The following is a 114,038-nucleotide window of genomic DNA, read 5'->3' as shown; positions in this document are numbered from 1 at the left end:
GGATGGTGTCGTAGATTCCATTGATCCTATTGTGCTCGATAAGGGTAATACCTATGATTTAGATATTTCTCTGTTGGATGAAACAAAAAAACCTGCCTTTGATATTACAGAGGAGATTGCAGAGGAAGGTGATGTGCATCTTTTTGTATTTAAAACCACACCTTTGGGTTTATTATCCCATAAAATTAAAGATCTTGATAAGAAAGGTCTTGGAATTGGCTTAAAATCCGAAGTGAAATCCCAATTTGCTGCTGGAAATGGGAAGTTCCAACTTATTTTAAAGCACCAGCCGCCAGTTAACGGAAAAGCCACCAAAAATGGTTCAGAAGAGGCAGGGTCGACCGACCTAGATGTGGAATTTCCGGTTTCTATTAAATAGTTAGTTAAATGTCTAAATATAAACATGTGCAAGAAATGATCCCGATGGAAAAGCTTGGTTTATTCCTTTCTTTTCTATGCGCGGTGCATTGTTTAACGATGCCTCTGGTGATTTTCTTTGCGCCATATATTTTGGGCTCCTTAGCATTCTCCCCATGGGTGGAATGGTCGCTTGTCGTATCTAGCTTTGGTTTAGCCGCGTACATACTCATTTTAGATTATCAAAAGCACCAACGCTTAAAGCCTTTATATTTTTTAGGAATTGCGCTCGGTTTAAAAGTTCTCGAAGTCCTTTTGGGAAGCCAAAATTACAATTGGATTTTTGGTGTTTTATTGGGCTGTTCGGTTGCCTATGCATACTGGGTTAATTATAAACACAAATCGGCCTGTACGTGTAAAATGAAAGCTTCGTAGGCTATATTCGCCAAGCTTTTTATTATCTTTACCTACTTTTTATCGTATTAGCCAAAAAATTTGTGAGTAAATTTCAATCCTCGATCTATGAACCCGTAATTGGTCTTGAAATTCATGCCCAATTGCAGACGGATTCCAAAATTTTTGCCAGCGACCCCGTTCGCTTTGGTCGGGATGCTAATACGCTCATTTCCCCGATTACCCTAGGTCATCCAGGCACATTGCCTCATTTGAATAAAAAAGCCGTCGAATTTGCGATCAAAATGGGCTTCGCCCTTGGCTGTGAAATAGCCCGTTGGCAAAATTTCGATCGTAAAAACTACTTTTATCCTGATCTTCCGAAAGGCTATCAAATCACCCAAGATAAAACCCCCATCTGTATCGGAGGGTCTATTCAAGTGCATTTGGCCGAAGGTGTCAAATCCCTTCCCTTTCATCACATTCACCTAGAAGAAGATGCAGGTAAATCACTTCACGAAGGTGATATTCCATTTAGCTTTATCGATTATAACCGTGCCGGAACCCCGCTCATCGAAATGGTGACCGAGCCTGCTATTCACTCCGCTGAAGAAGCTTTTGCCATGGTTTCCGAAGTGCGCAAACTCGTTCGTTACCTGGGCATCTGCGACGGAAATATGGAAGAAGGTTCTCTCCGGGCCGATGTTAATATTTCATTACGGCCGAAAGGATCAAAGACACTTGGGACCAAAGTGGAGATCAAGAATATGAACTCCCTGCGAAATATTCAGCGCGCGATTGAGTATGAATGTCGCCGACAAGAAGAGGCTCTCCTCAAAGGGGAGAAATTAATTCAAGAAACACGCACGTTTGATGCCCATACGGGGAAAACTCACAGCATGCGCGTAAAAGAAACCATGAACGATTACCGTTATTTCCCAGAACCCGATTTGGCTCCGTTGGAAATTTCAGAACAATGGCTTTCTGATATTCGTAAACAAATGCCTACGCTTCCTTGGGAACAAGAGCAAAAGTTTATTGACCTCTATCATTTATCGGCTTATGACGCTCATTTCCTTTCTGAAACGCGCGAAATGGCTTTATATTTTGAAGCTGCGGCTCAATTAACGAAGTCTTATAAACCTGTCGCGAATTGGCTAATGGGGCCCGTAAAATCACATTTGAACGATAAGGCTGTCAGTATTCAAGATTTTGAATTGACTCCAGCGAAATTGGTCGAGATCGTCGAACTCGTTGAGCAAGGAATCGTTACTCATAATTTGGCTGTTCAGCAGTTGTTTGGACTATGCTTGTCCGCTCCAACCAAATCCCCTAAGCAAATTGTGGAGGAACAAGGTTGGTTGAATCTTGATAGCTCCGATGAGCTACCGGGTTTTGTTGAGGCTGCATTAGCTGCATTCCCCGACAAAATCAAGGAGTATCACCAAGGAAAGAAAGGCCTAATTGCCTTATTTATTGGTGAGGTAATGAAACGCTCGAAGGGTACGGCGGATCCTAAACGAGTTAATCAATTAGTTAGCGAAGCGCTCCAACAACATAAATCATGAAAAAGATCCTGCTATGCTGGTTGTTAAGTTGTTCATTTCTTGGCCTCGCGCAAGATTTTGAGCTGACTGTCCGTGCTAATCAGGTAGCGGCGCAGCGGAAGATTTATTTGGAATGGATCAATGGCCGCGGTCAAGCGGTAAAGATCGATTCTTTGCTTCCTGATGCGAACCATCAAGTGATTTTTAAAGGAAAAGTACTCGACCAAGGGGGCTTTTATCTGATTAATTTCTTCGATGTTCCTAATCCCCAAAAGGTATTGGTAATTCTCGAGGGTGGCGAAAAAGTAGTTGTCCACGCCGATGGTAGAAACACGCCTGAAAAGGCGGGTACATCTCAAATCAAAAGCGATGCAACCAACATCGTATTTATGAATCAAATAATCGCCCTGACGGATGCCCTAAAAGTGAAGGTTGAAGCTTGGACGAAGGAATTGCAAGATAAACCGGGCGAGCAAGCTCGTATTCAGAAGGCATTTGATGCGGCCCAACAGGAACAATTTGCAAAAATCAAGGCATTAATTCCAAGCATGGGCACAAACCTAGTGGCACTTTGGGCAACTAATTTTCTGCCCGCCGATCAGGAATTTGCGACACTCGAGGAAATCGCTGAGCGCTTTAAGAAAGTTCGTCCGAATCATCCTCAGGTAAAACCCTTCCTTGAAAATATCAAACGCATGAAAGGGGTTTCAATAGGTTCAGAAGCTCCGGAGATTGCCTTACCTTCCCCAACAGGTGAAATCAAGCGCCTTTCGGATTACCGGGGTAAATATGTTCTAATTGATTTTTGGGCGAGTTGGTGCGGACCTTGTCGGCGAGAAAACCCCAACGTCATCAAGACTTATGCGGCTTTCAAAGACAAGGGATTTGAGATTTTTGGCGTGAGTTTAGATCAAGAGAAGTCGGCCTGGATTGCTGCCATTCAAAAGGATTCCTTGACTTGGCCGCATGTTTCCGACTTGCAATATTGGAATTCAGTTGCCGCACAGGCCTATCAAGTATCCTCGATTCCGATGACCTATTTGATAGACCCGCAAGGAAATATTGTTGCCAAAGGACTTCGTGGGGATTCCTTAAATCAATTTTTAGCAAACCTTTTTTCAAATCGCTAGTATGAAAATCGCAATCATTGGATGTGGTAACATGGGAATGGCCTTTGCCAACTCGTTTATTCAATACAACTTAGTTCAGAAGGAAGATTTGTTATTGATTGAAAAGAATCAGGAGCGAGGTGCAGTTTTGCAGGGCCAAAAAGCGGGTGTCGTGGTGGATACGATTTCGGATAAAATCTCTTCGGTTGACTTGGTGATTCTTTCCGTAAAACCACAAGATTATCCGAGCGTAGCATCTGAATTAGCGGGTTTGTTGCAAGCAAAGCAAATCGTTTTGTCGATTATGGCAGGTATTCCCATTACGAAGTTACAAACCACGCTGAAACATGATTTGATTGTTCGAGCGATGCCAAACACCCCAGCTTTGTTGGGAATGGGAATGACGGCCTTTGCGGCGGCCTCGGCTGTTGGCCTGGCGGATATCCGCAAAGTGGAGAATTTGATAAACTCGACGGGCCGTGCGGTATTCCTTGATGACGAGGCATTAATTGATGCGGTGACAGGATTAAGTGGAAGTGGTCCGGCTTATTTCTTTTATCTAATTAAATCGATGATTGATGCGGGTATCAACATGGGCTTCGATCCGGCGATGTCGGCCTTACTCGTCAAGCAAACGATGCTGGGCTCTTATCATTTGATGCAGACAAGCGATAAGTCATTGGATGAGTTGATTCAAGCTGTAGCCTCAAAGGGGGGGACGACGGAAGCGGCCCTTCGTACATTTACCGAAAATGAGGTAGGCTTAGGTCTTCAAAAGGGTATTTATGCCGCGCGTGATCGAGCGGAGGAATTAGCCAAGTAGTTGGCTGATTGACATCTCATTCAGTAGCTGGCTAATTGACTCGCCATTTGGGGACGAATTCGGGTTCGAACTCGCAAATAGTTGTTCAATTAGGCCATGCATTTCAAGTTCATTTAATCTTCTTTGATGATAACGTGCTGCGAAGCGATTTGCCATCGTTTGAGCGATCTTTTCAGCCCGATGTGCCGTTAGGTCTGCCGATGCATGTTTTAATTGCTCTAAAATGCCTTCCAAAACATTTTGACCATCCTCATCCCCAAGTTCTGCGGGGACACCCACCATTTCCATTTGACCGTTTGCCAAAACCTGTAACCTGTATCCTAAGTCATTGATCTCATCGGTGATTTCGCTCAATAAAATCTGGTCGGCCGGATTAATATTCAATACCTGAGGGAACAATAGTTGTTGGGACGCCCCATTCTTCCGTTGCAAATTATCCATGAACTGATCATAGAGTACGCGTTGATAGGCACGCTTTTGGTCGATCAATAACAAACCGCTTGAAATACTCACGGCGATGTATTTATTCAGGACTTGAATGGACTGAAAGCTGGATTGCGGGCTCGTATCTGATCGCTCATTTGCCTTGCTCTGAACGGTTTTATATTCGTTCATGGCAGAGGGAAATAGGGCCGCTTGATTTTGAGGGGCTTGTTGTTCGAAGGCATCGATGTTATTCTGCAGGCCTTCATACAATTTTTTCCAAGCGTCTTGAACGGGTTTCGGTTTATGGCTGGTATCGCTGTAGGCCGATTGGGGTTCTTGACGATGGGTGGTATTACCTGGATTTTGAAAATTCACATTACTATCAAAGTCCAATGATGGAATCAGATTGTGAATGCTGAGCGTCTTGCGAACAGCGGATTGAATAATGGCATAAATGGACCTTTCGTCTTCGAATTTGATCTCTGTTTTCGTTGGGTGGACATTGATGTCAATATGCGCCGGATCGATGCTTAGAAACAAAACATAGAAGGGGAAGGAGCCATCGGGTAATAAACGTTCATAGGCGCTCATTACGGCGTGGTTAAGGTATGCGTTCTTGATAAAGCGGTCGTTGACGAAGAAGAATTGTTCGCCGCGTGTTTTTTTCGCATGCTCAGGTTTGCCTACGTAGCCTTTGATGGATACATAGCTGGTATTTTCTTCGCAGGCGGCTAATTGTTCGCGGTAGCTTTTTCCAAAGAGGTCGACAATTCGTTTGCCTAATTTCTCGCTGGGGAGGGCATAGGTTTCCTGGTCATTTTGAATGAAGGAGAATTTGATTTCTGGATGAGCTAAGGCGATTCGTTGGAATTCGTCTAAAATATGACGCGTTTCAACGGGATTAGACTTGAGGAAATTCCTGCGCGCAGGAATATTATAAAATAAGTTTTTTACCGCGATGGAAGTTCCTTGGGGAGCTTGAATGCTTTCTTGGCTTTTCAGAACGGATCCATCGATTTTAATGGAGGTTCCCAAATCATCGTCGGCCCTTTTTGTTTTTAACTCTACCTGCGCCACGGAGGCGATGGAGGCCATGGCTTCGCCACGGAATCCCATGGTGGTTATGCTGAAAAGGTCTTCGGCTTTGCGGATTTTGGAAGTGGCGTGTCGTTCGAAGCACATGCGTGCGTCGGTTTCTGACATGCCTGATCCATTGTCGATCACTTGAACGATACCTTTTCCGGCGTCTTTGATGATGAGTTGGATGAACGTAGCGCCGGCATCGATGGAGTTCTCCATGAGTTCTTTGACGACGGATGCGGGGCGTTGCACGACTTCCCCGGCCGCAATTTGATTGGCTATGGCATCGGGGAGGAGTTGGATAATGTCGCGCATGTTCTTTCTATTCAAATATCAAATAAACCAAAAAAAAGGGAATGTTGCCATTCCCTTTTTTAATAAATCAGGTAATTGAATTATTTCAATTCAACTTCAGCACCAGCTTCTTCTAAAGATTTCTTCAAACCTTCAGCTTCGTCTTTCGATACACCTTCTTTAACAGCCTTTGGAGCAGCATCCACTACATCCTTAGCTTCTTTCAAACCTAAACCAGTTAAGTCTTTCACTAATTTAACGATAGCTAATTTGTTAGGACCTGCTGACTTCAAGATCACATCGAAAGATGATTTCTCAGCTGCAGCCTCACCACCGTCAGCGCCACCAGCTGCAGGACCTGCAACCATAACAGCACCAGCAGCAGCTGGTTCGATACCGTACTCATCCTTAAGGATAGTAGCTAATTCATTTACTTCTTTTACAGTTAAGTTCACTAATTGCTCAGCGAACGCTTTTAAATCTGCCATTTTTTGAAAATTTAATTGTTAAGAATTAATTATTTGTTGGAGCTAAGCTCCGATTAAACGTGTTAAAATTATTCAGGACGCTCAGACAAAGTCTTAACGAGACCAGCCAATTTCTTCTCACCACTAAGCAATGCTGAAACAACATTTTTAGCAGGCGATTGCAATAAGCCAATAACTTCTCCAATCATCTCGTTCTTCGACTTGATGTTCTCTAGTGCCGACAATTGACCTTCGCCAATGTACAAGCCACCTTCGATGGAAGCTCCTTTGAATGTGATTTTATCCTTTCCAGCTGCTTTTTTGAATTCTTTGATCAACTTAGCAGGTACTTTAGCATCTTCTGGTGAGAAAATGATACCTGACATGCCAGTCAAGACTTCAGCATCAAATGGAGTATAATCGTTACCTGTTTTTGCTAGGGCTTTCGCGATTAATGTGTTTTTGAAGATTTTGTATTCCAAACCTTTCGCAAAACACATACGACGAAATTCCGTTGCTTCGGCTACTGTTAAACCGGCTGTACTTGCAATGTAGAAGTACGGAGTTGCCGCGAACTTTTCGCTCAACTCATCAATAATCTGATTTTTTTCTTCTCTTGTCATGATTACAATCCAGCTATAGATCCTTTATCAATGATGATGCCCGGAGACATGGTCGAAGATAAGTTGATCGATTTAACATACGTACCCTTTGCAGAAGATGGCTTCAATTTCAACAAGGTGTTGATAACTTCTTGCGCATTTTCAGCAATTTTAGCTGCATCAAAAGAAACCTTACCAATTGAGGTATGGATGATACCAGTTTTATCAACTTTAAAGTCGATTTTACCAGCTTTTACTTCTTTTACTGCATTTCCTACTTCCAAAGTTACTGTACCAGACTTTGGATTAGGCATCAGACCGCGAGGTCCTAACACACGTCCCAAACGGCCTAATTTTGCCATCACTGTTGGCATTGTAATGATTACGTCGATATCGGTCCAACCGCTCTCGATTTTTGCAATGTAATCATCCAATCCTACGTGATCAGCACCGGCTGCTTTTGCTTCCTCTACTTTATCTGGAGAACACAATACGAGTACACGTACGTCTTTACCAGTTCCATGAGGTAGGGCAACCACACCACGAACCATTTGGTCCGCCTTGCGGGGATCTACTCCTAAGCGAACATCAATGTCCACAGAGGCATCGAATTTTGTATAGGAAATTTCCTTCAATAAAGCTGCAGCTTGATCAAGCGTGTAAGCTTGCGTTGCATCATATTTTGATAGGGCTTCCTTTTTTTTCTTCGTAAGTTTTGCCATTACCTTTTAATTAAAATGTTTATTTCTGATGATTAAATCAGAACGGTTTATCACCAGAAACAGTAATACCCATTGATCTTGCCGTTCCAGCAATCATACTCATTGCCGCTTCGATTGTAAAGCAGTTCAAATCTGGCATCTTCGTTTCCGCAATGACGCGAACTTGATCCCAAGTTACTGAACCAACCTTCTTCAAGTTTGGTTGAGCAGAACCCGACTTAACTTTCGCAGCATCCAATAACAAGATTGGCGCTGGAGGAGTTTTTACAACGAAATCAAACGATTTGTCTGCGTAATAGGTAATTAGGACCGGCAATACTACGCCGTTTTTATCTTGAGTACGCGCATTGAACTGCTTGCAGAACTCCATGATATTTAATCCTTTCGAACCTAATGCAGGACCGATGGGTGGTGAAGGATTGGCTTGGCCACCTTTGCATTGAAGCTTAACGTAACCAGCTATTTCTTTTGCCATGTTAAAACATCGTTTATTTAGTGAAATTAGAGGTTTTTCTGCCAATAAGGGTGGAAGCTTCCTTATCTGAATCCCCTCCGGGTGACCTTCCTGTGTAACAATACATTCGGGCCCATTCGGCCTTTGAAATTTTCAAATGACCTAATGCCGCTTTTTAAACGGACTGCAAAATTAAGAGAAAATATTTAGAATGCAAATGGAATTGCAAAAAATGATTAAGGGGGTGTTCTCCTTGCCAACAAAAAAGCCCCGGCATGCCAGGGCTTTTTATTGATATTGCTATATTATTTATTTCTCTACTTGAGAATAATTCAATTCCAACGGAGTATTACGTCCGAAAATCTTAACCATAACGGATAATTTTTTCGTGTTCTCGTGAATTTCTTCTACTGTACCTTCGAAAGAAGCGAACGGACCATCAATTACGCGAACGGTTTCACCTTTAATGAAGCTGATCGAAGCATATTCCTCAACGGCTGCAGATTCATCTACTTTACCTAGGATACGATTCACTTCCGATTGGCTTAAAGGCATCGGTTTTTTTACGATCACTTTGACCTTTTTCGTCTTACCTCCTTCAATCTTCGTTTCTTCTTGCTCCTCATTTGTTGTTTGTAAGAAGCCAATCACACCCGGCGTGGATGTCAAAATGTGACTAACCTCACCCGCTAAATCAGCTTCCACCATGATGTATCCTGGGAACAAGTTTTTCTCACGAATCACTTTTTTCCCCTTACGGATTTCATAGATTTTTTCTGTTGGAATAAGAATTTGTGGAACAGAATCTGACACACCTTGGCGTGCAAGCTCATTTTCCATATAGGTCTTTACCTTTTTTTCCTGCCCTGAGATTGCTCTCAAAACGTACCATTTAGTCTCTGCCATGGAAATTGCTTTTTAGGATTGGGTTGCCCCTGGTTAAAATGAACTATAGAATAAATCCAATCCAGATTTAAACGCCAAATCTACGACTCCTACCAATAAGGCAAAAATCAATGAGGCAACTAAAACTAAAACAGAACTTGATTGCAAGTCCGTGAATTTAGGCCACGTAACGTTCTCCGTTACTTCTACCCAAGATTCCTTAATCAATGATGTAAAACTGCTCATAATTTACCGATTATCGGTTTTTGTTAATTTCGTTGCACGGGCACAAGGATTCGAACCCTGACCAAAGGTTTTGGAGACCTGCATACTACCATTATACTATGCCCGTAGAAAGGATTGCAAATTTAGATAAAAAAACCTAATTAACAAACCTCCTTGTGTTTAATTGATTTTTTACCACTGTGAGTAATTCGTTGGCTCTAAAAATTTTCGAACGGTTCGGGAGTGACTGTTTACATACCTTGGATCATTCACGATACGTTTCCAGTCGGCATCAGCACTGAACTTTGCCCAATTCGCGTCGCGTTCTGCCATATTCTCAAACGCCACCATATAACTTAAGCAAGGCGTATTTTCGCCTGCTAAAACTTCGCCGAAAAACACATTATGTAATCCCACGCGATCAAAAATTTTCAATTCGTCCTCGTTAAACATGGCAATCTTTCTGCGTAGGGCATCCTCATTGTAGGCCTCATAAGTTCGCCATTCGTATATTCGTCCCGGATTCTTGATGGGTAATTTCATCACCGGGTGTCCCGCAAATCCCTTCGCCAAATATGTGCTGATCTTTTCATATAAAGGTTTTTCTGGCCCAGCTTGCTCGAAATATGCTTTAGCAGCCTCTTGGTAGTTGGCATCTTTTTCTAACGCCTCTTTGTAGCAGGCATATGCATTTAAACTGGCAAATGGAATGGCCACCACCAAAACAGCCGGCTCAGGTTTTCCTAGATCCTTGAAGACCCCAACGCTTGAAACGCCATATTTATTGAGTGCGGGTATCAGTGCTTTGGATACATAATTCTCTAGCAGGTTAAGGTTACCGCGAAACTTCATTTGGTAGGTGCGGATTTCATAATACTCTTGGCTAAAGGCTGAATTGGAAATGATCAGCATGGATAATACTAGAAAAAGCTTTTTCATCGAATTAATTATTACATGTTTAAATTGCTTAGGATACAAGTATACAAAAAAAAAGAGCGGTCATTGACCGCTCTTTTCCACATAGGCTAATAATATTAGTCTAAGATTTCAGTTACCTGACCAGCACCTACTGTACGGCCACCTTCACGAATCGCGAAACGTAAACCTTTGTCCATAGCTACTGCGTTCAATAACGTAACATCAATTGTTAAGTTATCACCAGGCATACACATTTCAACTCCTGCAGGTAAAGTGATTTCACCTGTTACGTCTGTCGTACGGAAGTAGAATTGTGGACGGTATTTGTTAAAGAATGGAGTGTGACGTCCACCTTCTTCTTTTGACAAGATATAAACCTCTGCTTTGAATTTAGTGTGAGGCTTCACTGAACCTGGCTTACAGATTACCATACCACGACGGATATCAGTCTTCTCAATACCACGTAACAATAAACCTACGTTATCACCAGCTTCACCGCGATCTAAGATCTTACGGAACATCTCAACACCAGTTACTACTGATTTCAAGTTTTCAGCTCCCATACCTAAGATATCAACTGCTTCACCTGAGTTAATAACACCTGTCTCAATTTTACCTGTTGCTACTGTACCACGACCTGTGATCGAGAATACGTCTTCAACTGGCATCAAGAATGCCTTATCAACATCACGCTTTGGAAGTGGAATCCAAGAATCTACTGCATCCATTAACGCTTCGATTGTAGCTACCCACTTACCATCTCCGTTCAATCCACCTAAAGCAGATCCTTGGATTACTGGAATGTTGTCACCGTCGAATTCGTAGAATGAAAGAAGCTCACGGATCTCCATTTCAACTAATTCTAACAATTCTGGATCGTCTACCATGTCCACTTTGTTCATGAAAACTACCAATTGAGGTACACCTACTTGGCGAGCCAAAAGGATGTGCTCACGAGTTTGTGGCATGGGTCCGTCAGTTGCAGCAACTACCAAGATAGCACCGTCCATCTGAGCAGCACCAGTAACCATGTTCTTTACGTAATCCGCGTGTCCTGGACAGTCAACGTGTGCATAGTGACGGTTAGCTGTAGCGTACTCAACGTGAGCCGTGTTAATCGTGATACCACGCTCTTTTTCTTCTGGAGCAGAGTCAATGGAAGAGAAATCTTTCTTCTCAGCAAGACCTTTTTCAGAAAGAACTTTAGTGATAGCAGCTGTTAAAGTTGTTTTACCGTGGTCAACGTGGCCAATTGTACCAATGTTAACGTGGGGTTTACTTCGGTCAAAATTCTCTTTTGCCATGATTATTTAGTTCTTAATTAAGTTATAAAAAATTTCAAATTGTACTTATTCAAATTCGGCCTTGCTTCATGCCTAGAGCCTTTGAGCAGGATTGAACTGCCGACCTCTTCCTTACCAAGGAAGTGCTCTACCACTGAGCTACAAAGGCATAACCTTGCGGCCTTGTTAGTATGTCACTTTTGACCTACTATAAAATAAAAATATTACTCAGGCGGTTTTCTCCTAAGCAACATCTTTATTCTGAGCGGGAGACGGGGCTCGAACCCGCCACCTATAGCTTGGAAGGCTATCGCTCTACCAAATGAGCTACTCCCGCTGGTTTAGCGTCTCCTGTAAACAGACACTAAAAGCATTTAAAAAAATGTGGGGACAGATGGATTCGAACCACCGTAGGCATTCACCAGCAGATTTACAGTCTGCCCCATTTGGCCGCTCTGGTATATCCCCTTCATTTTGTTTCAGCGAAACGTTTTGCTGAAATAGTTCGCAAAAGTACCTCCTTTTTTGATTTCTGCAAAGCTCTCGCCAAAAAAAATGTGATATTTTTTTATTATAGTTTAATTCCGAAGCTAAATGCCGTTAATTGAGGGCCATATCCCTTTTCAAACAAAGGCGTCAAATCATAATTGAAGAATAACTCCCCGATACGACGCAAGCCAATTTCTGCTTTAACTCCATAACGAACCTGGTTAATATTGAAGTTCGATCCTTCTCGTCTTAAATTCTCGCTTTTCTCCTCGATTGTTTTGGTCCAACTGTCTAAACGGTAACTCACATAACCCCCAAGCCCAATCATTTGAATCGCCGATTGCTTACTGAATGCTACATAGGGCATTATCGGTAAGGTGATGTAGGATGCAGTTAACTTATTTTTTCGCAATTCAATCTCATTTCCTTGTGCATCCTGTAATGGTTGGAAGATGGTTGCCCCGCCCGATTTAGTTACTACGCGGTTGTGATCGAACATGAAGTTGTACCAATCAAACGAAATGCCATACATGAATTTTAATGCACTCTTCTTTCCACTCGCGATTGTCCCCGAATTAGAAAAATCTAAACTCACAAAACGCGAGCCCAATGGTTTTAATTCCGAATCTGTGCTCAAGTATGGCGCCGGATAGATCATTGTTGTCACCTCTGGCATTTTGCCAGTTAACCCATTAAGACCTAGGTAAAGATTAAACCCTTTACTCGTGTATAAATTTGCCCCCTTATCTTTTTTCTTCGTTTTTGTTGAATCACTCCCCCAAATCACCTTAGTCTCCTCACCATTGGCCTCTTTTACCTGTACGCCATTCCAATCCACGTGTACTTCTTCTTTGCCATCCTTCACATGGATCCCATTCCAGCCCACACGAACTTCTTCCTTACCATCACTGTGAATTACCAAGGATTTTCCTGAGCTATCCTTTTTAATGCTAATTTTTCGATCATCATTGGGGTAATTCATTTTAAAGGTCTTCTCCCGCGTATCATATTTAGCTCCCGATTTAATCACACCAATCTTCACTTTACTTCCCCCGATTTGAACGGATAGGCTACTGTCACCCTCAGAATCTGTCCGAATCACCGTACGAATCTGTTGCCATAAACTATCTGTTAACACTAATCCTTTCTTTTGGAAAATCTGATCCAATTCTTCCCGAAGTGTCTTGCCTTTATCTTGACTTCCCCCCACCACGGTTTGATTGCGCTTGTCAATCTTCAATAATAAGCTATCTGGATTCGCACTGGCGAATAATTGATTAGCTAGCCCCAAAAAGACGATAAAAAATAATGTTCTCATTGTATTTGAAATGTTTGTTTAACGGTTTGTTCTGTTCGATAATACGTATTTGCTACCTGATGTATGCCATCAACCAGCGAAGGCTTCCCCTCTCTTAATTCTTCCCAATCAGGCTGTTCTCCTTTGACTACCTGTCTTAATTGCTTCAAAAATCTACCCAAACCGGATTTTTTCTGCTTGGGTTGCTCAGGCTCCTCCTGATAGGCAACTGACACGGGTTTCGCATTTTCCTTTACCGGATCTATGTCCACGCGAACCCAGATCTCTTCGGACTCTTCCTCCTTCGGCGCCACGGAAGCAATCGGTGCTCTTGCCTCTTCCATTACCTGCGTTTCTACATTCGGCAGTTTTTCAATAACGCTTGGAGCTAATGATTCACGAACAACCGATGGTTTGACTTGGGTCGTGATAAGCTCTTCCACATCAGCAGGTAAATGAATGGGCTCAGAGAAACTAGGTTTAATTTTTGATTCGACAACCAAAGTATTTCCCTTTTCTTCCGGCATGCTTTGATCCCAATTCAATCCAATCAGGATGGCTATGACTGCCGCGGCCGACCAAGTCCATGGACTCATTCGAACGCGCGTCCACATCGGACGAACTTGCTGTTCATCTAGTCGAGTTTCGATTTTGTCCCAGAGATTGGCAGGAACGTCATCGGCTTGCTCTTGAATTTTCTTTCGCCAGACCTTGTCAAGCTCTTCCCAAGAAGTGTTGTTTGGCTCGTTCATAATTCAATTAGTTTCATTTTGTGCTGGATCATTGTCCGTGCCCTCGACAATTGGGACTTCGACGTACCAGCGGATATTTGTAACATGTTGGCTATTTCATCGTGCGAATAACCTTCAATCGCATATAAATTAAATATTGTTCGATACCCAGGCGGCAATTCTGCAATCAATGCCTCTATTTCCGCCGTTCGCATATACATAAACGCCTCGTCAGCTTGCCCCACACCCCAGGCCTCTTCGATGGGCGTCGAGTGCATATCACCCAGTTTGCGAATTTTCATCAGGCACTCATTCACCATAATTCGACGTATCCAGCCCTCAAAACTTCCATCCTCCTTAAAGCTGTCGATTTTTGAAAAAACCTTCATAAACCCCTCCATCAGTGCATCCTCTGCATCGGGTCCCGCGCCTAAATACCGCCGGCACACCGCCATCATCTTCCCCGCATATCGATTGTAGGCAGCATGTTGCCCCTTGCGATCCTGTTTTTTACAGGATTGCACCAAAGTACGCTCATCTTCTAGGGTTGGTAAATGTTTTAGCAAGGCGGTTAAATTGTTAATCGAATGTAAAGATGGTTAAAAAGTCAAAATGGTTGCGTGGGTTTGAAAAGAATCCCAAAATTACGTTCTTTACGGCCGAATTATTTATCTATGCCAAACGCAGCACCCATCGGGATTTTTGATAGTGGAATCGGCGGACTAACCCTAGCCCATGCCATTACCCAAACCATGCCCCAAGAAAATATCATCTATTTTGGTGATACAGCTCACCTCCCTTATGGTGATAAATCTGCTACAGCCATTCAAGCCTATTCGCTAAAGATTTGTAATTTCTTAATGGAAAAGAATTGTAAGCTGATTCTCATTGCCTGCAACTCCGCTTCCGCTGCCGCTTATGATCTCGTAAAAACATACGTCGGAACGAAAGCCATCGTCGTGAATGTAATTGATCCCGTTATCGAATACCTTGACGATCATTGGCAAGGAAAATCACTTGGCCTCATTGGTACCAAGCAAACCGTCAATTCGGGCATCTATGCTTCGAAGGCTGAATCCCTTGATAAAAACATCCACATTCAATCGCTCGCTACCCCTCTTTTGGCCCCGATGATCGAAGAAGGTTTCTTCAACAACAATATTTCTGAACAAATCATTAAGGAATACCTTGCCAATCCGGTCTTAGCTAATATCGATGGACTTATTTTAGGTTGCACGCATTATCCCTTGATTAAAAAGCAAATCGATGCATACTTTCAAGGGAATATTTCGGTCATCGATACCTCCTTGATTGTGGCAGCGAAAATAAAATCCATCCTCAAGGAAAATGATTTGTTAGTAGGAGAGGAGAATGAGTTTAGCCGACAATTCTTTGTGTCCGACTACACCGATTCATTTGAAAAGTCCACGCAAATTTTCTTTGGTGAGACCATCAAATTAACTCAATATCCTATTTGGGATTAGTTGGCTCTCCCCAACAACTGAGAAACTCGCTGACGTAACTGCCATTTGGCGATACGCTCCTTCTGCTCTTGCTTACTTTGACGGAACCAAAGCCAAGCCACAGCTCCCACCAACAAGTAGGGAGCGGTCAATAAATACAAAATTCCGGTATTCAATCCCGTAGCAATATTAGATCGGCCATTCGATACGGTACTTTCCACAGTTGTTCGGCACATCGCACACTGAGCGTCCGCATTCCATTGAATGAGAATTAGCATCAAAACCAAGAAAAATATTTTCTTATACATAGTAAGGGGAAATCATTAAGTAAACAATCACTCCAGAAATAGAAACGTATAACCAAATAGGGTAGGCCCATTTAACCGATTTCTTATGTGCTTCGATATCTCCTGCCAAAGCGTGGTACAAGGACATCAATACCAAACGTACGACACCTATCGATAAGATGATGTGTGAGGCCAATAAGAATAGGTAAATCATCTTGATTATTCCTTCGCCACCAAACTTCGTGGATTCATTGGCCACATGGTAAAGAATGTAAAGAACTAAGAAAATAGCACCCTGTAAAACCGCCGAGCCCATCGCCTTGCGATGACCCGCAATATTCTTCTTTTTGATTGCAATTAAACCAATAATCAAAGAAAGCGCCGTTGTGCTATTGATTATCCCGATGAAATGGGGCAAGATTTTGGTCCATTCTCCCAAGGGTAATTTTGTGGGCAGAGACAATAATCCTGCCACTGCCAATGGAATAGCGATTGAGATAATGTTGATTATTAAGCTCGTTTTTGGTGTTTTTGTAATCTGTAGCATGCGCTTAATTTTCGGTATTGTAAATGCTTTTTAAAACCTTAATCTCCATGATTAATCGGTCGACCTCTTTCTTATCCGTACCATCGTAGAATCCACGAATAACACCATCTTTGTCGACCAATACTAAACGCTCAGAATGAATAAATGTTTCATCTGGGTTTTTGATCGCCGCATCATATTCAGAGGCATCCGCCAATGGCACATGAAAGCCTTTTAAGATAAGTGGATAAATGACTTTTTTATCACCCGTCAAAAATGTCCATCGCGTGGAATCCGCTTCAAAGCGTTTGGCATACGCCGAAAGCTTTTCGGGTTTATCAAAATTGGGATCGACCGATAGCGATATGAAGCGTATTTCAGGATCTTGATTGAATGTATCTGTTGCCCGACTAACCTGTGAGGTAATTTTAGGACAAATTGTTCCACAACGGGTAAAGAAGAAATTGGCGACGAAAATTTTGCCTTGTAAAGAGGCAGATGAAAATGGTTTTCCGGATTCGTCGGTCAACTGAAAAGAAGGAATCGTTTGAAACACCGTATCCATCTCCGATTCGTTCCATCGGGGATTTACGCGTTTCGCCATTTTAATTTCCCCAGTCGTAGAATCAATCGCGGGGATATAGCGGGGAAGCGTATAATGGTTTGTGCCGAATGTCTTTAGTCCTAAAAAAATAAAGACAGGCACTATTAATGTCATTAATAAGATGCCTGTCTTCTTATTCATAATTCCTAAAAGGAAAATGGGATTACTAATACATGTGACCGCCTTCGTAAATCAAGGCAATCAATAACCATACGACAAAGATTGTCGGTACCAATACCGCCCAAATCAATGACTTTACTTCGTGCTTTAAGTGCATAAATTCACCAACAATGTAGAATGCTTTCACAATCGTCATGCCACAGAAAATAGCAACACGCAAGGTGTTTGCTGGCATGGTGAAGGCAATAACGAATTCGATTGCGGTTAGAATCAATAGAATCCAAAACGTTTTCCAGATCGCACCGGTATTGGGTGCTGGAATTTCTTTTTCTGATGTTTCGTGTGCTGCGTGAGCCATAATATCAACAAATAAAAATTAGACTAAATAGAAGAAGGTAAATACGAATACCCAAACAAGGTCTACAAAGTGCCAATACAAGCCTACTTTCTCAACCATTTCATAATGTCCTCTGCGCTCGTAAACTCCCGTAGCAGCATTAAAGAAAATCAAGATATTTAAGATAACACCTGAGAATACGTGCGTACCATGGAACCCTGTAATGAAGAAGAATAAATCCGCGAATGCTGGAGGACCATAGGGGTTACGAACTAAATTCGCGCCTTCAATCGGAGTCATTACACCATCAACCAATTGCTTGGCTGCTAAAGATAAATCTTCGGGTCCGTGGATAAAGTGCGTCCACTCCCAAGCTTGAGAACCTAAGAACGTGAAACCTCCAACGATGGTCCATAACATCCATTTTTCAACATCCTTGCGATCACCGCGGTGTCCAGCTTCTACAGCTAATACCATCGTCACTGATGAGGCAATCAAAATAAACGTCATGATACCTACGAAAACCAATGGCAATGACATGCCATGTAAAAAAGGAACGGCCTCAAATACCTTTTCAGGAATTGGCCAGTGCGTCGTAGCAAAATAGAATGTATCAGGAGTTCCTTCCCAAGCGGGTTGGCTGAAACGAATCATTCCATAAGTGATCAATAATGCAGAGAATGTAAATGTATCTGATAGGAGGAAAAACCACATCATTAATTTACCGTAACTCGCTTTTAAAGGTTCTGATCCACCCGACCAAGCTAGGTTTTCGGGTACAGAAGGGGCAGAATGTGCAACTGACATGCGCTACTTGCTTAATTGTTAAAAACTAAAAATAAAAGTAAATATACCCACAAAGCATCCAAAAAATGCCAGTAGGTGGTACAAATCTTAATTTGGGTCAATTCCTTTGCATTAATTTTCAGTCGGAAAGCAGCCACCAATGCAACCAACAATACAATCAGTCCGGAGACCAAATGTAGCCCGTGAAGGCCTGAAAAAACATAAACAAAAGAGCCTGACGGATTCCCTACAAAAAATACGTTCTTTTCCACTAATTGGATCCAACCGTAAAATTGCATGATTAAGAAAATCAATCCGAGCACAAAAGTAATAGAAATACTTATTCGAAGCGCATTAAATTGGTCTTTTTTTGCTGCTAAATACGCAAAATGCATCGATACACTACTTCCAATTAAAACGGCAGTACTGTAATAGAACAAATCAGGCAATTCGAATTCAACCCAATTCCCTTCAGCTTTACGAACAAGATAGGCCGATGTGAAGGCTGCAAATAGCATGATGATGGAAACGATAAACAACCACATTGTAAATACTTTGGGGTTCACCGAGCGCGTTTCATTCGCGACTAAAATTTCTTCTGGATTTTTCATGACTTAAGCTTTATCAAATAAAAATGCGATTTGAACGATTAAAAGATAAATGAAGGAACCAAACATCATCCAGCGTGCGGCTTTGTCGGTCGGCTTCATCATCAAGTAAAACGTCTGACCTAGAAACAAGCTTCCTGCTACAATTGTTATAATGGCCGATGTAATTCCAGTCATATGCATCAAATACGGTAAGAATCCCAAAGGAATCAGGAATATCGTATAGATCATGATCGTAAAGGCCGTTTTTAAGTCTTTCTTTCCCTCATTCGGTAACATTCGAAATCCAGCCTTTTTGTAGTCGGCATCCGCAACCCAGGCAATCGCCCAGAAGTGTGGAAACTGCCAGAAGAATTGGATAGCAAATAAGATGCCGGGTTCCCATCCGAAATGATGTGTCGCAGCGACCCAGCCAATCATGGGCGGGAACGCTCCTGGGAAGGCTCCTACAAACACAGAGATGGGCCCTACGCGCTTTAAGGGTGTGTAAACATAGCCATAAAGGATATAGGATAGGAGTCCAATTGCCGCCGCTTTCCATGTGAAATAACTTAAAATTCCGAGGGAAAGTGCTGCTACGATTAATCCATAAATTTGGGCGTTTTGAGGGCTTAATGTCTCAGTAGGCAATGGACGCTTCGCCGTCCGTTTCATCAATTTGTCGTATTCGATTTCCTTTAATTGATTGACAATGTTGGCCGCGCCGGTCAAGAAAAAACCTCCTAAGGAGATTAATACAATATCCAACCACTTATGCTCCACGGGTGCTAACAAGAAACCGAAGGTTCCTGAAAAGGCGACGGTCATCGACAAGCGGGATTTTAAGAGGGCGATATAGGGTTTTATTTGGCTCATGCGGTACGGGTGTTTAACCAAGCATGTACATGAAGCCCGAAAAGCATCAATGAACTTAGTAGGTGAATGGGTTGTGAACCCAAGGGTAGTGCCAGGTAAGCCATGATTACGCCGGATATGAGTGATAATCCAATGAGGAATACAAAACCTTTGACATAAAGGGTCTCAGCAAGTGCCGTTAAGCGAACTTTTTGCCATAAATAATAGTGACTTGCTAATATTAACCACGAGAATGTACGATGAATGATATAAATGATATCGAGTTTATCTATCCATTGGGCTTTTGCATTTTCGCCAAGCGCTTGAATGACATGATCCATGTTCTCACGCACTTGAGTTCCCAACAGAATTTGTGCAACGATAATAATGCCATTAATAAGTATCCATTTTCTTTGAAGGCTGTTCACTTCAATCTGATTTTTCCCGACTTGCAGCGCCTTTAAGAGAAAGACTAGAACTCCCGTTGTGAGTAACATATGCATGGTTACGACACCCGGCAACAAGAAAGAATCGACAACAAATTTACCTAACACGGCATTTCCCATAACTAGGATAAAAGCTGCGAGGGTAGGAAGATATACGGCTTTCCCTTTTTTGAAAGATAGTATGAGTGTAATGGCCATGAAAAGGCCAGTTAATGCCCCAAATAAGCGATTGATGTATTCAATCCAAGTCTTTATGGGATTGAACAATACTTCTCCATGGAGTTTCTCCTTGTAGATTTCTTGGTAATTGAATGGCAACTCGGATGCGTGCGTAGGTGGGATAAATTGACCAAAGCATTTAGGCCAATCTGGACATCCCATTCCTGAACCGGTACTTCGTACAATTCCACCCGCTAATATGAGGACATATAAGCTTATTAGCGTGATCGTACCGAAGCGTTGGAATGACATGTAGGTAGCTAAAAAAAGGATGCATCCAAATGAAACCATTTCGATGCACCCTTTTGAATAAGTTTAATTAACGATTATAAGACTCGTTCTGTGCAGCTAGTAAACTTTCTATCGCTTTTTCTGTAGCGATCTCTTCATTTTCTTCTGGTAAGTTCGACTCAGGTGTTGCCGAGTATGGAACGTTTTGTGGAATGAAATCAGCTGCAGCACCTGGCTTTGAGTAATCGTATGGCCAACGGTATACCGCTGGAATTTCGCCTGGCCAGTTTCCGTGTCCCGCAATTACCGGAGTAGTCCACTCCAAAGTAGTTGAATTCCATGGATTCTGCGTCGCCTTCTTCCCTTTGAACATGGAGTAGAAGAAGTTCCAGAAGAAGATAGCCTGTGCAGAGAATGTTAAGATTGCCGCAATCGAGATGAATGCATTCAAATCTGTGAATGCTTCCTCACGACCGTTTCCTAATGCGGTGAATGAATAGTAACGACGAGGGAAACCTGCTATACCTGTGTAGTGCATTGGGAAGAACACACAATATACGCCCACAAATGTTGCCCAGAAGTGGATGTATCCCAACGTCTTATTCATCATGCGACCAAACATTTTTGGATACCAGTGGTAAACCCCTGCCATCAATCCAAAGAATGATGCAGATCCCATTACCAAGTGGAAGTGAGCAACAACGAAATAGGTATCGTGTAAGTTGATATCCAATGCCGAGTTACCTAAGATAATACCTGTTACACCACCCGATATAAATAGGGATACTAAACCAATCGAGAACAACATGGCTGGTGTAAAGATCAAATTACCTTTCCACAAAGTTGTGATGTAGTTAAATGCCTTAACCGCTGAGGGTACCGCAATAATTAATGTCAAGAACATAAATACGGATCCTAAGAATGGATTCATACCTGTTACGAACATGTGGTGAGCCCAAACGATAAAGGCTAGTACGGTAATTCCCATCATCGAACCTATCATCGCACGGTAACCAAAGATTGGCTTGCGCGAGTTAGTCGCAATAATTTCAGATGTCATACCCAAGGCTGGCAACAATACAATGTATACCTCTGGGTGTCCTAAGAACCAGAATAAGTGTTGGTATAAGATTGGTGAACCACCCATGTTGGGTAAGGCTTGACCTTGAATGTAAATCTCCGACAAGTAGAATGACGTACCGAACGAACGGTCAAAAATCAATAACAAGGCAGCCGACAACAATACAGGGAAAGATAATAATCCTAATATTGCTGTAAAGAAGAACGACCAAATGGTTAATGGCATTCTTGTAAATGTCATACCACGTGTACGTAAGTTGATGATCGTACAGATGTAGTTAATTCCACCCATTAATGAGGATACGATGAAAAATGCCATCGAAGTTAACCATAAAGTCATCCCTAAACCTGATCCTGGCATGGCTTGCGGTAGTGCACTTAATGGAGGGTAGATTACCCACCCACCTGATGCGGGACCTGTTTCGATAAACAATGAAGAGAACATCACAGCTGATGACAAGAAGAAGAACCAGAAGGATAACATGTTAATGAATCCTGAGGCCATATCACGGGCACCAATTTGCAAAGGAATCAAGAAGTTTGAGAACGTTCCCGAAAGTCCAGCGGTTAATACAAAGAATACCATGATAGTACCGTGCATTGTTACCAAAGCAAGGTAGAATTCTTTATCTAGTTTTCCTGATTCGTCAATCCATTCGCCTAGAATAGGACGTAACCACTCTAATTGCATTTCTGGGAAACCCAATTGCAAACGGAACATGATAGATAAAGATCCTCCCACAAAAGCCCAAAGGATACCCATGATCAGGTATTGTTTGGCGATTACTTTATGGTCTTCAGAAAAGATATATTTCTGAATAAAATTTTGCTCATGGTGCTCATGCTCGTGATCGTGATCGTGTGCGTGAACGTGTACTTCTTCAGCGTGTGTTGTAGCAGTTGACATAATGATATATTTTTCTTTCTACTGTTCTTAATGAGTTTTACAAAGCAGCTGCAGCAGCTGTACTATCTGTGGCAATAGGCTCAGCAGGAATATACTTGCTTGCTTTAACTTTTAAATTTGCCGGTACTTTTTCAAGATAAGCTGGATTCATCGCCAAGAATGGTTTTTGCTCGGCGCACCATTTCTTGTAATCTTCTGGCTCGTCCACAAATACAGTGATAGCCATACCAAAGTGACCTCGACCACAAATCTCTGTACAATTTAACTTGTAGTTGAAATCTTTGTTTCCCGTTTTAGCACGCATTTCATCTGTTGAAAGCGTGGGTGTAAACCAGAATTTAGTAGGCATACCTGGCACTGCATCCATCTTAACGCGTTGGTAAGGTAAGTATACCGAGTGTAAAACGTCTTGTGCGTGGATTTTCAATAATACGGGTTTGCCTTTTGGAAGGTGTAATTCATTCGCTGTAAAATCATCGAATGAGTTCTTATCTGTATAATCGATACCAATGCTGTTCGTCTCATCAATTAACTTGTAATTGTAGTTACCTAATTGATTATCATCGTTACCACCGTAACGCACATACCAACCAAATTGGTGACCTGTGATTTCGATAACGACCGCATCACTTGGAGCTTGTGAGGTGATGTCACGCCAGGTTCTCCAACCCGTGAATACTAAGATCGCCATTACGACTGCAGGGATAACCGTCCAGATTAATTCCAACTTGTGATTAACTGGATAGAATGTTGCTTTTCTGTTTTTGTTGTAACGGTATTTAAACGCGAAAAATAACAATAATGTGTTTGTTGCAAAGAAAGCCAAAGTAACTACGGCCATCGATACCCAAAACATACGATCGGTTTCTAATCCGTGCTTTGATGCTGCTTCTGGCAAGAAGTCAGGTAAGCTAGCTTGAAATGACCATACACCCGCAATGGTTCCCAACAACCAAAAAATAAGCATTCCATATGCATTTGTGTTGTTGCTTGAATCCAAGGCGCTTGATTCGTCTTCTCCTTGTGCCAAATTTTTATTCAACTTCATACTTTTTGCAATCACGGAGATCGCCAAGATGAAGAATACGACGGATAAAAGAGCAATTAGGTAATTCATGTTTTTATTTGTTAAAATCGTAACCGCTTAATACTAAATATCGTGATGCAATGCTTCTGGTAAGAATGGGTGATTCTTTGCCACTAAAGATGCTTTCGTTAATTCGCCTGAGATCACATAAATGAAAGCCGACGCAAATACCGTTACCATCCCGAACTCAACCAAGCCATATCCTCCATGTTTTCCTAACACACCTGGCATAATCATCTGATAGAAATCAATGTAATGTCCAGCAATGATTAAGAAAGCAGCGATTTTTAGGAAAATACGCGTTCTCTTGGCATCACGTGTCATAAGAACTAAGAAGGGTAGCAAGAAGTTTAGAATAACCATCAAAATTTCTGATGATTTGTAAATTTTATTGTGACCTTCCCAACGCTCCAAGAAATAGATGGTTTCTTCTGGCAAGTTTGCATAGTAGATCAACAAGAATTGTTCGAACCATACGTATGTCCAGAAGATGGAGAATGCAAACATAAACTTACCCAAATCGTGCAAGTGATTGTCATTTACGTAAGCCATTAATCCTTTATCTTTCAAGTAAAGAATCGCTAATACGATCACAGCATAGGTAGTTACATGCCAAGATGAGAACATATACCAACCGAACATGGTTGAGAACCAGTGCGTATCAATAGACATCACCCAGTCCCAAGCAAAGATGGAACTTGAAGCTCCAAATACAACGATAAACGCCGTACCAATTTTCACCATTTGAGTGAATAAATCTGTTCCGCCTACTAAATCTTCTTCCAAAGATTTCTTACGTAGCATGTTCCAAAGGATAATCCAAAGTGCACCAAAGCCAACTAAACGGATCAAGAAGAAGTTCTTGTTCAAATAGCCTGATTTTCCAGCAATGATTTTGTCATAGTTTTCACTTCCTACTTCTGTGACACCGTGGTGCATCCAGTGGAAGATAACATCTCCCTTAAAGAAGAATACCAAAATTAAGATAGGTAATGAGATGTATAAGAATTTTGGGAATGCTTCAGGAACACGCTTCATAACCGCTGACCATCCTGATTTTGTTAAGTATTGTAAGGACACAAAGAACATACCTACGACAGCAATACCCGTAAAGAATACGGCATTTAACCATACATTAGCCCAGATACGGTTGGTCCAATCATAGTGTTCTTCGGCACCTGCCTGGTGTGAAACAGCGCCCCCAGAAAGGTGTTCACCTGCTGCTTCATGTCCTGCCTTAACTGCATCGTGTCCTGCATTCGCTACTTCGTGTCCGCCAGCTTCTCCCTTTGACAAAAGGTAAATACCGAGCGCTAAAGCTGCTAAACCAGCGATGAAAGCATAAATAATACGTTTTTTGCCTTCAGCACTGAATTCAAAATTCTCTTCAACGTTTGCTGGGGAAAAATGTGAATGTCCCGCCATCTTGATCTCTATTTAATTTTAATTGATTGAATTATTGTTTTTGTAGTTCGTGTACGTAAAGCACGATTTTCCAACGGTTTTCAGATGAAATCTGTGAACCATGTGGCCACATTCTTCCTTTTCCGTGGGTGATGACGTGGTAAATATGCCCGTCATTCAACGTCTTTAGGGCATCACTTGAATAAACAGGTACCCCTTTGTATGCTTTAGCTACTAAACCATCTCCTTTACCTGTCTCACCATGGCAATGTTGGCAAAAACGCTCATATTGAGCCTTACCTGCCTCAATGTTTTCAGGCGTTGCAGCAATGGGATTGTATAATGATTTTTCAGAATAGGAAATGCTGTCATTCGGAATTGTTTTAGAGATCATTTCTTGTGCAAGAAATGCCTGCTTCAAACTATCTGATCCCGTGTAACGCTTGCGTGCCACTGTACCTTTTACCGGTAAACGCATATTCATGCCCAGTGGATTGATGGTATTGCTGTCACCCTGAATCTGAGACATTGGCTCATATCCTACGGAGTGATACATGTTTGGCGCAAATTCTGTTCCCGTATCATTAGGATCTGTACCACATGACATTAGGCCTGCTACTACACCAGCTAATAAAACGAATTTAATTCTTGGATTAAACATCTTGTTATGCTTCTTCGTGAACAATTGTTCTTGTTAATTATTTAGTATTTACTTCTATCGCGCCAGAATCTTTCAAGGCTTTCTTGATGTCAGCTGCACTCACTTTGTTTTTGTCTACGTTAATTGCCATGACAAATTTGTCATCCGTGATACGCAAGTCAAGCGGTTCCGCTTTATTACCTGGATATAAATTGTTTGATGCGCAAAAAGTAGTTACTAAACCAAAGGCTGTAAATAATACCGTACCTTCAAATGTTACCGGAATCCAGTTTGGCAGGGCAAAGAAATCTTTACCACCAATGATCATCGGCCAATCGAAAACCATGGTGTAGCTGATCAATGCCAAAGCACAAATCATACCTAATGATCCAAACATGAACGCTGCGATCGGAAGACGCGTACGAGCGTGTCCTACTGCCACGTCTAAACCGTGAATCGGGAATGGAGTGTACACATCTTCGATTTTGATGCCTTTCGCTTTTACCGCAGAAACCGCGTGTAAAACCTCATCTTCATCGTCATATACGCCCAAAATGTAGTTAGTTGTCGAACTCATATTCTTTTAATTTCGAATTGCTTAATAATTATTCTTCGTCTGATTTTTTTGCGGCTTTCACTTTCTTCGCTGGGAAGTTTGATGAAACGCCTTTCATTACCGATTTCACCTCAGCCATATTTACCACCGGTAAGAATTTAGCGAATAAGAAGAATAAGGTAAAGAATAAACCAAATGAGAAAATGTAATCACCAATATCATACATTGTTGGAGAGAACATTGCCCATGATGATGGCAAGTAATCACGGTGCAATGAGGTTACGATAATTACGAAACGCTCAAACCACATACCTACGTTTACCACGATCGATAAGAAGAATGATACCAATAAGTTGGTACGAATGGCCTTCGACCAGAATAATTGTGGAGAGATTACGTTACATGTCATCATCATCCAATAAGCCCACCAGTATGGACCCGTTGCACGGTTGATGAATGCATAGCTCTCATATTCCACGCCTGAATACCAAGCGATAAAGAACTCAGTTAAGTAAGCGATACCTACAACCGAACCTGTTACCGTCACAACGATGTTCATCATTTCAATATGTTCGATTGTGATGTAGTCCTCTAATTTGAATACCACACGTGTAATCAACAACAAGGTTTGCACCATGGCAAATCCAGAGAAGATCGCACCCGCCACGAAGTATGGAGGGAAAATTGTGGTGTGCCATCCAGGAATAACGGATGTAGCAAAGTCCATGGATACAATGGTGTGTACCGAAAGTACCAATGGCGTAGAGATACCTGCTAAGATTAGGGACATGTACTCATAACGTGCCCAAGTCTTCGAAGATCCTGTCCAGCCTAAGCTGAATAAACCATACCAGAATTTACGTCCTTTGCTGGTTGCACGGTCACGAATCGTTGCCAAATCTGGCACAAGACCCATATACCAGAACAATAGAGATACGGATAAATAAGTTGAGATGGCAAATACGTCCCAAACCAAGGGTGAGTTAAAGTTTACCCACAATGAACCAAATGTATTGGGTAATGGTAAAGCCCAGTGTGCTAACCATGGACGACCCATGTGCGCCAAGATAAATGACGCTGCACAAAGTACCGCGAAAATGGTCATCGCCTCCGCAGAACGGTTGATGGATGTTCTCCATTTTTGACGGAATAATAATAATACAGCAGAGATCAAGGTACCCGCGTGACCGATACCAACCCACCATACGAAGTTGGTGATATCCCAAGCCCAACCTACCGTTTTATTTAATCCCCAAACGCCAATACCTTGCCACCAAGTGTAGAATAGGCAATAAGCACCATAAATGAATACAAGTGCCGAGATACCGAATGCAATTTTCCATTCTTTCGTAGGCTCTCCCTCTACTTGTTTACAGATATCGTGGGTAACATCGGAATAAGATTTTCCACCAGTAACTAGTTTCTCTCTTATGGGTGATACAACGTGCGACATATTTTTATTTACTGTTTTACGATTAAAAAATTATGCTTTTTTAGCATCCTTGTTACGAACTTTCTTCAAGTAAGAAATATTTGGCTTCACGTTAATTTCTTCAATTACGTGGTAAGCACGTCCTTCTTTCTCAGTCAATAACAACTTAGAGATTTCAGATGCTGGATCATTCATATCTCCAAATGTAATTGCATTCGTAGGGCAAGATTGTGCACAAGCTACTTGAATTTCGCCATCTACTGGACGACGCTTCTCTTTCTTCGCTGCCAATTTACCCTCTTGGATACGTTGAACGCACATTGAACATTTTTCCATTACCCCACGTGAACGAACCGTTACATCTGGGTTAATCACCATACGACCTAAATCGTTGTTGAAGTGGAAATCAAAATCATCTGTCTGGAAGTAACGGAACCAGTTGAAACGACGAACTTTGTATGGACAGTTATTTGCGCAATAACGTGTACCGATACAACGGTTGTACGTCATTTGGTTCAAACCTTCTGTAGAGTGTGTTGTGGCTAATACCGGACAAACTGTCTCACATGGAGCATTGTTACAGTGCTGGCACAACATCGGTTGGAACACAACCTCTGGATTGTCAGACGCAATTTCTAAGCCTTTCAAATCTTCTACTTCCGCATCGGATGAGTAATAACGGTCGATACGCATCCAGTGCATCTCGCGACGGTTAATTACCTCTTGACGGCCTACAACGGGTACGTTGTTTTCTGCATTACATGAGATTACACAAGCAGAACATCCCGTACAAGTATTCAAGTCGATCACCATACCCCAAGCGTGGTTGTTGTATTCGTGACCATTCCAAAGTGTTAAATCCGTTGCATCTTTTTCTCCATCAGACGTTTTCACGCGAGGAGTGAAGCTTCCTGCTTTCGCATCTTTCGCAAACTCAGCTAAAACAGTCTCTTGAACAACCGCTTGACGTGCCATCACCGTTTGGTGAGTTTGTGTCTGCGCGATGTCCTTCGTTTCGCCTGTTGCTGTTACGCTAACGCCTTGTGTACATGTTCCTACACAAGCTCCGTTGATTTCAGAGATAAATGGATAAGCATTTACACCTACTCCATCGGCTGATTTACCTGCCTTTGTACGACCATAACCGATGGCAATGGCAACTGTGCCTTGCGCTTGTCCTGGTTGAACTAATACCGGTAAAGTAACCTCATATCCTTTGGCGCTTACTTTAACTAAGTCACCTTGTTTTAATTTTAATTCCGTGGCTGTTGGTTGCGAGATGGCCGCATAATTGTCCCAACAAGCTTTTGAAACGGGCTCAGGGAATTCTTGCAACCAAGGGTTGTTTGCTTGAGATCCTGTACCGATACCCACTTTCTCATATACGGCAATTTCTAAACCTGTTGAAGAAGCTGAATATGCTTTTCCAATAGCTGTTGCAGCCGCATTGATGTCTACTGATGGGCTAGCGGAAGAAATGCTACCTGCGTTGGGTTCAAATACACCATTGTGTAGTGCGTTGTTCCAAGCTACTTTTCCTCCTTTTAAGATGTTGCTCTCCCAGTTGCTTTCTAAGTAAGTTGCAAAATCAGCCGATAAGCCTGCCCAAGTCAAGAAACTTGATTGTGCTTGACGCGTTTTGAAGATCGTAGAAATAGTTGGTTGAGTCAATGAATAGAAACCTGCTTTTGGCTCTGCATCATTCCATGATTCTAAGAAGTGCGAATCCGGTGCGATGAATTGACATAAAGATGCTGTTTCATCAGCACGCTCATTGGTTGCCAAGCTCAACTCTACTTTTGGTAGAGCCGCTGCTAAGGCAGCACCCATTGGGTGATTGTAAACCGGGTTAGCGTTGTAGAAAATGACTGCAGCAACTTTTCCTGCACCTGCTTCTTTGATAAAGTTAGCCATTGCCATGTCATTACCTTGACGGTAATTCACAGGGATAGCAGTATTTAAGGTTGTGCCATAAGCGCCTACTAAAGCGTTTGTAGCCGCAACGATTTTTTGAACTTCTGGATCATTTGAACCAGCGACGATGATGGAAGCACCTTTGGATGCCACTAAGTCTTTCGCTGCTTTATCTAAATGGTCAATTTTAACGGAAGCGCCTGCAACGGATGCTGCACCGGTCAACTTAGCTACTGCGTTGTATAAAGCGATAGCTACTAAACCTTCTTGTGACGGCTTGTAGGTAGCGCGGTAATCAGCATTTGCTCCTGTATTTGATAAAATTGTTTCGAACTGATAGTGACGAGACATGTCTTTCTTGCCACCTTTTTCAGAACTTACGCGACGAGTGATCGCCCATTGTGCTGCAAATTCAGTTGGCGCAATCCATGATCCTAAGAAATCGGCTCCTAAGGAAACGATTGTCTTTGCTTTGCTGAAATCAATGCTTGGGATGATACCTCCATGTGCTGCGGATAAACCGTAAGCTGGATTCGCATCGTAAGTAATATGTTGTGTTGTTGGATATTTCGAAGCGAAATCAGCAATAACCTTCTTCGTTGTTGGCGAAAGAATCGTATTCGATACGATACGAATTTGACCACCCTTCGCAGCTACTGCGGCTAATTTTGCCGTGAACTCGGAATCCAATTGCTTCCAATCTGTCGATTTTCCGCCAATTTGTGGTCCTTTTAATTTTTCGTTGTCATATAGACTCAAAACAGATGCATGTGCACGACCTGAAAGTGTTCCTTTGGATACCGAAGACATTTTATTTCCTTCAATCTTAATCGGACGACCTTCACGAGTCTTTACTAAGATTGACGCATAGTCACCACCGTCCGTGTAAGTGGACGCGTACCAGTTGGCAATCGTAGGCTCAACATCCTCTGGCTTGTTCAAGTAAGGAATGGTGTTTTTAACGGGTGCTTCACAGGCTGCTAATGAAACAGCAGCAACACCGAAGCCCAACATCTTTAAAAAGTCACGACGATGAGTTCCAGATCCATCTACTAGGGCTTCGCCTTTCGCATCATTTTCTGAGGGCATGTTGCCAAACTCATTGTGGATATTTTTTACAAACGATGGCTCATTGGTTAACTCCTCAATCCCTTTCCAATACCTCTTGTTCGAATTTTCCATATAATCTTTCTTATTCAGACTAATTTTGAATCTATTGTAATATGATTAATAGTGACACTTAGAACACTCTAAGCCACCGATGTTTTGCACTTTAAGGGGTGTTTTGCTATCCTTGTTATGGATCTCCACCAATTTGTCATAGTATGCGTTGCCTTTCGCGTTTACATCTGTCTCGCGGTGGCAATCAATACACCATCCCATGGTTAACGAAGAACGCTGCTCAACAACCTCCATCTTTTCGATTTCGCCGTGGCAGTTTTTACACTCTAAGCCACCCACATTTGTATGTTGTGAGTGATTGAAGTAAGCCAAATCAGGCAAATTATGAACACGTACCCATTGGATAGGCTCGTTTTTTTCAATGGCGCTGTAGATCTTTTGAATTTCAGGTGACTCACGCTTGATAGCGTTGTGGCAGTTCATACAAATGTTCGCTGATGGAACGTTTGCCCCTTTGCCTTCATAAACACCTGTATGGCAATAGTTACAATTGATTTGGTATTGGCCTGCGTGTAATTTGTGTGAAAATTTGATGGGTTGCTCTGGTGCGTATCCTTGGTGAATACCAACGCCGTATGCCGCATCGATCGTTGCTTTGCCACCTAATAATAAAGCTAACACTAAAATCCCTGTCTTTACTGCTGAATTTGCCGCCAATGCTTTCATGTTGGCCGAAACACGCTGCATAAACGGGTTATCTTCCGAAACTTCTCCAGATGTCAATTTTCCAAGTGTACTAACAATAGATAATAGCGCGATTAATACCAATACCATGATTATTAATAGACCTACTAATAAGATTTCCAACATGCCGCCTGAGCTTTGAGCTGCTGGCGCTGCTGCACCACCTTCTGCCGGTGCTGCACCTGCTGCTGGAGCCGCTGGAGCTGCATTGGCTGCATCTACATAAGCAACGATGCTTTTAATTTGAGCTTCTGAGAAATTAGGATAAGGAGTCATCGCAGCCTTGTTAAACTTATTGTATAAGTCGTTGGCATACTTGTCTCCTGAAGCGATTACTGCTTGTGGATTGTGAACCCATTTAACGATCCATTCGATTGGACGTCTTTCGCTAATTCCCTTTAAACCAGGGCCTACCAGTACCTCGTCTGAGGTATTGTGACATGCCGCACAGTTGTTTTTGAATAGGGTTTCGCCTTCTGCTGCATCTTGAGCGAATGTTGCACTCACGCTAGCTAGGAGTATCACAAAGGATAAAATGGTTTTAACGAGGGTTAATTTCTTGCAAAACATCATGTTGGTTTTCACATTTTAATTCAGTGCGCAAAACTACATTCCGAATTTTTAGGAAACAATTTATTGGAGAATCAATTTTAGGATTTTTTAAGGTTTTTCTAATTATTTAGAATCTTTCAAAATAAGCCCAAACTGAAAGTGTAATTTTTTTAGAGAGAGTTGTACAAAATGGAGTTAAACAAAAAAACCTTCCATTCGGAAGGTTTTTGGAGGTTTCGAGCGGATTCGAACCGCTGTAGAAGGTTTTGCAGACCTCTGCCTAGCCACTCGGCCACGAAACCAATTAATCGGGATGCAAAAATAGCTTTTTTTTAGAAAGCAGCAAAGGGAAAGGTGAAAAAAGTCAGTAGTCAGTGGGCAGTAGTCAGTGGGTAGTAGTCAGTGGGTAGTAGTCAGTGGGCAGTCACTAGTCCGCAGTCCGAAGACTACTATCCTAACTCTTAACTCTTAGCTCTTAACTCCTACCTCTAACCTAAGGTAAACACCGTTATCTCCGGCGGCATTCCCACGCGTCCTGGATATCCCAAATATCCAAAGCCTCTATTCACATATAGTTGCTGGCCATTCTCTTCGTATAATCCAGCCCATTGTTTATAAACATACTTAGCGGGTGACCACTTTTCAAAGCCCGGAATCTTAACCCCAAATTGGGCCCCATGTGTGTGGCCCGCGAAGGCCATATCAATATCCTTGAATTTCGAATTTTTGGTTACCTCTGCATTCCAGTGCGTCGGGTCGTGTGACAACAAGAGTTTCGTGGAGGCATTCTCTGTGCCTTCGTAGGCTTTCGATAGATTGCCATACCAAGGGAACCGACCGATGCCAATGTTTTGTACGCCGATGATTGCCAAATTTTCGCCCGACTCCGTAATGATGTGATTCTCATCCATCATCAGGTTCCAACCCATCAACTCATGAGCCTTCATTAAATCCTTTAAGTTCTGCTTTTTCGCCTCCGGACTCTTCCATTTAACATAATCACCGTAATCGTGATTGCCCAATGTACTGAAAACCCCATAAGGAGCCTTGATTTTTGAAAACATCTTGAAATAATCCTCCACCTCTTTGGATTCATTATTCACCAAATCCCCCGTGAAAAATACTAGATCTGTTTTTTCGCGCATCAGCATTTCCACACCACCCTGAACAGCCGTTTTATTAAAGAAACTACCTGTATGAATATCGGATATCTGCGCAATTCGCATGCCCCTGAATTCTTTAGGAAGCTTAGGGATTTTTAAACTCACTTTCTCGATGCGGTAATCATGCGCACCGGAAAGGATTCCAAATGCGAACGTGGCAGCAGGAACGGCTCCTACCGCGAGGGCGGCTTGGGATAAAAATTCATGCCGACTGATCGCGCTCGGATCCTTTTTGCGGATTTTATTTGTTCCCCAACGGAAGAATCGGGTGATGTCTTCCAATAGTAAGAAGAGAATCGTAAAGAGCTTACTAAATACGGATATCATCACCAAAGCCATGAAGGTGATTCGGAATTCATTTTTCCAGGCATGCAAGGGTAGGGCATTGTAGGAAATAATTCCGAGGATAATAAATGCCGTAAAGCCCCAATAGATTATGGCCGTTGTATTACGCGTACTTTCTTTTGATTTCTGAAATGCCGTTTTGACCGCCATCCAGACATAATAGTCCAATGCTATTATAATTAGGCTAATCATAGGCACAAAAAACATTTTATTCATGGCTTATAAACTATCTTTGTTTTGCATTTGTTCCAAAGGTGCATAAAATTATGAAAAAGAAAGTAAGTATTTACGGAGGCGGTTGGGTAGGTGCACCATTGGCATTTAAACTAGCTTTAGCGGATTACGAGGTTCAGGTTTCAGCCTCACAAGTGCACCAACAAGCCAAGCACCCAAATATTCATGTCGTTGATTTTCGTGCGAATGATGAGACTACAGAAGGTGATTGGGCGCAATTGAATCAAGCACCGATCCAAATTTGGTCTATTCCTCCTCGTAGAAAGAAGAATTCAGAAGAACAATATCTACGCATCGTTCAGGATTGGGTAGATGGATTGGATCCTCAAAAAGTGGAGAAGATAATTTTTCTTTCTTCCACATCTGTCTATGCCAATGTTTCAGCGATTGTCGACGAAACAGCTGAAATCAATATAAATTCATTAATGGCACAAACCGAAGCAATTATTTCTTCTTCACCTGTCTCTTCAATCATTTTGCGTTTGGGAGGATTAATGGGCGGAGATCGTTTTGTAGCCAAATATTTTTCCGGCAAACGAAATGACGGAGCGAATTGCCCCGTAAATTATGTACACAAAGATGATGTGGTGAATTTAATCGCATTAGCTTGCGAGAAAATTCACTCGGGCATCTATAATATTGTGGCTCCTGAACACCCTACCAAACAGGATGTGGGGATGAATGATTGTGAAAAACGTGGGATGAACCCGGGATATTGGGACTCAAGCCAACCTTGCCTGGGAGGTAAAATAGTTTCCGGAGATAAGATTGTCGAGGAATTGAGCTATGAGTTCAAATGGCCTGATCCCATGGAATTTTAATTCATCTTGTAGAGACGCGATACTTCGCGTCTTTTTTTTTGTAAGTATAGACGCGATACCTCGCGTCTATTTTTTTTGTATGTAGAGACGCGATACTTCGTGTCTATTTTTTTTGGATGTAGAGACGCGATACCTCGCGTCTATTTTTTTTGGATGTAGAGACGCGATACCTCGCGTCTATTGTCATTTATTAAGACGCGAAGTATCGCGTCTCTACATTTTTAACTCATTAACCGCTAACCAAGCCATTAAGCCCGGCCCGATGGCTAATGCATCTTCGTCGATATCGAAGTTTGGCGTATGAACCCCATTGGTGATTCCTTTGGCCTCATTTCGAATCCCTAAACGGTAGAAGCAGGCGTCTACGTGATGTGTGTAAAAAGCAAAGTCTTCGCCCGCCATCCATAAATCCAGATCAACGACATTGTCCTCTCCCATGTAGGCGATCGCGGCTGTTTTGGCTTTGCGTGTTAATTCAGGATCGTTTTGTAAGAATGGGTAGCCTTTTAATACGTCAAAAATAGCCTCACCTCCCATTGCCTCCGCGATTCCCTCGGCGAGTTTTTTCATTTTGGCCAGGCCTTCCGCTCTCCAGGTTTCATCCATTGCACGGAAAGTCCCCGCAATATTTACCTCGTCCGGAATCACATTCGTTGCTCCCAAACCCTCGATCTTTCCAAATGTCAAAACCGACGGAAACTTCGGATTCTTATTACGAGAAATGATTTGTTGCATCGCTACAATGATGTGTGAAGCAATGACAATGGGATCAATGCAGGCGTCCGGCATCGCACCGTGACCTCCCTTCCCGATTACCTTGATGTATAACTCATCCGTACTCGCCATGTACATGCCCTCACGGAATCCTATCTTTCCCACAGGTACATTCGTTGCAACATGTTGGCCAAATATGCTAATCGGTTTCGGATTCTCTAAAACACCTTCTTTAATCATAATGCTCGCACCACCCGGAGCCTTCTCCTCAGCCGGTTGGAAAATCAATTTAATCGTCCCCTCAAAATCATCCTTTACCTGCTGCAGTATGTGTGCTGTACCTAATAAGGAAGAAGTATGTACATCATGTCCACAGGCATGCATCACGCCCGGAATCGTTGATTTATAGGGAACATCATTCGTTTCGGTAATCGGCAAGGCATCCATGTCGGCACGAAGTGCCACCACTTTTTTGCCCGGATTTTTCCCTTCGATGATCCCAACAACACCCGTATTCGCCAAACGGCTATTTGGAATTCCCCAGGCATTCAACTGTTTTTCCACATAGGCTTGCGTCGCCGTCTCCTGAAAGGAAAGCTCAGGATGCATGTGCAAATGATGGCGGTTGGCTACCGTCTCTTCCGCAATCGAATTCGACAATGCTTTAATTTTTTCTAACAGAGATGCCATGGACAAATTGTAATTTTTGGTAAATCTACAAAAAAGGCCTTAAAATGCCGTTTTTATCTCAAGAATGCCCTCTGATTTTTTATGGCAAGTCCTTGTTTTTCAGATGATTATTTTTGTGTAACTTTAAAGCATGTGATGGATTTGCGCCGGGATTACCTTATAAAATTGGATGTCTATGAGTCAGAAAGTTTTAGTCCTTAACCAAGATTACAGTGCCCTAACGATTTGTTCCATGCCGAAGGCGTTTTTGTTGGTCTACCTCAACAAGGCCGAACTCATCGCCGAATCAAGTACCGAACGACTGCATTCCATCTCTCAGTCCTTTCCTTTCCCTTCCGTCATTCGCCTCAATCGATATGTTTATTTCCCATACAAAGGAGTGGTTTTGACGCGTCAAAACATCTTTAAACGGGATGGCAATCGTTGTCAATATTGTGGCTCTCCAGACCATCTGACCCTTGATCATGTGATTCCAAAGTCCCGCCAAGGCCGAACTTCCTGGGACAACTTGACGACGGCCTGCAAATATTGCAATGCCAAAAAAGGACATAAAACGCCTGAGGAGGCGGGGATGGTTTTAACTCGCCGACCGTTCAAACCGTCTTTCGTTATGTTTTTGCGAAATTTTTCCGGAATTTTGGATAATCAATGGATTCCCTTTGTGGGGGCAAAACACGAAAAAATTCAAGAATGATTAAGATTTCATTTATTGGTGCGGGTAACGTGGCATGGCATTTATCGCAAGCCCTAGAAAATGCAGGAAATAGTGTTCAGGAAGTGTTCAGTCGGGACCCCGAAAAGGCCCGCGATGTAGTTAGTTACCTGTACAATGCTCGCGTTCAAGAACATCTGGATTTTTCGGAATCGAGCTCCACCGTTTTTTTCGTTTGCGTTCCGGAATCCGCTTATCCGCAAGTTTTACCCGAATTACTATTGCCCAAATATGCCACGCTTATTTTGGTTGCAGGTACCGTCTCCTTGACGGAAGCCATGATTCAATATGATCCATTGCGGGAGAGTACCAATCAGGTGGGGATATTTTTTCCTGTTCAACATCTACAGGCCGAACGGAAAATCAGTCTTTCGAATGTACCAATTTGTTTGGAAAGCTTGGTCGAAGAAACCGAAGCGACTCTCGTGCACTTGGCAAAAGACATTACCAAAATGATCTACTTGGTTAATGGGGAGGAGCGCAAGAAAATTCACTTGGCCATGCTCATGGCAGGTTTATTTACCCAACAACTTTGGTTGCAGGCGCAAACTCTTTTGGAATCCATCGAATTAGACAAAAGCTTGATTCAAGGAGTCGTCCAAAACTATGTTCAAGCGTTTTTTGCTAACCAGACCTTGCATGCCGATCAAGATATTGCGAAACTGAATGATTCGCGGGTGGTGTTTGACCAACAAGCTTTTATGCCTCGCGTGGAGATGCAGGAGATTTACAAGAATATGTTGGCGCTCATCAAAAGCAATTCTATTTAATCAGCGGTTTATCCATGTCGATGATCACTTGCTTCTTACTAAAGCCAATAATCGTTACTTGCCCGCTTAGATTAGGATACATGTAATACAGACTATCACCCGATTTATTCTTTTGAATGCTGGATGGGATTTCTTGTTTTTGGGCAATTCCATATTCCATCGCGTACAGCATTTCGATGATTTTAGTATCCTTAATTTGCGATTTCAGACGCGTTATATCACCGTTCAAAATCCGGACTTTGTTTTTGGTCGCAAGACTGTCGGCAGAGACTCCTGACTTTAATTGCTTTTCAATTCCTTTTCCCCAGACATCGACTTGATTGACAACATCTTGTGGGAGAACCCGCTTTACTTGCCTTTCACGCATCTCTTTGACGGCAGCGGTGGTATCAATGCGTTTCGAGAAATCGCAAGAATAAAGGGAAAGAGCTAAGAATAAAAGCAAGTATTTTTTCATATCATCCAATTGAAAGGACAAAGGTATTCAAATGCTGTCAAGGGCAATGAATTTAATTGCTATCTTTGCGGAGATTTTTTTAACCCCCATTAGACATGCTGGAGCAGCTAGAAGCCATCCGAGAACGATTTATCGAAGTAGAACAACAAATTGCGATGCCGGAAATCGTTTCCGACTTGAAGAAATTCAAGACCTTGAGTAAGGAATACAAAGACTTACAAAAGATTGTTGACCAATATGTTGCCTACCAAAACCTTTTGCAATCCATCGAGGAGGCAAAGACGGTTATCGCGACGGAAAAGGACGAAGATTTTCGTGACATGGCCAAGGCGGAGTTAGAAGAATTGGTTCCGGCAGAAAAGGAAATTCAGGAGGTTTTAAAGGAGATGTTGATTCCGAAAGATCCGAACGATTCCAAAGATTGTATCCTTGAAATTCGCGGGGGTACTGGGGGAGATGAAGCATCTATTTTCGCAGGGGATTTATTCCGTATGTACCAGCGTTTTGCGGAAAAGCAAGGTTGGACATTTCAGATTATGGATTATACGGAAGGGACTGCCGGTGGTTACAAAGAGATGATTGTTTCCGTTCAGGGAGAGGATGTTTATGCCAAATTGAAATTTGAATCAGGCGTTCACCGCGTTCAACGGGTTCCTGCCACCGAATCAGCTGGACGTATTCATACTTCCGCGGCTACGGTTGCCGTGATGCCAGAGGCGGATGAGGTCGATGTGCAGATCAATATGAATGATATCCGCAAGGATACCTTCTGTTCATCAGGCGCCGGTGGTCAGTCGGTAAATACCACCTACTCCGCCGTTCGTGTGACACACATTCCATCTGGATTAGTTGTGCAATGTCAGGACGAGCGTTCCCAAATCAAGAACTTTGAGAAAGCAATGACGGTATTACGCTCTCGTCTATATGAAATTGAATTAGCGAAGCGCAATGCGGAAATTGCGGGAAGTCGGAAATCCATGGTCGGTTCCGGTGACCGTTCCGATAAAATTCGTACGTATAATTATCCACAAGGTCGTGTGACAGATCACCGCATTGGATTGACGGTGTATAATTTACCTACGGTAATGGATGGGGAGATTGGCGAGTTTATCGAACAATTACGAATTGCAGAAAATGCGGAAAGACTGACGGAAGGGGCAGTGTAATTTAAAGAATCGTAGAGACGCGATACTTCGCGTCTCTACATTTTATTAGACGCGAGGTATCGCGTCTCTGCATTTTATTAGACGCGAGGTATCGCGTCTCTACATTTGGATTGGTATCGCGTCTCTACACTACGCTTTCTCCAATTTAAACTCAAATCTCGTCCCTTTATCCACCTCGGATTGCACGGAGATTTTGCTGTTATGTGCTTGAACAATGTGTTTGACAATCGAAAGGCCGAGGCCGGTTCCACCGGAGTTTTTGGCCCGACTTTTATCGATGCGGTAGAAGCGCTCGAATATACGATGTAAATGTTCTTCGGGGATTCCAGGGCCATTGTCTACGACCGAGATCGTATAGACCTTTTTCTTCTCGGTGACGATTACTTGAACCAGGCCTTTTTCTTTTCCATATTTAATGCCATTGACGACCAAATTTAGGATTACCTGCGAAATTCGTTGGGCGTCCGCTTTGACTTGGATGCTGCCAGTCGGGGCAATCAATTTTAACTTAACATTTCTTTTTTTCGCCTTGCCCTCGACCTGTTCGAAAATTTCCTCGACCAGCGGCCGAAGGTCTAATTTCTTTTTTTCGATTTTGATGGCACCCGTTTCAATTTGAGAAACGGTCAATAAATCTTGAACTAAATTGTCAAGCCCATCCAAACTCTTGGCCGCCTTCTCCAAAAATTTCATTCGGATTTCGAGGTCTTCTTCTGGATTGTCCAAGAGCGTGTGTACAAATCCTTGTGCCGCAAAAATAGGGGTCTTTAATTCATGGGATACATCCGCCAAAAACTCTTGTCGGTATTTCGCTGCTTTCTTCAAGTCCTGAACTTCCCCCTCTTTGGTCGCCACGTAGGTATTCAACTCCTTTTTTAAGAGCTCAATGGGGTTTTCTTTTTCAACTAATTGTTTCCTTGGGGTGACGCTGAAATCCTTTTTCTTAATCTGCTTGATTCGGTCATATAAAGAGTTAACCTCCTGAAAAACCAAGTAATCCAATGCGAAATAAATGAGGATTCCCCCGAAGATAAAACAGGTCAAAAATCCGATGGTCATGGTGACCACATCCGAAGTAGGAATGAAAGACAAGAAGGCCGTTGTCACGATGGCAATGACCAATGCTAGGACGACGGAAAGATATCTCGGCTGTAACATGCCTAAAATTACGGATAAAATTTTAAAATGTTGTACCTTTACGCTTTGAATAGAACTTATGGAATTAAATCTGCTTACCGCGATCTCCCCAGTGGACGGTCGCTACCGTCGCCAAACCCAATCCCTCGCACCTTATTTTTCCGAGTTTGGGTTAATCCAATACCGCGTTCGTGTTGAAATCGAATATTTCATTGCGCTTTGCGAGATTCCCTTGGCGCCATTGGCAAGTTTTCCTAAAGAACATTTTTCTGCTTTACGTGCGATGTACACTAACTTCACCGAGGCGGATGCGCAATGGATCAAGGAGACGGAAAAGGTAACTAATCACGACGTAAAAGCCGTTGAATATTTCATCAAAGATCGGATGTTGGCCCTCCCAGGTGATTTAACTCCTTTTGTTGAGTTCATTCACTTTGGTCTTACTTCTCAAGATATTAACAATACCGCGATTCCTTTGTCATTGGCGGAGGCGCATCGCGATGTGATTTTACCGGCTTACCAAGCAGTGGTCGCAACATTGGATGCCTATGCAACGGAATGGAAAGAGATTCCTTTGTTGGCCCATACGCATGGCCAGCCTGCTTCTCCGACTCGCCTTGGCAAGGAAATTAAGGTATTCGTTGAGCGGTTGAATCGCCAATTGGACCTTTTGGCGCAGGTGCCATTTACCGGAAAATTCGGTGGAGCGACGGGTAATTTCAATGCGCATCAGGTTTCATTTCCTGGTGTTAATTGGCCGGAATTTGCAGCTAAATTGCATCAGAATTTAGGGATTACGCGGTCGAAATACACGACTCAAATTGAGCACTATGATAATTTAGCGGCCTATTTTGATGGCTTGAAGCGTTTGGATACGATCTTGATCGACTTGTCGCGCGATATTTGGCAATACATCTCGATGGGTTATTTCAAGCAAAAAATTAAGGCAGGTGAAATTGGTTCGTCGGCGATGCCGCACAAGGTAAACCCGATCGACTTTGAAAACGCGGAAGGAAATTTAGCCATGGCCAATGCCTTCTTTGAATTTTTGTCGGCCAAATTGCCTATTTCTCGCTTACAGCGTGACTTGACGGATTCGACCGTTTTGCGGAATGTGGGAACGCCTTTGGCACATGTCGTGATTTCCTTGAATTCCTTGCAACGGGGCTTGGGTAAATTGGAGTTGAATAATAGCAAGATCCAACAAGACTTAGAAGACAACTGGGTAGTGATTGCGGAGGCGATTCAAACCGTATTGCGTCGTGAAGCTTTCCCGAAACCTTATGAGGCCTTGAAAGATTTAACGCGTCATCACGGTAAAATCGACCAAACCGTCTTCCATCATTTTATTGATGGCTTGGCTGTTTCGGATGCCATTAAGGCGGAATTGAAATTAATCAGTCCATTTAACTTCGTCGGCCGCGACGAAAACTAAAATTCGAACTCGAAGTTAAGAACTAAGAGTTAAGAATTTAGAAGTAAAATTTTTGACCAAAAGAAGCATAAGAATTCTTCGGACTTCGGACTAGCGACTAGTGACTTAAAGATATGCCCCACCACCTCATGCACATTGCCCTTGTGGTAGCCGATTACGATGAAGCGATCGCTTGGTATACTGAAAAGCTCGGTTTTACCTTAATCGAGGATACGCGTTTGAGCGATGTGAAACGTTGGGTTTTGGTACAGCCGTCTGGCGAGGGATCTTGTCAATTGTTGCTGGCCAAAGCTGCTACGGATGAGCAAAAGTCACGTGTGGGGAATCAAACCGGAGGGCGTGTCTTCTTGTTTTTACACACGGATGATTTCGAAAAAGATCATCAAAATTTGTTGAAGCACGACATCAAAATTGTTCGCGGACCGGTGGTAGAAGAATATGGTAAAGTGCTCGTATTCGAGGATTTATATGGAAATTTGTGGGATTTAATCGGTTAAAATTTTGAATTAACAGATTTCAGTTTACATTTGCATCAAATAAAACGACAATGACAAAAGCAACATACAACAAAAACTGGTGGCAAGGCTAATATATCCTTGAACAGTTTTGCTGTGTGTACATGATATGTTTACGAAAGGCTTGCTGTTCCAGTAAGCCTTTTTTTAATTTTGTCCCTAGAAAACATGTCTACAATACAAATTCGAACTGCTCGTAAAACCCAATTGGCTGATACACTCACGCCCATCGGAATTTTCATGAAGATTCGTAAGAACTTTAAGAATTCGGTGATACTGGAGTCGGCCGACTACCATGGCCGCGAGCATGGATTTTCACATATTGCCTTTGATCCGATTGCATCATTTGAGTTGACGGACTCCATCGTGAAGCAGAGTTTTCCGGATGGGAAGGTCGAGGAATTTACGTTAGAAAATCGCCGAGATGCCGTTCAGGCGCTTAAGGCTTTTGCGGATCGTTTTGCATTCACCAAAGAAAAGGGGGATTCACCCATGGCGAATGGGCTCTTTGGTCATATATCGTATGATGCGGTGACCTATTTCGAGGACATTGAAATCCAAGCAAAAAATGCGGAAACGAAAATCCCATCGATTCGTTATTATGTCTATCGCTATGTAGTGGCGGTAAACCATTTTAATAACCAGCTATCGATGTATGCGCATAGTTATGATGGTTCGGAGCCGTCCTTTGATACGCTGACATTTCTATTAAATATGCCGCATTACGAGCCAGCTCCTTTTGAGCGCGTTGGGGATGAGGTAAGTAATTTGAATGATGAGCAAGTAAAGGAAATTGTGGAGACCTGCATCAAACATTGTTTGCGTGGGGATGTTTTCCAAATCGTTCCGTCTCGTCGTTTTTCACAAGGATTTAAAGGGGATGATTTTCAAGTTTACCGCGCTTTGCGTTCGGTTAATCCGTCTCCTTATTTATTCTACTTCGATTATGAGCAATACCGAATCTTTGGCGCATCGCCGGAGAAACAAATCAAGATCGAAGGGGATATTGCCGAAATTCATCCGATCGCGGGGACTTTTAGACGTTCTGGGGACGATGCCCGTGACGCCGAATTAGCTCAAGAGCTGTTGGCAGACCCCAAAGAAACCGCCGAACATGTGATGCTAGTGGATTTAGCCCGGAATGATTTGAGCCGAAGTGCGGATCAAGTGAAAGTGGAGACCTTCAAAGAGGTACAATTCTTTTCGCATGTTATCCACTTGGTTTCCAAGGTAACCGGTCGAATGCAACAAGGCGTGAATCCATTGCAATTAGTCGCGGATACGTTTCCTGCGGGAACCTTAAGTGGAGCACCGAAGCACAATGCCATGACGATTATTAATCGGTTGGAACCTACCAATCGCGCGATTTACGGTGGAGCGATTGGTTTCATGGATTTCCAAGGAAACTTTAATCACGCCATTGCCATCCGTACCTTCTTGAGCAAGGGCAATACCTTATTTTTTCAAGCCGGAATGGGGGTTGTCGCAAAGTCGGTCGTGGCCAGCGAAATGCAAGAAATACATAATAAATTAGCAGCTTTGCGTCGTGCATTAGAAGTTGCGGAGAACCTAGCATAAGAAGACATGAAGAACGTATTGGTATTAGATAATTATGATTCCTTCGTGTACAACTTGGTATACTTGTTGAAGGAACTAGGCGCACAAGTGGATGTGTACCGAAACGATAAAATTAGCTTGGAGGAAGTTGGCAAATACGACCAAATTCTTCTCTCGCCAGGTCCAGGCATTCCGTCGGAAGCCGGAATCATGATGGATTTGTTGAGGGAGTATAAATCGACCAAAAAGATATTGGGCGTATGCCTAGGACATCAAGCAATTGCGGAGGCCTTTGGTTCGGAATTACAGAATATGGGGGAGGTATTGCATGGCGTGACGACGGAGTGTCAGGTAATTGATCCTTTAGAGCGTTTGTTTTTGGATATGCCCGCACGATTTGAGGTATGTCGTTACCATTCTTGGACGGTGATTCCCGGTTCGATGCCGAGTGATTTGAAGATTACCGCGCAAGACGATAAAGGATATGTGTTGGCCGAAGCGCATCAGCAATACGATGTTCGAGGGGTGCAATTTCACCCGGAGGCGTATTTGACCCAACATGGATTACAAATGATTAAAAATTGGATTAAATAAGATGAAAAAAGTTCTGGAAAGAAGAGTGAGTGGAGAGGCGTTATCGGAACAAGAGGCGCACGATATTATGTTACAAATCGGTAATGGCGGGATTAATCCGAGCCAAATTGCTGCATTTTTATCCTCCTATTGGTATCATCCAATTCAGGTGCATGAGTTGAAGGGTTTTGTTTCCGCTATGTTGGATTTAGCGGTAACTGTCGATCTATCTGAATATGATGCGATGGATGTTTGTGGTACGGGCGGCGATGGTAAGGATACCTTTAACATTAGTACAACATCTTCCTTTGTGGTTGTTGGTGCAGGTCAAAAAATCGCCAAACACGGAAATCATGGCGTATCTTCGTCGGTAGGATCTTCCACGGTTTTGGAATTTTTGGGCTTGAAATTTAATAATGATCCTAAAATCTTAAAGCGTAAAATGGAAACGGCGGGTATGTGTTTTTTACATGCTCCCTTGTTTCATCCTGCCATGCGTTTTGTCGGGCCAATTCGTAAAGAATTAGGCATGAAGACCTTCTTTAATTTGTTGGGTCCCTTGTTGAATCCGGCTAAAGTGAGCAAACAGCTAACCGGTGTCTATTCGCCCGAGGCATTCGACTTGTATGCGGGATTCTTCAAAGATAGCGGTAAGCAATATGGCCTTGTATTTGCCGAGGATGGTTACGATGAAATTTCATTGACTTCGAATTTCCAGGTGGAGACTTTGGCGGGCCGTCAAGTATACACACCCAAGGATTTGGGATGTGACTATGTTCAGCAATCGGAGTTATTTGGTGGAGCGAATGTGGAGGAATCTGCCAACATGTTATATAAAATCTTACAACGTGAGGGAACACCTGCGCAAACGAATGCGGTATTGGCTAATGCGGGTGCTGCGCTTTGGGTTGCCGAAAAGGCACCGTCGTTAGCAGATGGATTTGCGATGGCTAAGGAATCCTTGGAAAGCGGGAAAGCTTTTCAGGTATTTAAAAAGTTTATAATGGATTAGTCGCGAAGTATCGCGAGAAAAATAGCCGCGAAATATCGCGAAAGAACAGACGCGAAGTATCGCGTCTCTACAATTAGGAAGATATGAGTATTTTAAACCAAATCATTGCCACGAAACGCGAAGAAGTTGCTGCGGCAAAAACGCGCGTATCGGTGTCTCAATTGGAGAAGCAAGGCTACTTTGCGCGGGCTTGTCACTCCTTGGCGATGTCCTTGGTCCAACCAGCGTCGACGGGAATCATCGCGGAGTTTAAGCGGAAATCCCCTTCAAAAGGAATTATTAATGATTCCATGGGAGTCGATGAGGTGACTCGAGGCTATGTGGCAGCGGGGGCAGCTTGTTTGTCAGTGCTGACAGATACGCATTATTTTGGGGGGACCTATGCCGACTTTGATATAGCTCGTCGGACGAATCCAAACACACCGATCTTGCGTAAGGATTTTATGGTGGATGAATACCAAATCATCGAAGCGAAATCGATGGGTGCGGATGTGGTTTTGTTGATCGCTGCAGCTTTAAGTCCTGCGGAAATCAAAACATTGGGGAGCTTGGCTCGTTCATTAGGTATGGAAACCTTATTGGAGGTTCATGACCAGGAAGAATTGGATCGTTCCTTGGGAGAATATATTTCGGTCGTAGGAGTGAACAACCGGAATTTGAAGAATTTTGTGGAGCAAAACGTGGAGGCTTCAAAGGTACTTGCTGATAAGATTCCGGAACAATTTGTGAAGGTATCGGAGAGTTGCATATCGGGACCCGAGATAATCAAGGAATTGAAAGCTTATGGGTATCGGGGATTTTTGATTGGGGAGAGTTTTATGAAGACGACTAATCCGGGCCAGGCATTAACTGATTTTTTAAAGCAATAGGGTATGAAGTGGAAGGTTTGCGGCATGCGGGATTTGGCGAATATTGAGGCGGTGGCGGCTTGCGAACCTGATTACATGGGTTTTATCTGGGTGGAGAAATCCCCTCGTTATGTGGGACCCGATTTTGTGATTCCGACGTTGCCTGCAAAAACCCAGGCCGTAGGTGTTTTTGTAAATGAATCGGTTGCGAATATATTGGCATTGTCGAAAAAGGCAGGCTTTCAAGTTGTGCAGCTACACGGGGAAGAGGGGCAAGAGGAGATTAATACAATTCGTGACGCTGGCTTGGTGGTGATTAAGGCAGTCAGTGTCGCAACGGAAGCGGATATGTTGGGGTTAGATTTAAGCCCTGATTATTATTTATTTGATACGAAGAAGGGATCGCAAGTGGGAGGCACAGGAGAAAAGTTTGATTGGGCTATTTTGAGGGCATACACCTTAAGTATTCCTTACTTTTTAGCGGGAGGATTGGATGAGGCGAGTATCAAGGAAGCGAAAAAATTACCGGGGCTTTATGCCTTGGATTTCAATAGTAAATTAGAGTTGAGTCCGGGAATGAAGGACTTGGCAAAGGTGAAGGAAATAACACAAAACATATGAATCAGTCATTTCAAGTTGACGAGCGTGGGTATTACGGGGAATTCGGCGGCGCCTTTATTCCGGAAATGTTATACCCCAATGTGGAGGAATTGCGGAGTCGCTATTTGGACATCATTGCAGATCCTACGTTTCAGGAGGAGTTTCATGCACTGTTGAAGGACTACGTCGGCCGACCGACCCCCTTGTTCAAGGCGGAGCGTTTATCGGCGAAGTACAATACGAAGATTTACTTGAAGCGGGAAGATTTATGCCATACGGGGGCGCACAAAGTGAACAATACGATTGGTCAAATCTTGGTCGCAAAGCGTTTGGGAAAACACAAGATTGTGGCGGAGACGGGCGCGGGCCAACATGGTGTGGCGACGGCGACGGTGTGCGCTTTGATGGGCATGGAATGTATCGTGTACATGGGTGCGATTGATATTGAGCGTCAAGCGCCAAACGTTGCGCGTATGCGTATGTTGGGAGCACAGGTAGTTGCCGCACAATCGGGTTCCAAGACCTTGAAAGATGCGACGAACGAAGCAATGCGTCACTGGATTAATAATCCGGTGGATACACATTATATCATTGGTTCGGTGGTAGGGCCACATCCTTATCCGGATATGGTGGCGCGTTTTCAGTCGGTGATTTCCGATGAAATCCGTCATCAATTGGTAGAGAAAGAAGGACGGGATTATCCGGATTACGTGATTGCTTGCGTGGGTGGAGGTTCGAATGCAGCGGGTGCTTTTTATCATTTCTTGGATGGGCCACGCACGCAATTGATCGCGGCGGAGGCGGCAGGTCAGGGTGTGGGTTCGGGGCATTCGGCGGCGACGACGTTCTTGGGTAAGCCGGGCGTTTTGCATGGAAGCAAGAGTCTGTTGATGCAGACGGAGGATGGCCAGGTGATTGAACCCTATTCGATTTCGGCGGGATTGGATTATCCGGGCATTGGTCCGATGCATGCGAATTTAGCGCGTTCAGGACGTGCGAAGTTTTATGATATTACAGATGAGGAGGCTTTGGAAGCAGCATTGGAGTGCTCGATGTTAGAGGGAATTATTCCGGCATTAGAATCGGCTCATGCGTTAGCGGTGTTTGGTAAATTGAATGCGAAGCCAGATGAGGTCGTTGTCGTGAATTTGTCGGGAAGAGGCGATAAGGATTTATCGACCTATCAGCAACGTTTAAAATTGAATGACTAGTATGAATCGGATTACGAAATTATTTGCGGAGGCGACGGAGCCTATTTTGAATGTGTATGCAACGGCAGGATATCCGAATTTTGGGGATACGATGACGGTGTTGAATGCTTTGCAGGAAGGTGGAGTGGATATTATTGAGATAGGGATGCCCTATTCGGATCCGGTCGCGGATGGGGAAACGATTCAGCAATCGAATCAAATTTCCTTGGATCAAGGGATGACGGTGGCTCATTTATTTGAGCAATTGAAGGATATGCGTCAAACGCTTACAGTTCCTGTCTTATTGATGGGTTATATAAATCCCGTTTTACAATATGGTGTGGAGGCGTTCTGCCGAAAATGTGCGGAAGTGGGGGTAGATGGATTGATTTTGCCCGACTTGCCGATGGCAGAATATGAGTCGGAGTACCAAGCTATCTTCGAGCAATATGGTTTATATAATATCTTTTTAATTACGCCGCAGACGACGGATGCACGAATTGCACAGATTGATGCGATTAGTAAGGGCTTTATCTACATGGTTTCGTCGGCGAGTACAACGGGAGCTAAAACGGGTATTTCGAGTGATCAAGAGACATACTTCAAGCGGATTGAATCCATGAATTTGAAGAATCCACGTTTAATTGGATTTGGAATTTCGGATAGAGCGAGCTTTGTGAAGGCGTCGGAATCGGCAGCTGGAGCGATTATTGGAAGTGCATTTGTGAAGTTATTGGGGAAAGCTCAGGATTTACATGCCGAGATTGTTGATTTTGTTCAATCAATCAAGGGGAAAAAATAAAGGATTGTTTTTGGAAAGAAATATTTTTCCTATCTTTGCAACCCAATCAGCAATTTTATGTACAAAGTGACCGCTAGGTGCTGATATCACACAAAATAAAATACAGATGAGTGATTTAATTAAATTTGTAGAAGCAGAAAACGCAACACGTCGTGCGGAGCATCCAGAATTTGCAGCTGGAGACACAATCAATGTACACGTTAAGATCCGTGAGGGTAACAAGGAGCGTATTCAGGTTTTCCAAGGATTAGTAATCCAACGTAAGAATTCAGGTGCTGGTGAGTCATTCACTGTGCGTAAAGTATCAAACGGAATTGGTGTTGAGCGTATCTTCCCAATCTTGTCACCAAACATCGATAAAATCGAGGTATTGCGTCGTGGTAAAGTGCGTCGTGCACGTTTATTCTACATGCGTGGTAAGCAAGGAAAAGCGGCTCGTGTTAAAGAGAAGAAAAAATAGGTTTGAGATTTTTTTATATAAAAGAGAGCTGTTCAGAAATGGACAGCTTTTTTTGTTTCATAAGTTCAGTAAGGTCGCATTTTTTTTTACTTTTAGGAATAGTTTAAACCTATTCATACATGAAATCGAATGCCTCTAATCGTCGGAAGTTTCTTCAAGACGCAAGTTTATTAAGTGGCTTGGCCTTTATGCCAAGTATCAAGGATGCGACGGCATCCTTTGTTAAACCCACAGCCGAGAAAATCATCGCTCCCCGTTTACGTTTTGGGGTCATTGGAATTAATCATGGTCACATTTATTCGATGGCGAATTCGATCATCCGTGGGGGAGGGGAGTTTGTTTCCTATTATGCCAAGGAGCCGGATTTGATTAAGGACTTCGCCAAAAAATATCCCCAAGCGAAATTGGTGAAGAGTGAGGCGGAGGTTTTAGAGGACCCTTCCATTAAATTAATATTAAGTTCGATAACGCCGAATGAGCGCGCGCCTTTAGGAATTCGGGTGATGCAGCACGGAAAGGATTACATGGTGGATAAGCCGGGGATTATTAGCCTCGAGCAATTAGCAGAGGTACGTAAGGTTCAGCAGGAAACGAATCGGATTTATTCGATATCCTTTAGTGAGCGTTTTGAGAATAAAGCCACGGAATTGGCGAGCCAATTGGTGGCTCAAGGAAAGATTGGAAAGGTCATGCAGACCTTGGGAACAGGGCCGCATCGGATGAGTGTGAATTCTCGCCCGGATTGGTTTTTTGATACGAAATATTACGGGGGAATTATTACCGATATTGCGTCGCATCAAGTTGATCAATTTTTACATTTTACGGAATCGACGCAAGGAGAAGTTGTGGCATCCCAAATCGCGAATCACCATCATCCGCAGTACCCTAAATTTCAAGACTTCGGAGATTTGATGTTGAGAAGTAATAAGGGCTCGGGTTATATTCGTGTCGATTGGTTTACGCCGGATGGATTGAACACTTGGGGGGATGGGCGTTTGACCATTTTAGGAACGGATGGCTACATCGAAGTTCGTAAAAACACAGACATTGCCTCGCCGCATGGCACGGGAAGTCACTTGTATATTGTCAATAACAAAGAGGCGCTTTACATTGATTGTAAGGATGTGAATTTACCGCATGGGGAGTTGTTGGTCAATGATGTCTTGAATCGCACAGAAACGGCCATGACGCAGGCGCATTGCTTCCTGGCCACAGAATTGGCTTTAATTGCTCAGAAAAACGCAACCAACATATCTATCAAAGCATGAAACGAAGAAACTTTATCAATAATTTGGCCCTTGGGGCGGTGGGGACTTTGGGTTTCCCAACGATCGTTCCAGCACATGTTTTGGGTGGCAAAGACGCCCCGAGCAATAAGATTAATATCGGTCAAATCGGTTGCGGACGAATTGCGCGGACGCATGATTTACCGGGAACTTGGAAATTTGAAAAGGCTCGGATTATGGCCGTTTGTGATTTAGATCGCCATCGGACGGAGGAGACCAAGCAATTGGTGGAGGAATTTTATACCAAGAAGACGGGCCAGTCGAATTACATCGATGTGAAAATGTACGATGATTACCGGGAGATGTTGTTGAACAAGGACATTGATGCGGTGATGATAAGTACGCCGGATTTTTGGCATGCCCAACCGGCGATGGAGGCGGCTTTGGCGGGTAAGGATATTTACTTACAGAAGCCTACTTCACTGACGATACATGAAGGTCGCCAATTGGCCAATGTGATCAAGAAGACGGGACGAATTCTGCAGGTGGGTACCCAACAGCGTTCTACGTCACAGTTCCGAATTGCAGCGGAATTGGTTCGCAATGGTCGGATCGGGAAACTGCACACCGTGAGGGTGGGATTGCCAGGAGATCCCTCGGGTCCACCGGCGCAAGCGATGCCCGTACCGAAGGGATTTAATTATGATATGTGGTTGGGGTCTACGCCTTATATTCCCTATACAGAGATTGCGGTGCATCCGCAGAAGGGATATGACCGACCGGGTTGGTTGCGCTTGGAACAATTTGGCGCGGGTATGATTACAGGTTGGGGGCAGCATCATTATGATTCAGCGGCATGGGGAATGGATACCGAGTATACGGGACCCATCTCAGTTGAGGCCGTGGCTGAATTCCCTAAATCAGGGTTATGGAATGTGCATGGAGACTTTATGGCTAAAGCGGAATATGCGAATGGGATAACGATGTATACCTCGGGCGGATTCCCGAACGGAATTCGTTATGAGGGATCCGAAGGCTGGATATTTGTATCCCGTGGGGACTATGCGGCTACGTCAAGTGATCCTACGTCTAAAGTGCGTTCAAAGGCTTTGGATGCATCGGATCCGAAGATGTTAGAATCGGTGATTGGGGCGAATGAATTGCATTTGTATCATTCGGATGACCAACATGGAAACTGGTTGGATTGCATCGAAACGCGTAAAGAACCGATATCGCCAATAGAAATGGGGCATCGGGCATGTACGGTTTGCTTGATTACGCACGTAGCCATGAAGGTTCCGGGTAAATTGCAATGGGATCCTAGCAAGGAGCATTTTGTGAATAGTACGGAGGCCAACAGCTGGTTACGTCGTTCGCAGCGTGCACCTTATGGTACGGATCGTGTGAAAGTTTAGAATTTTTCTACTTTTCGTACGTTTTGATTGATGATGTCGGATTCAACGACGCCATCACGTAAACGGATGATTCGGTGGGCATATTGGGCAATATCGTCTTCGTGGGTAACCATGACGATGGTATTGCCTTTTTTGTGCAATTGATCGAAAAGATCCATGATCTCGTATGAAGTTTTGGTATCAAGGTTACCCGTTGGCTCATCCGCCAAGAGGATGGAAGGATCGTTTACTAAGGCACGTGCGACAGCGACACGTTGTCTTTGACCACCTGAGAGCTCGTTGGGTTTGTGAAGTGCCCGATTGTCTAGACCAACCCCTTTCAGTGCTTCCATGGCAATTCTCGTGCGTTCTGATTTCGAGTAACCCGCATAGATGAGCGGCAAGGCTACGTTTTCTAAGGCAGATTGGCGAGGAAGAAGGTTGAATGTTTGGAATACGAAACCGATTTCTTTGTTACGAACGGCGGCTAATTCGTTTTCCGACATGGTCGAAACGTCTTGTCCATTAAGAACATAAGAACCCGTACTAGGCGTATCAAGGCAGCCGACAATGTTCATGAGGGTCGATTTTCCCGAACCAGAGGGGCCCATAAATGCGACGTATTCCCCTTTATTAACGGAGATGGTAACGTCTTTTAACGCGTCGATGATTTCTTCGCCCATCACGTAGCGTTTTGAAATATGGGAGGTCTCGATAATTTTGGTCATGGTATTGGAAAAATTCAAATCAAAAATACACGCTTCGTTTGACAAATGCTGAACTTTTAGACGAAAGATACGGATGGGGGATAAAAAGGGTTTAGGACGGATAAGAGGTTTTAATTAGTTTTGTTGATATGAAATACATACCTGCGCTGGATGGAGTTCGTGCCCTGGCGATTTTATTGGTTTTGGTCTATCATTGGTTCCCAGAAGGTCAGGGGATTAATGTGATGCCGAATGGTCCGATTGGGGTGACTTTGTTTTTTGTACTGAGCGGCTATTTGATCTCGAATATTTTGATGGAGCAGCAGACCTTAGGAAGTTTTGCGCGCTCCTTTAAGAATTTTGTTGCGAGGCGTGCTTTACGAATTTTTCCGATTTATTTCCTATTGTTGGGATTGCTTTGGGTGCTCAAACGATTTTCGGTTGTGTTAAATACCGACTTCTATCTTCATCCGGGGTATTACTGGTCTTATTTGGTTAATTATTGGATTGAAGTAAATCGGAATTGGGCGGATGCCTTGTCGCCTTATTGGTCTTTGTCAGTCGAGGAGCAATTCTATTTGATTTGGCCCTTTTTTATGTTGCTTTTAAGTACTCGCTATCGATCGTTTTTCTTGTGGTTTACGGTCGTTTTTGGCGTGCTATTTCGCTATTATTCGATACATGTTTTAGGTGGCCAGGGGGTTAGTATGTTAAGTTGTGTGGATACCTTCGCTTGGGGTGCTTTGTTGGCACATTATTTACGCGCGGGTCAAAAGAAGAATGTAGGATTGTGGGTAAAAAGGTTGGTTTTGCCCGTGGGTTTTTGTTTTTCGATGCTTTGTTTGAAGCATGGTGATGAAGATCTAGTGCGTCAGTTGTTTTTTCGTACGTTCACTTCGTTAATTTCTGTGGGCTTATTATTTTATGCCATGCATGGGGGGGCGCTTTCTCGCCTTTTAACATTACGTCCATTGCGCTTAATTGGTCAAATGTCCTATGGACTTTACCTTTATCACATGGTTGTTCCTGATTTGTTTTTTCAGCTCGCGAGTCGGCTGGGAATTCCTGTGCCTGAACTACCATTCCAGTTGGTGCCCATTGCGGTGCTCGGGCTTACGGCTTATCTGTCCTACCGTTTGATTGAACGACCCATCCAGTCTTTGAAGCGCTATTTTTAGGCTTGTTTAGTAGGCAATAAAAAAGCCCGAACGGTGAGGTTCGGGCTTTTATTATTTTTAAGGAATCTTACAATCCTTTTGCTTTCTTAACTACTTCGTCAGCGATGTTTTGCGGAACGAATTCGTAGTGTGAGAATGTTAACGATGCTGTTGCACGTCCTGAAGACATCGTACGTAAATCAGTTACGTAACCGAACAATTCAGAAAGAGGCACATCGGCCTTCAAGATAACAGCTCCTTGGCGAGAATCCATACCTTTCATGATACCACGACGACGGTTCAAGTCACCTGTGATAGGTCCAGTATACTCGTCTGGAGTAACTACGTCAACGGCCATGATAGGCTCCATCAACTTCGCACCTGCAGATTTCGCTGATTCTTTGTAACCCATACGAGCTGCTAATTCAAATGATAATGAATCTGAATCGACATCGTGGAAAGATCCGTGGAATAAACGAACTTTCATGGAATCCATTGGGTATCCAGCCAAAGCACCTGTTTTCATTGCCTCTTCGAAACCTTTTTGGATTGCAGGGATAAATTCACGAGGAATCACACCACCCACGATGTTGTTAACGAATTCTAAACCCGGCTTGTCATCTTCTCTTGGTCCGATTTCAAACACGATATCAGCAAACTTACCGCGACCACCTGATTGCTTCTTGTAAACCTCACGGTGTTCAGTCGTCTTCGTCAATGATTCTTTGTAAGCTACTTGAGGTGCACCTTGGTTTACCTCTACTTTAAACTCACGACGCATACGGTCGATAATGATCTCCAAGTGAAGCTCACCCATACCTTTGATGATCGTTTGTCCAGTCTCTTCGTTCGACTCAACTTGTAACGTTGGATCCTCTTCGATCAACTTCGTAATCGCTTTCGAGAAGTTATCAGCATCTGCTGTTTTCTTCGGCTCGATTGCATATCCGATTACTGGCTCTGGGAAGTCCATTGCCTCAAGGATGATTGGGTTCTTCTCATCAGAAAGGGTATCCCCTGTTTTGATATCCTTGAAACCAACTACCGCACCAATATCACCAGCACCTAAACGCTCAATCGCATTTTGCTTGTTCGCGTGCATTTGGAAGATACGAGAAATACGCTCCTTATTTCCTGAACGGTTGTTCAATACATAAGAACCTGAATCCAATCCACCTGAATAAGCACGGATGAAACATAAACGACCTACGTAAGGGTCCGTTGCAATTTTAAATGCCAAAGCCGCGAATGGCTCTGACTCACTTGGCTTACGCAAGATCTCAGCACCTGTATCTGGGTGAGTTCCCTTAACACCTTCCTTATCCAATGGAGAAGGTAAGATAGCCATTACATAATCCAACATCGTTTGAACACCTTTGTTTTTGAAAGATGAACCACAAAGCATTGGAACGATTTTCATGGAGATCGTCGCAGCACGTAAGGCAGCTAAAATTTCATCTTCTGTGATTGATGTAGGATCTTCGAAGTATTTCTCCATCAAAGACTCATCGAATTCAGCTACCGCTTCTAATAATTTCTCACGGTACATAGTAGCTTCTTCCAACATATCATCTGGAATAGGTACCTCGGTAAATGTCATACCTTTGTCAGCCTCGTTCCATTTGATACCACGGAAGTTAACCAAGTCAACCACACCTTCGAAGTTTTCTTCCGCTCCGATTGGTAATTGCAATGGTACTGCGTAGCTACCCAACATCTCCTTAACTTGCTTACACACGTTTAAGAAATCAGCACCTGAACGGTCCATTTTGTTAACGAAACCGATACGAGCTACGTTGTAGTTGTTCGCTAAACGCCAGTTTGTTTCTGATTGTGGCTCAACACCATCAACGGCAGAGAATAAAAATACTAGACCATCTAATACACGTAATGAACGGTTTACTTCTACAGTAAAGTCAACGTGACCAGGAGTATCAATAATGTTGATGTGGTAATCTTCGTTGCGGTATTTCCAACCTACTGTAGTCGCTGCAGAAGTGATCGTGATACCACGTTCCTGCTCTTGCTCCATCCAGTCCATTGTTGCCGCACCATCGTGAACCTCACCAATTTTGTGGGAAACCCCTGCGTAATACAGGATACGTTCCGTGGTGGTGGTTTTACCCGCATCAATGTGCGCAGCAATACCGATGTTTCTAGTGAATTTTAAATCGCGTGCCATTTTAAAAGGTTAATTATGAAATGATTTTTTAATCCGTTTGCTAATTATCAAATACCTGGACAATGTTTTGTGTAGGTACTCGTTTAGGGGTGCAAAATTACTGAAACTTAATTAAATACAAAAATATTTCACTAATGTTTAATGCCTTTTTACAATTGCTTTATCCAAAGCTCTGTTTCGCTTGCGAAGACCCTCTTTTTGAGTCGGAGGAATTTATCTGTACTCATTGCCGCATCTCGCTTCCGCGTGTCGATTATCGCTCGGATTCGCCTTGGTGGTTGCGTGCCAAGTTTGATGGACTAATAAATTACCGGGATGTACAGAGTTTTATGGTGTTCACAGCAGGCGGTCGGGTTCAGCAGCTGATGCATCAAATCAAATACAATGGGGAGGAGGAACTTGGATGGTACCTCGGCTTTTGGGCGGGGCAATCATTGAAAAAATACCATTTTTTTGGTGGGATAAATTGCGTCATTCCAATCCCGCTACATACAAACAGACTGAGCAAAAGAGGGTATAACCAGGCGGAATGCATTGCTCGAGGTTTAGCTGAAGGCCTTGATAAGCCACTGATTGCGCAAGGTTTGGTGAAAATAAGTCAAACGGATTCATTAATCGGTCAAGATCGTTCTCAGCGATTCAGTCTACTCAAGGATTCATTTGAGGTAAATGTGGATATGGAAGAAAAACATCCACTGATTGTTGATGATACGCTGACAACAGGCGCTACTTTGTTGGCTGCAGGTGAAAAAATAAAGGCTGCTGGCGCTCAAGGAATTTCCTTTTTTACGCTAGCAGCCTTGAAATAGCTTAGAAGTTTTGAATTACTTGTTTGTTCCAGCTGAAATCATCGCACAACGGAATCCGATGGTTGCAGTTGCAGAATCTTCATCCAAGAAGCGACGCGTGCCTGGCGCTAACCAATAGGCCACGTCAGCCCAAGAACCTCCTTTATATACACGGACTTTGTTCGTAATCAGGGATTGGTTATTCTTGCTGTCATAACGCGACTCCTTATCCTCCTTGTCTTTAAGACGTACAGGATTTAAGTCGTTGAAATCTTGTAATGATAAGGGACGATACATATCCTGTACCCACTCATTCACATTACCCGCCATTTGGTATAAGCCAAAATCATTCGGTGAATATTTGTAAATCTCAGCCGTAATAATTGCCCCATCATTCGATTTTCCGGCAATACCCGCATAGTCACCGCGGCCACGCTTGAAGTTGGCCAACATCGTTCCACGTCCTTTGCCAGACGATTCACGTAAGGAAGGACCATCCCAAGGATAAATACGTTGGTTAACTTGATTCTCATCTTGTTGCTGCGTACCAATCATGGCTTTCGCCGCATACTCCCACTCGGCCTCAGTTGGCAGGCGATAAGAGGGTAAAACACGTCCCGACTCGATTGTTAAGCGAGCATTTGTGTTAGTTCTAGGCGCTGCGGCCGTCGTTGCTGCCGCTCCTGCAGCTGCTTTTTTTGGGGCTCTCGTTTTCGCAGTTGGCGCTGCAGCAAGGTTATTATTGACTGCTGCGGTTCTCCAAATGCAATAATCGGTTGCTTGTTTCCAAGAAACACCAACCACGGGATACATACGGAATCCTGGGAAGCGTAAATATTGTTCCACGTAGGGGTCGTTAAAGGCTAAATCATTACGCCAAACTGTTGTATCTGGCAATGCTGATTCATAAAAATCTTGTGTAGAATCCTTTTGGACTGCATGCAAATATTCTAAATAATGGACATTGGCAATCTCCGTTTCATCCATGTAAAAGGATTGAACGGACACAGTTCGCTCGACATTGTCATGTAAGCCTAAAACATCCTCTTCCAAAGAACCCATGGTGAATCGACCACCCTCAATGAATACCAGATTTGGGCCGGTTAACTGTCCGGTGAATTTTTTATCTACTTGGAATCCATTTTTGGAATTATAGGCCAAGCCTGTAGTCGTGGAGCTATTTCCAATGTTTACGCTGTTGGGTTTTGAACCACTTGCCAGACCACCTTTTAAGCCACCCGGGCAGGAAGTCAACATAAATAAGCTAGCGCAAAGGCCTAGTACGTTTAATAATTTAGCAATCATCTATATGCTCTTTCGTCAGAATTTGAAAAACAAAGGTATAAAAATCAACTTAATCCTGCTATTCTATCCTAAAATATCCACTAAGATAGTGTTTAATTCTGGAATGGTGCTCACTCGTTCTACTTGAAGAATCATTTTGCCCGATTTCTCTCGCAATTGGCAAAGACCCTTTTTCCCATTTACGAATTGAATAACTTTTACCACGATTTCCTGTGGAATCTCTTGGGAAACGAAGTAAAGTTTTAAAATATTGTTCTTCAAGGTTATTTTTTCCACGCGAAGTACTTGTGCTTTCCATCGACAACGCACTAAATCGATCATATCCTTCACTTCGATGGGCATCTTTCCAAAGCGGTCTTCCATCTCCTGGATAAAGGCCATCAAATTCGCCTCATCGTCGATTTCATCTAATCGCGTATATAAGCCCAAACGTTCGGAAATACTTTGTACATAATCCTCGGGAATCAGGACGCGTAAATCCGTCTCAATTTGGCAATCTACCTTCAGCGCCTCAGCCACCTCAGCCAAATCCGTCTCGAAGAGCGCTTTGAATTCATTTTCTTTTAACTCCTGAACTGCCTCATCCAGGATCTTGTGGTACATGTCGTAGCCTAGGTCATTGATGAAGCCCGACTGCTCCGCCCCCAATAAATTACCTGCCCCGCGTATATCCAAATCGCGCATCGCTACTTTGATACCATCCCCTAAATCCGAGAATTCTTCAAGTGCACTTAAGCGCTTCCGGGCATCACTCGTAAGCATCGATAGCGATGGGGTTACTAAATAACAATAAGCTTTTTTATTGGAACGACCCACCCGACCACGCATTTGATGAAGATCGGATAAACCAAAGTGGTTCGCATTGATGATAAATATGGTGTTTGCATTCGGAATATCCAGACCTGATTCAATGATATTCGTGGCCACTAAGACATCATAATTCCCCTCAATAAAATCCATCATGATTTTTTCGAGTTTATCGCCCTCCATTTGTCCATGCGCCACGCCAATTTTCGCATCCGGGACCAATCGCAAAATCCGATTCGCCGTACTTTCCAATTCATTAATTCGATTATGAACGACGAAAACTTGCCCTCCCCGTGCTAATTCATCCCGCACCCCATCTCGAAGCAATTCGTCCGTCATGACCACCAATTTCGTTTCTACCGGTTGGCGATTCGGTGGCGGTGTAGCAATGATCGACAAATCACGTGCGCCCATCAAAGAGAAATGAAGTGTTCTCGGAATCGGTGTAGCAGTCAAGGTTAACACATCCACATCGACCCGCATTTCCTTCAATCGATCTTTTACCTTCACTCCAAATTTTTGCTCCTCGTCGATAATCATCAAGCCGAGGTTTTTGAAATGAACGTCCTTATTAACTAATCGGTGGGTACCGATTAAGATATCGGTTTGGCCATTTGCTACACGTTCCAACGTCTCTTTAATCTGTTTCGCAGATTTAAAACGATTCACATATTCTACCTTGCAAGGAAAAGCAGCCAAACGATCATGAAAGGTTCGGTAATGTTGCATCGCCAAAACCGTCGTTGGAACTAATACCGCAACTTGCTTCGAATCAGCGACGGCCTTAAAGGCCGCTCGAATCGCAATTTCGGTTTTTCCGAATCCCACGTCACCGCAAACCAAGCGGTCCATTGGGTGCGGCTTTTCCATGTCGGCCTTCACCTCCATCGTCGCTTTTGCCTGATCCGGCGTATCCTCATATAAAAAAGAGGACTCGAGCTCTGCCTGCAAATAAGTATCACGTGAAAAGGCAAACCCCGGGGCATTTTTGCGTTTAGCATAGAGCGAAATAAGCTCCTTGGCAATGTCTTTTACCTGCTTCTTGACGCGGGATTTCTTGTTTTCCCATTCCGGCGTGCCCAATTTGGACATGGTCGGAGGAGCACCTTCTTTCCCCGCGTATTTGGAAATTTTGTGAAGGGAATGAATGGAAACCGACAACACATCGTCATCACGGTAGATCAAACGTATGACTTCTTGTTCGCCATGGGAGGTTTCAATGAGGTTTAATCCAGCGAAGCGACCGATACCATAATCTACGTGGGTGACAAAATCGCCAACTTGGAGACTCCGCAACTCTTTGAGCGTTAGTGCCTTGCTTTTGGAGAATTTGTTCTTTTCCTTCGAGCGATGGAAACGATCGAATAATTGATGGTCTGGGTAAAAAGCGATTTGTGTCTGCTCATCGATAAAGCCTTCCCGCAAGGAAATTTGCAAAGGCTTAAATTGAATGCTCGTATTTATCTCATTGAAAATGACATCGAGGCGTTCCAATTGGCGGGGAGATTCGGAGCAAATAATATTTTGGAATCCAGCCGTCTGGTTGTCTAATAAGGTATTCGCAAGACGTTCGAAATCCTTCTGAAAAGCGCCTGGGTTTTTAGAAGGGTAGGTAATCGTATGGCTATTTTTGAGGTGAATGCGCTTCCCAAATTCGATGCAAGTGAATTGTTGCAAGGATTTTTTGATACTTTTGGGTGTTTCCCAGCGCTCCTCGGGCTTGTTTAAGAGATTAATATCTGAACTACTATTTGCCGAATAGGCCGCTTCCCCTTTCTCGAAATTGGTTTCGATGACGTCCGATAAAATACTGAAATCCTTCAGCCAAATGCGGGTAGTTGAAGGCAAGAAGGTGAAAAAGGATTCCCGCGTTTCTTGAATTAATTTCGTTTGAACATCCGGTATCAGGTGCATGGCCGATACAGATTGTATCGATAATTGTGTTTCTGGATGAAAGGTTCGGATGCTTTCAACCTCATCCCCGAAAAAATCGAGTCGGTAAGGGTATTCCGCCGCATACGAGAATACGTCCAAAATACCACCACGCACCGAATATTGCCCTGCCTCATATACGAAGTCGGTCCGTTCAAAATCATATTCATTCAACGTTTCTGCCACGAAGTTGCGATCGATTTTATCGCCAACACGGATCGAAAGCGTATTTTTTACGAGGGATTTTCGATTGATTACTTTCTCCGTCATCGCCTCGGGGTAGCTGACAATGACCAAGGCCTGTCCGTTGTAATTACTCAGCACATTCAGTACTTCAGCGCGCATGAGCACATTGGCATTGTCTACTTCTTCCCATTCGTAAGGTTTTTTGTGCGACATGGGAAAGAGAATGACGGAGGATTCGCCGAGTAATGACTGCAAGTCATTCAAAATATACTGGGCCTCTTCTTTCTCCTCACAAATAACTAAATAGGGATTCTTTTCTTTGAGTAGCGATGCGATGAGAACGGTGTCTAATGCGCCGCAGAGGCCTTTTATGTAGGTATTTGATTCCGGTAAGGCACGATGAATTTGTTCAGAAATGTGTTGAACAATTCCGTCAGATTTGTAAATGGAAAGAAACTCTTTAACAATCATAAATTTCTGAGCAGGCGAATGGCTTGCAAAGGTAGGAAAATTTGTATCTTTGTGCATCCACAAAAAGGGGTGCCTCTAAAAAAGGCTGAGATTATACCCATTGAACCTGATACGGGTAATTCCGTCGAAGGGATTTTGTCGAGTTTTTAGCGCTGAAAACTCAAAAAAATCACCAAATGAAGGGTTATTGTTAAATTCTACAGGATTTGACTCCTTTACCTGTTGTTAAACTTTTCAAAAAAAATGAAAAATCTAACGACAACAATTTTTGTTTTCATCATGTTGTTCGCGGGCCAGGTTTTTGGCCAAAAGATCGAAGGAGTTATCGTCGATCAAGAGACGAATGCGCCTTTATGGGGTGCATCGGTGCGTGTTCAGGGAAGCCAACGGGGCGTTTTGACAGATGCCAAGGGGCATTTTGCCTTGTCAGGAATTTCCAAGGAAGCGACACTTCAGGTGTCATTTGTAGGCTATCAGGCCAAGGATGTTTCGGCTTCAGCAGCGGAAAAAATCTTATTACTTCGCTCGAATTATTTGCAAGACGAAGTGGTGGTTCAAGTCACGCGGGCAGATGAGAATTCGGGGATGGCCTATGTCAATGTTTCCGCCAAAGAGTTGGGGAAAAGTAATTTGGGTCAAGACATGCCTGTCCTATTAAACTTTACCCCGTCTGTCGTAACGACATCCGATGCCGGAGCGGGTATTGGTTACACGGGTATACGAATTCGTGGCTCCGATGCGACGCGTGTTAATGTGACGATTAATGGTATTCCAGTCAATGATTCGGAATCTCAGGGTACTTTTTGGGTGAACATGCCTGATTTTGCCTCGTCCGTTAATTCTGTGCAGATTCAGCGCGGGGTGGGAACCTCGACGAACGGTGCGGGAGCTTTTGGGGGCTCCGTGAATATGCAGACGAATACCTTTGAGGAAAAGGCCTATGCGGATATCAATACCTCCGGTGGATCCTTTGGGACTTTAAAAACGACACTTAAAGTGGGAACCGGATTAATGAACGGTAAATTCACCGTGGATGGTCGTTTGTCACGCATTGTATCCGATGGGTATATCGATCGCGCGTCATCGAATTTGCAATCCGCCTATTTATCGGCCGCTTATTTTGGAAAGAAATCTTTTATGCGTTTAAATTATTTCGTTGGAAAGGAGAAGACCTATCAAGCCTGGTATGGAACACCTGAATCCAGAATTACGGGTTCTGTCGCCGACATGCAAGCATTTATCGAACGGAATTATTTATCCCCCGCTGATGCCGAGAATTTATTAAAAAGCGGTCGGACCTATAATTATTACACCTACGATAACCAAACGGATAATTATGCGCAGGACCATCTGCAGTTATTGACGAATCATCGTTTGGCGGCCAACTGGGATTTAGACCTAAACTTTCATTATACCTATGGCCGTGGTTATTTTGAGGAATTTAGACCTTCCGCTGATTTGGGAGCCTATGGCATTTTCGCCAAACCAATTGTTGATATCGTGCGACAAAAATGGTTGGACAATGATTTTTATGGTTCAACATTTGCTTTAAAGTATGATGGTTCGAAAAACATCAAATTTACTTTTGGGGGAGCTTGGAACCGGTATATTGGTCGGCATTATGGACTTATTATCGAGCCCAAAGCTTTCGCGGGACATGAGTGGTATCGCAGTCGCTCCCAAAAAACGGATTTAAACTTATATACGAAGGCTAATTGGGCGATTTCGTCAAATTGGAACGCTTACCTTGATTTACAATACCGTACGGTGGGGCACAAAATGGCAGGTATCGCCGACAAGCGTCAGGAAATTAGTCGGGTTTGGTCATATCAATTCATGAACCCCAAATTGGGTATTACGCATGAGTTATCTTCCAATTCGAAGGTATATGCATCTTATGCCGTGGGTAGCAAGGAACCTAGCCGTCAGGATTTTGTCGATAATCCAGGGACTACACCTCGCCCTGAGTATTTACAAGATTTGGAACTGGGCTATCAGCGTTCAGGAAAGCGCTACAATGTTCAGTTGAATGCGTATCACATGAATTACCGGGATCAACTGGTTTTAACCGGTGCGGTTAATTCGACCGGGGACGCGATACGTACCAATGTGGAATCAAGTTACCGGATGGGTTTAGAAGCGATTTTGAATTATCAGGTATCGAAGCGATTTAGATTAGAAGCCAATGCAACATTCAGCCAAAACCGCATTCGAAATTTTCAAGAAAAGATGATTGATTATGAAAATTACCAAACGGTGGTGATTGATCATGGTACGACAGACATTGCCTTTTCGCCATCTACGATTGCCGGAATTACCTGGACCTACACGAATGGGCCCTTTGAGGCAAGTTTCCTGCGCAAATACGTAGGGAAGCAATATTTAGACAATACCTCATCCGATGACCGCTCTATAGCGGCTTATAAAACACATGATATTCGGATGCAATATCAGTTTAAGAAAAGAGTTGTATTGAGTTTGTTGTTGAATAATATCACGAACGAGCAATATGTTTCGAACGGGTATACCTATAGCTATCAATACGCGGGCGTGACCACAACGGAGAATTTTTACTATCCACAGGCTGGCTTTAATTTCCTGGTGGGTTTAGCAATCCGACTGTAATCAAAAAAGGCTTTGCATTCGCAAAGCCTTTTTTTTTAATTCATGAGATCCCATTTCCAGCCCCATTTGGCTAGTCGGTAGCGGATGGAATACCAGATGACACCTAGGCCGTAAATCGAGCTGCGCTTGAAATTAATGGATGAGGCTTCTTCGAAATATTTCGTGGGACAGGTCACCTCGCCAACTTCAAATCCTTTCCAGAAAATTTGCAGAATCATTTGATTATCAAAGACGAAGTCGTCATCACATTTAGTGAATTGAACGGCTTGCAATACTTCTTTTGAAAAGGCACGGTATCCGGTATGGTATTCCGATAGTTTTTGATCGATGAGAATATTTTGGAATAGAGTCAAAATACGATTTGCGATGTATTTGTAAATCGGCATACCTCCTTTTAAGGCACCCTTTCCGAGAATTCTAGATGCGAAGACTACAGGGTATAAACCATTGCCAATAATGGAAATCATGGCTTTAAGAAGCATCGGAGTATATTGGTAGTCGGGGTGAAGCATAATCACAATATCTCCACCAAGTTCCAGCGCTTTGGTGTAACAAGATTTTTGATTGCCTCCGTATCCCTTGTTTTTATCGTGTCGAATGATGTGTTTGATTCCAATTTGCTGAGCAACCTCAACCGTATTATCGGGACTGTAATCGTCTACTAATATGACTTCGTCTACCCAATCGTGTGGGATTTCATTGTAAGTTTTTTCAAGTGTCAATGCTGCTTTGTAAGCGGGCATAACAACGATTACCTTTTTGCCTTCGTACATGTGATATTGGTCAATTATTTACGACCTTTGTGACTTAAAGTGTAAAATTAGTGATTTATGAGTGAAACTCTATTTTTTCTTGTCTTTTCGATTGGCGTTATCTTCGTGATGTTGGTTGATTTAGGGGTGTTCAAAAAGTCCGATGCAGAGGAAGTTAGTTTTCGGGAAGCTGGGTTTTGGAGTGGAGCTTGGGTTTTATTGGCCATTATGTTTTATGTTTTTTTAGGCTATAATGGCTCCTTGGTGCATGGCATTCAGGATGTGGTAGGTTTGCGAGCGGTCCAGCAGGCCTATGCCCCACATATTGATTTAGGAACGGGGTCATATTTTGACCAATTAGCTGTTTTTCAAGACAATTTATCTTTAGAGTTCATAACGGGGTATTTGGTGGAGTATTCTTTGTCGGCCGACAATGTCTTTGTCTTTATCTTGATTTTCAACTCCTTCGGCGTGCAAAAGCGTTATTATAAAAAGATATTGGTTTGGGGAATTTTGGGAGCTATCGTTTTGCGATTGATCTTTATCTTTTTAGGAGCCGCATTGTTGCAGAAATTTGACTGGATCATCTATTTATTCGGTGCATTCTTAGTTTACACCGGTGTGAAGATCTTGTTTTCGAAGGAGCATGAGGAAGAAATTAATCCAGGTGATCATCCGGTAGTTAAACTGTTGTCTAAATACTTTAATGTATACAAACGAAATGTGATCGGACGGTTCTTTGTTCGAATGAAAACAGGGAAATTATTCATTACCCCTATTTTCGTTGTGGTGGTGGTTATTGCCTTCACGGATATTCTTTTTGCGGTGGATTCGATTCCAGCCATTTTTTCCATTTCGAAGGATCCCTACATTGTGTTTTTTAGTAATGTGTTTGCTGTGATGGGCTTGCGTTCCTTGTTCTTTTTCCTGTCTAGCCTGATGGGCTTGTTCCGCTTCCTGCCGATGGGTTTGGGGGTGTTACTCAGCTTTGTAGGATTAAAGATGATTGGGCACCACTATTTGGAGCAATGGGGTTTCGGAACTTTGGCTTCGTTGGGAGTTATTCTCGGAATTCTCAGCGTTAGCATTGGTTTGAGCTTGGCTTTCCCAGCGAAAAAGTAATCTCCTTTATACGCCTACCTGCCATTCCCGAACTAATTTTCGGTATTGTAATGGCGTTTCATTCATGTATTGCTTGAACTGCTTGTTGAAGTGCGACAGATTTCCAAAGCCGCTCTCAAAACAGATTTCCACCATGGGCTTGTTGCTTGTACGCAATAACTCACAGGCGTGTTTAATTCGAAATTCAGTTACCAGCGAAACAAATGTCTTCTTCGTAACCTTTTTGAAATATCGACAAAAGGCCGTTTCAGTCATGTTTGCTAAATGCGCGACCTCATCCAAGTGCACTTCCTGTGTATAGTTGGCAATGACATAGGCATAAATCCGATTGATTCGTTCTAAGTCGGTGTTCGACAAATGATAATTTCCTTCGTTTGAATCGATTACTTGGACATCTGCTCCTGCAGAACTAATCATTTGCAGTATGTTTAGAAGCGATAACAGGCGTGAAAATGGATTTAAATCCTTTAAAGCCAGCATATCCCTGACCACGCGGTCCTGGGTAGGTCCCTGAATCGAAAAACCACCTTTTGATTTCTCCAGTAATTGTTTGATCGCTTTACATTCCGGTTTTTTGAAAAAATCAGCGCCTAAAAAATCCTCTGTAAAATGAATGACCAAAGCCTGCGCTTTAGGGCTCTCATCATTTTCAACCAACCAATCTTGGCGGTGATTTTGCCAGCAATGCGGTAAATTGGAGCCCAATAACACCAAATCCCCTGGATGAAAATCTGTGATGTGATTTCCCACAAATCGTTTGCCATTTCCGGCAATGATGAGAGTCAACTCAAATGCTGGATGATAGTGATAGGGGGCATCAAAGCGGTTTTGGACCACTTCTTTGATTTGAAAAGAGGAGTTTTCTTGAGGATCTAAATGCTCTAAACTTGCTTTCATTTTAGCAGACAATGCAAGGGGTTTAATGCGATTGGGTAAAATTGCATCTTTTTTGGCAAATATTGATGTGTCGTGTCCGAAGTATTTTCCACAATTTTGCGGAAACGAATGAACCATGCTAAACGAGAACTATACTTTACAAGCCCAACAAATTGCTGATTTTCAGCGTGATGGACACATTTGTCTATCGGCTGTTTACCCCCAGCCAGCATTGGGCGAATATCGGAACGCTATTGTGGATTGGGCTGAAGATTTTCGGAAACAACAAAAACCGATCTCGCAGCGGGATACCTATGGGAAAGCTTTTTTGCAGATGATGAATCTTTGGGAGGAGGATGCGAAAATTAAGGAGTTTGTTTTGGCAAAGCGTTTTGGTCAACTAGCTGCCGACTTGCTTGGGGTTGAAAAAGTTAGACTTTATCACGATCAAGCGCTTTTCAAAGAAGCGGGTGGAGGACATACCCCATGGCATCAAGATCAATTTTATTGGCCATTAAGTACCCCCAAGACAGTCACAATGTGGATGCCCTTAGTCGATATTTCTGAAGAAATGGGTATGCTAACCTTTGCCTCCGGTACTCAACATGTTAAACTTCCACCGATGCCCATCTCGGATGAATCCGAAGCAACGATTGCCAAATTTGTGCAAGATCAGGGCTTCCCGATTGCCGCTCAAAAAACGATGAGGGCAGGAGATGCTACTTTTCACATGGGGTGGACACTCCATGCGGCTCCCGCGAATCATTCGAATATGATGCGAGAGGTTATGACGATAATATTTATGGATGCGGACGCGGAGGTGATTGAACCGCAACATGAAAACCAAGAGGCTGACCGACAACGCTGGTTGGCCGCAAAGGAACCCGGCACGCGTGCAGACTCTTGGTTAAATCCGATTATAAATTAGGGCAATCGCATTTCTTTGGTTTCTTCTTGAATAATCCCCAGAGAAAACCTTTTTTCTTGCGATAGACTTTAGGCTTATGGTAGCTCATGACGGTCGAGGCCATAGCCGCCTCACAAACCGGTTCGGCAAAAAATAAGCACAGACTTAATAAGACGATATACTTTCGCATGTTACTTAAAACGAGCTTTGAAGTAATTTATTGCCATATTCCAAGCCTCTTCAGTAGCAGCTTTATCAAATGCAGGATTCGATGGATTCGCAAAAGCATGCTCGGCATCGAAAGATTTAATTTGAATTCCTTTACCCGCAGCTTTCATGTTGGCCTCAAATTCCGCAACAATGGTCGGCGAAATGAACTTTTCACGTCCAGCAAATAAGCCCAATACATCCGTTTGTAATGTTTTTAATTGCTCCACATCTTTAACCGGCATGCCGTAATACATGACACAGGCTGCGGCTTGTGAGCCTGCTAGGATCGACGCTTTCAGCGACATTCCGCCTCCAAAACACCAGCCCACTGTTCCAATTTTGGCCTGTGGCCCCGCAAAGGCAATCGCTCCTTTAATGATATTCTCTAAGCGTAAGGGGTTCGCACCTCCCATGTATTTGCCCGCCTCTTCACGCGTCGTGGCAACTTTTCCATCGTACATATCGATCGCCAATACATTCACATTTCCTAATGTGGTATAAAAATGCTCCGCCTCGCGTTTGATGTGGTCATTTAATCCCCACCACTCTTGAAAAACAAATAAAGTATATTGGGTTGGCTTGGCTGCCTTGATGTAGAACGCATTGGCTTGTTGGCCATCCGGTGTCGAAAACGTAATCATTTCACCCCCCGCCTTACTAATGTGGTGATAAGGTTTTGGCAATTTATGTGAGCGTTGAAACGCCTTGTCAGATGCCATTAATTGCATGTCGTCCTTCGTAATAAAGCAACATGACTGCCCAAAGGCGAAGGTGCTTACGAATAGAAGTAGAAAAAGGGTGTATGTTTTGTTCATGATAGAAATATTTGAGGAAATTTATGAATAAAATTTGCTTTTAGGCTATCTTGCAAGACCTATTGTTAAAAAATATCAACTATGAAAAAGAATTTGATCGGTTTCGGCCGAGTGTTGTTGGCCGTTTTTGTTAGTCTAACAGCAATCTCCATCGGCTTCGCACAGGAAGCTAACCCATTGAAGGGACAAAAAGTTTTGGTTTTCTCATTGACCAAAGGTTTCCGACACAGTTCCATTAAGCCTGGCCAAATCGCCTTGTTTAAAATGGCGAAAGAAAAGGGATTTAGCGTAGATACGACCGAAAACCCTGCCGTTTTCACGGAAAAGAACTTAAAAAACTACCGCGTCGTAGTCTTCATGAGTACGACGGGAAATGTATTAAATGACCAACAGCAGAATGCATTTGAACGTTACATTCAAGCAGGTGGTGCCTATTTCGGTGTACACGCTGCGACGGATACCGAATACGATTGGCCATGGTATAATAAATTGGCCGGAGGGCAATTTGCCTCACACCCAGGTCGTCCAAACGTTCAAAAAGGTACGTTTACAACGGTAGATAAGTCGCATAGCTCGACGGCACATATGCCTACTACCTTTGATCGTACGGATGAATTCTACGATTTCAAGAACTTCAATAAAGACGTTAAAGTCCTCATTACCTTGGATGAAAAATCTTACAAGGATGGTAAAATGGGGGATTATCACCCGATGGCTTGGTACCATGAGTTTGATGGTGGCCGCGCGTTTTACACCAACTGGGGTCATACGCATGAGACATTTGATGAGCCTTTAGTCTTGCAACATATTTGGGGAGGTTTGCAGTGGGCAGCATCGGGTCCGGCGGTCAACTTCAATAAGCCTTTACGCACGGCGCCTTTGCCAGAGGAAAACCGTTTCACGAAAACAATCTTGGATAAGAACTTAGATGAGCCGACCGAATTGGCTTTGACCAACGGAGGGAAAATTTTCTACGGCGAAAGAAAGGGTAAGTTGAAAATGTACGATCCCAAGAAAGGTAAAGTGAAGGTGGTCGCTAACATGAACGTATTCTCGAAATTCGAATATGGTTTGATGGGCGTTAATGTGGATCCTAATTATGATAAGAATCACTGGATCTATTTGTTTTATTCTCCACAGACGGGTCAGCCGGATACGGCTCAACACCTCTCTCGTTTTGTCTACGATGACGTGAAGGATACGCTCGTGATGGACAGCGAAAAAGTTTTATTACGTGTTCCGGTTAAGCGTGACGGTTGCTGCCATACGGGTGGATCCATCGCTTGGGATAAAACAGGTAACTTGTATTTATCGACAGGTGATGATACCAATCCATTTGATTCCAATGGCTATGGACCTATCGATAACCGTGACAAGCGCTCAGGATGGGATGCGCGTGCGACGTCATCGAATACCTTCGATTTGCGCGGAAAGATTTTGCGTATTAAGCCAACGGATGATGGAAAATATACGATTCCGGAGGGCAACTTATTTCCAAAAGGATTGTATCACACGAAACCTGAGATTTATGTGATGGGTAATCGTAATCCATACCGTATTGCAGTGGATCAACGTACTGGTTTCTTGTATTGGGGTGAGGTTGGACCAGATGCTGGAGAAGATTCGCCAAAGTATGGTTCAAAAGGACACGATGAGGTAAACCAAGCTCGCGAGGCCGGATACTTCGGTTGGCCTTTATTCGTAGCGGATAACCGTCCTTACAACCAACGTGATTTCAATAAAGATTCAACATGGGCTAAATTCAATCCGAAAGCCCCGGTGAATGACTCACCACATAACACAGGTTTAGCTCATTTACCTAATGCACAGAAGGCATTTATCTATTATCCTTACGGTGACTCCCCGGAATTCCCAGTTATGGGTAAAGGTTCTCGGAATGCGATGGCAGGCGGTGTATATTACAGCGCTGACTACCCTAAGGATTCGAAAGTGAAATTGCCGAACTATTACGATGGCAAGTTATTTGCTTATGATTGGGCACGTGACATGATTTATACCGTTAGCATGAAGGCGAATGGTGACTACTTGAGCATGGAGCGTTTCTTACCAAACATGACCTTCTCTCATCCAATGGATTTTGCGTTCTCGAAGGATGGAGCTATTTATGGTTTGGAATATGGTCCGAATTGGTTTGCTCAAAATGAAGAGGCAATTCTTTATAAATTGGAATACAATGCGGGTAACCGTACTCCGAAAGTGGTGGTAGCAGCTAGCAAGAAAGAAGGCGCAGCTCCCATGCAAGTGAAGTTTTCATCAGAGGGCACAATAGATTTTGATAAAGATCCGATCACCTATTCATGGAACTTTGGCAATGGACAAACTAGTTCGGCAGCAAATCCGACCTATACGTACACGAAGGCTGGTATATACGATGTTGTCTTAAAAGTGAAAGACAATAAAGGCAATTCGAATTCGTCTACGATCCGTGTTAAGGTAGGTAATGACGTTCCTAAGGTTGATGTTCAAATTTCAGGGAATAAAACGTTCTACTGGAATGATAAACCTGTTGACTACAAGGTGTCTGTCGAAGACAAAGAAGATGGTACTTTGGAAGCGAATAAAATTGCGGAAGAGGATGTTGTCTTAAATATCAATTACTTGCAAGGCTTTGATAAGACCTTAATTGAGCAAGGACATAAGAGCAACACAACATTCTCAAACGGTAAGCGTTTGATTGACCTGTCGGATTGCAAGACATGTCATGCGGTTGAGAAAAAATCAATCGGACCCGCTTACAAAGAAATCGCTAAGAAATACCGTGCGAGTTCGCAGAACATCGATGAGCTTTCGAAGAAAGTGATCAGCGGTGGTGGTGGTGTTTGGGGCGAGCAAGTAATGGCCGCACACCCTCAAATTTCGAAAGCCGATGCCCGTGAAATGGTGATTTACATTCTTGGCTTAAATGATGCGAAGAAGGCGTCCCAACCGGTTAAAGGATCTTATGTGACCTCGGATAAAGGCAAGCCAGGTACATTCATATTTTCGGCCTCGTATACCGACAAAGGAAATGGCAAGATGGCGCCAGCGACAGGTCAAAAGGTAGTTACCTTGCGCGATGCGAAAGTGGCGGCTGTTTCCTTAGACGCGAGCGCGAAGGTTATGAAAACCAAGGTAGACGGCATGGGTGAAATCGTTGCAGCCTTGGGCGATCAAGGGTATGCAGCCTTCAATCAAATCGATTTGTCAGGTATCAAGAATATCAAGGTATCTGCTGGAGTAATGGCAGGTATGACAGTAGGTGGGAAGTTGGAGTTGCACTTAGGTAGCCCAACAGGTAAACTGGCTGGAAGTATTGATATTCAAAGTTCGGGCCAATTTGCCATGCCGGTTTCTGTGAACGGGGTGAATGATTTATACTTCGTATTCGTGAATCCGAATGCAGGTGATAAGCCATTATATGCTTTGACGGAGTTCTATTTCGAAAACTAATCGAAAAGGATAATAAAAAAAGCCCCGAGCGTCGCTTGGGGCTTTTTTTATTTAGGGGGATGCTCATCCATTCGTATCGCTTTGATGTACAAGTTTTCTACCTTCTTTCTTGCCCATTCCGTTTTTCGAAGAAAGGTTAAACTTGAATTCACACTCGGTTCATGCGCGAAGCAATTGATCCGGATGCGGCTGGCAAGCCCCTCCCAACCATATTTGTCGACTAAATATTCTATAATAAACTTTAACGTTTTGCCTTCTAATGGATCCATGGTTTATGCTCTTTCCGATAGTTCTAACCAGCGTAATTCTTTCTCTTCTAAGGTATTCTTGATTGCTTCAATGGCTTTTGCCCAGTCGGCCAACATTTGAAAATCCTCCGAGCCGCCATTCAGTTTTTCGATGAGTGCCTCTTTTTCCGACTCCAATGTGGCCATTTCTTTCTCCAATTCTTCAAACTCTTTCTGTTCTTTGAAGCTCAGCTTAGCGCCCTTTTGAACGGGGGTGACGGGAGTCTCAATCACAGGCGCTTTTGTAACAGGAGCAGGTTCTTTTTCTTTATTTTCCAGTGAGATGCGGTAATCCGTATAATTTCCATTGAAGAAATTTACTTCCCCTTCTCCCTCAACAAGGATTAACTGGTCGACCAAATTATCCATGAAATAACGGTCGTGCGACACCAATAACAAACATCCTTGGAACTCACTTAGAAAGTCCTCCAAGAGCTGTAAGGTATCTAAATCCAGGTCGTTGGTCGGCTCATCCAGAATCAAGAAATTGGGATTTTTGACCAAGACCTGCATTAATTGCAATCGCTTCTTTTCGCCACCGGATAGCTTGGACACCGGGGTGTATTGTTGGGCCGTCGGGAACAAGAACTTACTCAAAAATTGACTCGGTGTTAAGGATTCGTTTTTGCCATACGGAATCACCTCCGCAATTTCTGTGATCGTATCGATCACCCGTTGTTCGGGTTTGAATTCGAAGGGTAATTGCGTGTAATAGCCGATGACCAAGGTTTCACCCGGATCGATGGTTCCTGAATCGGGTTGTTCCAAACCGGTCAGTAATTGAAGAAAGGTAGTCTTGCCGGCACCGTTTTTTCCCACAATACCAATGCGATCTTTTTTCTTAAACGTATAAGTGAAATCATTGACGATTTTCTTTTCGCCCCAGGCCTTTTTCAGGTGGTTGATTTCAATGATTTTATTCCCTAAACGGGACATTTGAATGTTTAACTCCAACTTGCTATCATCGACTTTGCGATGGGCCACTTCTTCCGTTTCAGCAAATGCATCGATTCGGTATTGGGCTTTGGTTCCACGCGCCTTGGGTTGGCGACGCATCCATTCTAATTCTTTGCGATATAGGTTTTTGGCCTTGGCAACGGTGCTCGCTTCCGATGCTTCACGTTCCGCTTTTTTCTCTAGGAAATAGCCGTAATTCCCTTCGTAGGTATAGATCGAGCCATTGGCAAGCTCCATCATTTTATTGCAAACTTTATCAAGGAAATATCGGTCGTGCGATACCACCAAAACGGTAACATTTGGCCCAGATAAGATACCTTCTAGCCATTCAATCGTCTCGATATCCAAGTGGTTGGTAGGCTCATCCAGAATCATAATATCTGGACTTTCAATCAATAACTTAGCCAGCGAAAGACGCTTCTTTTGTCCTCCGGATAAGGTAGAAACTTGCTGGTCCCCATCCGGTATCCCTAAGCGGCTAATAATTTGTTTAGCGCGCGCCTCATAGTCCCAGGCATTATTCGCTTCCATCAGTGCAAAGGAATCTTCGAGCTCTTGGGGATCACCGGAAAGCATGGCTTTTTCATAGGCCTTAATGGCTACGGCGCTGGGTAGATCGTCGGAGAAAAGGTAATTCAAGACGCGTTCGTTTTCCTCGAAAATAGGATTTTGAGGAAGGTATCCGACCCGAATTCCCTTGCGGATGGTAATCTTGCCTTCATCGGGGGATTGCATACCCATGATGGATTCCATCAAGGTCGTTTTGCCGGTTCCATTTTTTCCGATGAGCGCTACTTTTTCGCCTTTCTGCAAGCCGAAAAACAGGTTTTTAAACACCCAGCGTTCGCCAAGATTACGCGAAATATTTTCCGCCGATAGATAATTCATAAGGTATTAGTCGTTTGCTTCTGCAGCTTCTTCACGCATTTTTCTGCGCAATACTCGGCCCGAAACGATGATGCTGATCTCATATAACCCAAATAATGGGAAGGCGACCAACAGTTGGGAAATCACATCCGGCGATGGCGTAATAATCGCTGCCACTAACAAGATGACGATTAAGGCATGCTTGCGGTATTCGCGCATGAAGGAAGGCGTTAAAATACCAACCTGCGATAACACGAATGCAATCATGGGTAATTGGAACGTCAATCCACAGGCTAGGGTCAACATCGACAACAAGGAAATATAATCGTTGATGTCAAATTGATTCTGAATGGATGGGTCCAATTTGAAATTGGCCAAGAAATTAATGGCCATCGGTGCAACGACAAAGTAGCCGAAGGACACCCCGACGAAAAACAACAAGGATACCCAGAAAACGGCGCCACGCGCAGCTTTTAATTCTTTAGACTTGAGCCCTGGACGAATAAAGCGCCAAACCTCGTAAAACGCATATGGAAAGGCAAACATCAATCCCACAATGATCGATTGTGTCAAGGCCATCATGAATTGACCGGATACCTCCCGACTTTGTAAGATGAAATCTGCTTGCTGCATGCAGAGACTGGTCATCCCTGTTACATCCGCCAAACGACATAAAACTTGATTCGTCCAAAAATCGACCTTCGTAGGACCCATGATGATGATACCGAAAATTTCATTTCGGAAAATCCAGGCCGCAATGGTGAAAATCAAGATAGAGGCAATGGACCGGATGATGTGCCAGCGCAACTCCTCCAGGTGATCCAGAAAAGACATTTCGGTCCCGTCTTTCTCCTCGTCTAATTCATCGTCCCAATCTTGATCTAATGCCATTTTCGCTTATTATAGATATAATGGGAATTGCTTCACCCATTCATTTACTTCTCCTTTGATCGCTTTTAATACCGCTTCATTATCGTGGTTCATCAAGGCCTTATCAACCATGTCCACAATTTGAGACATATCCGATTCTTTCAATCCACGCGTTGTCATCGCCGCAGTACCCACACGCATACCCGAAGTAACAAAAGGTGATTTGTCGTCAAATGGTACCATGTTTTTGTTAATCGTGATATCCGCTTGAATCAATGTATTTTCAGCTAATTTTCCGCTTAATCCTTTCGGACGTAAGTCGATCAACATCAAGTGGTTATCTGTACCTCCTGAGATAATATCATATCCTTTAGCCAAGAATGCTTTTGCCATCGCTTGTGCGTTTGACTGCACTTGCTTCGCATACGTTTCGAATGTTGGCGTTAATGCCTCGCCAAATGCAATCGCCTTCGCAGCAATCACGTGCTCTAACGGACCACCTTGCGTTCCTGGGAACACGGCGCCATCAAGACATGCCGACATTAACTTCAAATCCCCCTTTAGTGTCTTAAATCCAAATGGATTCTCAAAATCATTTCCCATCATGATTAAGCCACCACGTGGTCCACGAAGGGTCTTGTGTGTCGTCGTCGTAACGATATGGCAATGTTGCATTGGGTTGTTTAATAAACCTTTTGCAATCAAAGCGGATGGGTGAGATATGTCGGCCAATAAAATCGCCCCAACTTGATCTGCAATGGCACGTAAACGTGCATAATCCCAGTCACGTGAATACGCTGACGCGCCACAAATGATCAATCTTGGTTTCTCTTTTACTGCGGTAGCTTCTACTTTGTCCCAGTCGATTAACCCCGTTTCTTTTTCTACGCCGTAAAAGAAGGCTTGGAAATATTTTCCCGAGAAGTTTACAGGAGAACCATGGGATAAGTGACCGCCGTGCGACAAATCAAAACCTAAGATTTTATCGCCGGGATTTAAAAATGATAAAAATACAGCTGCATTCGCCTGTGCGCCTGAGTGGGGTTGAACGTTTGCCCACGTCGCGCCAAATAATTTTTTCGCGCGCTCAATCGCCAAAGTTTCTACTTCATCCACCACTTCACAACCTCCATAGTAACGCTTTCCTGGAAGCCCCTCCGCATATTTATTCGTCAATACACTTCCTTGCGCTTCCATCACTTGTGGCGATGTGAAGTTCTCAGATGCAATTAACTCGATACCGAATTCTTGTCGGTGAGCTTCTTGACTAATCAATGAAAAAATTTCGTTGTCTCTTTGGGTTGGGAATGTGCTAGCAGCCATGAGTAAATGATGTTCTTGATTACGTATTTTAAGGGTGTAAAATTACGTTTTTTTATCTGAATAGAAAAACGAAAAAGGAGGAACTATCCCGACAAATATCACGTTTGTATCCCAATAAAAAAGCGTAATTTTGGAGGCATTAATTTTTCACGCAATGAAATTAAAATACATCGCACTGTTGCTGTTCTTTTCAGTCCAGCTTTTTGGTCAGAAGATTACACCTGCGAAATGGTCATGGACTTTGTCGCCTGCTCAACCTGCTGTAGGGCAAGAAGCTGAAGTGATCTTTAAAGTTAGTATTGATAAAGGCTGGTATTTATATTCCTCAGATTTCGACAAAGAATTAGGTCCGGTTGTGACTACCGTGAGCATTAAACCCGGATTGGGTGTTGAAGCGATAGGCCCATTGAAGGCAATTAATCCGCATAGCAAGGAGGATAAAGAAATCTGGGGCGGTACCTATACCTACTTTACGGAGCAGGGGGAGTTTCGTCAAAAGGTTAAAATCACCTCGGAGAATTGGGTTATTGATGGGGCTTATGATTCCCAAACCTGTTCGAACGAAAGTGGATTGTGCGTGCCGATTAAAGGTAATTTCAAGATTTCAGCCAGCGAGGACTCAAAAAAAAAAGCCTCTGATGTAGCGGGAGGTGGGCTGATTGAGTTCTTTTTTGTAGCCTTGGGGGCGGGTCTTTTGGCATTGTTGACCCCATGCGTTTATCCTTTAATTCCAATGACGGTTAGTTTCTTCACCAAAAAACAAGGTGGGAAACGGCTTGCCTTTCTTTATGGCTTGTTTATCGTCCTAATCTATGTATTCTTTGGAACCATACTTGCCTTTTTTGCAGGGGCTAGTTTTGCGAATTTCTTAAGTACGCACTGGATCCCTAACTTACTATTCTTCGTTATTTTTATCTTTTTCGGGATTTCCTTCCTAGGTGCTTTCGAGATCGTCTTGCCTTCAGGCTTAGTGAATTCGGTGGATGCCAAATCGGATAAAGGCGGTTTGATGGGTGTGTTCTTTATGGCTTTTACCCTTGTTTTGGTTTCCTTCTCCTGCACGGGACCTTTGGCGGGATCCATCTTGATTGCTGCCTCCCAAGGGGTATTCTTGAAACCTATCATCGGCATGCTCGGCTTTTCTCTTGCCTTCGCTATTCCGTTTACCCTGTTTGCGATTTTCCCAGGATTTATGAAGTCCTTACCTAAATCGGGCAACTGGATGAATGAAGTGAAGGTCGTTCTAGGCTTTCTTGAAATTGCCTTAGCATTTAAGTTTTTAAGCGTAGCAGATCAGGTGTATCACTGGCACATATTAGATCGCGAGATTTTCTTAGCTATTTGGATTGCTATTTTCACGGCCTTGACACTCTACCTCTTTGGTAAGATATCCTTGCCACATGATGGACCTGCTAAGAATCTCTCTGTGCCAAGAACCTTATTTGCTACAGCCGTTTTAGCTTTTGTCATCTATCTAATTCCGGGAATGTTTGGTGCACCTTTAAAAGGCTTGTCGGGCTGGTTACCTCCATTGAGTTCGCAAGATTTCAAAGGTTCAAATGCTGCGAGTGTTTCCTCAATCACCAAAAGCGATCATGGCCAAAAGAAATATGCAGATTTCCTAACGTTGCCCTTGGGCTTGCAGGGATTCTTTGATTTTGAGGAGGCGAAGGCGTATGCGCTAAAAGTGAACAAGCCGCTGTTCATCGACTTCACAGGTCATGGCTGCGTGAATTGCCGTAAGATGGAGGAGAATGTTTGGTCGGACCCTCAAGTATTAAAACGCCTGCAAGAGAAATATGTGGTAGTTGCTTTATACTGTGATGACAAAACGGAATTAGCGGAAGACAAATGGTATGTTTCGAAAGTAGATGGACAGGAGAAGAAGACCTTAGGCGATCAAAACCTTGATTTTCAAATCACCCGATTTAATTCCAATGCGCAGCCGCACTATGTGTTGTTGGACCCTCGAAACGATGCCGCACCGATGGTGAAGCCCGTAGCGTTTGATGCGGATATCAATCATTTTGTATCGTTTTTAGACCAAGGAGTATCGATTTACCAAGCAGCTAACTAATGCAGTGGGGAGCCTATTTTGCGGTCATGGCCGCTTCGTCCATTAAGTTTGTCGCCGGACCCATTACCGGTTTTGGGATAGGTTTGTCGATGCTTGAGACCATCCTTTGTACTTGGGCGGGAATGATGACGACCGTTACGATCATGTTGACAATTGGTCGGTTTTTAGTTCAACAGATTAGTAAGCTACGTGTGCAGAAACCCAAATTGTTTTCTGGTCGTGCACGTTATGCCGTTCGTGTTTGGCAGCGCTTTGGAATCATCGGAATTGCTGTGATGACACCCTTGTTATTTACGCCCATTGGTGGGAGTTTACTCGCTCTGTCATTTAAAGTGCCAACTTTACGAGTTCTCTTTTTCATGGCTTTATCAGGTATTTTTTGGGCGATTGTCTTTACGGCAATGATGTACCAATTGACCTTTGTTCGTGAATTTTTAATCCAATAAGGGCACAAAAAAAGCCGGTCATCGACCGGCTTCGTATTTAATCTATATTGGTATTTAGTTTCCTTTCGAAATCTCTTTCCCTTGGAATAATTTCTCACGAATCGCATTCGCACGAACTTCTAATTCAGGCTTCGCTGTATACGTATTCTTTGTCTGAGCGGCAGCAGAATCAGGGTGTACACCGTACACATATTCATTTCCAGCCTGAACATCTTTTTGTTTGATGCGGTTGTTTTTTTGATAATCACAAGCGGTTGCTACGAAGGCAAGTGCAACAATTGGAAGTAGATTTTTTAATTTCATTGTTCTCTTTGGACAAAAATACGCTACAAAAGTAAGGCCAAATTTTGGTTTAAAAAAATTAGCTTTCTTCTAATTGATGAATTTTTTCAACTAGAAAAGCCATTAATTCAGCGATATAGCCTTGGCTAAAATCAAAAGATATTCCCGCTGTTGCATAGATTTCTTTCATCGGTTTGGTGTAGCCAAGACTCAAGGCGTTTAAATATTGATCCAAAGCCTTCGCAGGATTCGCGCAGTAATTTCTCCAAACGGCCAATGCCCCCAATTGCGCAATGGCATATTCTATGTAATAAAATGGCACCTCAAACAGGTGTAATTGTTTCTGCCAAAGTTTAGCCTTTGCCGTTTCTAAGCCTTTCCAATCTGTGATGGAATCGGAAAAGCGGGAATATATTCTCTCCCAAGCCTCACTTCGTTCTTCGATGCTATGGTTTGGATTTTCATAAATCCAGTGTTGGAACGCATCGATGGTTGCCACCCAAGGTAAGGTCTCCAAGATGTCCTCCAAGTGCTTTATTTTAGCTCTTTTGGCATCTTTCGGGTCTTCGAAATAGTGATCCCATTCATCCATCGTGATTAATTCCATACTCATCGATGCCAATTCTGCCACTTCCGACGGAAAATTACGGAAGGCATTCAAGGCTAAATCTTTCGTTAAAATGGAATGTACGGCATGGCCGCCCTCATGTAAAAGGGTCACCATGTCACGAACTTGCCCCGCCGCATTCATGAAAATAAATGGGAAGCCACTTTCCTCCAAGGGGTAATTATATCCCCCCGGATTTTTTCCCTTGCGGGAATCTAAATCAAAGCGGTCTAATTTGACCATTTCCTTCAAACAATCGCTCAAAAACGGATCGATGTTATGAAATACATGGATGGTTTTATCCAAAAGTTCTTGACCTGTTTCAAAGGGTTTCAAGGGCTTTCTCCCCAAAGTATCCACCGCCTTATCCCATGGCTTTAATTCCCCCAATTGGAGTGCTTTTTTTCGTTTTTCTGCCTGCTCATTGATAATCGGGACAACCGTAGCTGCCACCGCATCATGGAATTCAAAGCAGTCGGCCGGGCTGTAATCAAAACGTCCCAAGCTCGCAAAGGCATAATCTCGGTAATTCGCAAAACCGGCATTTAATGCTACTTGGTGGCGCTTTTCAACCAATTGATTAAACAATTCATCTAGTTTTTCTTTTATTTCCAAACGGGCGCTCGATACTTTTTCATAGACCTCATGGCGTTTAGATCGGTCAGTCGATTCAAAATACGCATTTGCTTGTTGGAGCGTTTTCTCCTCCCCATCAATCTCCACCATCAAGGCTCCCGTTGCAGCACCGTATTGCGTTTGTAAATTTTGTAGTTCAGTGAAAAGCGGAATGTTTTCCTCACGGAAAATCTCGATGGATTTCTTCATGCCGCGTAACATAATCGGATAGCCCGTTTCAGGAAGTTCCGCATGGAATGGGCTTTCAATAATCTTTTTATTCCAAGCATCATCATAGACGGATGCTTGCGGCATGATTTCGTTCACAAATTGCTGATAGCTTTTTTGATGTGCCTCATTCTGATTATCGCAGGACATCTTGATGTAGCGCCAGGCGAAGTTCTCCGACAAGTAGCTTTCCAATTCGGAGCGATTTTCGCAAAACTGAATTAATTCCGCCAGGGAATTGATTTCGGTTTGGCTTAGTTGTTCGAAATAGGGCAATACGCTTTCCCATGTGCTAAGTTGGAAGTCCTTCGCTAAGAATTTGCGTGTGATGTTTTGGGCGGATACTTGTCTGGTCATGAACGATTTTTTTTGTAAAAATACATCAATTTTGCCTAGCTTTAAATCTAAATTTATTCCTATGGCTTTACAAATTCCGTCAATTGAATTAAATAATGGCGTTCTGATGCCTCAATTGGGATTGGGGGTTTATGCCCCCCAGCAGCAAGATGAGGTTGGCCAAGCGGTCGAATCAGCCCTTTCCTTGGGTTATCGTTTAGTCGATGCCGCTTCGATTTATGGAAATGAACGGGAAGTCGGCCAAGCTTTAAAACAGTCTGGCGTGCCTCGCAAGGAATTATCTATTACCAGTAAGGTGTGGATGGATGATATGGGATACGATTCTACGCTTCGTGCGTTTGATAAATCCTTAAAGGATTTGGCATTGGATTACATGGATTTGTATTTGATTCACTGGCCGAAAGACCAACACCGCAAGGATACATGGAAGGCGCTGGAATCACTTTATGAGCAAGGTGTTGTCAAGTCGATCGGTGTATCCAATTATTACCAAAAGCATTTGGAGGAGTTGTTTGTTTATGCCAATGTCTGTCCAGCCATTAATCAAATTGAGTTAAGTCCATTCTGTTATTTGCCAGAGGAGTTAGCGTTTTGTCGGAAGAACCATATTCAAGTCGAGGGATATGCGCCGGTTGTTCGGGGTCAAAAAAAGGATCATCCGGTTCTTATCGATATCGCGCGCAAGTATGGAAAATCTACCTATCAGGTGTTGATTCGCTGGGTCATCGAACAGGGTGCCATTACGATTCCCAAATCCATTCAACCGGAACGCATGGTGGAGAATGCGGAGGTGTTTGATTTTAAATTAGATGAAGAGGATTTAGCGCGTATGGCCGTTTTATATGATAATACGCGGGTTGCCTGGGATCCTCGGGATTTTTAATCCCCTACTTACCTTTGGCAATCCTCCTCAGGTTTGCCAAAGGTAGTATGAAAAAAGGGGCTTACGCCCCTTAAAACTGATAATTTAATCTAGGTCAATCACCACCCCATCGCTTTTCGGATGGGCGACGCAAGTAAGGATATATCCTTTTTGAATCTCTCCAGCAGTTAAGCCATCTTCTTCATCCATCACCACTGTTCCTGATTTACATAGTCCCATGCAAGCCGTGCACATACCTGCTTGACAGGAATAAGGAATATCTAGGTCTGCCACCAAGGCTGCCTCTAAAATCGTTTCGTGTGGTTGGACCGTAATTTGATGCGATTTTCCTTCAAAAACCAAGGTGATTTCTCGCGCGATATCGTTGTCGGACTCAGCAGTTTCAACGGCCGGTGCCGTATTGAATAATTCCTTGTGTATTTGTGTGGATGGAACCTCAAAAATGGCCAAGGCTTTTTGTACCTCTTCCATCATTTCGAGTGGACCACATAAATAGTAATGCGCCTTCGCAATCTCGATACCCAACTCTTGTTTTAAATAATAGACAGTTGATGCTTGGTTGATTCGCCCTTTTAATCCTGGCCAATTCGCAGCGGGTTGGCTGATGACGTGTAGGACCGTTAAACGAGTCGAAAATTCCGTTTCAAGTGCATCCAATTGCTTTTTGAAGATAATTTGATCTTCATGGCGAGACCCATAAATCAAATGAATTTTTGATTTAGGCTCACGGTTTAGCAATGTCTTAATCATCGACATCAGGGGAGTTACGCCGGATCCTGCACCAATGAACACGTAATTTTTTGAGGCATCGGCATCGGGCTCAATGACAAAGTTTCCCATTGGTTCGATGACCTCTACGCTGTCACCCACCTTGATGTTATCGCAAAGGAAATTGGATACGAGTCCACCTGGAATGCGCTTCACGGTGATGGCCGGGGACATGTCGGTCGCCGGTGAAGAGGACAATGAATAACTCCGTCTCGGTTTCTCCCCAGCTATGTTTGGTATTACCGTCAAAAATTGGCCGGCAGCATAATGCAGGGTGTCGTGAATGGGATGCCAAAAATGGATGGTTTTCGTATCCTGCGTTTCTTCGGTAATGTCCTTTACGGTCAAATGTAAAAATCGTAAGCTCATAATTAGGGAGTATTTGGTACGATCCATTGGATGGTCCCCGCCGGGGATTCATTATGCAATCGGTCAAAGGCTGTTACGACAAAGCCATAGCCCGTTTGCAATTCTGATGGATCGATGATGTATTCGTTTTTTTGTCCTTTATAAATAATATTCGCGGGGTTTTCTAGCCCTCGAAGCCCTTCGCTCCGTCGGATTTTATAAACCACGTAATAGGCTGGAGGATCTTTATCCAGGCTCGGTTCGCCGGCTTGCCAGCGCATGGTCCATTTTCCCAACTGCTTTTGAAGGCTAACCTTATGCGGCGCAGTGGGTGGAATGCTATCTAGCCACGGCATAGTAGGAACAAGCGCCACATGTTTGTAATGTGTCGTTCGTAGACTATCTCGCCAGCCTTTGATGTTTTTCGTCAGTTGGCTCGAGCTAAAATAAATAGATCCTTTCACCTGTCCTAAACCCCGTGCTATGCTCAATTGTTTCGCTAGTTCATTCGAATTCCATTGGTCGGTCAGGTGGTAAGCCGCATGTCCGATGTAGATCGGTCTTCCGTATCCATGCTCACTCCACCAATTCGCTAATGGAGCGAAAGTAGCCACCTTGTGTGTCGTACCCCAATACAACTGGGGAGCTAAATAATCTAACCAGCCTGCTTTCGTCCATTTTTCGGTATCTGCAAAGAGGTCGTCATAGGACTGTAAGCCATTTCTAGTTGGGGAGCCATACTCCGGATCTGAACTTTTATGTCGCCAAATACCAAATGGGCTGATGCCGAATTTAACGCGCGGGTTAACCGATTTGATGGTCTTTGAAATTTCCTCCACCAGCAAATTGATGTTTCTTCTGCGCCAATCGGCTAAGCTTTCATTCGGAAATTTATATTTTTCATAGGCCTCATCGTCATCGAAATGGCCATTTTTGACGGGATAAGGGTAAAAATAGTCATCAAAATGAATACCATCGACATCATATTCTTGCACGATATTCATAACAATTTTGGTGATGTATTGCCGTACAGCAGGAATGCCAAAATTAAAGAGATGCTGGTTGTTGTAAACCACCATCCACTCGGGATGAAGTCGGACGATGTTATTCGCACTCAAAATATTTTTCGTCGACATGCTCCCACGGTTCATATTTAACCAAGCATGAAATTCCATACCTCGCGCATGGGATTCTTCAATCATGAAGGCTAAGGGGTCGTAACTTGGTTTGGGTGCTTGGCCTTGAATGCCGGATAGGTAGGCCGACCAGGGTTCTTCGCCTTTCGCATAAAAGGCATCTGCAGCTGTACGGACTTGCACGAAAAGCGCATTTATGCCCGTTTTTTGATGTGAATCAAGAAGGTCAATGAATTCTTTTTGCTGGGTATAGGCATTGTAGTTCCGTGCACTGGGCCAATCGATGTTTTGGACGGTGGCAACCCATACACCGCGCAATTCGCGTTTGGGTGATTGAGCAACCATTGAAAAACAAAGGAATAAACAAAAAAGAACCTGCCGACTTCTCATAAAGCCGCAATTTACCTAAAAACAATGATTTTTAAGCCTTCTCAATGGAGAATAAATAGCCGACTCCCTTTAAGGTTTTGATGTAGTATTCGGGGATTTTTTCGCGGAGTTTGCGGATATGTACGTCCACGGTACGCTCGACAACGTAAACGTCTGATCCCCATACTTTTTCCAATAATTCATCCCGGTTAAAAACCTTATTGGGATTTTTTGCGAGGTAGGATAGGAGTTCGAATTCTTTTTTGGGAAGAATCAAGGCGCGGCCTTCGAAGGTCGCTGCATATTGCGTACGGTTGATGACTAAGCCACCAATTTCTATAATTTCTTGATTCTCTTCGTTCGTCTCACGCTTGAGTAGCGCATTAATCCGACTAACTAAAGCTCGCGGTTTAATCGGCTTGATGATGTAATCATGCGCTCCTGCGTCGAAAGCAGCAACCTCGGTGAATTCCTCGCCGCGTGCTGTTAAAAATAAGATGATCGTATTTTTGAATTCGGGCATGCTTTTCATTTTGCGTGCCGTTTCGATGCCATCCATGATGGGCATCATCACATCCATAATAATTAGGGCAGGTTTGAAAGTCTGCGCGATTTCAAGGGCTTCCTTTCCATCAAGGGCTTTTGCCAATTGATAATTCTCTTTCGCTAAATTATATTCCAGTAGCTCAAGAATATCCGGATCGTCATCGACCAATAATATTTTCGCTTGTTGTAGCGTTTTGCTCATGGTTTTCCCCCGTTGGATTTTTGTGATGCAGCAAAGATAGATAGGCCTAAATTACGAAATTGTTAAATTTTCCGTAATTTGACTTTATAATTTTCAACAATGTACAAAGATACTCCTTACCCTTTGCGTTTAGCGGCCGTTTTAATTAGCATTGCCTTGGTGGTATTAGGGCTTTATCTTTTGCAGGACCTTTTGATCATTCTCTCCTTTTCAATGATATTAGCCATGTTGGTTTTGCCGATGTGTAGCTGGTTGGAATCGAAGGGGATGGCGCGCTCGTTGGCCATTACGATTTGCCTCTTAATCATGTTTGTGGTTTTGGGGTTAATTCTTCTTCTTCTCATAGGCCAAATAGCCGAATTTGCGAATGACTGGCCCTTGTTTATTAAGAAGTCGGAAAAGTGGCTAGCGGGCCTACAGAGTTTTCTTTCTCAAAATTTGAATATCTCGCGCAAGAAACAAATGGTGGAGTTTAGTAACCAGACCATTAATCTCTTGAAAAATTCAGGGACAATTATTTCGACTACCTTTGGTACCGTTTTGCATGGGCTTACGACAATGATTGTTGTACCTATTTTTGTCTTCTTCTTTCTGTATTACCGCCAGTTTTTTGCGGATTTTTTAACGAAGGTTTTTCCAACGACGGAGCCCAAAGTTTTACGGGGAATTATGCAGAAGACCGGTACGGTTGTTCAAAGTTATTTGGTGGGTTTGCTTGCTGTCATGCTAATCGTTGCTATACTTTGTTGCGCGGGATTCTGGTGGATCGGAGTTGAGTATTATTTGTTTTTTGGCTGCTTAACGGGTATTCTTTTATTGATTCCTTACATCGGAATTTGGATTGGGGCAGCCATCCCCATTGTTTTGACATTAGCCTCTTTAGGACCCAATTATGCGCTCGGCGTGATGGTTTGGGTGGCTGTCGTTCAGTTCGTGGAGGCGAATTTTATCACACCTTTGGTTATCGGATCGAAGGTAAGTATCAATCCCATGGTGGCTATGCTTGCTTTATTGATCGGTGAGATGATCTGGGGAATACCCGGTCTAGTCTTAGCCTTACCCTTAACGGCGATTCTCAAAGTGATTTTTGATCATGTTCCCGCACTGGAAGCCTATGGATTCTTATTGGGAGAGGCTCCCAAGCGGAATTAAAGGGAGAGAAGCTCTTTGAAACGTATGGATTGACGTCTCGAAATTTCGATTTTTTCCCCTTTCCCTGATAAGGTTACCTGCAAGCCTCCGGAGAACCAAGGTTCAATTTTGTCAATAAAATTTAAGTTGATGATGTGCTTCCGGTTCGCTCGGAAGAATACCTTCGGATCCAGGCGTTCCTCTAATGCATTTAACGATTTTAGTACCAAGGGCTTTTGGTCATCAAAAAATAATCGAACATAATTTCCCATGGATTCGCAAAGACGTACACGGTCCAAACGGACGAACCAACAACGTTCCCCGTCTTTCACAAAAATCTGGTCTTGCGCACCCAATACATGATGAGGCGTCTGGGATACCTTGACTTGTTGGACCGTTCTCTTCTCCAGCTTTTGAATACTCTCACTGAGGCGTGCTAATTCAATCGGTTTCAAAACATAATCCAAGGCATTTACCTCAAATGCCTTCAAAGCATATTCATCAAAAGCTGTTGTGAAAATCACCTCCGGTAAGTAGCCATCCCAGGTTTCCAGCCACTCAAATCCGGTTTTCCCAGGCATTTGGATATCCAAGAATAAGACATCTGGCTGAAGGCTCTCCAATAGCGTAGCGGCTTCATCCGTGTTCGCAGCTTCAGCAATAACCTCAATATGTGGAAAATTTTCCAATAAGCGTTTGAGTTCATTCCGTGCTAAACGCTCGTCGTCTACAATGATGGCTTTCATAAATGCAATTAAATTTCCTCAAGATAAGGCAATGTCACGGATGCACAGACTTGATTTTTGTTTAATGGTTGAAGATCGATTTGAGCGGTTTCTCCATATAACAAACTCAATCGATTTTGGGAGTTAATCAAACCAAGGCCTTCGGTTGGCTCTTTAGTAGTCTTCAGGTGCCCCGGATTTATCACACGAATGTACACGCGTTCCTCTTGCTTTTCCGCAGTTATTTCGATTATCCCCCCTTTGACGGACTTGGATATTCCGTGCTTAATACCATTCTCCACCAGCGTTTGTAATAACATGGGTGGAATCTGTGCCTTCTGACAAGATGGGTCGATTTTGATGGTCCATTCCAAACGATCTTCGTATCGAATCTTTTCTAAGGCTAAATAATCGGTGATGGTATCGAGTTCTTCCGACAACGCAATGGTTTTTTTGCGTTCGGTCAGTAATGAACTTCGAAGCAATTTCGATAATTGATTGATCCCCTTTTTCGCTTTTTGTGGGTCCTCGGTAATTAATGCCCGTACGCTATTGAGGGCATTAAATACGAAGTGTGGATTCATTTGAGCCCGCAGGACCTTACCTTCTGTTTCCAAAATAGCTCGTTCAAGTTTGTCATTTTCCCGTTCCATTTCCAATCGCTTGTTGGAGTATTGGAAGAAAAAATAAATCAATCCCCAAATGGCCAATGGCTTCAGGAAATTAAAAAAGATTTGAATGACAATAAATGGACTCAGACTCACGTCATACGTTTCTTGAAGAAATATGTAATCCAAGGGAATATTGAGTCCCATCAATAGTAATGCCATGATAATCAAGGCCAAAAAATTGAATTGCAGCATCCGCCAGAGGCTTAAATCCTGCCATCGATAGCGTTTAGTTATCCCTCGGTATTGGTGCGTCAAAAAAATTGCCAATGTAATATTTGCCATCGACGAGAATAGCCAGGCCCATTTCCAGCCATATTGGTTGGTGTATAACAAGGCCTCATTAAGTGCCCATGAGAACCAGCCGACAAATTGCAATGTCCAATACAGGCGTTTTCGTCTCATCGTTTACATGGAATCCGGTAAACCCGCAAGGTGTTCCGTATGGTTTTCTTTTAACGCGATAAATTTTCCTAATGTGTAATCGTATTGTAAATGGTAAAGGCAGAGGTTTTGGTGTCCAAAGCTATCCATTTCATGAAGCGGTTTTTCGAATAAATGTGTTAATAAAACGCGCATGGCACGCCCATGCATAGCAATTAAAATATGACGTTCCTCGCGTCTGGTTAGCATTAATTCAACTACCGGTTTCTGTTTCTCAAGTACATCCATGGGGCTTTCGCCTTCTTCCGAAGGAACATGAACGTCTCCATTGCGCCAAGTACGCACGAGATTTCGGTAATACTGATCATCTTCGTTGTTGGGAGTACGCCCTTCACGTATCCCCCATGAAATCTCATTGAGCCCAGCGTGTTGTTCCCAAGGAAGACCTTTGTCAATAAATCCTTGTACCGATTGATGGGTGCGTTTTAGTGCAGAGGTGTAGATTTTATTTATGGGAAGTTCTTGGTAGTGCGCAAAGAACGCAGCAGCTTGTTGGCGCCCCAATTCATTCAAATCCGCATCGATGCCACTTCCTTGTACCACCCCCATGCGATTGTAATCGGTTTCTCCGTGGCGAATTAGGTAAATGTCTTTGATGCGATGCATATAAATTGGTTGGATTGAGATTGAATTCGCTAAATAATTGCGATTTTTGCTGCACAAAAATACAAATATATGTTTAATACTTCCATAAGCATCGACGACATCAATGCCATGAGCCAAGGTAACATGCTTGGTCACCTGGGTATTGAGTTTACGGAAATTACCGCCGAATACATCAAGGCAAAAATGCCTGTAGACCAGCGGACAAAACAACCTTTTGGTCTTCTTCACGGGGGTGCTTCAGTCGTATTAGCGGAATCTATCGGAAGTATCGCCTCATTATTGGCTGTGCCCAATATGGATCAATATAAAGGAGTAGGTGTCGAAATCAATGCCAATCACTTAAAGTCGGCCCGCGGTGGTTATGTCATCGCGACCTGTGTTCCCCTACGCATCGGAAAGACCTTGCATGTATATGAAATTAAAATTCATGACGAGGCCGAACAATTAGTCTGCGCGAGTCGTTTAACTGTTGCGATATTGAAAATTGATTAATGATAGGAGCGGAATTAGATTGGTCAGGGATTTGGAATAGAGCTCAGGCGGATGGCCATGGTCTTGCCATGTGGCGTTTGCCGAATCAAGACCAACAATTCTTGTTGCAGGACCTCAGTGGCGGCCAAGTAGTGGACGCCCACGAATTGGAAAATTTAGGGGCCGGGTTCCTCGTTGGGCCATTTATCGGGCAGCCTTATTTTCTGAAAGCTAGCCATCTCATTTCCAAAAATGTGTCGTCTGAGAAGATTACGGCACCAAGTGTTTTCCGGCCAACAGAAGATCTTGAAAAAAGGTCCGAATTCATGGAACAGGTAGCCCGTTCCGTGAAAAAAATTGAGGCGGGAGATTTTCAAAAAGTCGTTTTGTCGCGTGTGGATGAACATGAATTGATTCCCCATTTCGATTTGCTTCATTCCTTCGATCAACTTTGTTTGAATTATCCGAGTGCATTCGTTGCAGCGATTTATGTCCCGGCATTAAAGGATATCTGGTTGTGTGCAACGCCCGAAACACTTGTTTCACAAGATGTACACGGCATTTTTAGAACGATTTCGTTAGCCGGAACACAGTCGGGACTAGATGCCGATGGAAATAAATTATCACCTTCGGAGGCTCGGTGGTCTCAAAAAGAAATCGAGGAGCAGGCTTATGTGAGCCGGTATATCATTGATTGCTTCAAGCGGATTCGTTTGCGGGAATATTATGAAAATGGCCCTAAAACGGTATTGGCAGGAAATCTGATGCATCTGAAAACGGAATATTCGGTCGATACGCGGAAGTATCTTTATCCGGGCTTAATTACCCAAATGCTTAATCTCTTACATCCTACCTCGGCCGTATGCGGCACACCGAAGGAGGCAGCTTTGGATTGGATTTTGCAAACCGAGAAGCATGAACGATTGTTGTACAGTGGCTACCTCGGTCCCATTAATTTAGAGGAGGCGACACATTTATTTGTTAATCTTCGGACGGTCCAACTACATGGAAATATCGCGCGCTATTACGCCGGCTGTGGCATTACGGAGGATTCAGATCCTTTAAAAGAATGGCAAGAAACGCAAATGAAATGCCAGACGCTACAACGCGTGATTAATGCTTCCCTTTAAGCTCTTCTTTTTGCGTGATTTGGCCTGTAATAACCACTTTGATGGTATCAATTCGTGCGTCCGTGGTCGTCAGAATTTGGAATTGAAAGGGGCTTAGAATGATAGTCTCATTCACCTCGGGGATATCTTCATATAAACTGATCAACATCCCTCCGAGGGTTTCATAATCCCCTTCTGGTAAATTCCAGGCATATTTTTCGTTGAGGTAGTCGATCTCATGGCGACCTGATAAAATAAAGGTATGCTCATCGATTTGCTTTTCAATCCAATCTTCGGAGTCATCGTATTCATCTTGTATCTCTCCAAAAATTTGTTCCATCACGTCCTCCATGCTGACTAATCCCGAGGTGCTCCCAAATTCGTCAACGACGATGGCCAAGGATTTACGTTCCTTGGAAAATTTAATCATTAAGTCGTTGGCCGCCATGGCTTCTGGAACAATGGGGATGGGAGTCAAGATGGATTGTAAATCTTTTGGTTTTTTAAACAGCGCTAACGAGTGGCAATAGCCAATAACTTCTTCTAGGCTCTCCTTGTAAACCAAGACTTTGGAATGCCCACTTTCAATGAAGGTTTTGGTTAAGCCTTCGATTCCTTCTTCCAATTCTACGGCAGTAATTTCAGTCCGAGGAATCATGCAATCACGCACCTTGACCTGCTTAAATTCCAATGCATTGTGGAAAATTTTGGTGTCTACTTCGTTCTCTTCCTCGGTGGAAATTTTCCGATTTAGATTTTGCAAGTAATGATTTAGATCGGTTAGTCCGAAGGCTGGTTTTTCCTCGGAATAGGTAAGGCGTAATACTTTGGTGATAAACCATTTGGACAGGCCTACCGTCACCCAAACAAGCGGGAACATCAAGGTATTGATTATCCATATAGGGATGGCCAAAAACTCTAAAATCGCGTCTGGATTAATTAAGAAAATACTTTTTGGCGTGAATTCGGACGTCGTCAAAATCAGAATGGTTGCAACCACCGAGGCCAATAAGCGCGCGAATAATTCATTCATCAAGGGGATGTATCCCAATATCAAATGGTGCAAATATTCCTCCATGAAAATGCCATAAGCCACAAGGGAGAGGGTATTACCAATGAGCATCGTCCCAATGAAACGCGATGGCGTCTTGTTGAAATGGGAGATAATTTTTGCACTAAGGATATCTTGCTTGGCCTTTAACTCGAAGTACAATTTGTTCGAGGAAACAAAAGCCATTTCTACGCCGGAGAAAAAGGCAGAGAAAACCATGGACGTAACAATTCCAATGATTTCGGCACTCGTAATTATATGTTCGGGGTCGTCCATGTTAATTCTTTTTGTTCTTGTCTTCTTTGTTTAATCGCTCGTTACGGGCAAATTGGTAGTAAAAAAGACATCCGACGGCAAACATAAGCCAACTGTAATGGTAGTTAATTTCTTGCCAAAATTGACCTTGAATTTCCGGTGGTGTGGGCGAATTTAGGTCGACAATCCAAATGATTAGGAAGCCGATGGCAACAAATAAACTTAACTTTTCTTTGGTACTCATGATGCTAGGCGTTTTTCCGATCGACGGTAGGTTGCGATGAAAAGACCAATAAATATCAGGATTGATCCAATCCAAACCAAATTTATATAGGGTTTTTCCAAAGCCTTGATAATAATTAAATCTTGCTGTGTCGTGTTAACCGCAAAACTGAATTGTTGTGTTTTGGGATTAATCGTCGTGAATTTGATCTTAATTCCTGTTTCCTCACTCTCAAAAGCAGGCATAGCAACCATACCATCTTTGATGATGAAAGTGGGCTTTAATTCGAATCGTTGATCATTCTTTCCGAGCACAAGGAAGTTGGCCTGTACCGCCGCATCATTCGCCCCTAACTGAAACCCTTCTACTTGGGTAATCCGACTCACCTCTTTCAGGACAGCGACAAAATCATTTAAGAATAAGGTATCCCCGACCATCACGGTCGAATTTACCGTTTGACTCCATTGCTTCTCCTCTCCAGCTTCGGCTGCTAAACGAGGATCCAGCGAAACATAGGTGTAAATATCATGGCTAAAGGCATGTTTGATATCGGGCGAAATGGCTGTTCCCATTTTTGGGTTAACTTGCCAGCGAGGGAAGAGTGATACTGCTTTTCCTTCCGCGTTTTTGAATTCTAATTCATAGTAATTGTTTTCCGGTTCCACGGTAACCGTATCCCCTTTCTTCGCGATGGACTCACCATTTACGACCACATCTTTTAGCGCGACGGCATGGAAATCCCCCTCAATGATTTCAAAATCCTTTTTATTGTAATAGCCGGGTTTTCCACGAAGCGCAATTTTACGGCCTTTGTAAGTCACTAAGTAATCTTGCATTTGCGCACCTTGGCCAAGCCAAAGCGGTAGATTTTCCTTATTTTCTTTGTTGTTGTCTTTCGTGAACTGCTCCACCTTATTGGATATCGCAAATCCCGAACGATTCAAAGAAACAACCTTGGAGTAGCCTGATGAGAATAAAATTCCGATTAGCATGACAGCTAAGCCGACGTGGGATAGGGCACCACCTGCGATGGAGACTTTCTGTCTCGCTAAGAACCAAAGGATACTTCCGTTTGCATAGACAGCAAACAATCCTGACCATAACAAAATGATGTAAGAGAATGTGAAGATTTTCCCCAGATTAACGAAGAGTACTGTCAACAAAGTCGCGACCAAAACGGAATTCCAGAGTGCTTTCCATTGGTTTTTATCTTTGATTTTTCCCCACCAAACATATTGGCCAATGGCACTTAAAATCGCTACCCCAATAAAAATCCAAATTTGAATTTTACTGTAATGCTCCACCTGGTCGGCCGGCAAAGCGATGTTTGAAACCATGCCAAAAGCCTCCGCGATTTTGTTGTAAACAGGGATAGAGGTGGTAAAGGTCAATTGAAATGCGGATAGGCCTAACACAGATGCTCCAACAAAAATCCAGAATTCGCGGGAATAGATACCGAGTTCCTTTTCATCTGTTGGTAAATCTTTCCAGCGATACCAAGCTAATGCGATGGCACCTACTAAAAAAGTGCCCATGTAAAGCAACAATTGTCCAGATAAACCTAGGTCCGTGAAGGAGTGAACTGACGCGTTTCCGAGTATCCCTGAACGGTTTAAGAACGTGGAATAGAGAACCAAGATGAAGGTAGTTATCACCAAGATGATCGAGGTTTTCAAGGCAGAACTCGAATTGCGGTAGGCAATCATCGTGTGGATACCACCAATCCATACGAGCCAAGGTACGAAGGATGCATTTTCCACGGGATCCCAGTTCCAATAGCCTCCAAAGTTTAGGGTTTCATAGGCCCAATAGGCACCCATCATAATGCCGACTCCCAATACGCCCGCCCCAAAAAGCGACCAAGGTAGGGCTGGGCTAATCCACTCCGTTAATTGCTTTTTCCAAAGTCCAGCCATTAAAAAGGCAAATGGAACAAGGGTTAAGGCAAAACCTAAGAATAAGGTAGGTGGGTGGATTACCATCCAATAGTTTTGTAATAATGGATTTAGGCCTCGTCCATCCTTCGGAATGAAGTTGGGCTGCATGCTCCAAACCGGCAAATCCGGCTGTGCCTCCCGCAAAAGCAAGAAAGGAGACGAGCCAATTTTTAATTCAATTCCCGGGATGATAATCCCTAAGATCATCGATGTTAAAAAGGTTTGCACCAAGGCAAAAATGGTCATAACCGGACTTTCCCATTTGGGGTTTCGGAACATCAACAAGACACCGAGTAGGGCTTGCCAGAAAATCCATAACAGGAAACTACCCTCTTGGCCCTCCCAAAAACACGACACGATGTAAGCAATTGGAAGTGCTTTGGAGGCATGTGTGAAGGCGTAGTGGTATTCGAAATAATGGTTGTAAATGATAATGTATAAGGTCGTCGCAACTGCAATGACCGCCGCAAGGTGCAAGAAAAACAAGGTGCGTGCGGCTTGTCGCCAATCATTGGCTAACTCGGCAGTTTGGCTTGAACGGTAATAGGCATAGGTTGCCAATAATGCCGTTACAAAGGAAACGATAATGAGCGCATGCCCTACTTGACCAATGGTTTCGTGTATCATATTATTTTTTGGCTTCCAATAAAGCGCTAGTGTCGGCAGATATTTTTCCTTCTTGGTATTTCGAAGGGCATTTTAAAAGTATTTTATCGCAATAGAAAATCTTGTCGGCCTTCATATTCCCCACCAATACAATCTTCTCTGATTTCTCGAAATCTTGTGGTTTTGGAGCTGCATATATCACTTGATTTTCTCTTCCAAGGCTGTCTTCTACGATAAATTCTAATCGGTTGGCATCCAAAGCGGGATTAAAAACCATCCCAACAATTTTACCAGATGCATCTTTTTTTAATTTGCCAACGACATGCACTTTTTGATTAGGGTCTTGTTGGCTGATACGTTCAGCTTCCTCGAAACCCACATAGGTACTCGCGTCACCTGTCGTAATTAAGATAATTCCGATGGCAACGGCAATTAGGATTAGTCCAACGATGTGCGTCTTTTTCATTTGATGCGTTTTTCTAAATCGGTTATTTTACGATCGAGGCGGAATAGGTAGATAAACAGGCCGACTAAAATGATGGCGACTACGGCGATTACGACATAGATTTTTCCGTCCTCACGGAATTTATCGGCCATTTCTACGGAATCTTGCGCTTGTCCTGCGAAACTTAGGAAGGAAAGAATAAGGCTTAAAATATATCTTTTCATGTTAGTTATTTTCTTCGATTTGCTGTTCTAATTTTTTGATTCGGATACGCAATCCAGCAATCCAAAATCCTAATAAAGTCCACCCGATGATGGCCGGGTAAAACACCATGCGCATTCGGTTGTCCAAGTCCATGGAATTAAAACCAGGATTTCCACCATTGCCAGGGTGTAGGGAGTCGGTCATGCGCGGCAAGATCCAAATCAATACCATGAACACGACAAAGGCAAAAATGTTATAAACGGATGAAATTCGGGCTTTTTGTTGTTCCTCGGGGAGGGATGAGCGTACGAGAAGGTAGGCTAAATAAATCAGCATACCCACCGCCACCGAATTCAGTTTGGGGTCATTTGTCCACCAATCTCCCCAGGTAAATTTAGCCCAAACACTGCCTGTCGCTAAACCTAACATGGCGAATAGCAAGCCGGTCTCCACGTAGGCATAGGATTTTAAGTCGGCCGACATATCTCCACTCCGTAAATACCGTACAGAATGATACACCGAGGTGCCCAATAAGAAAATCATGCTGAACCACATGGTTACGTGGAAATAAAGGTTTCTGACCGTTTCGTTTAGGATGGCTTGGCGGGGAACTTTCCCTTCAAAGCCTGCATAAACGGTGTAAATAAGCAAAATCATGCAAAGAATTTTGCTACCGTGTTTTTTTAATGTTTCCATATATACGGGAATAGAATTCCTGATAAAACAATCACAATTGTATCTAATGAGCTGAGGATAGCAATCTCATCCCAATTTTCTTGAATGGAGATGCCGTCCATGGCGCTCTTGGCAAGTTTTAAGATCAGTAACAAGAGGGGTATGATAATCGGAAAACTCAAGACAGCCATTAATGTGGCTGAATTTTCCCCTTGTGCCGCTATGCCAGCCATCAAGGAGAGGCAAGATGCGAAACCGATTCCGCCAAGCACAATGGCTAATAAATAGAGCGGGATATTGCCTACGGGATTTCCCATGACCCACGAATAAAAGAAGAATCCAACGAATGAAATACCAATCATCATGAGCGAGTTATAGATGATTTTCGCGTAGATGATGGCCTCTGGGCTAACCAATGTATAGTAAAATAAGTTTCGCTGCGATGACTCTTGAGTAAAGCTTTTACCGATTGCGTTAATGGCAATAAATAAGAGGATAATCCAGAAAAGCGTATTCCAAGTAATGGGATTGATTGCTTGTTGTTTGGCTTTGAATGAAAGGTAGCAAACAAAAATCGTAGAAGCTAAATATAGCAGTAGGCCATGTAGGGCATAGCGTTGCCTCCACTCAAGATGTAGTTCTTTTTTAACTAATATGTTTATTTCATTCAGGATCATGCCTAGACTCCCTTAAAGGACCCGCAATTTACAATAGAAAATTTGCTTTAAAGTATATTCCTGTCAGTATTTTACCGATTTGAAATCTATTCTTCCAAAACTAGGGAATATCATTTTTTAGGTCGAAAATACTTAGTACATTTGTCCTAATTTTGAACAATTCTAAATAAGTAGAACTACGAATGCGAACTTTGGCGGATTTACATGTGGGCGAGCAAGCAGAAATCAAGGGTTTTACGGATGAATTGCTTTCATTGAAATTGTTGGAGATGGGTTGTTTACCCGGCACCCAGATTGAATTAACGCATCAGGCGCCATTTGGTGACCCGATTGCCATTAAAGTTTCCGGATATACCTTGAGTATGCGCAAAGAGGAAGCGGCTACCATACAAGTTAAACTGCTGTAAAATTGTCCAAACTAGCTAAAATAGCGTTAATCGGAAATCCGAATGCGGGGAAGTCGTCGCTTTTCAACACCCTGACGGGCTTGAATCAGAAGACTGGAAATTTCCCAGGGGTAACCATGGACAAACACAGTGGTATCTGGGAGCTGGAACCGAATCGGAAAGTGGAAGTATTAGACCTACCTGGGATATACAGTATTTATCCAAAATCGATTGATGAAGAGTTAGTTATCAATATATTAGGTAATCCCACCAATCCAGATTACCCGGATATGGCCATTGTGGTGGCGGATGCCTCAAATTTAAAACGCAATCTTTTATTGTTCTCGCAGGTTCGAGATTTAGGTATTCCGACGGTACTTGCGTTAAACATGGTCGATGTAGCTGAAAATCAGGGCTATGTCATCAACTCGATCAAATTAGCTCGTGAGCTGAATATAGAGGTCGCTGAAATTAATGCGAAGAAAGGGATTGGTATCAATGGACTTCGTTTGGCGGTTGAGAAGACTTTACTCAATCGCTACGCCTCGAACGATGGCTTACCATTACCAGTAGGCGATGATTTATTAGCGGATATTTCGAAAGAATTTGGCGAGGCAGACCCTTATCGATCGCTCTTGTGGTTGATGGAACATGATCGGATGAAAATGTTCTCAGATGAACAGCGTATTCGTTTTGATCGTTTGCAGGAGAAATATAAGTTTGATGCTAAATCTTACAAGACTTCCGAAACGGTTAAGCGTTACGAAGCCTTGTCGGAAATTGTTGAGCGTTGTGTGATCAATTTGAATCGTCAATGGGATGCTCCTCCTGTGAAAACCTTGACCGATCGATTAGATAAATTCTTCCTACATCCGGTAGGGGGGTATTTGATTTTCTTAGGCATTTTGTTTTTGATGTTTCAGGCTGTCTTTACCTGGGCTGCTTATCCGATGGATGCGATTGATGGCGGTGTTGCGCAATTGAATGATTATTTAAAGGAGATATTGCCAACTTCCGCATTAACCGGTTTATTGACCGATGGATTGATTGCCGGTATTGGCGGTGTACTAATATTTGTGCCTCAAATTGCTTTCTTGTTTTTCTTTATTTCCATGTTGGAGGAAACGGGTTACATGTCGCGGGTGATGTTTATCATGGATAAATTGATGCGTCGATTTGGTTTAAATGGGAAGTCGGTCGTTCCTTTAATGTCGGGGGTAGCCTGTGCGGTACCAGCCATTATGAGTACGCGCTCGATTGGTTCTTGGAAGGATCGATTGATTACGATTATGGTAACTCCCTTGATGTCTTGCTCGGCACGTTTACCTATCTATACGGTATTGATTGCCTTGGTTGTACCCGAGAAGAGTACCTTATTTGGGATGTTCAACCTTCAAGGGTTAGCTTTATTTGGTTTGTATTTATTAGGCTTTTTCATGGCGATATTATCTGCCTGGGTGATGAAGCAATTGTTGCAGGTAAAAGAGAAGAGTTATTTCATTATGGAATTGCCTACCTACAAAGGCCCGAGATTTAAGCACATGGCCTTGTCGATTTACAATTCGGTGCAGGCTTTTGTATTTGAGGCGGGTAAGATTATCGTGGCGATTTCAATTGTTTTGTGGGTATTGGCTAGTTACGGTCCGGGCGATAGTTTGGCGAATGTGGAGCAAACAGTTCGGGCGGCTAATCCAACGCTGGATGAAACGGCTGTGGCGAATAAAGTGGCCGCGGAGAAGTTGGAGCAATCCTATGCCGGACATTTTGGTCATTTGATTGAACCGGTGATTAAGCCCTTGGGCTATGATTGGAAAATTGGGATTGCCTTGATTACTTCCTTTGCGGCGCGGGAAGTGTTTGTCGGCACAATGTCTACGATTTACAGTTTGGGGGGAGAGGTAGATGATGAGAATGCTACGATTAAGAATCGGATGCGTGCAGAGATTAATCCAGAAACCGGAAAGCCGCTTTATGATGCGGCTTTAGGTTTCTCCTTGTTGATATTCTATGCTTTCGCCATGCAATGCATGAGTACGTTGGCCACGACCTATCGGGAAACGAAATCGTGGAAATACCCGACTATCCAATTCGTTTATATGACGACATTGGCTTATTTATCGGCCTTTATCGTTTACCAAGTACTTTCCTAATAATTTACGGGAATCGAGGTCGCCGCCAGATTGCTCGTACTCTTTGCTAATAGTTTCCCCTCTTCATTATAAAGCTTAGCTTCGATGTTGGCGATTTTCTTTCCAACACGATAGATTTCGGATACGGCGGTTACCTTTTCACCAGCTTTGGCACCAAATAGGAAATCCACATGTAGGTTGATCGTTACATACAAGTGTTCAATTTCTACGGTGATGAGGGTCATTCCCATGATTTCATCTAAAATAGTGGTAACAATCCCGCCGTGTAACACATTTGCATGGTTACATTGGTCGGCCCGAACGGTAAATTCGGCGGTAATGGAACCAGCTGAGGCTTTTAGTAACGTTCCATCCAGGTAGCTTGAAATCGGATTTGGGTTTCCGTCGGCAATCTTTCTGTTTAAATTAGCGTTCAGAAAGGCAAGTATTTTTTCGTTGGGTTTCATGGTTTTTACTTAGGCGTTTGTTGATTTAGTTTCTTGACCAGGTAGCGGTTCGTCCGAACATGGGACTTCCGATGTAACCTCGAATATCAAGTTTTTTGTTATTGTCTTTTACCTTTAAAATGCAATCGTAAGTTTTGCCTGAATTGGGGTCATAAATGGTTCCATTTTCCCAGGTTTCTCCGGCGAAAACAAAGTCTTTTAATATGACAGAACCTACAATATCTCGATTTCGCAATTTAGGATCTGGATTATTGCTGTCTTTTTTGTTGGGGGTTTTCCCCCAGGTAATTTTCCCAAAATAGCGTTCACCTTGCTTGTAAATCGTTATTTTGCCATCTTTTGCCTCTGAAATCCATTCGCCTAGGATGACATCTGGCGTAGTGTTTGCCATGGCAGATGTGAGCGTGATTAATATGAATGTACTAATTGTGAATAGTTTTTTCATGTGGAGTGAATGTTAGACGGAACAAATATAGGATGATTTTGTGATTTGCGAGTTTCGTTCATGCGAACTTAGTGTTTGTCTCAGTCAGATGTTATGCTTATTTTTGTCGGATAGTAACCACTAAATTTCAATTTCATAACAAGCTAATTGATAGGATGAATTACAATTTGAATCAAATCCCCGAGAGAACAACCAAACCAAGGCAAAAAGGTTTGACGATGGTCATGGATAAAGGATTAAGTCTACGTCAAGTAGAAGATTTTTTAGAAATGGGTGCGGGTTACACCGATATTGTCAAATTGGGTTGGGCTACTTCTTACGTAACGCCCAATTTAAAAGAAAAGTTGGCTTTATACAAAGCTGCAGGGATTCCGGTATATTTTGGGGGTACTTTATTTGAGGCTTTTTACATCCGTGGTCAATTCGACGAATATCGTCGGGTATTAGATCAATATGGAATGGAATATGCTGAAATTTCAGATGGTTCTGTCGAGATGGAATCGGATGTTAAATGTGAGTTTATTCGTACTTTATCTCAGCAGGTGACTGTTTTATCTGAAGTGGGATCCAAGGATGAGGCAAAGATTATTCCACCCTATAAATGGATTAAATTGATGCGCATGGAGTTGGAAGCGGGTGCTTGGAAAGTTATTGGAGAGGCTCGTGAAGGGGGGAATGTTGGTTTATTCCGTTCATCGGGAGAAGTTCGTCAGGGACTCGTGGAGGAAATTTTAACGGAGATTCCGGAGGAAAAAATTATTTGGGAGGCACCACAAAAATCTCAACAAGTTTGGTTCGTTAAACTAGTTGGCGCCAATGTAAACGTAGGTAATATTGCACCTAACGAGGTCATTTCCTTAGAAACGATTCGTCTTGGATTACGCGGAGATACCTTCGATCATTTTTTAGATAAATAAGCGCAATGATTCAAATCATTCTTGATCTGTTAAAGGATCCTTTGACCTTTTTAAGTGAATTTATTGCAGCAAATGGGTCTTTAACATATGCATTGTTATTTGCCATCATCTTTGTGGAAACAGGTCTTGTTGTTATGCCACTTTTGCCTGGAGATTCTCTCTTATTTTCGGTAGGTCTTTTGGCTTCAGCAAGTGGTCAACTAAGCTTAACTACGGTAATTCCTTTAATGATTATTGCAGCGCTTTTAGGGGATCAATTGAATTATTACATCGGACGAAATTTCAGCGCGTTGGTAAAGAGCCGTGAAAAAATCTTGTTTTTAAAACGGGAACATATCGAGAAAACAGAGGCGTTTTATGCGCAATATGGTTCCAAAATGGTCATTTTAGCTCGTTTTATTCCAATTGTTCGTACGGTTGCGCCATTTGTGGCAGGAGCTGGGCGAATGTCCTATCCAGTCTATTTAATCTTTGGCGTTTTAGGTGCTTGTCTTTGGGTTATTAGTATCACATTAGCGGGGTACTTTTTAGGAGATAATGCGTGGATTAAGGATAATTTTGAGAAAGTTGTTTTATGTATAGTTGGGGTATCCGTTTTGCCAATCGTCATTGGGGTATTGAAGCAACAGTTTTCTAAGAAATAAGATGAAGTCGCTATTCGGATTGATCGGTTTTCCTTTGGGACATTCTTTTTCCAAACGCTATTTCACGGAGAAATTCGAGCACTTAGGCTTAAGCGATTCACATGCTTATACCCAATTTGAAATTCCTTCGGTCGACTTGTTTCCTTCACTTTTAGGAAAAGCGGGTATCAAGGGTTTCAATGTGACGATTCCATATAAGCAACAAATTATTCCTTTTTTAGATGAGATTGATCCAGCCGCGGCGCGTATCGGTGCGGTAAATACTATTAAGGTTTTAGCGGATGGGCGGACGCGTGGATATAACACGGATTATTTTGGGTTTCAACAAACCTTGAAGGACTGGTCGGCCTATTCCGATTTTTCTCAGCGGAAAGCTTTGGTATTAGGTCAAGGTGGAGCAGCCAAAGCGGTCATTGCGGCTATTGAGGATCTCGGGATTCCGGTGATTAAGGTATCGCGGACGGCATCGGAAGCAGCCCTTTCTTATGAGGATTTATCAGCCATCATGGATGAAATTGGGCTCATTGTCAATACAACGCCCTTGGGAATGCATCCTGACGAGCGTTCTTGTCCTCCAATTCCATACGAACAATTATCCGGTCATCATTATTTATATGATATTGTCTACAATCCTTTGGAAACAACTTTTCTAAAACAAGGATTAGCGCATGGGGCAGGCGGAATTCATACGGGAATTCAAATGCTGTATGGTCAGGCTGATAAGGCTTGGGAAATATGGCAGGCTTAATTATTTCAAATAGACCCCTCTATTAACTTCATCCGTGACGATTACCTCGACATGATCCGCAATCGTGGTGGAGAGTTCATAGCCTTTGTAGTCGGCCGCAATCGGAAACTTCCGATAGTTTCGGTCGATGAGTACCGCAACTTGAAGCTTTTTGACAGGAATGCTTAAAAATGGGGCTAAGCTGTAGGAGAAGGTTCTTCCCGTGTTGAGTACATCATCTACGACAATGATGACCTTATTCTCAAATGTTTTGATATCTGCCGAAAACGCTACCGGGCTTTCATAAGGTACTTCTTTGTTTAATCTAATTTCGACTGGAATGGCTTTGATACTTGAGATCTCTCCTAAATGCTTACTGAGCATGTCAGCCAACGCATAACCTTGGCCATGGATCCCCGCGATGATAATCTCTTGTTCTTCAAAATTGTTTTCAAAAATTTGAAAAGCAATTCGTCTGATTTTCTGTAGGAGAGCTGGTCCGTCTAGTACTTGTTTTGCCGACATATTCTTTCGCTGGTTGTCTAAATTAGCCGATTAAAATTACCCAAAATTATCCAATTTTTGTACCTTTGACCTTTATTTAGCATTTAAAATAATTACCTATGGCTAAGAATTACGGAGCACAACAACGTGCCCAAATGCAAGCACCATCGAATCCTCTGGCAATAAAAACGAAGAAATACGGATTAGAGAAGAATAAATACATTGCGATGTGTATGCGTCAATTGTTCGCAAACCAATGGAAGTGGGCATTTATTCCTTTGGCTTTAGTTGGCTTAAACGTGTTCTTGAATCTATCGGGTACCTATAAAAATTATTGGATTTATATATTCTTAGCAATCGGTGTGATCGGGTATATTTTATTCTGGTTAATCCAATTTACGGGTATAACTCAATTGGCACAGTACAAACAATTGTTCGATAAGTATCGCTATGAGATAGATAGTCGGCAGATATTCATGAAGATTTCGGACAAAGAAGGTGGCGTTATCAAGTGGGATATGATTTTGTCGGCCTACAAGGATAAAGAAGCCTATGTGTTGGAAATGGGAAAATATCAATTCATTTATCTTCCATTTGTGATTTTCAACAATGATAATGACCGGAAGCTCATGGACAAAATCATGCGCGATAAGGGATTGGTCAACTAACATGGGAAGACTCTTGGCCATCGATTTTGGCTTAAAGCGGACGGGTTTAGCTGTTACGGATTCTTTGCAAATAATTGCGACAGGTTTAGAAACAGTCCCCACGCATACGCTATTGGACTATTTGCAAGGATATTTTGCCAAGGAAATGGTAGACAAAGTGATTATCGGTATGCCTAAAAACCTTGATAGTACGGATACGGATTCCACCCATGGAGTTCGGGTTTTGATCAAGCATTTCAAAAAGAAATTTCCTGAGATGCCTATTATCGAGCATGATGAGCGATTTACTTCGCAGATGGCGATGCAGGCAATGATAACAGGAGGTATGTCAAAAAAGGATCGTAGGGAGAAGGGGTCGGTGGATCGCGTTTCGGCTACGATTATTTTACAATCGTATATGGAATCTCAACAATAAAAAAAGGCCCAATCAGGGCCTTTTTTTATTTGGTAACTACCTTTGCAAATCGGTGATAAAAGGGAGTTTTGCTATTTTCAGATTTGGGTTTGTATTTCCCGGTAATGATGGGAACGTACATCACCCGGCGGCGAGACTTTTCGCCAAAATTAGGGGAAACTTCGACGCGATGCCATAATCTGCCATCATGAATAGTTAAGTCCCCACGGTCGATTTCGAATGCGACTTCACGTGGATCAGGACGATGGTCGATGAATTGCTTCTTGCCAAATAATAACTTCAGCATACTTTGGTTCTGTGTACCTGGTAAAACGCGAAGACCACCGTTTGAAGATGGGCATTTATCCAAGTGGATACCAACGTTCAACATGGGTAGAATTTTTTGGCCTAAGAAGAGATCACGGGGTGAATCGGTGTGCCAACCCATTTGTGTGAATTTCGAATTGGGCTGATTTACATAATGGTTAAATACCAAACCATCTTTCTCGTCAGCACCAATCCGACCTTCATAGGGAGCTAAAAATTCGAGCAATAGCTCAAAACGAGGATCTTTCAAGAACTCCGCTAAGACCTCGCTGTATTTGTTGGTGAAACACATCCGTTGGATCATGTCCTTTCCTTCTGGATTTTTGCCAAATTTTAAGGGAATGCCGTTAATTTTCTCAACGCCATCGTTTAACCATTGAGCCTCAATTTTCGCGAGTTCGGCGATAAAAAGTTCTGCAGTCTCGTTCGATATGAAGTTTTTGAACTGTATAACCCCATATTTTCGGAAGTACTCCTTTTGCTCCTCGGTCAATGATTCTCCAAGGGTAAAGGTTTTATATTCAAATTTGGGTGCTCCTTTTTTCATGTTGATCAAGGCCTCGTGGGCTTATGTTTCAATGTGGTATTATTACCTAGACGTGATATGAACTCGCAATTTACGTCATTGAATTTGAAATATTTCTCAATGGATTTACTTTTCTGAGTAAAATCAGAATTTTATCAGTGTTATCCCTGAAAATTATTGCAAATTTGAATTTACCTTTTTCATTAATGTATAAGTACGTATTCATTTTATTTTTAGGTGCATCTTTTTTTGCACAGGCCCAACAAGAGGGTCGCAAGGGCTCATTTTTTGCTTTTTGGGGGTATAATCGATCGGATTATCCTAGCTCAGATATTCATTTTACGGGTCCTGGCTATGATTTTACGTTGGACAATGTCGTCGCAAAAGATGCACCAACCCCATTTGATGGCTTTAAGACCTATTTTAATCCGAAGCTTTTGTCGATTCCAGAATTTAACATGCATGCGGGTTATTTCATCAAAGATAATTTGTCGATTAGCGTCGGCTGGGATCACATGAAGTATGTGATGGTTCCGGATCAATCCTCTCATATTACGGGATATATTAATGCGCAGGTTTCCAACCCAGCATTTACAATTAATCCGGCTTATGTGGGGACCTATAACAATACACCTATTTCGATTTCTTCGAAAGATTTCCTGCGATATGAACATACGGACGGATTTAATTATGCTTCTGTCGAGCTAGAACATTATAAACCCTTGTGGAATCCGGGAAAAGGAAAAATGGGTTTAGAGTGGATTAATGGAGTAGGTATTGGGGCTGTAGTTCCACGTTCGGATGTTCGTTTGTTTACGTTGGGGCGTAACAATTATTGGAATTTAGCCGGAGCAGGTGCTTCATTGAAGACGGGTTTGCGATTTAATCTGTCCCGTCGCTTTTTCATTGAATCCGCAATCAAAGGTGGATATACAAATTTGTGGGACGTTCGTACCACTGGGCAAGCGGTGGATCATGCCGAGCAATCGATTTGGTTTGGGGAATTGTATTACGCGATCGGTTTTTATTTTGGACGCAAAAAATAATTTTTAGATTAACCTAAAAATTAGTATTTTCGTGCCATGCGCATTGGGATACTGTTTTTCTTACTGGTGAGTGTGAGCGTTTTTGCTCAGCAGGATGGCCGAATTGAAACGGATCGGCCGGATCAAACCGAATGCCCGTTTATTGTCAAACGTGGCTTTTTTCAAGCGGAAGTGGGTTTTAATCGTGTCGTTGAGGGAAGTGATGTTCATTATTTGACGCCTACCAGTTTACTTAAAATTGGCTTGCATCCGCTCGTTGAACTGCGTTATACGCTCGTACAGGAACCCGGTGCTGGATTGTCTACGGAATCCTTTGGCTTTAAATCACATCTATTTCAGGGATCAGGTTGGATTCCACGGACGGCATTAATTGTTCAATATCATGTGCAGCAGGATCGTCGGGATCAAAGTGAATTAAACCCTTTGCCGCATTCCGTAGCAGAAAGTATCTTTACCTTTCAGAATCCGTTGGGGGGTCCTTGGGGCATTGGCTACAATTTTGGAGCAGAATATCATTCCGATGGAAGTGTCGAGGGAATTTATCGGATTGCACCGAATGTTAATATAGGCAAGCATGGGTATGCGTATGCAGAAATCTTTGGACGCTTACCTGCTTCTGCTTACACGGACACATGGGTGGATGGTGGCCTCGCTTATTATCTGAGCGATCATGTGAAGTTGGATGTTTCTGCGGGGAAGAGTATCCAGAAGGGGGATTCTTGGTATGCGGCCTTGGGAATTTCTTTCCGAATGCGTCTTTGGTGATTGCGGTCTAAAGCGATAATTGTGTAAATTGCGAGGATGCGGTATTTTTTCTTGTTTCTGGGCGTATTCTTGCTGGGGCTTTGTTTGCCTTCGGCCCAACTGATTGCGCAGAATAAGGAGACTATTGAGGTGCAATTAGGTGCAAAAAGCATCACTTCCATCGATCCGTTCAGTATCCAGTTTTCGATTTCTGCGAGCGAGCAATTGCCAACTTACCGTTTTCCTGAGATTAATGGATTTCGGAAATTGGGCGTGAGTCGGAGTAAAGCGTCCAATTTTGAAAATGAACAAGTTGTCCAAACGCTTACTTTTACACAGTATTATCAACCTAATGCACCCGGCAGTGTACTCGTTCCTGCGCTGGAACTGGAAGTAAATAAACAAGTTTTCAGAATAGAGCCTTTTGTGGTGCAGGTAAGCCCTGGCCAAGAAAAACAGGAGGAAGCACCTGTGGAAATCAAATTACCTGCGCAAGTTGATTTAGCCAAAAACAAGCCCTTCTTTCTTGTTCGTTCGGATGTGGTACGACCCTTTGTAGGTCAGGCATTTACGCTAACAATGTCATTGTATGTTCCTGCGAACAATGGATTGGAATTAAGTTTCGACCATAACGATGTGCAAATTCCTGCATTGGTCCAACAAATTCGACCGAGAAACTGCTGGGAGGAGAACTTTGGTTTGCAAGTGGAACGGGTAATTCAAGTAAATTTTCAAGGGAAAAAATATACGGAGTACCGATTTTTTCAGGCGACCTATTTCCCTTTGGACTCAAAAAACATTCAAATACCTTCGGTACGTTTCCGACTTTTGCAAGCCGGGAAGTCGAAGGAAAAATTGCCTTTGTATTTGAATTCGATGGCTTTCTCGATAAGCCCTCGACCGCTTCCGAAGCATGTTTTATCTGGGAAAGTGCCGGTAGGTCGATATACGCTTATGGAGACCATGGATAAGAGCCTGACGAAAACAGGGGAGAAGGTGATTTATCAATCAAAGGTATTGGGGGATGGGAACAACATTCTTTGGGAGACGAAGGAAGTGGCGTCTGATTATTTTTTGAGTTTTAATTTGCTTTCTACGGAGCGTGCGGTATTCCCCCTGCGAGATCAGATGTTTGGGAATAAATCAGATATTGTTCGTATTATTCCGGAGCAACCGGGTAAATTTGCGTTAGCGAATTATTTCAATTGGATTTACTTTAATGTGGACAAAGAACGCTTTGACACATTACGTTCAAAGCTTGAATTGACCGTCGTCGGACAACCGCGAGATCGAAAACTAGATACTTCTTTGGAAAAAGGAGGATTATATGAATCGATTGAGAATCAGGATAGTTTGGACGTACATTGGAATCGCTGGGCTAACTGGCGACAATTGGTTAATTTTGTGTTGATGATAATGTTTGGATTCATTGTCTTCCTATTTTGGAGGGCGTCAAAATAGTGTTATGGGGAGTATATACGGTAAAATTTTTCAAATAAGCACCTTTGGGGAGTCACATGGCGCCGCTGTGGGTGTAGTCATTCAGGGTTGTCCGGCAGGCGTTGATTTCGATATGGAATTCATCCAATCTGAATTAGATCGCAGAAAGCCTGGTCAATCGCGTATTACGACGCAACGAAAAGAGGCGGATTCTGTCGAAGTTCTTTCAGGTGTTTTTGATGGCAAAACGACGGGTACGCCTATTGCTATGTTGGTCTGGAATGGCGACCAGCGTTCCAAAGACTATTCGCATATTGCGGATCAATTCCGTCCATCCCATGCCGATTATACCTATTTTGCAAAATATGGCCTACGTGATTACCGCGGAGGTGGTCGATCGTCTGCTCGTGAGACAGTTGCTCGCGTGGCGGCAGGAGCATTAGCAAAATTGGTTTTAAGCCAGCTGGGCGTTCAGATTCGTGCTTACGTTTCCCAAGTAGGTACCTTGAAATTAGAAACACCCGTGGAGCAATTGGATTTGAGTTTAACGGAATCCAATGCGGTGCGTTGCCCGGATCCGGAATTGGCGGAGAAAATGTTTACCTATATTGATGAGATTCGGAAAGAGGGAGACTCGGTGGGAGGCGTTGTTTCGGCTTACATCACGGGTTGTCCGGTGGGATTGGGGGAACCCGTTTTTGATAAATTGCATGCGGAATTAGGCAAGGCCATGCTGAGCATTAATGCGGTGAAAGGCTTTGAATATGGAAGTGGTTTTGATGGGGTCGCATTACGAGGTTCGCAACATAATGATTTATTTGAGAAACGTCCAGATGGAAGTTTAAAAACCTTGACAAACCATTCTGGGGGTATTCAAGGAGGTATTTCCAATGGTGAGCCCATTTACTTCCGGGTTGGATTTAAACCGGTGGCGACTATTATGCAGGATCAATCGAGTCTAAATGAAAAGGGTGAGGAGATCACGGTTTCAGGAAAGGGGCGGCATGATCCATGTGTCGTGCCTCGCGCAGTACCGATCGTGGAGGCGATGGCAGCGATTGTCCTATTGGATTTTTATTTACGTAATCGCGTGATTCAAATGCCTGCCTAATGGTTTTAAATGAGGATGCATATTACATGGGATTAGCACTCCGTCAGGCAGAGCAGGCCCTGGAAGAGGATGAGATTCCGGTTGGGGCAGTTGTCGTTTGTCAAGGAAAGATTGTCGCGAAGGCATTTAATCAGACCGAAATTTTGACGGATGTAACGGCCCATGCGGAAATGTTGGCAATTACATCGGCCGCTCAAACGATTGGTGGGAAGTACTTAAAAGATTGTACCCTATATGTTACTTTGGAGCCCTGCTTGATGTGCGCGGGGGCCTTGTATTGGTCTCAATTGGGACGTTTGGTTTTTGGGGCTTCCGAGGAAAAGCGGGGTTTTCGAGCTTTGGGTTCGAGCGTTTTGCATCCGAAAACAGAGATTGTTGGCGGAATATTAGCTGAGGAGTCCGAGGCATTATTGAAAGAGTTTTTTTCACGTAAACGATAAGGGAAACGAACAAAAGGTACCCAATTCGTGTTTTAAAATTTAGCATTATCATTCACAATTTAATATTACAGATATGGCTTTTGAATTAGCACCTTTACCTTATGCGAATAACGCATTAGAACCACATTTTGATGCATTAACGATGGAGATTCACCATGATCGTCATCACAATGCGTACGTGACCAACTTGAATGCAGCGGTTAATGATACGCCACTTGCGGGTAAATCATTAGAGGAATTGTTCGCGACGATTTCGACTTTGTCTCCTGCCGTTCGTAATAATGGAGGTGGTCACTATAATCATGATTTGTTTTGGAACATTTTATCTCCCAATGGCGGGGGAGCTCCAGTAGGAACCTTAGCGAAAGCGATTGATGCGAAATTCGGATCATTTGATGCGTTCAAAGAAGAATTCAAGAAGGCGGGTATTACGCGTTTTGGATCAGGTTGGGCTTGGTTAGTGGCGCAAAAAGATGGATCCATTGCGGTTTCATCAACTCCAAATCAAGATAATCCATTGATGGATGTAGCTGATGTAAAAGGCTTTCCGGTAATTGGGTTGGATGTTTGGGAGCACGCATACTATTTGAAGTTTCAAAACAAGCGCCCAGATTACATTGATGCATTCTGGAGTGTTGTTGATTGGAATAAGGCAGAAGCGCGTTATTTAGCCGCTCAGAAATAATTTTATTGGGGGAGATTTTTAAAATTCTCCCCCTTTTTTTGTTTTTGGGTTTGCATTATTGCAAGCTTTCCGTATTTTTGCAGTCCTAAATGGCGGTTGTAGCTCAGTTGGTTAGAGTAGGCGTTTGTGGTGCGCTTGGTCGTGGGTTCGAGTCCCATCATCCGCCCGTTTCATTTCGAAAGTCCTGGTAAAATGCCAGGACTTTTTTTTATTTTTGGTCATGAACAAATCCAAGCAGCGTGTGATTGCCTACATCGACGGCTCCAATTTATACTTTGGAATGGTTGACGCAGGCTTGAAGTTTTGTAAATGGTTAGATGTAAAAAAGCTCATGGAGAGTTTTCTTGATTCGAATCAAGAACTAGTAGCTGTCAAATTTTTTACATCACGTCTCACACATAATGAGGCAAAGGAAGAGAGACAGTCCACCTATTTAGCTGCTTTGGCTTTGACAGGTGTCGATTTGATTTATGGCTCCTATCATAATAAAACCATTGAGTGCTATCATTGTAATCATAAATGGATAACGCCCACGGAAAAAATGACGGATGTGAATTTAGCGACACATTTGTTGATGGACGCACACCTAGATGCGTATGATGTTTCTTTTGTTGTCTCAGGGGACACAGATTTTACGCCTTGTGTCGAAGCAGTCAATGAAAGTTTTGCGGATAAATCCGTAGTCATGTTATTTCCACCCCTTCGCGAAAATGACAGTTTGGAGGAAGAGGCTCGTTCGAGCCAATTGATTACAAAAGAAAAATTAATAGAATGCCAATTGCCGATGCAGTTGATAGGCGAGGATGGCATCGAATTGCATAAACCTATTGGTTGGTAAAAATAAACATATGAACCCACAATTTTTAAAGCGTTTTTTAATTGTTCTATATGCAGCTGGTTTGCTCGGGATGAATATTCCAGCGACCTCAGCGTTGTTTACCTCGTTGGCACCTTTGACCTTGTGGTTTACGGCCTTTATTTGTGTGGTTTATTACCCCAATCCTTCTAGAAACGCTTACATCTTGCTAACGGCGATAGCTTGTGTGGCTTGGATGGTTGAGGTTGTCGGTGTGAAAACGGGGCAAATTTTTGGTGTATATGCCTACGGGAAAACACTAGGATTTCAGGTACTTCGTGTGCCGATTACGATCGGGTTGAATTGGGTGATTTTATTAATTGCAACGAATGCTGTGGTGGCTGAGTGGAATGTATCGGGGAAAATCGGCCAAGCCGCATTGGGAGCTGGGTTAATGACGGCATTGGATTTGTTGATTGAGCCGGTTGCCATGCACTTTGATTTTTGGCAATGGTCGGGAAATACGGTACCTGTTCAGAATTTTGGGGCTTGGTGGTTAATTAGTTTTTTCTTTCATTGGGTATATAATACATCCGGTTTATCTACGAAATCAAGTTTGTTCCGGCTAATTGCTGTCCTGCAGTTTTGCTTCTTTTTGGGCCATTGGATATTATTGCAAATCTTTTCTTAAACAATTTTTCTTTAGAATCGTTAGCCTAGTATACTGATGCGGAGAATGGCCATATATTCAATTAAGGATTTAGAAAATTTAAGTGGGATCAAGGCGCATACATTGCGTATTTGGGAGCAGCGCTACGGTATTTTAACGCCTAGTCGGACGGAAACCAACATCCGTACGTACACCGACGAGGAGCTAAAACGGGTACTTAACATTGCTTTACTTCAAGATAAAGGAGGTTTTAAAATTTCGGCCATTGCAAATATGTCGGAGGCCGAAATGGCTACGCACATTCTTCATTTATCGGAAAGTCAATTCGATTTTCCGGATCAGATTCAGGCGCTGACTTTAGCCATGTTGGATTTAGATGAAGCCAAATTTCAGTTGTTGACTCGAAACATGGTTCAGGTCCATGGCTTTGAAAGTTACATGCTTCATGTGATTTACCCTTTCATGCGTCGCTTGGGAACCTTATGGCTTTCAGGATCCGTGGGTCCTGCCCAAGAGCATTTTATTAGTCACTTAATTCGTCAGAAATTAATCTCGAGCATTGATGCGCAGGATTTGAGCTTGAAGCCGGATGCGAAGAAGTTTTTGCTTTACTTGCCAGAAGGCGAATTGCATGAAATCGGGTTATTATTTGCCAATTACGTTTTTCGTGCCCGCAAACATTCCGTGGTATACTTGGGGCAGTCATTGCCTTACGAAGAGTTGTTACTTGCTTACGAAATCCACCAACCGGATTATATATTTAGTGTGTTCACTTCGGAGCCGAATCCTGAATTAATTGACGATTATGTGGCGCGTCTCGCGGTCGATTTGCCGAATTCGAAGGTCTTGCTCACAGGTTATCAGATTTTACAGCCGGACCGCAAGATTCCGACGAATATTACCTTATTGAATGATTTTCAGGCATTAATTGATTTAGCAAACGCCTAAGAAAATTTCGGGTTTAGGTAGGTGGCTGCCTCCACAAATTTTTTCACTTCTTGTTCTTGGTTCTGCGGACAAATCATTAGCGCATTTTCATGTTCGGCGACGATGAAATTTTGAAGTCCTTGAATGACGACTAATTTATTTTCAGGGGTTTTGATGATGCAATTATTGGTATCATAAACCATCACGTTCCCATCGATTACGTTCCCGTTTGTATCTTTCTCATGGATTTCATAGAGGGATTTCCAAGTACCCAAATCTGACCAGCCGATATCTGCCAAAATTACTTTAACAATTTGCGCTTTTTCCATGATGCCATTGTCGATGGATATACTTTTGCAAACGGCGTATACTTTGCGAATGAAATCATTTTCTTCTTCGGTGTAATAGAATGCCTCTCCCTCATCGAATTGTTCGGCTAAGCGAGAGAGGTGTTTTTCTAATTCACGTTTAAAGACGGGTATTTTAAATACAAAGAGTCCAGCGTTCCAAACATAATCCCCGCTATCCAAGAATGCCTCGGCTAGTTCGAGGTGGGGTTTTTCGGTAAAGGTTTTGACGGTCTTTGCGATTCCATTACTTGGTTGAAATTGAATATAGCCATAGCCGGTATCGGGCCGGGTAGGAAGAATACCTAAGGTAACGAGCACATCCTCTTCGGCCGTTTGAATGGCAGCTCTCACATGATTTTGAAAGGCAATTTCTTTGAGGATGACATGGTCAGCGGGTGCTACGACAAGCGTTGCATTGGGGTTCTTTTTACCGATTTTATAGGCGGCATAGGCGATGCAGGGTGCCGTATTTTTGCGTTGGGGCTCTTGAAGGATTTGTTCTTCTTTCAGGTAGGGCAATTGTTCTTTGACAATACCAGCAAACTCCTCACTTGTTACCACATAAATATTTTCTTGGGGAATGATGCCATCAAAACGCTCTGCAGTTTGTTGGAGCATCGTTTTTCCCACACCTAAAACGTCATGAAATTGCTTCGGATTGGCGCTACGGCTGATGGGCCAAAAGCGTGTTCCGATGCCGCCAGCCATGATGATGAGGTAGGTATTTTGCATAATGTTATTTTGCTTTTAAATAGGCCGAAACGCGATTTTTGGCGTTGTTTCGAATCGGCGCGTAAAATAAATTCATGTCGGCCTGATGCCAATTCTTGATTTTGACAAAAGTTCGTCCAAAAACGTAGGGGGTATTAATCCAAAGTAATCCTTGATGATTTTGGGCATCGGCGAAATTTTTAACCCATTTGAATCCATACGATACCCCGCCTGCATTAAGTTCTTTGGGGGCAAATGATTCGTCGAGGCTCCAGGTGAGCGGGTTGGTAGAAACCAATTCAGTTGGTTTGCCAGGGTGCCAAGGTGGCAAGTAACCTTGCTGGAATGTCGTCCAAGCCACGAAACAGCCAGTTTGATCTGCTGAGGTGCAAGGTTGGATATTGGTAAATGTGTTTTTAGGCGTTGCAATTCCAATTAAGTATCCCGCCACGAATTGTTTTTGTAAATTTTTGCC

Annotated in this window: 115 protein-coding genes, 6 tRNA genes and 1 riboswitch (2 of these 122 cut by a window edge); of the genes, 51 read left to right on the top strand and 70 right to left on the bottom strand. The window is 43.1% G+C overall.

Going from position 1 to position 114,038, the window contains the following annotated elements; translation table 11 throughout:
* From ACMH5P_RS06955 to proC, 5 genes are all read left to right on the top strand, one after another.
* A protein-coding gene (locus ACMH5P_RS06955; protein WP_459493614.1) for a hypothetical protein crosses the window boundary here: on the top strand, window positions 1-379 show its 3' portion. Its footprint begins 173 nt before the window's first position; the window shows 379 of its 552 coding nt (coding positions 174-552); its start codon lies beyond the left edge, outside the window; the stop codon is at window positions 377-379.
* 8 nt (window positions 380-387) lie between these two features.
* Window positions 388-792 (top strand): MerC domain-containing protein, encoded by a 405-nt coding sequence (locus ACMH5P_RS06950; RefSeq protein ID WP_459493613.1) that lies wholly within the window; start codon window positions 388-390, stop codon window positions 790-792.
* Window positions 793-854: 62 nt separating this feature from the next.
* On the top strand, window positions 855-2,318 hold the full coding sequence (gene gatB / locus ACMH5P_RS06945; protein WP_459493612.1) for an Asp-tRNA(Asn)/Glu-tRNA(Gln) amidotransferase subunit GatB: 1,464 nt from the start codon (window positions 855-857) through the stop codon (window positions 2,316-2,318).
* A complete protein-coding gene (locus ACMH5P_RS06940) occupies window positions 2,315-3,427 on the top strand; it encodes a peroxiredoxin family protein (protein WP_459493611.1) in 1,113 nt (370 codons plus the stop codon). The genes gatB and ACMH5P_RS06940 overlap by 4 nt, the downstream gene beginning before the upstream one ends.
* Before the next feature lies 1 nt (window position 3,428).
* On the top strand, window positions 3,429-4,229 hold the full coding sequence (gene proC / locus ACMH5P_RS06935) for a pyrroline-5-carboxylate reductase (protein ID WP_459493610.1): 801 nt from the start codon (window positions 3,429-3,431) through the stop codon (window positions 4,227-4,229).
* Here proC and mutL read toward each other — a convergent pair.
* The 16 genes from mutL to ACMH5P_RS06855 all read right to left on the bottom strand — a co-directional run bounded on the left by mutL (window position 4,218) and on the right by ACMH5P_RS06855 (window position 14,668).
* A complete protein-coding gene (gene mutL / locus ACMH5P_RS06930; protein ID WP_459493609.1) occupies window positions 4,218-6,050 on the bottom strand; it encodes a DNA mismatch repair endonuclease MutL in 1,833 nt (610 codons plus the stop codon). The two genes, proC and mutL, sit on opposite strands and share 12 nt — an antisense overlap.
* A gap of 80 nt (window positions 6,051-6,130) precedes the next feature.
* Window positions 6,131-6,517 (bottom strand): 50S ribosomal protein L7/L12, encoded by a 387-nt coding sequence (rplL, locus tag ACMH5P_RS06925; protein WP_377976610.1) that lies wholly within the window; start codon window positions 6,515-6,517, stop codon window positions 6,131-6,133.
* 68 nt (window positions 6,518-6,585) lie between these two features.
* A complete protein-coding gene (rplJ, locus tag ACMH5P_RS06920) occupies window positions 6,586-7,119 on the bottom strand; it encodes a 50S ribosomal protein L10 (RefSeq protein ID WP_459493608.1) in 534 nt (177 codons plus the stop codon).
* 2 nt (window positions 7,120-7,121) lie between these two features.
* Window positions 7,122-7,820, bottom strand: coding sequence for a 50S ribosomal protein L1 (gene rplA / locus ACMH5P_RS06915; RefSeq protein WP_459493607.1), 699 nt, complete (start codon window positions 7,818-7,820; stop codon window positions 7,122-7,124).
* 37 nt (window positions 7,821-7,857) lie between these two features.
* Window positions 7,858-8,295, bottom strand: a complete 438-nt coding sequence (gene rplK / locus ACMH5P_RS06910) for a 50S ribosomal protein L11 (RefSeq protein ID WP_315577535.1) — start codon at window positions 8,293-8,295, stop codon at window positions 7,858-7,860.
* A 288-nt stretch (window positions 8,296-8,583) separates the two neighbouring features.
* A complete protein-coding gene (gene nusG / locus ACMH5P_RS06905) occupies window positions 8,584-9,180 on the bottom strand; it encodes a transcription termination/antitermination protein NusG (protein ID WP_459493606.1) in 597 nt (198 codons plus the stop codon).
* Window positions 9,181-9,213: 33 nt separating this feature from the next.
* Window positions 9,214-9,405, bottom strand: a complete 192-nt coding sequence (secE, locus tag ACMH5P_RS06900) for a preprotein translocase subunit SecE (protein WP_315577538.1) — start codon at window positions 9,403-9,405, stop codon at window positions 9,214-9,216.
* Window positions 9,406-9,440: 35 nt separating this feature from the next.
* A tRNA-Trp gene (locus ACMH5P_RS06895) sits at window positions 9,441-9,511 on the bottom strand.
* 65 nt (window positions 9,512-9,576) lie between these two features.
* Window positions 9,577-10,323, bottom strand: a complete 747-nt coding sequence (locus ACMH5P_RS06890) for an NIPSNAP family protein (RefSeq protein WP_459493605.1) — start codon at window positions 10,321-10,323, stop codon at window positions 9,577-9,579.
* Between the two features lie 95 nt (window positions 10,324-10,418).
* The gene (tuf, locus tag ACMH5P_RS06885; RefSeq protein ID WP_406778777.1) at window positions 10,419-11,606 is read right to left on the bottom strand and encodes an elongation factor Tu; all 1,188 of its coding nucleotides are present in this window, start codon (window positions 11,604-11,606) and stop codon (window positions 10,419-10,421) included.
* 76 nt (window positions 11,607-11,682) lie between these two features.
* Window positions 11,683-11,754: transfer RNA gene (locus ACMH5P_RS06880), tRNA-Thr, on the bottom strand.
* A gap of 95 nt (window positions 11,755-11,849) precedes the next feature.
* A tRNA-Gly gene (locus ACMH5P_RS06875) sits at window positions 11,850-11,922 on the bottom strand.
* A 48-nt stretch (window positions 11,923-11,970) separates the two neighbouring features.
* Window positions 11,971-12,053: transfer RNA gene (locus tag ACMH5P_RS06870), tRNA-Tyr, on the bottom strand.
* Between the two features lie 103 nt (window positions 12,054-12,156).
* Entirely contained in the window at window positions 12,157-13,392 is a 1,236-nt protein-coding gene (locus ACMH5P_RS06865; protein ID WP_459493604.1) for an outer membrane beta-barrel protein, read from the bottom strand.
* On the bottom strand, window positions 13,389-14,123 hold the full coding sequence (locus ACMH5P_RS06860; RefSeq protein WP_459493603.1) for a hypothetical protein: 735 nt from the start codon (window positions 14,121-14,123) through the stop codon (window positions 13,389-13,391). Before ACMH5P_RS06860 ends, ACMH5P_RS06865 begins: the two co-directional genes overlap by 4 nt.
* A complete protein-coding gene (locus ACMH5P_RS06855; RefSeq protein ID WP_459493602.1) occupies window positions 14,120-14,668 on the bottom strand; it encodes an RNA polymerase sigma factor in 549 nt (182 codons plus the stop codon). The genes ACMH5P_RS06860 and ACMH5P_RS06855 overlap by 4 nt, the downstream gene beginning before the upstream one ends.
* A 108-nt stretch (window positions 14,669-14,776) precedes the next feature.
* On the opposite strand from ACMH5P_RS06855, the gene murI reads away from it, so the two are divergent.
* Window positions 14,777-15,586, top strand: a complete 810-nt coding sequence (gene murI / locus ACMH5P_RS06850) for a glutamate racemase (protein WP_459493601.1) — start codon at window positions 14,777-14,779, stop codon at window positions 15,584-15,586.
* Here the strand turns inward: murI and ACMH5P_RS06845 are convergent.
* The 18 genes from ACMH5P_RS06845 to ACMH5P_RS06760 all read right to left on the bottom strand — a co-directional run bounded on the left by ACMH5P_RS06845 (window position 15,583) and on the right by ACMH5P_RS06760 (window position 33,725).
* Window positions 15,583-15,873, bottom strand: coding sequence for a hypothetical protein (locus ACMH5P_RS06845; RefSeq protein ID WP_459493600.1), 291 nt, complete (start codon window positions 15,871-15,873; stop codon window positions 15,583-15,585). The two genes, murI and ACMH5P_RS06845, sit on opposite strands and share 4 nt — an antisense overlap.
* Window positions 15,866-16,399, bottom strand: coding sequence for a DUF420 domain-containing protein (locus ACMH5P_RS06840; protein ID WP_459493599.1), 534 nt, complete (start codon window positions 16,397-16,399; stop codon window positions 15,866-15,868). The genes ACMH5P_RS06845 and ACMH5P_RS06840 overlap by 8 nt, the downstream gene beginning before the upstream one ends.
* A gap of 4 nt (window positions 16,400-16,403) precedes the next feature.
* The gene (locus tag ACMH5P_RS06835; protein WP_459493598.1) at window positions 16,404-17,123 is read right to left on the bottom strand and encodes an SCO family protein; all 720 of its coding nucleotides are present in this window, start codon (window positions 17,121-17,123) and stop codon (window positions 16,404-16,406) included.
* Window positions 17,124-17,148: 25 nt separating this feature from the next.
* Window positions 17,149-17,460 (bottom strand): cytochrome C oxidase subunit IV family protein, encoded by a 312-nt coding sequence (locus ACMH5P_RS06830; protein WP_459493597.1) that lies wholly within the window; start codon window positions 17,458-17,460, stop codon window positions 17,149-17,151.
* Window positions 17,461-17,478: 18 nt separating this feature from the next.
* Window positions 17,479-18,246, bottom strand: coding sequence for a cytochrome c oxidase subunit 3 (locus ACMH5P_RS06825; RefSeq protein WP_459493596.1), 768 nt, complete (start codon window positions 18,244-18,246; stop codon window positions 17,479-17,481).
* An 11-nt stretch (window positions 18,247-18,257) separates the two neighbouring features.
* Complete coding sequence (locus tag ACMH5P_RS06820) at window positions 18,258-18,836, bottom strand: cytochrome c oxidase subunit 3 (RefSeq protein WP_459493595.1); 579 nt, start codon at window positions 18,834-18,836, stop codon at window positions 18,258-18,260.
* Between the two features lie 3 nt (window positions 18,837-18,839).
* Window positions 18,840-19,688, bottom strand: a complete 849-nt coding sequence (gene cyoE, locus ACMH5P_RS06815) for a heme o synthase (RefSeq protein WP_459493594.1) — start codon at window positions 19,686-19,688, stop codon at window positions 18,840-18,842.
* The gene (locus ACMH5P_RS06810) at window positions 19,685-20,623 is read right to left on the bottom strand and encodes a COX15/CtaA family protein (protein ID WP_459493593.1); all 939 of its coding nucleotides are present in this window, start codon (window positions 20,621-20,623) and stop codon (window positions 19,685-19,687) included. Before ACMH5P_RS06810 ends, cyoE begins: the two co-directional genes overlap by 4 nt.
* 28 nt (window positions 20,624-20,651) lie before the next feature.
* Window positions 20,652-22,550 carry a cytochrome c oxidase subunit I gene (locus ACMH5P_RS06805; protein ID WP_459493592.1) on the bottom strand — a complete coding sequence of 633 codons (1,899 nt, stop codon included), beginning with the start codon at window positions 22,548-22,550 and terminating at the stop codon, window positions 20,652-20,654.
* A 37-nt stretch (window positions 22,551-22,587) separates the two neighbouring features.
* Window positions 22,588-23,667 (bottom strand): cytochrome c oxidase subunit II, encoded by a 1,080-nt coding sequence (locus tag ACMH5P_RS06800; RefSeq protein WP_459493591.1) that lies wholly within the window; start codon window positions 23,665-23,667, stop codon window positions 22,588-22,590.
* Between the two features lie 33 nt (window positions 23,668-23,700).
* Window positions 23,701-25,062 (bottom strand): quinol:cytochrome C oxidoreductase, encoded by a 1,362-nt coding sequence (locus ACMH5P_RS06795; protein WP_459493590.1) that lies wholly within the window; start codon window positions 25,060-25,062, stop codon window positions 23,701-23,703.
* 31 nt (window positions 25,063-25,093) lie between these two features.
* A complete protein-coding gene (locus ACMH5P_RS06790; RefSeq protein WP_459493589.1) occupies window positions 25,094-25,702 on the bottom strand; it encodes a c-type cytochrome in 609 nt (202 codons plus the stop codon).
* 37 nt (window positions 25,703-25,739) lie between these two features.
* Window positions 25,740-26,258, bottom strand: a complete 519-nt coding sequence (locus ACMH5P_RS06785) for a DUF3341 domain-containing protein (RefSeq protein ID WP_459493588.1) — start codon at window positions 26,256-26,258, stop codon at window positions 25,740-25,742.
* 28 nt (window positions 26,259-26,286) lie between these two features.
* Window positions 26,287-27,690: an NrfD/PsrC family molybdoenzyme membrane anchor subunit gene (nrfD, locus tag ACMH5P_RS06780; RefSeq protein ID WP_459493587.1), complete on the bottom strand. Its 1,404-nt coding sequence runs from the start codon at window positions 27,688-27,690 to the stop codon at window positions 26,287-26,289.
* Between the two features lie 30 nt (window positions 27,691-27,720).
* Window positions 27,721-30,765 (bottom strand): TAT-variant-translocated molybdopterin oxidoreductase, encoded by a 3,045-nt coding sequence (locus ACMH5P_RS06775; RefSeq protein WP_459493586.1) that lies wholly within the window; start codon window positions 30,763-30,765, stop codon window positions 27,721-27,723.
* Window positions 30,766-30,810: 45 nt separating this feature from the next.
* Complete coding sequence (locus ACMH5P_RS06770; RefSeq protein ID WP_459493620.1) at window positions 30,811-32,019, bottom strand: cytochrome c3 family protein; 1,209 nt, start codon at window positions 32,017-32,019, stop codon at window positions 30,811-30,813.
* Window positions 32,020-32,229: 210 nt separating this feature from the next.
* Window positions 32,230-32,303 (bottom strand) — tRNA-Cys (locus tag ACMH5P_RS06765).
* 186 nt (window positions 32,304-32,489) lie between these two features.
* Window positions 32,490-33,725, bottom strand: a complete 1,236-nt coding sequence (locus ACMH5P_RS06760; RefSeq protein ID WP_459493585.1) for a metallophosphoesterase — start codon at window positions 33,723-33,725, stop codon at window positions 32,490-32,492.
* Between the two features lie 50 nt (window positions 33,726-33,775).
* On the opposite strand from ACMH5P_RS06760, the gene ACMH5P_RS06755 reads away from it, so the two are divergent.
* Window positions 33,776-34,564, top strand: a complete 789-nt coding sequence (locus tag ACMH5P_RS06755; RefSeq protein WP_459493584.1) for a Rossmann-fold NAD(P)-binding domain-containing protein — start codon at window positions 33,776-33,778, stop codon at window positions 34,562-34,564.
* 213 nt (window positions 34,565-34,777) lie between these two features.
* On the opposite strand, the gene ACMH5P_RS06750 is transcribed toward ACMH5P_RS06755, so the two are convergent.
* Complete coding sequence (locus ACMH5P_RS06750) at window positions 34,778-35,968, bottom strand: M20 metallopeptidase family protein (RefSeq protein WP_459493583.1); 1,191 nt, start codon at window positions 35,966-35,968, stop codon at window positions 34,778-34,780.
* Between the two features lie 175 nt (window positions 35,969-36,143).
* Between ACMH5P_RS06750 and ACMH5P_RS06745 the strand changes: the two genes are divergently transcribed.
* Both ACMH5P_RS06745 and ACMH5P_RS06740 read left to right on the top strand, forming a co-directional pair.
* Window positions 36,144-36,662 (top strand): HNH endonuclease, encoded by a 519-nt coding sequence (locus tag ACMH5P_RS06745; RefSeq protein ID WP_459493582.1) that lies wholly within the window; start codon window positions 36,144-36,146, stop codon window positions 36,660-36,662.
* Entirely contained in the window at window positions 36,659-37,450 is a 792-nt protein-coding gene (locus ACMH5P_RS06740; protein WP_459493581.1) for a DUF2520 domain-containing protein, read from the top strand. The genes ACMH5P_RS06745 and ACMH5P_RS06740 overlap by 4 nt, the downstream gene beginning before the upstream one ends.
* Here ACMH5P_RS06740 and ACMH5P_RS06735 read toward each other — a convergent pair.
* The gene (locus ACMH5P_RS06735) at window positions 37,443-37,907 is read right to left on the bottom strand and encodes a hypothetical protein (protein ID WP_459493580.1); all 465 of its coding nucleotides are present in this window, start codon (window positions 37,905-37,907) and stop codon (window positions 37,443-37,445) included. The genes ACMH5P_RS06740 and ACMH5P_RS06735 overlap by 8 nt on opposite strands.
* 95 nt (window positions 37,908-38,002) lie before the next feature.
* Here ACMH5P_RS06735 and prfA point away from each other — a divergent pair, with 95 nt between their 5' ends.
* Window positions 38,003-39,073 carry a peptide chain release factor 1 gene (gene prfA / locus ACMH5P_RS06730; protein WP_459493579.1) on the top strand — a complete coding sequence of 357 codons (1,071 nt, stop codon included), beginning with the start codon at window positions 38,003-38,005 and terminating at the stop codon, window positions 39,071-39,073.
* Window positions 39,074-39,202: 129 nt separating this feature from the next.
* On the opposite strand, the gene ACMH5P_RS06725 is transcribed toward prfA, so the two are convergent.
* Window positions 39,203-40,231 (bottom strand): sensor histidine kinase, encoded by a 1,029-nt coding sequence (locus ACMH5P_RS06725; RefSeq protein ID WP_459493578.1) that lies wholly within the window; start codon window positions 40,229-40,231, stop codon window positions 39,203-39,205.
* A 58-nt stretch (window positions 40,232-40,289) separates the two neighbouring features.
* On the opposite strand from ACMH5P_RS06725, the gene purB reads away from it, so the two are divergent.
* The 12 genes from purB (at window position 40,290) to ACMH5P_RS06665 (ending at window position 51,843) form a co-directional block, all read left to right on the top strand.
* Window positions 40,290-41,645: an adenylosuccinate lyase gene (gene purB / locus ACMH5P_RS06720; protein ID WP_459493577.1), complete on the top strand. Its 1,356-nt coding sequence runs from the start codon at window positions 40,290-40,292 to the stop codon at window positions 41,643-41,645.
* A gap of 113 nt (window positions 41,646-41,758) precedes the next feature.
* A complete protein-coding gene (locus tag ACMH5P_RS06715) occupies window positions 41,759-42,142 on the top strand; it encodes a VOC family protein (RefSeq protein WP_459493576.1) in 384 nt (127 codons plus the stop codon).
* A gap of 186 nt (window positions 42,143-42,328) precedes the next feature.
* Complete coding sequence (locus ACMH5P_RS06710; RefSeq protein WP_459493575.1) at window positions 42,329-43,738, top strand: anthranilate synthase component I family protein; 1,410 nt, start codon at window positions 42,329-42,331, stop codon at window positions 43,736-43,738.
* Between the two features lie 6 nt (window positions 43,739-43,744).
* Complete coding sequence (locus tag ACMH5P_RS06705; RefSeq protein WP_459493574.1) at window positions 43,745-44,311, top strand: anthranilate synthase component II; 567 nt, start codon at window positions 43,745-43,747, stop codon at window positions 44,309-44,311.
* Between the two features lies 1 nt (window position 44,312).
* The gene (gene trpD, locus ACMH5P_RS06700; RefSeq protein WP_459493573.1) at window positions 44,313-45,302 is read left to right on the top strand and encodes an anthranilate phosphoribosyltransferase; all 990 of its coding nucleotides are present in this window, start codon (window positions 44,313-44,315) and stop codon (window positions 45,300-45,302) included.
* Window positions 45,303-45,385: 83 nt separating this feature from the next.
* Window positions 45,386-46,171, top strand: coding sequence for an indole-3-glycerol phosphate synthase TrpC (trpC, locus tag ACMH5P_RS06695; protein ID WP_459493572.1), 786 nt, complete (start codon window positions 45,386-45,388; stop codon window positions 46,169-46,171).
* A gap of 3 nt (window positions 46,172-46,174) precedes the next feature.
* Window positions 46,175-46,771 (top strand): phosphoribosylanthranilate isomerase, encoded by a 597-nt coding sequence (locus tag ACMH5P_RS06690; protein WP_459493571.1) that lies wholly within the window; start codon window positions 46,175-46,177, stop codon window positions 46,769-46,771.
* The gene (gene trpB, locus ACMH5P_RS06685) at window positions 46,768-47,961 is read left to right on the top strand and encodes a tryptophan synthase subunit beta (protein WP_459493570.1); all 1,194 of its coding nucleotides are present in this window, start codon (window positions 46,768-46,770) and stop codon (window positions 47,959-47,961) included. Before ACMH5P_RS06690 ends, trpB begins: the two co-directional genes overlap by 4 nt.
* 1 nt (window position 47,962) lies before the next feature.
* Complete coding sequence (gene trpA / locus ACMH5P_RS06680) at window positions 47,963-48,742, top strand: tryptophan synthase subunit alpha (protein WP_459493569.1); 780 nt, start codon at window positions 47,963-47,965, stop codon at window positions 48,740-48,742.
* A 106-nt stretch (window positions 48,743-48,848) separates the two neighbouring features.
* Window positions 48,849-49,202, top strand: coding sequence for a 50S ribosomal protein L19 (gene rplS, locus ACMH5P_RS06675; protein WP_377976650.1), 354 nt, complete (start codon window positions 48,849-48,851; stop codon window positions 49,200-49,202).
* Between the two features lie 119 nt (window positions 49,203-49,321).
* A complete protein-coding gene (locus ACMH5P_RS06670) occupies window positions 49,322-50,470 on the top strand; it encodes a Gfo/Idh/MocA family protein (RefSeq protein ID WP_459493568.1) in 1,149 nt (382 codons plus the stop codon).
* Entirely contained in the window at window positions 50,467-51,843 is a 1,377-nt protein-coding gene (locus ACMH5P_RS06665) for a Gfo/Idh/MocA family protein (RefSeq protein WP_459493567.1), read from the top strand. The genes ACMH5P_RS06670 and ACMH5P_RS06665 overlap by 4 nt, the downstream gene beginning before the upstream one ends.
* Here ACMH5P_RS06665 and ACMH5P_RS06660 read toward each other — a convergent pair.
* Window positions 51,840-52,550: an ABC transporter ATP-binding protein gene (locus ACMH5P_RS06660; protein ID WP_459493566.1), complete on the bottom strand. Its 711-nt coding sequence runs from the start codon at window positions 52,548-52,550 to the stop codon at window positions 51,840-51,842. The two genes, ACMH5P_RS06665 and ACMH5P_RS06660, sit on opposite strands and share 4 nt — an antisense overlap.
* Before the next feature lie 128 nt (window positions 52,551-52,678).
* On the opposite strand from ACMH5P_RS06660, the gene ACMH5P_RS06655 reads away from it, so the two are divergent.
* Window positions 52,679-53,707, top strand: coding sequence for an acyltransferase family protein (locus ACMH5P_RS06655; RefSeq protein WP_459493565.1), 1,029 nt, complete (start codon window positions 52,679-52,681; stop codon window positions 53,705-53,707).
* Window positions 53,708-53,774: 67 nt separating this feature from the next.
* On the opposite strand, the gene fusA is transcribed toward ACMH5P_RS06655, so the two are convergent.
* Window positions 53,775-55,868: an elongation factor G gene (fusA, locus tag ACMH5P_RS06650; protein WP_459493564.1), complete on the bottom strand. Its 2,094-nt coding sequence runs from the start codon at window positions 55,866-55,868 to the stop codon at window positions 53,775-53,777.
* A 134-nt stretch (window positions 55,869-56,002) separates the two neighbouring features.
* Between fusA and ACMH5P_RS06645 the strand changes: the two genes are divergently transcribed.
* Window positions 56,003-56,677, top strand: a complete 675-nt coding sequence (locus ACMH5P_RS06645; RefSeq protein WP_459493563.1) for a ComF family protein — start codon at window positions 56,003-56,005, stop codon at window positions 56,675-56,677.
* Window positions 56,678-56,692: 15 nt separating this feature from the next.
* Here the strand turns inward: ACMH5P_RS06645 and gldJ are convergent, their stop codons facing one another.
* Both gldJ and mfd read right to left on the bottom strand, forming a co-directional pair.
* A complete protein-coding gene (gene gldJ, locus ACMH5P_RS06640) occupies window positions 56,693-57,913 on the bottom strand; it encodes a gliding motility lipoprotein GldJ (RefSeq protein ID WP_459493562.1) in 1,221 nt (406 codons plus the stop codon).
* 111 nt (window positions 57,914-58,024) lie between these two features.
* Window positions 58,025-61,357, bottom strand: coding sequence for a transcription-repair coupling factor (gene mfd / locus ACMH5P_RS06635; protein ID WP_459493561.1), 3,333 nt, complete (start codon window positions 61,355-61,357; stop codon window positions 58,025-58,027).
* Window positions 61,358-61,412: 55 nt separating this feature from the next.
* A riboswitch (TPP riboswitch) is annotated at window positions 61,413-61,507 on the top strand.
* A gap of 93 nt (window positions 61,508-61,600) precedes the next feature.
* On the opposite strand from mfd, the gene ACMH5P_RS06630 reads away from it, so the two are divergent.
* Window positions 61,601-63,982: a TonB-dependent receptor gene (locus ACMH5P_RS06630; RefSeq protein ID WP_459493560.1), complete on the top strand. Its 2,382-nt coding sequence runs from the start codon at window positions 61,601-61,603 to the stop codon at window positions 63,980-63,982.
* A 35-nt stretch (window positions 63,983-64,017) separates the two neighbouring features.
* Here ACMH5P_RS06630 and ACMH5P_RS06625 read toward each other — a convergent pair whose 3' ends face one another.
* Window positions 64,018-64,755, bottom strand: a complete 738-nt coding sequence (locus tag ACMH5P_RS06625; protein WP_459493559.1) for a glycosyltransferase family 2 protein — start codon at window positions 64,753-64,755, stop codon at window positions 64,018-64,020.
* A gap of 57 nt (window positions 64,756-64,812) precedes the next feature.
* Here ACMH5P_RS06625 and ACMH5P_RS06620 point away from each other — a divergent pair, with 57 nt between their 5' ends.
* Complete coding sequence (locus ACMH5P_RS06620; protein WP_459493558.1) at window positions 64,813-65,856, top strand: TerC/Alx family metal homeostasis membrane protein; 1,044 nt, start codon at window positions 64,813-64,815, stop codon at window positions 65,854-65,856.
* A gap of 6 nt (window positions 65,857-65,862) precedes the next feature.
* Here the strand turns inward: ACMH5P_RS06620 and ACMH5P_RS06615 are convergent, their stop codons facing one another.
* Entirely contained in the window at window positions 65,863-66,753 is an 891-nt protein-coding gene (locus tag ACMH5P_RS06615; protein WP_459493557.1) for an AraC family transcriptional regulator, read from the bottom strand.
* 115 nt (window positions 66,754-66,868) lie between these two features.
* On the opposite strand from ACMH5P_RS06615, the gene ACMH5P_RS06610 reads away from it, so the two are divergent.
* On the top strand, window positions 66,869-67,660 hold the full coding sequence (locus ACMH5P_RS06610) for a phytanoyl-CoA dioxygenase family protein (protein WP_459493556.1): 792 nt from the start codon (window positions 66,869-66,871) through the stop codon (window positions 67,658-67,660).
* On the opposite strand, the gene ACMH5P_RS06605 is transcribed toward ACMH5P_RS06610, so the two are convergent.
* On the bottom strand, window positions 67,650-67,829 hold the full coding sequence (locus ACMH5P_RS06605) for a hypothetical protein (protein ID WP_459493555.1): 180 nt from the start codon (window positions 67,827-67,829) through the stop codon (window positions 67,650-67,652). The genes ACMH5P_RS06610 and ACMH5P_RS06605 overlap by 11 nt on opposite strands.
* A gap of 1 nt (window position 67,830) precedes the next feature.
* Window positions 67,831-68,664: a dienelactone hydrolase family protein gene (locus ACMH5P_RS06600; RefSeq protein WP_459493554.1), complete on the bottom strand. Its 834-nt coding sequence runs from the start codon at window positions 68,662-68,664 to the stop codon at window positions 67,831-67,833.
* Between the two features lie 81 nt (window positions 68,665-68,745).
* Here ACMH5P_RS06600 and ACMH5P_RS06595 point away from each other — a divergent pair, with 81 nt between their 5' ends.
* Window positions 68,746-72,114 (top strand): ThuA domain-containing protein, encoded by a 3,369-nt coding sequence (locus ACMH5P_RS06595; RefSeq protein WP_459493553.1) that lies wholly within the window; start codon window positions 68,746-68,748, stop codon window positions 72,112-72,114.
* A gap of 47 nt (window positions 72,115-72,161) precedes the next feature.
* Here ACMH5P_RS06595 and ACMH5P_RS06590 read toward each other — a convergent pair whose 3' ends face one another.
* From ACMH5P_RS06590 to ACMH5P_RS06575, 4 genes are read right to left on the bottom strand one after another with little or no spacing between them, the layout of a single operon-like run.
* The gene (locus ACMH5P_RS06590; protein WP_459493552.1) at window positions 72,162-72,383 is read right to left on the bottom strand and encodes a VF530 family protein; all 222 of its coding nucleotides are present in this window, start codon (window positions 72,381-72,383) and stop codon (window positions 72,162-72,164) included.
* A gap of 3 nt (window positions 72,384-72,386) precedes the next feature.
* A complete protein-coding gene (locus ACMH5P_RS06585; protein ID WP_459493551.1) occupies window positions 72,387-74,246 on the bottom strand; it encodes an ABC-F family ATP-binding cassette domain-containing protein in 1,860 nt (619 codons plus the stop codon).
* A 6-nt stretch (window positions 74,247-74,252) separates the two neighbouring features.
* A complete protein-coding gene (tatC, locus tag ACMH5P_RS06580; RefSeq protein WP_459493550.1) occupies window positions 74,253-75,116 on the bottom strand; it encodes a twin-arginine translocase subunit TatC in 864 nt (287 codons plus the stop codon).
* Between the two features lie 9 nt (window positions 75,117-75,125).
* Window positions 75,126-76,418 (bottom strand): serine hydroxymethyltransferase, encoded by a 1,293-nt coding sequence (locus tag ACMH5P_RS06575; protein WP_459493549.1) that lies wholly within the window; start codon window positions 76,416-76,418, stop codon window positions 75,126-75,128.
* A 154-nt stretch (window positions 76,419-76,572) separates the two neighbouring features.
* Here ACMH5P_RS06575 and ACMH5P_RS06570 point away from each other — a divergent pair, with 154 nt between their 5' ends.
* Together ACMH5P_RS06570 and ACMH5P_RS06565 are read left to right on the top strand one after the other, a co-directional pair.
* Window positions 76,573-78,495 carry a protein-disulfide reductase DsbD family protein gene (locus ACMH5P_RS06570; protein ID WP_459493548.1) on the top strand — a complete coding sequence of 641 codons (1,923 nt, stop codon included), beginning with the start codon at window positions 76,573-76,575 and terminating at the stop codon, window positions 78,493-78,495.
* Window positions 78,495-78,941, top strand: coding sequence for a hypothetical protein (locus ACMH5P_RS06565; protein WP_459493547.1), 447 nt, complete (start codon window positions 78,495-78,497; stop codon window positions 78,939-78,941). The genes ACMH5P_RS06570 and ACMH5P_RS06565 overlap by 1 nt, the downstream gene beginning before the upstream one ends.
* Window positions 78,942-78,995: 54 nt before the next feature.
* On the opposite strand, the gene ACMH5P_RS06560 is transcribed toward ACMH5P_RS06565, so the two are convergent.
* Together ACMH5P_RS06560 and ACMH5P_RS06555 are read right to left on the bottom strand one after the other, a co-directional pair.
* The gene (locus ACMH5P_RS06560) at window positions 78,996-79,244 is read right to left on the bottom strand and encodes a hypothetical protein (protein ID WP_459493546.1); all 249 of its coding nucleotides are present in this window, start codon (window positions 79,242-79,244) and stop codon (window positions 78,996-78,998) included.
* Window positions 79,245-79,302: 58 nt separating this feature from the next.
* Complete coding sequence (locus ACMH5P_RS06555) at window positions 79,303-81,030, bottom strand: M3 family oligoendopeptidase (RefSeq protein WP_459493545.1); 1,728 nt, start codon at window positions 81,028-81,030, stop codon at window positions 79,303-79,305.
* Between the two features lie 61 nt (window positions 81,031-81,091).
* On the opposite strand from ACMH5P_RS06555, the gene ACMH5P_RS06550 reads away from it, so the two are divergent.
* On the top strand, window positions 81,092-81,913 hold the full coding sequence (locus tag ACMH5P_RS06550; RefSeq protein WP_459493544.1) for an aldo/keto reductase: 822 nt from the start codon (window positions 81,092-81,094) through the stop codon (window positions 81,911-81,913).
* Between the two features lie 84 nt (window positions 81,914-81,997).
* Here ACMH5P_RS06550 and ACMH5P_RS06545 read toward each other — a convergent pair whose 3' ends face one another.
* From ACMH5P_RS06545 to ACMH5P_RS06535, 3 genes are all read right to left on the bottom strand, one after another.
* Window positions 81,998-83,050 (bottom strand): 2Fe-2S iron-sulfur cluster-binding protein, encoded by a 1,053-nt coding sequence (locus ACMH5P_RS06545; protein ID WP_459493543.1) that lies wholly within the window; start codon window positions 83,048-83,050, stop codon window positions 81,998-82,000.
* 2 nt (window positions 83,051-83,052) lie between these two features.
* Window positions 83,053-84,510, bottom strand: a complete 1,458-nt coding sequence (locus ACMH5P_RS06540) for a glycoside hydrolase family 10 protein (protein WP_459493542.1) — start codon at window positions 84,508-84,510, stop codon at window positions 83,053-83,055.
* A 76-nt stretch (window positions 84,511-84,586) separates the two neighbouring features.
* Window positions 84,587-85,282, bottom strand: coding sequence for a response regulator transcription factor (locus ACMH5P_RS06535; protein ID WP_459493541.1), 696 nt, complete (start codon window positions 85,280-85,282; stop codon window positions 84,587-84,589).
* A 99-nt stretch (window positions 85,283-85,381) separates the two neighbouring features.
* On the opposite strand from ACMH5P_RS06535, the gene ACMH5P_RS06530 reads away from it, so the two are divergent.
* The gene (locus ACMH5P_RS06530) at window positions 85,382-86,434 is read left to right on the top strand and encodes an AI-2E family transporter (RefSeq protein ID WP_459493540.1); all 1,053 of its coding nucleotides are present in this window, start codon (window positions 85,382-85,384) and stop codon (window positions 86,432-86,434) included.
* Here ACMH5P_RS06530 and ACMH5P_RS06525 read toward each other — a convergent pair.
* Genes ACMH5P_RS06525 through ACMH5P_RS06515 form a run of 3 tightly spaced genes read right to left on the bottom strand, consistent with a single transcriptional unit; the run spans window position 86,431 to window position 88,856 of the window.
* Window positions 86,431-87,159 (bottom strand): LytR/AlgR family response regulator transcription factor, encoded by a 729-nt coding sequence (locus ACMH5P_RS06525; protein ID WP_459493539.1) that lies wholly within the window; start codon window positions 87,157-87,159, stop codon window positions 86,431-86,433. The two genes, ACMH5P_RS06530 and ACMH5P_RS06525, sit on opposite strands and share 4 nt — an antisense overlap.
* Before the next feature lie 8 nt (window positions 87,160-87,167).
* On the bottom strand, window positions 87,168-88,211 hold the full coding sequence (locus tag ACMH5P_RS06520; RefSeq protein ID WP_459493538.1) for a sensor histidine kinase: 1,044 nt from the start codon (window positions 88,209-88,211) through the stop codon (window positions 87,168-87,170).
* A gap of 3 nt (window positions 88,212-88,214) precedes the next feature.
* A complete protein-coding gene (locus ACMH5P_RS06515; protein WP_459493537.1) occupies window positions 88,215-88,856 on the bottom strand; it encodes a histidine phosphatase family protein in 642 nt (213 codons plus the stop codon).
* A gap of 69 nt (window positions 88,857-88,925) precedes the next feature.
* On the opposite strand from ACMH5P_RS06515, the gene ACMH5P_RS06510 reads away from it, so the two are divergent.
* Entirely contained in the window at window positions 88,926-89,348 is a 423-nt protein-coding gene (locus tag ACMH5P_RS06510) for a hotdog fold thioesterase (RefSeq protein WP_459493536.1), read from the top strand.
* A complete protein-coding gene (locus tag ACMH5P_RS06505) occupies window positions 89,348-90,457 on the top strand; it encodes a chorismate-binding protein (RefSeq protein ID WP_459493535.1) in 1,110 nt (369 codons plus the stop codon). Before ACMH5P_RS06510 ends, ACMH5P_RS06505 begins: the two co-directional genes overlap by 1 nt.
* On the opposite strand, the gene ACMH5P_RS06500 is transcribed toward ACMH5P_RS06505, so the two are convergent.
* The 7 genes from ACMH5P_RS06500 to ACMH5P_RS06470 are packed head-to-tail and all read right to left on the bottom strand — an operon-like array spanning window position 90,441 to window position 96,509.
* Window positions 90,441-91,763, bottom strand: a complete 1,323-nt coding sequence (locus ACMH5P_RS06500; RefSeq protein WP_459493534.1) for a hemolysin family protein — start codon at window positions 91,761-91,763, stop codon at window positions 90,441-90,443. The two genes, ACMH5P_RS06505 and ACMH5P_RS06500, sit on opposite strands and share 17 nt — an antisense overlap.
* Window position 91,764: 1 nt before the next feature.
* Entirely contained in the window at window positions 91,765-91,986 is a 222-nt protein-coding gene (locus ACMH5P_RS06495) for a hypothetical protein (protein ID WP_459493533.1), read from the bottom strand.
* A complete protein-coding gene (gene ccsA / locus ACMH5P_RS06490; protein WP_459493532.1) occupies window positions 91,983-94,529 on the bottom strand; it encodes a cytochrome c biogenesis protein CcsA in 2,547 nt (848 codons plus the stop codon). The genes ACMH5P_RS06495 and ccsA (ACMH5P_RS06490) overlap by 4 nt, the downstream gene beginning before the upstream one ends.
* A 1-nt stretch (window position 94,530) precedes the next feature.
* The gene (locus ACMH5P_RS06485) at window positions 94,531-94,974 is read right to left on the bottom strand and encodes a cytochrome c maturation protein CcmE domain-containing protein (protein WP_459493531.1); all 444 of its coding nucleotides are present in this window, start codon (window positions 94,972-94,974) and stop codon (window positions 94,531-94,533) included.
* Entirely contained in the window at window positions 94,971-95,177 is a 207-nt protein-coding gene (locus tag ACMH5P_RS06480; RefSeq protein ID WP_459493530.1) for a CcmD family protein, read from the bottom strand. Before ACMH5P_RS06480 ends, ACMH5P_RS06485 begins: the two co-directional genes overlap by 4 nt.
* Window position 95,178: 1 nt before the next feature.
* Window positions 95,179-95,853 carry a cytochrome c biogenesis protein CcsA gene (gene ccsA / locus ACMH5P_RS06475; RefSeq protein ID WP_459493529.1) on the bottom strand — a complete coding sequence of 225 codons (675 nt, stop codon included), beginning with the start codon at window positions 95,851-95,853 and terminating at the stop codon, window positions 95,179-95,181.
* The gene (locus ACMH5P_RS06470) at window positions 95,841-96,509 is read right to left on the bottom strand and encodes a heme exporter protein CcmB (RefSeq protein ID WP_459493528.1); all 669 of its coding nucleotides are present in this window, start codon (window positions 96,507-96,509) and stop codon (window positions 95,841-95,843) included. The genes ccsA (ACMH5P_RS06475) and ACMH5P_RS06470 overlap by 13 nt, the downstream gene beginning before the upstream one ends.
* 182 nt (window positions 96,510-96,691) lie before the next feature.
* On the opposite strand from ACMH5P_RS06470, the gene ACMH5P_RS06465 reads away from it, so the two are divergent.
* Both ACMH5P_RS06465 and feoB read left to right on the top strand, forming a co-directional pair.
* Window positions 96,692-96,916: a FeoA family protein gene (locus ACMH5P_RS06465; RefSeq protein ID WP_459493527.1), complete on the top strand. Its 225-nt coding sequence runs from the start codon at window positions 96,692-96,694 to the stop codon at window positions 96,914-96,916.
* 2 nt (window positions 96,917-96,918) lie between these two features.
* Window positions 96,919-99,045 carry a ferrous iron transport protein B gene (gene feoB / locus ACMH5P_RS06460; RefSeq protein ID WP_459493526.1) on the top strand — a complete coding sequence of 709 codons (2,127 nt, stop codon included), beginning with the start codon at window positions 96,919-96,921 and terminating at the stop codon, window positions 99,043-99,045.
* On the opposite strand, the gene ACMH5P_RS06455 is transcribed toward feoB, so the two are convergent.
* Both ACMH5P_RS06455 and ACMH5P_RS06450 read right to left on the bottom strand, forming a co-directional pair.
* The gene (locus ACMH5P_RS06455) at window positions 99,042-99,491 is read right to left on the bottom strand and encodes a PaaI family thioesterase (protein WP_459493525.1); all 450 of its coding nucleotides are present in this window, start codon (window positions 99,489-99,491) and stop codon (window positions 99,042-99,044) included. The two genes, feoB and ACMH5P_RS06455, sit on opposite strands and share 4 nt — an antisense overlap.
* A 25-nt stretch (window positions 99,492-99,516) precedes the next feature.
* Window positions 99,517-99,936 carry a DUF2147 domain-containing protein gene (locus ACMH5P_RS06450; RefSeq protein ID WP_459493524.1) on the bottom strand — a complete coding sequence of 140 codons (420 nt, stop codon included), beginning with the start codon at window positions 99,934-99,936 and terminating at the stop codon, window positions 99,517-99,519.
* Window positions 99,937-100,091: 155 nt separating this feature from the next.
* Between ACMH5P_RS06450 and ACMH5P_RS06445 the strand changes: the two genes are divergently transcribed.
* From ACMH5P_RS06445 to ACMH5P_RS06435, 3 genes are read left to right on the top strand one after another with little or no spacing between them, the layout of a single operon-like run.
* Window positions 100,092-100,853, top strand: a complete 762-nt coding sequence (locus ACMH5P_RS06445) for a phosphosulfolactate synthase (RefSeq protein ID WP_459493523.1) — start codon at window positions 100,092-100,094, stop codon at window positions 100,851-100,853.
* A 5-nt stretch (window positions 100,854-100,858) separates the two neighbouring features.
* Entirely contained in the window at window positions 100,859-101,497 is a 639-nt protein-coding gene (locus tag ACMH5P_RS06440; RefSeq protein WP_459493522.1) for a VTT domain-containing protein, read from the top strand.
* 1 nt (window position 101,498) lies between these two features.
* Window positions 101,499-102,245, top strand: coding sequence for a shikimate dehydrogenase family protein (locus ACMH5P_RS06435; RefSeq protein WP_459493521.1), 747 nt, complete (start codon window positions 101,499-101,501; stop codon window positions 102,243-102,245).
* Here ACMH5P_RS06435 and ACMH5P_RS06430 read toward each other — a convergent pair whose 3' ends face one another.
* Window positions 102,246-102,749: a phosphoribosyltransferase family protein gene (locus tag ACMH5P_RS06430; RefSeq protein WP_459493520.1), complete on the bottom strand. Its 504-nt coding sequence runs from the start codon at window positions 102,747-102,749 to the stop codon at window positions 102,246-102,248.
* Between the two features lie 98 nt (window positions 102,750-102,847).
* On the opposite strand from ACMH5P_RS06430, the gene ACMH5P_RS06425 reads away from it, so the two are divergent.
* Window positions 102,848-103,396 carry a YcxB family protein gene (locus ACMH5P_RS06425; RefSeq protein ID WP_459493519.1) on the top strand — a complete coding sequence of 183 codons (549 nt, stop codon included), beginning with the start codon at window positions 102,848-102,850 and terminating at the stop codon, window positions 103,394-103,396.
* A gap of 1 nt (window position 103,397) precedes the next feature.
* Window positions 103,398-103,811: a Holliday junction resolvase RuvX gene (ruvX, locus tag ACMH5P_RS06420; protein ID WP_459493518.1), complete on the top strand. Its 414-nt coding sequence runs from the start codon at window positions 103,398-103,400 to the stop codon at window positions 103,809-103,811.
* A 25-nt stretch (window positions 103,812-103,836) separates the two neighbouring features.
* Here the strand turns inward: ruvX and ACMH5P_RS06415 are convergent, their stop codons facing one another.
* Window positions 103,837-104,664, bottom strand: coding sequence for a phytanoyl-CoA dioxygenase family protein (locus ACMH5P_RS06415; RefSeq protein WP_459493517.1), 828 nt, complete (start codon window positions 104,662-104,664; stop codon window positions 103,837-103,839).
* 185 nt (window positions 104,665-104,849) lie between these two features.
* Between ACMH5P_RS06415 and ACMH5P_RS06410 the strand changes: the two genes are divergently transcribed.
* The 10 genes from ACMH5P_RS06410 (at window position 104,850) to ACMH5P_RS06365 (ending at window position 112,523) form a co-directional block, all read left to right on the top strand.
* Window positions 104,850-105,689 carry a hypothetical protein gene (locus ACMH5P_RS06410; protein ID WP_459493516.1) on the top strand — a complete coding sequence of 280 codons (840 nt, stop codon included), beginning with the start codon at window positions 104,850-104,852 and terminating at the stop codon, window positions 105,687-105,689.
* Window positions 105,690-105,725: 36 nt separating this feature from the next.
* A complete protein-coding gene (locus tag ACMH5P_RS06405) occupies window positions 105,726-106,454 on the top strand; it encodes a transporter (RefSeq protein WP_459493515.1) in 729 nt (242 codons plus the stop codon).
* A gap of 36 nt (window positions 106,455-106,490) precedes the next feature.
* Entirely contained in the window at window positions 106,491-107,894 is a 1,404-nt protein-coding gene (locus ACMH5P_RS06400; protein WP_459493513.1) for a BatD family protein, read from the top strand.
* Window positions 107,895-107,898: 4 nt separating this feature from the next.
* A complete protein-coding gene (gene aroC / locus ACMH5P_RS06395) occupies window positions 107,899-108,984 on the top strand; it encodes a chorismate synthase (protein WP_459493512.1) in 1,086 nt (361 codons plus the stop codon).
* Window positions 108,984-109,424 (top strand): nucleoside deaminase, encoded by a 441-nt coding sequence (locus ACMH5P_RS06390; protein WP_459493511.1) that lies wholly within the window; start codon window positions 108,984-108,986, stop codon window positions 109,422-109,424. The genes aroC and ACMH5P_RS06390 overlap by 1 nt, the downstream gene beginning before the upstream one ends.
* 73 nt (window positions 109,425-109,497) lie before the next feature.
* Entirely contained in the window at window positions 109,498-110,109 is a 612-nt protein-coding gene (locus tag ACMH5P_RS06385) for a superoxide dismutase (RefSeq protein ID WP_459493510.1), read from the top strand.
* 92 nt (window positions 110,110-110,201) lie between these two features.
* A tRNA-His gene (locus ACMH5P_RS06380) sits at window positions 110,202-110,275 on the top strand.
* A 54-nt stretch (window positions 110,276-110,329) separates the two neighbouring features.
* A complete protein-coding gene (locus ACMH5P_RS06375; RefSeq protein ID WP_459493509.1) occupies window positions 110,330-110,947 on the top strand; it encodes an NYN domain-containing protein in 618 nt (205 codons plus the stop codon).
* A gap of 10 nt (window positions 110,948-110,957) precedes the next feature.
* Entirely contained in the window at window positions 110,958-111,596 is a 639-nt protein-coding gene (locus tag ACMH5P_RS06370; RefSeq protein ID WP_459493508.1) for a carotenoid biosynthesis protein, read from the top strand.
* Between the two features lie 45 nt (window positions 111,597-111,641).
* Complete coding sequence (locus tag ACMH5P_RS06365; RefSeq protein WP_459493507.1) at window positions 111,642-112,523, top strand: MerR family transcriptional regulator; 882 nt, start codon at window positions 111,642-111,644, stop codon at window positions 112,521-112,523.
* Here ACMH5P_RS06365 and ACMH5P_RS06360 read toward each other — a convergent pair.
* Window positions 112,520-113,584 (bottom strand): mannose-1-phosphate guanylyltransferase, encoded by a 1,065-nt coding sequence (locus ACMH5P_RS06360; RefSeq protein ID WP_459493505.1) that lies wholly within the window; start codon window positions 113,582-113,584, stop codon window positions 112,520-112,522. The genes ACMH5P_RS06365 and ACMH5P_RS06360 overlap by 4 nt on opposite strands.
* Window positions 113,585-113,588: 4 nt before the next feature.
* Window positions 113,589-114,038: the 3' portion of a DUF3089 domain-containing protein gene (locus tag ACMH5P_RS06355; protein WP_459493504.1), read on the bottom strand. The gene runs 594 nt beyond the window's last position; only the last 450 of its 1,044 coding nucleotides appear in the window; the start codon falls outside the window, past its right edge; its stop codon occupies window positions 113,589-113,591.

This window comes from Aquirufa sp. 5-AUSEE-100C1 (assembly GCF_054558655.1).
The sequence above is the reverse complement of the archived record's forward strand: the minus strand, read 5'-3'. Positions and strand labels throughout refer to the sequence as shown.

Excerpts from the sequence above, each read along its gene's own strand:
- ACMH5P_RS06950 (WP_459493613.1), top strand. The coding sequence starts at position 388 with ATGTCTAAATATAAACATGTGCAAGAAATGATCCCGATGGAAAAGCTT.
- ACMH5P_RS06940 (WP_459493611.1), top strand. The coding sequence starts at position 2,315 with ATGAAAAAGATCCTGCTATGCTGGTTGTTAAGTTGTTCATTTCTTGGC.
- proC (WP_459493610.1), top strand. The coding sequence starts at position 3,429 with ATGAAAATCGCAATCATTGGATGTGGTAACATGGGAATGGCCTTTGCC.
- mutL (WP_459493609.1), bottom strand. The coding sequence starts at position 6,050 with ATGCGCGACATTATCCAACTCCTCCCCGATGCCATAGCCAATCAAATT.
- rplL (WP_377976610.1), bottom strand. The coding sequence starts at position 6,517 with ATGGCAGATTTAAAAGCGTTCGCTGAGCAATTAGTGAACTTAACTGTA.
- rplJ (WP_459493608.1), bottom strand. The coding sequence starts at position 7,119 with ATGACAAGAGAAGAAAAAAATCAGATTATTGATGAGTTGAGCGAAAAG.
- rplA (WP_459493607.1), bottom strand. The coding sequence starts at position 7,820 with ATGGCAAAACTTACGAAGAAAAAAAAGGAAGCCCTATCAAAATATGAT.
- rplK (WP_315577535.1), bottom strand. The coding sequence starts at position 8,295 with ATGGCAAAAGAAATAGCTGGTTACGTTAAGCTTCAATGCAAAGGTGGC.
- nusG (WP_459493606.1), bottom strand. The coding sequence starts at position 9,180 with ATGGCAGAGACTAAATGGTACGTTTTGAGAGCAATCTCAGGGCAGGAA.
- secE (WP_315577538.1), bottom strand. The coding sequence starts at position 9,405 with ATGAGCAGTTTTACATCATTGATTAAGGAATCTTGGGTAGAAGTAACG.
- ACMH5P_RS06890 (WP_459493605.1), bottom strand. The coding sequence starts at position 10,323 with ATGAAAAAGCTTTTTCTAGTATTATCCATGCTGATCATTTCCAATTCA.
- tuf (WP_406778777.1), bottom strand. The coding sequence starts at position 11,606 with ATGGCAAAAGAGAATTTTGACCGAAGTAAACCCCACGTTAACATTGGT.
- ACMH5P_RS06865 (WP_459493604.1), bottom strand. The coding sequence starts at position 13,392 with ATGAGAACATTATTTTTTATCGTCTTTTTGGGGCTAGCTAATCAATTA.
- ACMH5P_RS06860 (WP_459493603.1), bottom strand. The coding sequence starts at position 14,123 with ATGAACGAGCCAAACAACACTTCTTGGGAAGAGCTTGACAAGGTCTGG.
- murI (WP_459493601.1), top strand. The coding sequence starts at position 14,777 with ATGCCAAACGCAGCACCCATCGGGATTTTTGATAGTGGAATCGGCGGA.
- ACMH5P_RS06845 (WP_459493600.1), bottom strand. The coding sequence starts at position 15,873 with ATGTATAAGAAAATATTTTTCTTGGTTTTGATGCTAATTCTCATTCAA.
- ACMH5P_RS06840 (WP_459493599.1), bottom strand. The coding sequence starts at position 16,399 with ATGCTACAGATTACAAAAACACCAAAAACGAGCTTAATAATCAACATT.
- ACMH5P_RS06835 (WP_459493598.1), bottom strand. The coding sequence starts at position 17,123 with ATGAATAAGAAGACAGGCATCTTATTAATGACATTAATAGTGCCTGTC.
- ACMH5P_RS06830 (WP_459493597.1), bottom strand. The coding sequence starts at position 17,460 with ATGGCTCACGCAGCACACGAAACATCAGAAAAAGAAATTCCAGCACCC.
- ACMH5P_RS06825 (WP_459493596.1), bottom strand. The coding sequence starts at position 18,246 with ATGTCAGTTGCACATTCTGCCCCTTCTGTACCCGAAAACCTAGCTTGG.
- ACMH5P_RS06820 (WP_459493595.1), bottom strand. The coding sequence starts at position 18,836 with ATGAAAAATCCAGAAGAAATTTTAGTCGCGAATGAAACGCGCTCGGTG.
- cyoE (WP_459493594.1), bottom strand. The coding sequence starts at position 19,688 with ATGAGCCAAATAAAACCCTATATCGCCCTCTTAAAATCCCGCTTGTCG.
- ACMH5P_RS06810 (WP_459493593.1), bottom strand. The coding sequence starts at position 20,623 with ATGGTTTCATTTGGATGCATCCTTTTTTTAGCTACCTACATGTCATTC.
- ACMH5P_RS06805 (WP_459493592.1), bottom strand. The coding sequence starts at position 22,550 with ATGTCAACTGCTACAACACACGCTGAAGAAGTACACGTTCACGCACAC.
- ACMH5P_RS06800 (WP_459493591.1), bottom strand. The coding sequence starts at position 23,667 with ATGAATTACCTAATTGCTCTTTTATCCGTCGTATTCTTCATCTTGGCG.
- ACMH5P_RS06795 (WP_459493590.1), bottom strand. The coding sequence starts at position 25,062 with ATGGCGGGACATTCACATTTTTCCCCAGCAAACGTTGAAGAGAATTTT.
- ACMH5P_RS06790 (WP_459493589.1), bottom strand. The coding sequence starts at position 25,702 with ATGTTTAATCCAAGAATTAAATTCGTTTTATTAGCTGGTGTAGTAGCA.
- ACMH5P_RS06785 (WP_459493588.1), bottom strand. The coding sequence starts at position 26,258 with ATGAGTTCGACAACTAACTACATTTTGGGCGTATATGACGATGAAGAT.
- nrfD (WP_459493587.1), bottom strand. The coding sequence starts at position 27,690 with ATGTCGCACGTTGTATCACCCATAAGAGAGAAACTAGTTACTGGTGGA.
- ACMH5P_RS06775 (WP_459493586.1), bottom strand. The coding sequence starts at position 30,765 with ATGGAAAATTCGAACAAGAGGTATTGGAAAGGGATTGAGGAGTTAACC.
- ACMH5P_RS06770 (WP_459493620.1), bottom strand. The coding sequence starts at position 32,019 with ATGTTTTGCAAGAAATTAACCCTCGTTAAAACCATTTTATCCTTTGTG.
- ACMH5P_RS06760 (WP_459493585.1), bottom strand. The coding sequence starts at position 33,725 with ATGAATAAAATGTTTTTTGTGCCTATGATTAGCCTAATTATAATAGCA.
- ACMH5P_RS06755 (WP_459493584.1), top strand. The coding sequence starts at position 33,776 with ATGAAAAAGAAAGTAAGTATTTACGGAGGCGGTTGGGTAGGTGCACCA.
- ACMH5P_RS06750 (WP_459493583.1), bottom strand. The coding sequence starts at position 35,968 with ATGGCATCTCTGTTAGAAAAAATTAAAGCATTGTCGAATTCGATTGCG.
- ACMH5P_RS06745 (WP_459493582.1), top strand. The coding sequence starts at position 36,144 with ATGAGTCAGAAAGTTTTAGTCCTTAACCAAGATTACAGTGCCCTAACG.
- ACMH5P_RS06740 (WP_459493581.1), top strand. The coding sequence starts at position 36,659 with ATGATTAAGATTTCATTTATTGGTGCGGGTAACGTGGCATGGCATTTA.
- ACMH5P_RS06735 (WP_459493580.1), bottom strand. The coding sequence starts at position 37,907 with ATGAAAAAATACTTGCTTTTATTCTTAGCTCTTTCCCTTTATTCTTGC.
- prfA (WP_459493579.1), top strand. The coding sequence starts at position 38,003 with ATGCTGGAGCAGCTAGAAGCCATCCGAGAACGATTTATCGAAGTAGAA.
- ACMH5P_RS06725 (WP_459493578.1), bottom strand. The coding sequence starts at position 40,231 with ATGTTACAGCCGAGATATCTTTCCGTCGTCCTAGCATTGGTCATTGCC.
- purB (WP_459493577.1), top strand. The coding sequence starts at position 40,290 with ATGGAATTAAATCTGCTTACCGCGATCTCCCCAGTGGACGGTCGCTAC.
- ACMH5P_RS06715 (WP_459493576.1), top strand. The coding sequence starts at position 41,759 with ATGCCCCACCACCTCATGCACATTGCCCTTGTGGTAGCCGATTACGAT.
- ACMH5P_RS06710 (WP_459493575.1), top strand. The coding sequence starts at position 42,329 with ATGTCTACAATACAAATTCGAACTGCTCGTAAAACCCAATTGGCTGAT.
- ACMH5P_RS06705 (WP_459493574.1), top strand. The coding sequence starts at position 43,745 with ATGAAGAACGTATTGGTATTAGATAATTATGATTCCTTCGTGTACAAC.
- trpD (WP_459493573.1), top strand. The coding sequence starts at position 44,313 with ATGAAAAAAGTTCTGGAAAGAAGAGTGAGTGGAGAGGCGTTATCGGAA.
- trpC (WP_459493572.1), top strand. The coding sequence starts at position 45,386 with ATGAGTATTTTAAACCAAATCATTGCCACGAAACGCGAAGAAGTTGCT.
- ACMH5P_RS06690 (WP_459493571.1), top strand. The coding sequence starts at position 46,175 with ATGAAGTGGAAGGTTTGCGGCATGCGGGATTTGGCGAATATTGAGGCG.
- trpB (WP_459493570.1), top strand. The coding sequence starts at position 46,768 with ATGAATCAGTCATTTCAAGTTGACGAGCGTGGGTATTACGGGGAATTC.
- trpA (WP_459493569.1), top strand. The coding sequence starts at position 47,963 with ATGAATCGGATTACGAAATTATTTGCGGAGGCGACGGAGCCTATTTTG.
- rplS (WP_377976650.1), top strand. The coding sequence starts at position 48,849 with ATGAGTGATTTAATTAAATTTGTAGAAGCAGAAAACGCAACACGTCGT.
- ACMH5P_RS06670 (WP_459493568.1), top strand. The coding sequence starts at position 49,322 with ATGAAATCGAATGCCTCTAATCGTCGGAAGTTTCTTCAAGACGCAAGT.
- ACMH5P_RS06665 (WP_459493567.1), top strand. The coding sequence starts at position 50,467 with ATGAAACGAAGAAACTTTATCAATAATTTGGCCCTTGGGGCGGTGGGG.
- ACMH5P_RS06660 (WP_459493566.1), bottom strand. The coding sequence starts at position 52,550 with ATGACCAAAATTATCGAGACCTCCCATATTTCAAAACGCTACGTGATG.
- ACMH5P_RS06655 (WP_459493565.1), top strand. The coding sequence starts at position 52,679 with ATGAAATACATACCTGCGCTGGATGGAGTTCGTGCCCTGGCGATTTTA.
- fusA (WP_459493564.1), bottom strand. The coding sequence starts at position 55,868 with ATGGCACGCGATTTAAAATTCACTAGAAACATCGGTATTGCTGCGCAC.
- ACMH5P_RS06645 (WP_459493563.1), top strand. The coding sequence starts at position 56,003 with ATGTTTAATGCCTTTTTACAATTGCTTTATCCAAAGCTCTGTTTCGCT.
- gldJ (WP_459493562.1), bottom strand. The coding sequence starts at position 57,913 with ATGTTGACTTCCTGCCCGGGTGGCTTAAAAGGTGGTCTGGCAAGTGGT.
- mfd (WP_459493561.1), bottom strand. The coding sequence starts at position 61,357 with ATGATTGTTAAAGAGTTTCTTTCCATTTACAAATCTGACGGAATTGTT.
- ACMH5P_RS06630 (WP_459493560.1), top strand. The coding sequence starts at position 61,601 with ATGAAAAATCTAACGACAACAATTTTTGTTTTCATCATGTTGTTCGCG.
- ACMH5P_RS06625 (WP_459493559.1), bottom strand. The coding sequence starts at position 64,755 with ATGTACGAAGGCAAAAAGGTAATCGTTGTTATGCCCGCTTACAAAGCA.
- ACMH5P_RS06620 (WP_459493558.1), top strand. The coding sequence starts at position 64,813 with ATGAGTGAAACTCTATTTTTTCTTGTCTTTTCGATTGGCGTTATCTTC.
- ACMH5P_RS06615 (WP_459493557.1), bottom strand. The coding sequence starts at position 66,753 with ATGAAAGCAAGTTTAGAGCATTTAGATCCTCAAGAAAACTCCTCTTTT.
- ACMH5P_RS06610 (WP_459493556.1), top strand. The coding sequence starts at position 66,869 with ATGCTAAACGAGAACTATACTTTACAAGCCCAACAAATTGCTGATTTT.
- ACMH5P_RS06605 (WP_459493555.1), bottom strand. The coding sequence starts at position 67,829 with ATGCGAAAGTATATCGTCTTATTAAGTCTGTGCTTATTTTTTGCCGAA.
- ACMH5P_RS06600 (WP_459493554.1), bottom strand. The coding sequence starts at position 68,664 with ATGAACAAAACATACACCCTTTTTCTACTTCTATTCGTAAGCACCTTC.
- ACMH5P_RS06595 (WP_459493553.1), top strand. The coding sequence starts at position 68,746 with ATGAAAAAGAATTTGATCGGTTTCGGCCGAGTGTTGTTGGCCGTTTTT.
- ACMH5P_RS06590 (WP_459493552.1), bottom strand. The coding sequence starts at position 72,383 with ATGGATCCATTAGAAGGCAAAACGTTAAAGTTTATTATAGAATATTTA.
- ACMH5P_RS06585 (WP_459493551.1), bottom strand. The coding sequence starts at position 74,246 with ATGAATTATCTATCGGCGGAAAATATTTCGCGTAATCTTGGCGAACGC.
- tatC (WP_459493550.1), bottom strand. The coding sequence starts at position 75,116 with ATGGCATTAGATCAAGATTGGGACGATGAATTAGACGAGGAGAAAGAC.
- ACMH5P_RS06575 (WP_459493549.1), bottom strand. The coding sequence starts at position 76,418 with ATGGCTGCTAGCACATTCCCAACCCAAAGAGACAACGAAATTTTTTCA.
- ACMH5P_RS06570 (WP_459493548.1), top strand. The coding sequence starts at position 76,573 with ATGAAATTAAAATACATCGCACTGTTGCTGTTCTTTTCAGTCCAGCTT.
- ACMH5P_RS06565 (WP_459493547.1), top strand. The coding sequence starts at position 78,495 with ATGCAGTGGGGAGCCTATTTTGCGGTCATGGCCGCTTCGTCCATTAAG.
- ACMH5P_RS06560 (WP_459493546.1), bottom strand. The coding sequence starts at position 79,244 with ATGAAATTAAAAAATCTACTTCCAATTGTTGCACTTGCCTTCGTAGCA.
- ACMH5P_RS06555 (WP_459493545.1), bottom strand. The coding sequence starts at position 81,030 with ATGACCAGACAAGTATCCGCCCAAAACATCACACGCAAATTCTTAGCG.
- ACMH5P_RS06550 (WP_459493544.1), top strand. The coding sequence starts at position 81,092 with ATGGCTTTACAAATTCCGTCAATTGAATTAAATAATGGCGTTCTGATG.
- ACMH5P_RS06545 (WP_459493543.1), bottom strand. The coding sequence starts at position 83,050 with ATGAGCTTACGATTTTTACATTTGACCGTAAAGGACATTACCGAAGAA.
- ACMH5P_RS06540 (WP_459493542.1), bottom strand. The coding sequence starts at position 84,510 with ATGGTTGCTCAATCACCCAAACGCGAATTGCGCGGTGTATGGGTTGCC.
- ACMH5P_RS06535 (WP_459493541.1), bottom strand. The coding sequence starts at position 85,282 with ATGAGCAAAACGCTACAACAAGCGAAAATATTATTGGTCGATGACGAT.
- ACMH5P_RS06530 (WP_459493540.1), top strand. The coding sequence starts at position 85,382 with ATGTACAAAGATACTCCTTACCCTTTGCGTTTAGCGGCCGTTTTAATT.
- ACMH5P_RS06525 (WP_459493539.1), bottom strand. The coding sequence starts at position 87,159 with ATGAAAGCCATCATTGTAGACGACGAGCGTTTAGCACGGAATGAACTC.
- ACMH5P_RS06520 (WP_459493538.1), bottom strand. The coding sequence starts at position 88,211 with ATGAGACGAAAACGCCTGTATTGGACATTGCAATTTGTCGGCTGGTTC.
- ACMH5P_RS06515 (WP_459493537.1), bottom strand. The coding sequence starts at position 88,856 with ATGCATCGCATCAAAGACATTTACCTAATTCGCCACGGAGAAACCGAT.
- ACMH5P_RS06510 (WP_459493536.1), top strand. The coding sequence starts at position 88,926 with ATGTTTAATACTTCCATAAGCATCGACGACATCAATGCCATGAGCCAA.
- ACMH5P_RS06505 (WP_459493535.1), top strand. The coding sequence starts at position 89,348 with ATGATAGGAGCGGAATTAGATTGGTCAGGGATTTGGAATAGAGCTCAG.
- ACMH5P_RS06500 (WP_459493534.1), bottom strand. The coding sequence starts at position 91,763 with ATGGACGACCCCGAACATATAATTACGAGTGCCGAAATCATTGGAATT.
- ACMH5P_RS06495 (WP_459493533.1), bottom strand. The coding sequence starts at position 91,986 with ATGAGTACCAAAGAAAAGTTAAGTTTATTTGTTGCCATCGGCTTCCTA.
- ccsA (WP_459493532.1), bottom strand. The coding sequence starts at position 94,529 with ATGATACACGAAACCATTGGTCAAGTAGGGCATGCGCTCATTATCGTT.
- ACMH5P_RS06485 (WP_459493531.1), bottom strand. The coding sequence starts at position 94,974 with ATGAAAAAGACGCACATCGTTGGACTAATCCTAATTGCCGTTGCCATC.
- ACMH5P_RS06480 (WP_459493530.1), bottom strand. The coding sequence starts at position 95,177 with ATGAAAAGATATATTTTAAGCCTTATTCTTTCCTTCCTAAGTTTCGCA.
- ccsA (WP_459493529.1), bottom strand. The coding sequence starts at position 95,853 with ATGGAAACATTAAAAAAACACGGTAGCAAAATTCTTTGCATGATTTTG.
- ACMH5P_RS06470 (WP_459493528.1), bottom strand. The coding sequence starts at position 96,509 with ATGATCCTGAATGAAATAAACATATTAGTTAAAAAAGAACTACATCTT.
- ACMH5P_RS06465 (WP_459493527.1), top strand. The coding sequence starts at position 96,692 with ATGCGAACTTTGGCGGATTTACATGTGGGCGAGCAAGCAGAAATCAAG.
- ACMH5P_RS06455 (WP_459493525.1), bottom strand. The coding sequence starts at position 99,491 with ATGAAACCCAACGAAAAAATACTTGCCTTTCTGAACGCTAATTTAAAC.
- ACMH5P_RS06450 (WP_459493524.1), bottom strand. The coding sequence starts at position 99,936 with ATGAAAAAACTATTCACAATTAGTACATTCATATTAATCACGCTCACA.
- ACMH5P_RS06445 (WP_459493523.1), top strand. The coding sequence starts at position 100,092 with ATGAATTACAATTTGAATCAAATCCCCGAGAGAACAACCAAACCAAGG.
- ACMH5P_RS06440 (WP_459493522.1), top strand. The coding sequence starts at position 100,859 with ATGATTCAAATCATTCTTGATCTGTTAAAGGATCCTTTGACCTTTTTA.
- ACMH5P_RS06435 (WP_459493521.1), top strand. The coding sequence starts at position 101,499 with ATGAAGTCGCTATTCGGATTGATCGGTTTTCCTTTGGGACATTCTTTT.
- ACMH5P_RS06430 (WP_459493520.1), bottom strand. The coding sequence starts at position 102,749 with ATGTCGGCAAAACAAGTACTAGACGGACCAGCTCTCCTACAGAAAATC.
- ACMH5P_RS06425 (WP_459493519.1), top strand. The coding sequence starts at position 102,848 with ATGGCTAAGAATTACGGAGCACAACAACGTGCCCAAATGCAAGCACCA.
- ruvX (WP_459493518.1), top strand. The coding sequence starts at position 103,398 with ATGGGAAGACTCTTGGCCATCGATTTTGGCTTAAAGCGGACGGGTTTA.
- ACMH5P_RS06415 (WP_459493517.1), bottom strand. The coding sequence starts at position 104,664 with ATGAAAAAAGGAGCACCCAAATTTGAATATAAAACCTTTACCCTTGGA.
- ACMH5P_RS06410 (WP_459493516.1), top strand. The coding sequence starts at position 104,850 with ATGTATAAGTACGTATTCATTTTATTTTTAGGTGCATCTTTTTTTGCA.
- ACMH5P_RS06405 (WP_459493515.1), top strand. The coding sequence starts at position 105,726 with ATGCGCATTGGGATACTGTTTTTCTTACTGGTGAGTGTGAGCGTTTTT.
- ACMH5P_RS06400 (WP_459493513.1), top strand. The coding sequence starts at position 106,491 with ATGCGGTATTTTTTCTTGTTTCTGGGCGTATTCTTGCTGGGGCTTTGT.
- aroC (WP_459493512.1), top strand. The coding sequence starts at position 107,899 with ATGGGGAGTATATACGGTAAAATTTTTCAAATAAGCACCTTTGGGGAG.
- ACMH5P_RS06390 (WP_459493511.1), top strand. The coding sequence starts at position 108,984 with ATGGTTTTAAATGAGGATGCATATTACATGGGATTAGCACTCCGTCAG.
- ACMH5P_RS06385 (WP_459493510.1), top strand. The coding sequence starts at position 109,498 with ATGGCTTTTGAATTAGCACCTTTACCTTATGCGAATAACGCATTAGAA.
- ACMH5P_RS06375 (WP_459493509.1), top strand. The coding sequence starts at position 110,330 with ATGAACAAATCCAAGCAGCGTGTGATTGCCTACATCGACGGCTCCAAT.
- ACMH5P_RS06370 (WP_459493508.1), top strand. The coding sequence starts at position 110,958 with ATGAACCCACAATTTTTAAAGCGTTTTTTAATTGTTCTATATGCAGCT.
- ACMH5P_RS06365 (WP_459493507.1), top strand. The coding sequence starts at position 111,642 with ATGGCCATATATTCAATTAAGGATTTAGAAAATTTAAGTGGGATCAAG.
- ACMH5P_RS06360 (WP_459493505.1), bottom strand. The coding sequence starts at position 113,584 with ATGCAAAATACCTACCTCATCATCATGGCTGGCGGCATCGGAACACGC.